The 115343-nt window shown below is 55.1% G+C and carries 104 protein-coding genes, 2 tRNA genes, 2 pseudogenes and 1 riboswitch (2 of these 109 cut by a window edge); of the genes and pseudogenes, 61 read left to right on the forward strand and 47 right to left on the reverse strand.

Features of this window, described 5'->3' with window-relative positions; translation table 11 throughout:
• The 5 genes from trpS to MWC30_RS03885 all read left to right on the forward strand — a co-directional run.
• A protein-coding gene (gene trpS, locus MWC30_RS03865; protein WP_244082838.1) for a tryptophan--tRNA ligase crosses the window boundary here: on the forward strand, window positions 1-942 show its 3' portion. 93 nt of this gene lie to the left of the window's left edge; only the last 942 of its 1035 coding nucleotides appear in the window; its start codon lies off the left edge, out of view; it ends in the stop codon at window positions 940-942.
• 1 nt (window position 943) lies between these two features.
• Window positions 944-1786 (forward strand): pseudouridine synthase, encoded by an 843-nt coding sequence (locus MWC30_RS03870; protein ID WP_244082839.1) that lies wholly within the window; start codon window positions 944-946, stop codon window positions 1784-1786.
• Window positions 1783-4065, forward strand: coding sequence for a lipopolysaccharide assembly protein LapB (locus tag MWC30_RS03875; RefSeq protein ID WP_244082840.1), 2283 nt, complete (start codon window positions 1783-1785; stop codon window positions 4063-4065). Before MWC30_RS03870 ends, MWC30_RS03875 begins: the two co-directional genes overlap by 4 nt.
• A gap of 132 nt (window positions 4066-4197) precedes the next feature.
• A complete protein-coding gene (locus tag MWC30_RS03880; RefSeq protein WP_244082841.1) occupies window positions 4198-5604 on the forward strand; it encodes a sigma-54 dependent transcriptional regulator in 1407 nt (468 codons plus the stop codon).
• A 302-nt stretch (window positions 5605-5906) separates the two neighbouring features.
• Window positions 5907-7892, forward strand: a complete 1986-nt coding sequence (locus tag MWC30_RS03885) for a methyl-accepting chemotaxis protein (RefSeq protein WP_244082842.1) — start codon at window positions 5907-5909, stop codon at window positions 7890-7892.
• 35 nt (window positions 7893-7927) lie between these two features.
• Here MWC30_RS03885 and MWC30_RS03890 read toward each other — a convergent pair whose 3' ends face one another.
• Window positions 7928-8485, reverse strand: coding sequence for an N-acetyltransferase (locus tag MWC30_RS03890; protein WP_244082843.1), 558 nt, complete (start codon window positions 8483-8485; stop codon window positions 7928-7930).
• A gap of 202 nt (window positions 8486-8687) precedes the next feature.
• Window positions 8688-9374: a polysaccharide deacetylase family protein gene (locus tag MWC30_RS03895; RefSeq protein ID WP_244082844.1), complete on the reverse strand. Its 687-nt coding sequence runs from the start codon at window positions 9372-9374 to the stop codon at window positions 8688-8690.
• 93 nt (window positions 9375-9467) lie between these two features.
• Between MWC30_RS03895 and MWC30_RS03900 the strand changes: the two genes are divergently transcribed.
• A tRNA-Val gene (locus MWC30_RS03900) sits at window positions 9468-9543 on the forward strand.
• A gap of 72 nt (window positions 9544-9615) precedes the next feature.
• Here MWC30_RS03900 and MWC30_RS03905 read toward each other — a convergent pair.
• Window positions 9616-10017 (reverse strand): hypothetical protein, encoded by a 402-nt coding sequence (locus MWC30_RS03905; protein WP_244082845.1) that lies wholly within the window; start codon window positions 10015-10017, stop codon window positions 9616-9618.
• A gap of 253 nt (window positions 10018-10270) precedes the next feature.
• The gene (locus tag MWC30_RS03910) at window positions 10271-10567 is read right to left on the reverse strand and encodes a hypothetical protein (protein ID WP_244082846.1); all 297 of its coding nucleotides are present in this window, start codon (window positions 10565-10567) and stop codon (window positions 10271-10273) included.
• Here MWC30_RS03910 and MWC30_RS22840 point away from each other — a divergent pair.
• The 8 genes from MWC30_RS22840 to MWC30_RS03945 all read left to right on the forward strand — a co-directional run bounded on the left by MWC30_RS22840 (window position 10463) and on the right by MWC30_RS03945 (window position 19201).
• Entirely contained in the window at window positions 10463-10897 is a 435-nt protein-coding gene (locus MWC30_RS22840) for a cyclic nucleotide-binding domain-containing protein (protein ID WP_368860791.1), read from the forward strand. The two genes, MWC30_RS03910 and MWC30_RS22840, sit on opposite strands and share 105 nt — an antisense overlap.
• A 563-nt stretch (window positions 10898-11460) precedes the next feature.
• Window positions 11461-12753, forward strand: a complete 1293-nt coding sequence (locus MWC30_RS03915; protein ID WP_244082847.1) for an NAD(P)/FAD-dependent oxidoreductase — start codon at window positions 11461-11463, stop codon at window positions 12751-12753.
• Window positions 12735-13466 carry a hypothetical protein gene (locus tag MWC30_RS03920; RefSeq protein WP_244082848.1) on the forward strand — a complete coding sequence of 244 codons (732 nt, stop codon included), beginning with the start codon at window positions 12735-12737 and terminating at the stop codon, window positions 13464-13466. The genes MWC30_RS03915 and MWC30_RS03920 overlap by 19 nt, the downstream gene beginning before the upstream one ends.
• Window positions 13467-13696: 230 nt before the next feature.
• Window positions 13697-15169 (forward strand): YdgA family protein, encoded by a 1473-nt coding sequence (locus tag MWC30_RS03925; RefSeq protein ID WP_244082849.1) that lies wholly within the window; start codon window positions 13697-13699, stop codon window positions 15167-15169.
• A 54-nt stretch (window positions 15170-15223) separates the two neighbouring features.
• The gene (locus MWC30_RS03930) at window positions 15224-16507 is read left to right on the forward strand and encodes a hypothetical protein (protein ID WP_244082850.1); all 1284 of its coding nucleotides are present in this window, start codon (window positions 15224-15226) and stop codon (window positions 16505-16507) included.
• 35 nt (window positions 16508-16542) lie between these two features.
• A complete protein-coding gene (locus tag MWC30_RS03935) occupies window positions 16543-17274 on the forward strand; it encodes a superoxide dismutase (RefSeq protein WP_244082851.1) in 732 nt (243 codons plus the stop codon).
• 29 nt (window positions 17275-17303) lie between these two features.
• Window positions 17304-18386, forward strand: coding sequence for a dTDP-glucose 4,6-dehydratase (gene rfbB / locus MWC30_RS03940; RefSeq protein ID WP_244082852.1), 1083 nt, complete (start codon window positions 17304-17306; stop codon window positions 18384-18386).
• 5 nt (window positions 18387-18391) lie between these two features.
• Window positions 18392-19201 carry a ZIP family metal transporter gene (locus tag MWC30_RS03945; protein ID WP_368860796.1) on the forward strand — a complete coding sequence of 270 codons (810 nt, stop codon included), beginning with the start codon at window positions 18392-18394 and terminating at the stop codon, window positions 19199-19201.
• Between the two features lie 141 nt (window positions 19202-19342).
• Here the strand turns inward: MWC30_RS03945 and MWC30_RS03950 are convergent, their stop codons facing one another.
• The 9 genes from MWC30_RS03950 to MWC30_RS03990 all read right to left on the reverse strand — a co-directional run bounded on the left by MWC30_RS03950 (window position 19343) and on the right by MWC30_RS03990 (window position 30405).
• The gene (locus MWC30_RS03950; RefSeq protein ID WP_244082854.1) at window positions 19343-19843 is read right to left on the reverse strand and encodes a PilZ domain-containing protein; all 501 of its coding nucleotides are present in this window, start codon (window positions 19841-19843) and stop codon (window positions 19343-19345) included.
• A gap of 214 nt (window positions 19844-20057) precedes the next feature.
• A complete protein-coding gene (locus MWC30_RS03955) occupies window positions 20058-21356 on the reverse strand; it encodes a helix-turn-helix domain-containing protein (RefSeq protein WP_244082855.1) in 1299 nt (432 codons plus the stop codon).
• Between the two features lie 136 nt (window positions 21357-21492).
• Window positions 21493-22221 carry a DNA/RNA nuclease SfsA gene (sfsA, locus tag MWC30_RS03960; protein WP_244082856.1) on the reverse strand — a complete coding sequence of 243 codons (729 nt, stop codon included), beginning with the start codon at window positions 22219-22221 and terminating at the stop codon, window positions 21493-21495.
• A 171-nt stretch (window positions 22222-22392) separates the two neighbouring features.
• Window positions 22393-22965: a DUF4412 domain-containing protein gene (locus tag MWC30_RS03965; protein WP_244082857.1), complete on the reverse strand. Its 573-nt coding sequence runs from the start codon at window positions 22963-22965 to the stop codon at window positions 22393-22395.
• A gap of 283 nt (window positions 22966-23248) precedes the next feature.
• Window positions 23249-24415 carry an iron-containing alcohol dehydrogenase gene (locus tag MWC30_RS03970; RefSeq protein ID WP_244082858.1) on the reverse strand — a complete coding sequence of 389 codons (1167 nt, stop codon included), beginning with the start codon at window positions 24413-24415 and terminating at the stop codon, window positions 23249-23251.
• A 309-nt stretch (window positions 24416-24724) separates the two neighbouring features.
• Window positions 24725-26083 (reverse strand): sigma-54 dependent transcriptional regulator, encoded by a 1359-nt coding sequence (locus MWC30_RS03975; protein WP_244082859.1) that lies wholly within the window; start codon window positions 26081-26083, stop codon window positions 24725-24727.
• 20 nt (window positions 26084-26103) lie between these two features.
• Window positions 26104-27327, reverse strand: coding sequence for a nitrogen regulation protein NR(II) (locus tag MWC30_RS03980; protein ID WP_244082860.1), 1224 nt, complete (start codon window positions 27325-27327; stop codon window positions 26104-26106).
• The gene (locus MWC30_RS03985; RefSeq protein ID WP_244082861.1) at window positions 27327-28472 is read right to left on the reverse strand and encodes an iron-containing alcohol dehydrogenase; all 1146 of its coding nucleotides are present in this window, start codon (window positions 28470-28472) and stop codon (window positions 27327-27329) included. The genes MWC30_RS03980 and MWC30_RS03985 overlap by 1 nt, the downstream gene beginning before the upstream one ends.
• Window positions 28473-28668: 196 nt before the next feature.
• Window positions 28669-30405 (reverse strand): aldehyde ferredoxin oxidoreductase C-terminal domain-containing protein, encoded by a 1737-nt coding sequence (locus MWC30_RS03990; protein WP_244082862.1) that lies wholly within the window; start codon window positions 30403-30405, stop codon window positions 28669-28671.
• Window positions 30406-30745: 340 nt separating this feature from the next.
• Between MWC30_RS03990 and MWC30_RS03995 the strand changes: the two genes are divergently transcribed.
• The gene (locus tag MWC30_RS03995) at window positions 30746-32092 is read left to right on the forward strand and encodes a D-alanyl-D-alanine carboxypeptidase family protein (protein WP_244082863.1); all 1347 of its coding nucleotides are present in this window, start codon (window positions 30746-30748) and stop codon (window positions 32090-32092) included.
• A 376-nt stretch (window positions 32093-32468) separates the two neighbouring features.
• Here the strand turns inward: MWC30_RS03995 and MWC30_RS04000 are convergent, their stop codons facing one another.
• Window positions 32469-32672 (reverse strand): zinc ribbon domain-containing protein, encoded by a 204-nt coding sequence (locus MWC30_RS04000; protein ID WP_244082864.1) that lies wholly within the window; start codon window positions 32670-32672, stop codon window positions 32469-32471.
• A 180-nt stretch (window positions 32673-32852) separates the two neighbouring features.
• Window positions 32853-33260 carry a carboxymuconolactone decarboxylase family protein gene (locus tag MWC30_RS04005; protein WP_244082865.1) on the reverse strand — a complete coding sequence of 136 codons (408 nt, stop codon included), beginning with the start codon at window positions 33258-33260 and terminating at the stop codon, window positions 32853-32855.
• 235 nt (window positions 33261-33495) lie between these two features.
• On the opposite strand from MWC30_RS04005, the gene MWC30_RS04010 reads away from it, so the two are divergent.
• The gene (locus MWC30_RS04010; RefSeq protein WP_244082866.1) at window positions 33496-34380 is read left to right on the forward strand and encodes an Mrp/NBP35 family ATP-binding protein; all 885 of its coding nucleotides are present in this window, start codon (window positions 33496-33498) and stop codon (window positions 34378-34380) included.
• Between the two features lie 39 nt (window positions 34381-34419).
• The gene (locus MWC30_RS04015; protein ID WP_244082867.1) at window positions 34420-36381 is read left to right on the forward strand and encodes a transketolase; all 1962 of its coding nucleotides are present in this window, start codon (window positions 34420-34422) and stop codon (window positions 36379-36381) included.
• A gap of 193 nt (window positions 36382-36574) precedes the next feature.
• On the opposite strand, the gene MWC30_RS04020 is transcribed toward MWC30_RS04015, so the two are convergent.
• Both MWC30_RS04020 and amrB read right to left on the reverse strand, forming a co-directional pair.
• Window positions 36575-37117 carry a hypothetical protein gene (locus tag MWC30_RS04020; RefSeq protein WP_244082868.1) on the reverse strand — a complete coding sequence of 181 codons (543 nt, stop codon included), beginning with the start codon at window positions 37115-37117 and terminating at the stop codon, window positions 36575-36577.
• A 105-nt stretch (window positions 37118-37222) separates the two neighbouring features.
• Window positions 37223-38641 (reverse strand): AmmeMemoRadiSam system protein B, encoded by a 1419-nt coding sequence (amrB, locus tag MWC30_RS04025; protein ID WP_244082869.1) that lies wholly within the window; start codon window positions 38639-38641, stop codon window positions 37223-37225.
• A 426-nt stretch (window positions 38642-39067) separates the two neighbouring features.
• Here amrB and MWC30_RS04030 point away from each other — a divergent pair, with 426 nt between their 5' ends.
• Window positions 39068-39832: an RNA methyltransferase gene (locus MWC30_RS04030; protein WP_244082870.1), complete on the forward strand. Its 765-nt coding sequence runs from the start codon at window positions 39068-39070 to the stop codon at window positions 39830-39832.
• A gap of 70 nt (window positions 39833-39902) precedes the next feature.
• On the opposite strand, the gene MWC30_RS04035 is transcribed toward MWC30_RS04030, so the two are convergent.
• Entirely contained in the window at window positions 39903-40088 is a 186-nt protein-coding gene (locus MWC30_RS04035) for a CooT family nickel-binding protein (RefSeq protein WP_244082871.1), read from the reverse strand.
• Between the two features lie 333 nt (window positions 40089-40421).
• Between MWC30_RS04035 and MWC30_RS04040 the strand changes: the two genes are divergently transcribed.
• Window positions 40422-41597 (forward strand): DegT/DnrJ/EryC1/StrS aminotransferase family protein, encoded by a 1176-nt coding sequence (locus tag MWC30_RS04040; RefSeq protein WP_244082872.1) that lies wholly within the window; start codon window positions 40422-40424, stop codon window positions 41595-41597.
• Here MWC30_RS04040 and MWC30_RS04045 read toward each other — a convergent pair.
• The 5 genes from MWC30_RS04045 to MWC30_RS04065 all read right to left on the reverse strand — a co-directional run bounded on the left by MWC30_RS04045 (window position 41584) and on the right by MWC30_RS04065 (window position 44228).
• Window positions 41584-42162, reverse strand: a complete 579-nt coding sequence (locus tag MWC30_RS04045; protein ID WP_244082873.1) for a hypothetical protein — start codon at window positions 42160-42162, stop codon at window positions 41584-41586. The genes MWC30_RS04040 and MWC30_RS04045 overlap by 14 nt on opposite strands.
• Window positions 42163-42166: 4 nt before the next feature.
• Window positions 42167-42976, reverse strand: coding sequence for a hypothetical protein (locus MWC30_RS04050; protein WP_244082874.1), 810 nt, complete (start codon window positions 42974-42976; stop codon window positions 42167-42169).
• Window positions 42977-43007: 31 nt separating this feature from the next.
• The gene (locus MWC30_RS04055) at window positions 43008-43439 is read right to left on the reverse strand and encodes a CoA-binding protein (protein WP_244082875.1); all 432 of its coding nucleotides are present in this window, start codon (window positions 43437-43439) and stop codon (window positions 43008-43010) included.
• Between the two features lie 167 nt (window positions 43440-43606).
• Window positions 43607-43957, reverse strand: a complete 351-nt coding sequence (locus MWC30_RS04060; RefSeq protein WP_244082876.1) for a cupin domain-containing protein — start codon at window positions 43955-43957, stop codon at window positions 43607-43609.
• A gap of 70 nt (window positions 43958-44027) precedes the next feature.
• Window positions 44028-44228 (reverse strand): hypothetical protein, encoded by a 201-nt coding sequence (locus MWC30_RS04065; protein WP_244082877.1) that lies wholly within the window; start codon window positions 44226-44228, stop codon window positions 44028-44030.
• 433 nt (window positions 44229-44661) lie between these two features.
• On the opposite strand from MWC30_RS04065, the gene MWC30_RS04070 reads away from it, so the two are divergent.
• The 3 genes from MWC30_RS04070 (at window position 44662) to MWC30_RS04080 (ending at window position 49497) form a co-directional block, all read left to right on the forward strand.
• The gene (locus MWC30_RS04070; RefSeq protein ID WP_244082878.1) at window positions 44662-45924 is read left to right on the forward strand and encodes a CoB--CoM heterodisulfide reductase iron-sulfur subunit A family protein; all 1263 of its coding nucleotides are present in this window, start codon (window positions 44662-44664) and stop codon (window positions 45922-45924) included.
• 5 nt (window positions 45925-45929) lie between these two features.
• The gene (locus MWC30_RS04075; RefSeq protein WP_244082879.1) at window positions 45930-48143 is read left to right on the forward strand and encodes an FAD-dependent oxidoreductase; all 2214 of its coding nucleotides are present in this window, start codon (window positions 45930-45932) and stop codon (window positions 48141-48143) included.
• Window positions 48144-48342: 199 nt separating this feature from the next.
• Window positions 48343-49497, forward strand: coding sequence for a 4Fe-4S dicluster domain-containing protein (locus MWC30_RS04080; RefSeq protein ID WP_244082880.1), 1155 nt, complete (start codon window positions 48343-48345; stop codon window positions 49495-49497).
• A 146-nt stretch (window positions 49498-49643) separates the two neighbouring features.
• Here MWC30_RS04080 and MWC30_RS04085 read toward each other — a convergent pair whose 3' ends face one another.
• The gene (locus MWC30_RS04085; protein WP_244082881.1) at window positions 49644-50846 is read right to left on the reverse strand and encodes an ABC transporter substrate-binding protein; all 1203 of its coding nucleotides are present in this window, start codon (window positions 50844-50846) and stop codon (window positions 49644-49646) included.
• Between the two features lie 200 nt (window positions 50847-51046).
• On the opposite strand from MWC30_RS04085, the gene MWC30_RS04090 reads away from it, so the two are divergent.
• The 6 genes from MWC30_RS04090 to MWC30_RS04115 all read left to right on the forward strand — a co-directional run bounded on the left by MWC30_RS04090 (window position 51047) and on the right by MWC30_RS04115 (window position 54477).
• The gene (locus MWC30_RS04090; protein ID WP_244082882.1) at window positions 51047-52012 is read left to right on the forward strand and encodes a queuosine salvage family protein; all 966 of its coding nucleotides are present in this window, start codon (window positions 51047-51049) and stop codon (window positions 52010-52012) included.
• A 128-nt stretch (window positions 52013-52140) separates the two neighbouring features.
• A complete protein-coding gene (locus MWC30_RS04095; protein WP_244082883.1) occupies window positions 52141-52416 on the forward strand; it encodes a DUF3303 domain-containing protein in 276 nt (91 codons plus the stop codon).
• A 137-nt stretch (window positions 52417-52553) separates the two neighbouring features.
• On the forward strand, window positions 52554-53615 hold the full coding sequence (gene cobT / locus MWC30_RS04100) for a nicotinate-nucleotide--dimethylbenzimidazole phosphoribosyltransferase (protein WP_244082884.1): 1062 nt from the start codon (window positions 52554-52556) through the stop codon (window positions 53613-53615).
• 50 nt (window positions 53616-53665) lie between these two features.
• The gene (locus tag MWC30_RS04105) at window positions 53666-53866 is read left to right on the forward strand and encodes a hypothetical protein (RefSeq protein ID WP_244082885.1); all 201 of its coding nucleotides are present in this window, start codon (window positions 53666-53668) and stop codon (window positions 53864-53866) included.
• A 214-nt stretch (window positions 53867-54080) separates the two neighbouring features.
• Window positions 54081-54156, forward strand: a tRNA-Ala gene (locus tag MWC30_RS04110).
• Between the two features lie 153 nt (window positions 54157-54309).
• On the forward strand, window positions 54310-54477 hold the full coding sequence (locus MWC30_RS04115) for a hypothetical protein (protein ID WP_244082886.1): 168 nt from the start codon (window positions 54310-54312) through the stop codon (window positions 54475-54477).
• Window positions 54478-55029: 552 nt separating this feature from the next.
• Here the strand turns inward: MWC30_RS04115 and MWC30_RS22845 are convergent.
• From MWC30_RS22845 to MWC30_RS04135, 6 genes are all read right to left on the reverse strand, one after another.
• On the reverse strand, window positions 55030-55368 hold the full coding sequence (locus MWC30_RS22845; protein ID WP_368860792.1) for a DUF3795 domain-containing protein: 339 nt from the start codon (window positions 55366-55368) through the stop codon (window positions 55030-55032).
• Window positions 55369-55577: 209 nt separating this feature from the next.
• Window positions 55578-56369: an enoyl-CoA hydratase/isomerase family protein gene (locus MWC30_RS04120; RefSeq protein ID WP_244082887.1), complete on the reverse strand. Its 792-nt coding sequence runs from the start codon at window positions 56367-56369 to the stop codon at window positions 55578-55580.
• Window positions 56370-56579: 210 nt separating this feature from the next.
• Window positions 56580-56984 (reverse strand): TetR family transcriptional regulator C-terminal domain-containing protein, encoded by a 405-nt coding sequence (locus MWC30_RS04125; RefSeq protein ID WP_306423194.1) that lies wholly within the window; start codon window positions 56982-56984, stop codon window positions 56580-56582.
• Window positions 56866-57279 (reverse strand): TetR family transcriptional regulator, encoded by a 414-nt coding sequence (locus MWC30_RS22850; RefSeq protein WP_368860793.1) that lies wholly within the window; start codon window positions 57277-57279, stop codon window positions 56866-56868. The genes MWC30_RS04125 and MWC30_RS22850 overlap by 119 nt, the downstream gene beginning before the upstream one ends.
• A 59-nt stretch (window positions 57280-57338) precedes the next feature.
• Entirely contained in the window at window positions 57339-57710 is a 372-nt protein-coding gene (locus tag MWC30_RS04130) for a pyridoxamine 5'-phosphate oxidase family protein (RefSeq protein WP_244082889.1), read from the reverse strand.
• Between the two features lie 473 nt (window positions 57711-58183).
• Window positions 58184-59716, reverse strand: coding sequence for a PLxRFG domain-containing protein (locus MWC30_RS04135; RefSeq protein WP_244082890.1), 1533 nt, complete (start codon window positions 59714-59716; stop codon window positions 58184-58186).
• Here MWC30_RS04135 and tnpA (MWC30_RS04140) point away from each other — a divergent pair.
• The 4 genes and pseudogenes from tnpA (MWC30_RS04140) to MWC30_RS04150 form a co-directional block, all read left to right on the forward strand.
• Window positions 59678-59947, forward strand: a pseudogene (gene tnpA, locus MWC30_RS04140) (IS200/IS605 family transposase); the annotation flags it as partial. The gene MWC30_RS04135 and the pseudogene tnpA (MWC30_RS04140) sit on opposite strands and share 39 nt — an antisense overlap.
• Window positions 59948-60237: 290 nt before the next feature.
• The gene (locus tag MWC30_RS04145; RefSeq protein ID WP_244082891.1) at window positions 60238-60564 is read left to right on the forward strand and encodes a type II toxin-antitoxin system HicB family antitoxin; all 327 of its coding nucleotides are present in this window, start codon (window positions 60238-60240) and stop codon (window positions 60562-60564) included.
• 20 nt (window positions 60565-60584) lie between these two features.
• Window positions 60585-60785 carry a type II toxin-antitoxin system HicA family toxin gene (locus MWC30_RS22855; RefSeq protein WP_368860794.1) on the forward strand — a complete coding sequence of 67 codons (201 nt, stop codon included), beginning with the start codon at window positions 60585-60587 and terminating at the stop codon, window positions 60783-60785.
• A gap of 196 nt (window positions 60786-60981) precedes the next feature.
• On the forward strand, window positions 60982-61773 hold the full coding sequence (locus tag MWC30_RS04150; protein WP_244082892.1) for a nuclease-related domain-containing protein: 792 nt from the start codon (window positions 60982-60984) through the stop codon (window positions 61771-61773).
• A gap of 94 nt (window positions 61774-61867) precedes the next feature.
• On the opposite strand, the gene MWC30_RS04155 is transcribed toward MWC30_RS04150, so the two are convergent.
• The gene (locus MWC30_RS04155) at window positions 61868-62170 is read right to left on the reverse strand and encodes a hypothetical protein (RefSeq protein WP_244082893.1); all 303 of its coding nucleotides are present in this window, start codon (window positions 62168-62170) and stop codon (window positions 61868-61870) included.
• A gap of 1610 nt (window positions 62171-63780) precedes the next feature.
• On the opposite strand from MWC30_RS04155, the gene mgtA reads away from it, so the two are divergent.
• Together mgtA and MWC30_RS04165 are read left to right on the forward strand one after the other, a co-directional pair.
• On the forward strand, window positions 63781-66438 hold the full coding sequence (mgtA, locus tag MWC30_RS04160; protein WP_244082941.1) for a magnesium-translocating P-type ATPase: 2658 nt from the start codon (window positions 63781-63783) through the stop codon (window positions 66436-66438).
• Window positions 66439-66440: 2 nt separating this feature from the next.
• Window positions 66441-67244, forward strand: a complete 804-nt coding sequence (locus MWC30_RS04165) for a PTS sugar transporter subunit IIA (RefSeq protein WP_244082894.1) — start codon at window positions 66441-66443, stop codon at window positions 67242-67244.
• A 256-nt stretch (window positions 67245-67500) separates the two neighbouring features.
• Here MWC30_RS04165 and MWC30_RS04170 read toward each other — a convergent pair whose 3' ends face one another.
• The 7 genes and pseudogenes from MWC30_RS04170 to MWC30_RS04195 all read right to left on the reverse strand — a co-directional run bounded on the left by MWC30_RS04170 (window position 67501) and on the right by MWC30_RS04195 (window position 71983).
• A complete protein-coding gene (locus MWC30_RS04170) occupies window positions 67501-67728 on the reverse strand; it encodes a hypothetical protein (protein WP_244082895.1) in 228 nt (75 codons plus the stop codon).
• A gap of 6 nt (window positions 67729-67734) precedes the next feature.
• Window positions 67735-67929, reverse strand: a complete 195-nt coding sequence (locus MWC30_RS04175) for an organomercurial lyase (RefSeq protein WP_244082896.1) — start codon at window positions 67927-67929, stop codon at window positions 67735-67737.
• A 9-nt stretch (window positions 67930-67938) separates the two neighbouring features.
• Window positions 67939-68211: a hypothetical protein gene (locus MWC30_RS04180; protein WP_244082897.1), complete on the reverse strand. Its 273-nt coding sequence runs from the start codon at window positions 68209-68211 to the stop codon at window positions 67939-67941.
• 64 nt (window positions 68212-68275) lie between these two features.
• Complete coding sequence (locus tag MWC30_RS04185; protein ID WP_244082898.1) at window positions 68276-68839, reverse strand: hypothetical protein; 564 nt, start codon at window positions 68837-68839, stop codon at window positions 68276-68278.
• 488 nt (window positions 68840-69327) lie between these two features.
• Window positions 69328-69579: pseudogene (locus MWC30_RS22860) on the reverse strand (site-specific integrase); the annotation flags it as partial.
• 1102 nt (window positions 69580-70681) lie between these two features.
• The gene (locus MWC30_RS04190) at window positions 70682-71107 is read right to left on the reverse strand and encodes a hypothetical protein (protein ID WP_244082899.1); all 426 of its coding nucleotides are present in this window, start codon (window positions 71105-71107) and stop codon (window positions 70682-70684) included.
• Window positions 71108-71527: 420 nt separating this feature from the next.
• Complete coding sequence (locus MWC30_RS04195) at window positions 71528-71983, reverse strand: hypothetical protein (protein ID WP_244082900.1); 456 nt, start codon at window positions 71981-71983, stop codon at window positions 71528-71530.
• 487 nt (window positions 71984-72470) lie between these two features.
• Here MWC30_RS04195 and MWC30_RS04200 point away from each other — a divergent pair, with 487 nt between their 5' ends.
• Together MWC30_RS04200 and MWC30_RS04205 are read left to right on the forward strand one after the other, a co-directional pair.
• Window positions 72471-73049, forward strand: coding sequence for a hemerythrin domain-containing protein (locus MWC30_RS04200; RefSeq protein ID WP_244082901.1), 579 nt, complete (start codon window positions 72471-72473; stop codon window positions 73047-73049).
• A 26-nt stretch (window positions 73050-73075) separates the two neighbouring features.
• The gene (locus tag MWC30_RS04205; RefSeq protein ID WP_244082902.1) at window positions 73076-73348 is read left to right on the forward strand and encodes a hypothetical protein; all 273 of its coding nucleotides are present in this window, start codon (window positions 73076-73078) and stop codon (window positions 73346-73348) included.
• A gap of 21 nt (window positions 73349-73369) precedes the next feature.
• Here the strand turns inward: MWC30_RS04205 and MWC30_RS04210 are convergent, their stop codons facing one another.
• The gene (locus tag MWC30_RS04210; RefSeq protein WP_244082903.1) at window positions 73370-74446 is read right to left on the reverse strand and encodes a UPF0182 family protein; all 1077 of its coding nucleotides are present in this window, start codon (window positions 74444-74446) and stop codon (window positions 73370-73372) included.
• Window positions 74447-74545: 99 nt separating this feature from the next.
• On the opposite strand from MWC30_RS04210, the gene tnpA (MWC30_RS04215) reads away from it, so the two are divergent.
• Entirely contained in the window at window positions 74546-74977 is a 432-nt protein-coding gene (gene tnpA, locus MWC30_RS04215) for an IS200/IS605 family transposase (protein ID WP_244082904.1), read from the forward strand.
• 179 nt (window positions 74978-75156) lie between these two features.
• Here tnpA (MWC30_RS04215) and MWC30_RS04220 read toward each other — a convergent pair whose 3' ends face one another.
• A complete protein-coding gene (locus MWC30_RS04220) occupies window positions 75157-75642 on the reverse strand; it encodes a hypothetical protein (RefSeq protein WP_244082905.1) in 486 nt (161 codons plus the stop codon).
• A gap of 108 nt (window positions 75643-75750) precedes the next feature.
• Complete coding sequence (locus tag MWC30_RS04225) at window positions 75751-76536, reverse strand: hypothetical protein (protein ID WP_244082906.1); 786 nt, start codon at window positions 76534-76536, stop codon at window positions 75751-75753.
• A 393-nt stretch (window positions 76537-76929) separates the two neighbouring features.
• On the opposite strand from MWC30_RS04225, the gene MWC30_RS04230 reads away from it, so the two are divergent.
• The 7 genes from MWC30_RS04230 to MWC30_RS04260 all read left to right on the forward strand — a co-directional run bounded on the left by MWC30_RS04230 (window position 76930) and on the right by MWC30_RS04260 (window position 86613).
• Complete coding sequence (locus MWC30_RS04230; RefSeq protein WP_244082907.1) at window positions 76930-77346, forward strand: acyl-CoA thioesterase; 417 nt, start codon at window positions 76930-76932, stop codon at window positions 77344-77346.
• 242 nt (window positions 77347-77588) lie between these two features.
• Complete coding sequence (locus MWC30_RS04235; protein ID WP_244082908.1) at window positions 77589-78005, forward strand: thioesterase family protein; 417 nt, start codon at window positions 77589-77591, stop codon at window positions 78003-78005.
• Between the two features lie 73 nt (window positions 78006-78078).
• Complete coding sequence (locus MWC30_RS04240) at window positions 78079-80616, forward strand: mechanosensitive ion channel family protein (RefSeq protein ID WP_244082909.1); 2538 nt, start codon at window positions 78079-78081, stop codon at window positions 80614-80616.
• A gap of 222 nt (window positions 80617-80838) precedes the next feature.
• Entirely contained in the window at window positions 80839-81789 is a 951-nt protein-coding gene (locus MWC30_RS04245; RefSeq protein ID WP_244082910.1) for a TAXI family TRAP transporter solute-binding subunit, read from the forward strand.
• A 62-nt stretch (window positions 81790-81851) separates the two neighbouring features.
• Window positions 81852-82352 (forward strand): DUF1850 domain-containing protein, encoded by a 501-nt coding sequence (locus MWC30_RS04250; RefSeq protein WP_244082911.1) that lies wholly within the window; start codon window positions 81852-81854, stop codon window positions 82350-82352.
• A complete protein-coding gene (locus MWC30_RS04255; RefSeq protein ID WP_244082912.1) occupies window positions 82349-84343 on the forward strand; it encodes a TRAP transporter permease in 1995 nt (664 codons plus the stop codon). The genes MWC30_RS04250 and MWC30_RS04255 overlap by 4 nt, the downstream gene beginning before the upstream one ends.
• Before the next feature lie 89 nt (window positions 84344-84432).
• A riboswitch (cyclic di-AMP (ydaO/yuaA leader) is annotated at window positions 84433-84571 on the forward strand.
• Window positions 84572-84600: 29 nt separating this feature from the next.
• The gene (locus MWC30_RS04260; RefSeq protein WP_244082913.1) at window positions 84601-86613 is read left to right on the forward strand and encodes a potassium transporter Kup; all 2013 of its coding nucleotides are present in this window, start codon (window positions 84601-84603) and stop codon (window positions 86611-86613) included.
• Between the two features lie 100 nt (window positions 86614-86713).
• Here MWC30_RS04260 and MWC30_RS04265 read toward each other — a convergent pair whose 3' ends face one another.
• Window positions 86714-87772, reverse strand: coding sequence for a PAS domain S-box protein (locus tag MWC30_RS04265; RefSeq protein ID WP_244082914.1), 1059 nt, complete (start codon window positions 87770-87772; stop codon window positions 86714-86716).
• 273 nt (window positions 87773-88045) lie between these two features.
• Here MWC30_RS04265 and MWC30_RS04270 point away from each other — a divergent pair, with 273 nt between their 5' ends.
• A complete protein-coding gene (locus MWC30_RS04270) occupies window positions 88046-88414 on the forward strand; it encodes a DUF488 domain-containing protein (RefSeq protein ID WP_368860797.1) in 369 nt (122 codons plus the stop codon).
• Between the two features lie 158 nt (window positions 88415-88572).
• On the opposite strand, the gene MWC30_RS04275 is transcribed toward MWC30_RS04270, so the two are convergent.
• A complete protein-coding gene (locus tag MWC30_RS04275; RefSeq protein ID WP_244082916.1) occupies window positions 88573-89919 on the reverse strand; it encodes a YihY/virulence factor BrkB family protein in 1347 nt (448 codons plus the stop codon).
• Between the two features lie 467 nt (window positions 89920-90386).
• Here MWC30_RS04275 and MWC30_RS04280 point away from each other — a divergent pair, with 467 nt between their 5' ends.
• From MWC30_RS04280 to MWC30_RS04335, 12 genes are all read left to right on the forward strand, one after another.
• Window positions 90387-91646 carry a sulfite exporter TauE/SafE family protein gene (locus MWC30_RS04280; protein ID WP_244082917.1) on the forward strand — a complete coding sequence of 420 codons (1260 nt, stop codon included), beginning with the start codon at window positions 90387-90389 and terminating at the stop codon, window positions 91644-91646.
• Window positions 91647-91649: 3 nt separating this feature from the next.
• Window positions 91650-92363: a hypothetical protein gene (locus MWC30_RS04285; RefSeq protein WP_244082918.1), complete on the forward strand. Its 714-nt coding sequence runs from the start codon at window positions 91650-91652 to the stop codon at window positions 92361-92363.
• 9 nt (window positions 92364-92372) lie between these two features.
• On the forward strand, window positions 92373-92822 hold the full coding sequence (locus MWC30_RS04290; protein WP_244082919.1) for a universal stress protein: 450 nt from the start codon (window positions 92373-92375) through the stop codon (window positions 92820-92822).
• 461 nt (window positions 92823-93283) lie between these two features.
• Window positions 93284-93697: a response regulator gene (locus MWC30_RS04295; RefSeq protein WP_244082920.1), complete on the forward strand. Its 414-nt coding sequence runs from the start codon at window positions 93284-93286 to the stop codon at window positions 93695-93697.
• A 177-nt stretch (window positions 93698-93874) separates the two neighbouring features.
• Window positions 93875-95674, forward strand: a complete 1800-nt coding sequence (locus tag MWC30_RS04300; protein ID WP_244082921.1) for a PAS domain-containing sensor histidine kinase — start codon at window positions 93875-93877, stop codon at window positions 95672-95674.
• A gap of 44 nt (window positions 95675-95718) precedes the next feature.
• Complete coding sequence (locus MWC30_RS04305; RefSeq protein ID WP_244082922.1) at window positions 95719-96153, forward strand: response regulator; 435 nt, start codon at window positions 95719-95721, stop codon at window positions 96151-96153.
• Between the two features lie 10 nt (window positions 96154-96163).
• Window positions 96164-96571 (forward strand): response regulator, encoded by a 408-nt coding sequence (locus MWC30_RS04310; RefSeq protein ID WP_244082923.1) that lies wholly within the window; start codon window positions 96164-96166, stop codon window positions 96569-96571.
• Window positions 96564-96986: a response regulator gene (locus MWC30_RS04315; protein WP_244082924.1), complete on the forward strand. Its 423-nt coding sequence runs from the start codon at window positions 96564-96566 to the stop codon at window positions 96984-96986. Before MWC30_RS04310 ends, MWC30_RS04315 begins: the two co-directional genes overlap by 8 nt.
• Before the next feature lie 253 nt (window positions 96987-97239).
• Window positions 97240-99879 carry a PEP/pyruvate-binding domain-containing protein gene (locus MWC30_RS04320; protein ID WP_244082925.1) on the forward strand — a complete coding sequence of 880 codons (2640 nt, stop codon included), beginning with the start codon at window positions 97240-97242 and terminating at the stop codon, window positions 99877-99879.
• A 281-nt stretch (window positions 99880-100160) separates the two neighbouring features.
• Window positions 100161-102836, forward strand: coding sequence for a bifunctional acetate--CoA ligase family protein/GNAT family N-acetyltransferase (locus MWC30_RS04325; protein ID WP_244082926.1), 2676 nt, complete (start codon window positions 100161-100163; stop codon window positions 102834-102836).
• A 42-nt stretch (window positions 102837-102878) separates the two neighbouring features.
• Window positions 102879-103847, forward strand: coding sequence for a universal stress protein (locus MWC30_RS04330; protein ID WP_244082927.1), 969 nt, complete (start codon window positions 102879-102881; stop codon window positions 103845-103847).
• 168 nt (window positions 103848-104015) lie between these two features.
• Entirely contained in the window at window positions 104016-105440 is a 1425-nt protein-coding gene (locus MWC30_RS04335; RefSeq protein ID WP_244082928.1) for a hypothetical protein, read from the forward strand.
• Between the two features lie 145 nt (window positions 105441-105585).
• Here the strand turns inward: MWC30_RS04335 and MWC30_RS04340 are convergent, their stop codons facing one another.
• Both MWC30_RS04340 and MWC30_RS04345 read right to left on the reverse strand, forming a co-directional pair.
• The gene (locus tag MWC30_RS04340) at window positions 105586-107097 is read right to left on the reverse strand and encodes a PAS domain S-box protein (RefSeq protein WP_244082929.1); all 1512 of its coding nucleotides are present in this window, start codon (window positions 107095-107097) and stop codon (window positions 105586-105588) included.
• 245 nt (window positions 107098-107342) lie between these two features.
• Window positions 107343-108206, reverse strand: a complete 864-nt coding sequence (locus tag MWC30_RS04345) for a deoxyribonuclease IV (RefSeq protein ID WP_244082930.1) — start codon at window positions 108204-108206, stop codon at window positions 107343-107345.
• A 161-nt stretch (window positions 108207-108367) separates the two neighbouring features.
• Here MWC30_RS04345 and MWC30_RS04350 point away from each other — a divergent pair, with 161 nt between their 5' ends.
• From MWC30_RS04350 to MWC30_RS04365, 4 genes are read left to right on the forward strand one after another with little or no spacing between them, the layout of a single operon-like run.
• A complete protein-coding gene (locus tag MWC30_RS04350) occupies window positions 108368-109738 on the forward strand; it encodes a TrkH family potassium uptake protein (RefSeq protein WP_244082931.1) in 1371 nt (456 codons plus the stop codon).
• Between the two features lie 11 nt (window positions 109739-109749).
• The gene (locus tag MWC30_RS04355; protein ID WP_244082932.1) at window positions 109750-110415 is read left to right on the forward strand and encodes a TrkA family potassium uptake protein; all 666 of its coding nucleotides are present in this window, start codon (window positions 109750-109752) and stop codon (window positions 110413-110415) included.
• 51 nt (window positions 110416-110466) lie between these two features.
• Window positions 110467-111765 carry an adenylosuccinate lyase gene (gene purB / locus MWC30_RS04360; RefSeq protein WP_244082933.1) on the forward strand — a complete coding sequence of 433 codons (1299 nt, stop codon included), beginning with the start codon at window positions 110467-110469 and terminating at the stop codon, window positions 111763-111765.
• 7 nt (window positions 111766-111772) lie between these two features.
• The gene (locus MWC30_RS04365) at window positions 111773-113866 is read left to right on the forward strand and encodes a peptidase U32 family protein (RefSeq protein ID WP_244082934.1); all 2094 of its coding nucleotides are present in this window, start codon (window positions 111773-111775) and stop codon (window positions 113864-113866) included.
• Window positions 113867-113897: 31 nt separating this feature from the next.
• On the opposite strand, the gene MWC30_RS04370 is transcribed toward MWC30_RS04365, so the two are convergent.
• Window positions 113898-114242: a hypothetical protein gene (locus MWC30_RS04370; RefSeq protein ID WP_244082935.1), complete on the reverse strand. Its 345-nt coding sequence runs from the start codon at window positions 114240-114242 to the stop codon at window positions 113898-113900.
• Between the two features lie 519 nt (window positions 114243-114761).
• Window positions 114762-115343: the 3' portion of a membrane integrity-associated transporter subunit PqiC gene (locus tag MWC30_RS04375; RefSeq protein ID WP_244082936.1), read on the reverse strand. 24 nt of this gene lie beyond the right edge of the window; the window shows 582 of its 606 coding nt (coding positions 25-606); its start codon lies beyond the right edge, outside the window — the gene reads right to left on this strand; it ends in the stop codon at window positions 114762-114764.

Raw genomic sequence — 115343 nt, forward strand, 5'->3', positions numbered from 1 at the left:
CTTCAGGATCAATATGAGAGTTTTTTCTTCGTGGCCGACTGGCATGCGCTCAGTACCGATTATGCCTCTCCGGCCCGCATCCGTCGGAACACCTGGGATATGATCCTGGACTGGCTGGCTGTCGGTTTGGACCCGCAGACCTGCACCCTTTTCATTCAATCGGATGTCCGGGAGCACGCCGAGCTCTACATGCTTCTCGGCATGATCACCCCCCTGTCCTGGCTGGAACGGAACCCCACGTACAAAGAGCAACAGCAGGCGCTGCGCCACAAAGACCTCTCCACCTATGGGTTTTTGGGCTACCCCGTGCTGCAGGCTGCGGACATCATCCTCTACAAAGCCAACGGAGTGCCCGTGGGGAAGGACCAACTGCCCCACGTGGAGTTGACGCGCGAGATGACACGCCGGTTCAACTCCCTGTATCAACGGGAAGTATTTCCCATCCCCGATCCCCTCCTGACGGATGTGCCCGTGCTTCCTGGGCTCGACGGGCGCAAAATGAGCAAGAGCTACAACAACTGCATTTACATCACCGAACCGGAAGAGACGGTCCGGGACAAGATAGCCGGGATGAAAACGGACCCTCAGCGCATCCGTCGCAGCGACGCCGGTGATCCTGCACTGTGCCCTGTTTTTGCCTTCCACAAGATCTATTCCCCGTCCGGTGAAGGGGCGGATGTCGCCGAGGGATGCCGCACAGCCAGGATCGGGTGTGTGGATTGCAAGAAGCGCCTCATGGGCAATGTCCTGGAGCGGCTGCGTCCCATCCGGGAGAAGCGGGAGCAGATGGAGCACCGGCCGTCCTGGGTGATGGAAATCCTCCGGGCAGGGAGAGCTGTGGCGGCTAAGGAGGCCGGCAGGACCTTGAGGGAAGCGCGGGAGGCTGTCGGGCTGGGAGCGCCGCTGGACGAGGCTGCGTTTTTCCGTGGAGTGGGTGACTGAAATGCCTTTGCGCAAAAAGCATTCACACCTGGGTGGGGCTCCTGCCGAGGCGGGAGGGGGAGGAGAAAACTCGAGGGGTTTCTCCCCGGAGGCTATGAAAGGGGTGCGCCTTCAAAAGGTGATCGCCCAGGCGGGCATGGCTTCTCGACGCGCTGCCGAAGAGATGATCCGGCAGGGAAGGGTGACCGTCAATGGCCGGGTGATCACGGAGCTCGGCCACTGCGTGGATCCCGCCAGGGATGAAATCCGCGTGGATCAGCAGACGATTGCTGCCGAGGAAAAGAAGGTCTACCTGCTCTTTTACAAGCCCAGGCAGTGTGTTACAACCCTGCGCGATCCCCAGGGCCGGCGGACGGTTTTGGACCTTATCCCTCCGATGGGGGTTCGGTTGTTTCCCGTGGGGCGACTGGATTATGATGCCGAAGGACTGCTGCTTCTCACCAACGACGGTCTGTTGGGCAATCGGCTGCAGCACCCCCGCTATGGCGTGAGCAAAGTCTACGAGGTCAAGGTACAGGGCCGACCGGCTCCCGAAGCGCTCCAGCGCCTGCGCTCGGGCATTTCCCTGGAGGAGGGAACGACGTCTCCCGCGGAGGTGACGGTCATGGGGACTCTGCCGAGAGCCGCCTGGCTCCGCATCGTACTGCACCAGGGCTGGTACCGGCAGATCAAGCGCATGATGGAATCCGTGGGGCATCCTGTATTGAAGATCAAGAGAGTGGCCTACGGTCCGTTGACGTTGGGAAGACTCGCTCCAGGGGACTATCGTTCCCTTTCCGAAAAAGAAGTCCGGCGGTTATACAATCTGGTTCCACTTGAACAGGAGCAGGCCGAAAGGAAATGAGCAGCAGAAACCGAAGAAATTATCCGTACAGCTTAGATGAATCTTTGGTTGCCTCTCGGGAAAAGCCCAAAAAGCGTGGACCCTTGCGCATCCTGGTGGGGGTGCTTTGCGTGGCCTTGCTGGCGGGAGGCTTTTATTTCCTGGCCAGTGCGTTTTCCCCTGAGCGCGTGTCGTGCATCATGCCGTTTCCCAAAAAGCTGCTGGCGCTCCGCTTTCAGCACAACGGTCAGGAAGTCATCCTGCTGCCGGAATCTCAGGTGCTGGTGAACCCGAGAGATTCCATTCAACTCCTGGCGGTTCAGACAGACGGCTGGGTCTCCTGGGGTACCAAGGTCATCGCCTCGGACATGGATATTGCAGCCATCATGGGCCGACCCGCTGTCATTCGGGAGCTCATGCCCCATGAAGATTTTGAAACCTCCAAGACAGTGGAAATCCGGGTTCTGCTCTGGAACCGTGTCATTGGAAAGGTCTCCTTTCTGATCGAACTGGACGGCAAGGACTGGCTCCAGAAAGCCAATGCCGCAACGCAGGACGATCAGAAAATCAAGTACCTGGAGAAAGCCCTGCAGGGAAATCCCGGCAACGTTCTGATTAAGACGCAGTTGGCGGCCCTGTACGTCGAAAAGAAGAAGCTCGACGAAGCGGCGCAACTCTACAAGCAGGTGGATCAATCGGGTAAATCCAAGTCCGTTCTCGAACACCTCCTCGAGGTCTACAAGCAGCAAAACCGGACCGACGAGGCCCTCATGGTCTACCTGGATCTCTTGAAGCTTTCGGAAGACCAGGAATATTTCAAAGAATTCCTCCAATACGTGCAGAAAAGCAAGCCCAGGGACGATGCAGTGAAGTTCCTGGAAAAACACCAGAAAACTATCCCTCCGGCGTTCCGGAGCTCTTTGATGCTCTTCTTGGCCGACCTCCACACGCAGGCCCGAAACTGGGATAAGGCCGCTTCCAATTACGAGGGTGCCATCCGGTCCGGCATGAAGGACCAAACGGTTCTGTACAATTTGGTCGTTTCCTACCAGCAGAGCGATAACCTGGACAAGGCTATTCCCGCCATGGAAAGGTACCTGCAGTCCAACCCGGGAGACCTCAAAAGCTGGATGCAGCTGGGGGGGATGCTTGAAAAGAAGGGATCTGCCGGAAGGGCCGTGGAGGTGTACCGGAAGATACTGGAAAAGAATCCCCAGAATAAAGCGGCTCTGCTGCGTGTGGTGGCGCTCCTGGAAAAAACGAACGACAAGGACGCCCTCCAGGATGCTTACGAAAAGCTCGCCGAAATGCAGCCCGACAACCGGACGATCCAGCACAATCTCGCCGTTCTCTATTACGATGCGAAGAAATGGGATAAAGCGGCGGACGCATTCCAGGCCATTGCGGCCCAGGATCCCAAAGATGTGGAGTCCAGGAAGTACCTGTTGGATATTTATCGCAAAACCAACAATGACAAGGGGGAGCATGAAATCCTCAAGTCCCTCGCCCTCATGGATTCGAAAAACACGGGCTATTACGATGCCCTTTTCTCGTCCTACGACGAAAAAAAGGATTACAAGGGGATTGTGTCGCTCTTTCAGGAAGCCACTGAACGGAACCCGGATTCAGTGGCCTTCCATAATTATCTCCTGTACGGCCTCCTGAAACAGGGAGACAAAAAGGGAGCCGCAAAGGAACTGGAAGACCTCATCCGTCTTCAGCCCAAAGAGACGAAGCACTTGAAACAGGCAGCCGATCTCTACGCCAGCATCGGAAATTACCCCGAGGCATCCAAAAAGCTGGAACAACTGTTGAAAATGGATCCCAAAAACAAAGAGATTCAAGACCGGTATCTGCAGCTTCGCCGAAAATCCTTCGGTCCGTCTTCCCCCACTGCCTCCACACCTGCGGCCACCGCCGCCCCTGCCGAAAAAACTGGGGAATCGGGGAAACCGACTGAAAGCGCAAAGCCCGGCGCCGAGGGGAAGCCTGCAGCCGCGGCAAAACCTACAGTACGGGAAAAATCAGAGGCCGGATCGAAGCCTGAAGAGGTTCCCAAATCCGCAACAGCACCGAAGGCGGTCGTTGCCCCCAAAGCCCCTGCGGCCAAGAAAACTGAAGCGGCCGCCGGCAAGCCCCCTGAGGATGCAAAACCGTCGGTCCCCCCCAAGACCGAAGCCGGCGTAAAGCCTGCGGTTGCCTCGAAACCTGTTGCCGCATCCAAGCCTGCTGCCGCCGCCAAGTCCGACCCCGATGCCAGGCCCGCCGCTAACACCAAGCCGGCTCCGGCGTCACCATGACCGGGTGGCGCCCTGTGCACTCAACCCTTCCGTTGCTGGCTTCGGCTCTGGGGTGTGCTCGGGTAGCCCGAACCAGCACAACCGTTTTTTGTCTCGGAGGATATTTTTCGGGCGTATGTGTATGTGAGCTCCATGAGCAATGTATTGATCATAGATGACGATCAGGACATGTGCGCCCTGCTGGCAGTGATGGTCCGGAAAAGAGGACACGAGCCCACCTGCGCTCACACTCTTGATGAGGGGATAGCCGCACTCTCTGCTGAAGAGTTCGATGTTGTCTTCCTGGATGTGAACCTGCCCGACGGCAGTGGACTGGACGCACTACCGATCCTGTCCCAAACCCCTTCTGGTCCCGAAGTGATCATCATCACCGGGGCGGGGGATGCCGATGGTGCAGCCCTGGCCATTCGCAGCGGGGCCTGGGACTATATCGAAAAGCCAGCTTCCATCCAGCACATGATGCTGCCTTTCGTGCGAGCCCTTCAATACAGGGAAGAAAAGCTCGCCCGTTCTCATGCCGCTGGTGTGATGGTTTTGAAACGGGAAGGCATTGTAGGCAGGAGCCCCCAGCTCCTGGCCAGTTTCGATTTGCTGGCCCGGGCCGCTCCCACGGAGGCCAGCATCCTTATCACGGGCGAAACCGGTACAGGCAAAGAGCTCTTCGCGCTGGCCGTGCACGGGAACAGCCCGCGAGCTTCCCAATCTTTTGTTGTGCTGGACTGCTCCGTTCTTCCAGAAACTCTCGTGGAGAGCCTCCTTTTCGGACATACAAAAGGAGCCTTTACCGGGGCCGACTGTCCCAGAGAGGGGCTGATCAAGCAGGCCGACGGAGGAATGCTCTTTCTGGACGAGGTGGGAGAACTCCCCCTCAGCCTTCAGAAGGCTTTCCTGCGCGTCCTGCAGGAGAGACGGTTCCGTCCCCTGGGCAGCAGAACGGAGGTCTCCAGCGATTTCAGGCTGGTAGCAGCCACCAACCGAAACCTCTCTCGCATGGCGGCGGAGGGAGCGTTCCGGGAAGATCTGCTCTTCCGCCTGAGAACCTTCTCCATTGAGCTGCCGCCGCTGCGAGAGCGCAACGGGGACATTTTTGAACTGGCGGTGCATCACCTCGCCAGGATCTGCGAACGGCACAGGATCGGCCTCAAAGGGTTTGTGCCTGAATTCATCGAAGCCCTGACGCATTATCCCTGGCCGGGGAACGTTCGCGAGCTCTTCCATGCCATGGAAAGCGCCGTGGCTTCCGCTCATTACGAGCCAACCCTTTATCCCAAGCATCTGCCCGAAGATATCCGCATCTTCCTGGCTCAACACTCGCTCATCAGAGCGGGTCAATCGGTACCTCCCCGTCTCCAGCCCGACCTGGAGCCCGAAGCCCCGCTCCCGCTTCGTGAGTATCGCGAAGCCATGGACCGACAATACCTTCAAAATCTGATGGCTCACACGCGTGGAAACATCCGGCAGGCTTGCCGACTGTCCGGACTATCCCGCTCCCGCCTCTACAGTCTCCTGAAGCTGCATGGCATCAGGCCCACGGAGTGATGCCCCGGATGCTTCCCGGCAGTTTCCTCCCCCTGAGTCTCATTTTTGGGAATTTGTCCTGAAAACAGGACACCACATGGCTCTTCTCCCGGGACGCCTGCAGGCTGGCTATGCACTGGACGGGCCTTCCGCGCCGTAGGGAGAAGGCTTCGGATGCCTGGCATTCAGTGGCATGGATTCTGCTCAAAGGCTTCTCCCAGGATGGTCCAGCACGCGCCGTTCTCGACCAGGCGGGACCTGCCTGTCGGGCAGAAAGAAGGTAACACCTCGGGGGCATGAGTACAAATTCAGGAGGAAAAGAAATGTTCAAGGGAATGAAACTGGGGACAAAGATTTTGGGTGGATTTGGCATTCTCATCATCCTCGCACTGGGGTTGGGGGGGCTGGCGGTGGTCAAAATGAAGGGAATCGAGTCGAAATCGGTGATACTCTCGCGGGAGTACGTACCGGAAACCCTCATCGGCAGTGAGTTTGAACGGAATGTTTTCAGCACCATGTTTGCCATCAGGGCGTATGGGTACACGGGAGAGAAACGGTTCCATGAAGAAGGCCTGGCGGCCATGGCGGAAGTAAAAGAGACACTGAAGAAAGCTGAAGCTCTTGCTGCCGCGGCCCTTCACCTGACCCAGTTGAAGGCATCTGTCGGTGAAGCTGCAGAGTCCATGACGGAGTATGACCGGCTCATCAGGGAAACGGAGAAAAACGTCAACGAGCTGGCCAAAATCACTGCTTACATGCAGGAGCAGGCTGAGAAGTATATGTCTGAAATCGAGGCATTCACAAAGAGTCAGAATGAAGCCCTCGCCGCCGAAATGCAGCAGGGATCCGCCCACGATGCCCTGACGGAGCGCCTGAAAAAATTGAAACTGGCAGAAGACATCAGAGAATTAGGGAATGCGGCCCGCATCGCCAATCTGCGCTCGCAAGCACAGCGGGACAACCAGCACATGGCGGAGGGCATTCAAAAGATTTTTCCCGTCATCGAAAAAAAGCTCCAGGATCTATCATCCATCACGCGCCAGGCTGCCAATCAGCAGCAGATCGAGGAGATTCGTAAGGCAGCCGCCAATTACAAGGCGGCCATGCAACAATACAGCGACATTGCCATGGAGTTGGAGCGGCTCAACACCGCTCGAGTGAGTGCCGGATACAAAGCCATGGAAATTTCCAAAAATCTGATGAAAGCAGCGATAGAACAGACTTCCCAGATTGCCAACAGTGCATCGGATTCTCTCGGTGCCGCATCCACGACCATGCTCATCGGGCTATCTTTCGCCTTGATCCTGGGTATAGCTCTTGCCCTGGTCCTCACGCGATCCATTACGGCTCCTCTGCGCCGCATCATCGACGGACTGGGTGGAGGGGCAGACCAGGTGGCGTCAGCTTCAGGACAGGTATCGTCCACCAGCCAGTCCCTGGCGGAGGGAGCGAGTCAGCAGGCGGCAGCCATTGAAGAGACCTCGTCTTCTCTCGAGGAAATGTCTTCCATGACCCGGCAGAACGCGGACAATGCCCGGCAGGCCAACACCCTGATGAGCGAAGCCCGGCAGGTTGTCGAGACGGCCAACGTTTCCATGGAGCGGTTGACGGGGTCCATGACGGAGATTTCTCAGGCCAGTGAAGAGACATCCAAAATTATCAAGACCATCGATGAAATTGCGTTTCAGACCAACCTGCTGGCTTTGAACGCAGCCGTGGAAGCCGCCCGCGCGGGGGAGGCGGGAGCAGGTTTCGCCGTAGTGGCCGACGAAGTGCGAAACCTGGCGCTGCGGGCTGCGGAGGCTGCCAAAAACACGGCGAGCCTCATCGAAGGAACCGTCAAGAAGGTAAAGGATGGATCGTCCCTGGTTGCTCAGACCAACGAGGCCTTTCAACAAGTGGCCAACGCTTCCAACAAAGCAGCGGAGCTCGTGGGCGAAATCAGTGCAGCGTCGAGTGAACAGGCTCAGGGAATCGACCAGATCAATCGGGCAGTGACGGAAATGGACAAGGTGACGCAGCAGAATGCGGCCAGCGCTGAGGAATCGGCATCAGCCTCGGAGGAAATGAATGCTCAGGCTGAAACCATGAAGGACATGGTGGGTGAGCTTGTCGCCATGGTGGGGGGCACGGCCGGGAGAAACGGAAAGGAGCCCCAGCGAAGCCATCCGGTCCTGTCAGTCGTTGCCGGGAGGAGGAGAGAGACGCCCAGGGTTCTGCTCTCTCCAAAAAAAGCGGCGGCAGCGCCCCATGCCGGCATTCCCAGACAGGCCATAACCTTTGAAGAGGAGAGCTTCGAGCACTTCTGACAGTTCCTGCGGGAACCGGGTAACTTCTGGGAGCGTCATCCAGGGTCGGGAGTCACGAGAGGGCTCCCGGCTTGCTTACCTGCCAGATGCTTTCGAAGGAGAATCTCATCGAACCCGGGTATCACGAGGTCTTTGATGCGAGCAACTTCTTCAAACCCTTGTCGCCGATAGAAAGAGCGTGCAAGTGTGTTGAAGGCAGAAACAGTCGCCCACAGGTTCCTCGAATTCGCCAGGAAACGCGATTCCACCCACTGCAGCACCTCCCCACCCAGCCCCTTCCCACCATACTCTCCCAGAATGGCGAACAGCTCGATGTATGGTCCCATGAGCCACGGATATCTTACTGAAAGGACACCGGCAGTTTGCCCCTCTATGACGATGGCATGCCGGTCGAGGCCGGCGTCATGTCGATGAAGATAATTCAGCAGGGTTTCTGGACGATAGCCAAGGGTCCGCCAGGGTTCCATTGCCGCCAGTCGGCGGCTGAGGCCGGCACTCTGGTCTTCGTCCAGGACAACGAGGCTGCAATGGGGCAGTTCGATGTGAAGCGCGTCCCGGGTTGGATGGTTTTGAGGGGGTCTGTCACGTTCCATTCTCTTGATGGACTCTTTCTGGGGGGGGCAGCCGTAACATGTTCACTCAAACTTAGAGGCTGTCTAAAAATTCGTTTCCTCGTCATTCCGGCAGTCTTTTGCCGGAATCCACAGAAAAAACTGGATGCCGGCTAAAAAACTGCCGGCATGACGAGGGGCGAAATGGACACCTTATTCTGTGCACGTGTACTAAGGACGCACCTTAGCGGAGTCGAATAAGCTCTTCGAGGCTGACGAAACGGTAGCCCTTGCCCTTGAGCTCCCGGACAATGCCGGGCAGTGCTTCCCCCGTATGATAGCCGCGTCCATTGATATGAAAAATGAGAATACTTCCAGGCGTCGCTTTGGAAACCACCCATCGCGTCAATTTGGGAGCCGTTTCCCCACGGTCAGGATCTCCGCTGGGGAAAGTCCAGTGTACGACCCGGTACCCCAGGAGCTGCACTACCCGGAGCGTATTCGCATCGTGATTCCCTGCCGGAAAACGAAAAAAGATCGGCTTCCTGCCGGTAATCTCTTCCACGAGCTTTTCAGCCTCCAGGATTTCCCTCTTTTGAGCTTCGTCGGACAGTTTTTCCATGTGCTGGAAATGGTTTAACGAATGGTTTTCCAGGCGTATGAATTCATACCGGGAGATCCTCTGAAGCTCCGAGCGGTTTCTCACGGCAAATTTTCCACTGACAAAAATGGTGCAGGGGATCTGCTCCTTTTCAACGAAATCCAGGATCGTTTTGTCGAGCCACGAGGGAGTCTTGGTTTCGCAGGCATCGAAGGTCAGCGCTACGCATTTTTCCTGTGTCGCCACTCGGGTGATCACCTCTCCCGCGACTGGCAGGGTAGCCAGTGTCCAGAGGATCGTACCCATGCCGGCGATGAGCTTCATTTTCATACTATTGCCTGCTGCGCCCGCGCGCGGAGAGTATGCCAGGAGATTTTTATTGCGCATGTTCCATTTCTGTTGTATAAAGCCCCCACATTAGATGGGCGGGTAACTCAGCGGTGAGAGTGCCATCCTCACACGGTGGAAGTCGGAGGTTCGAATCCTCTTCCGCCCACCATTCTTGAAAAAAACATCGGGCTGACTCGGCAGGGTCAGCCTTTTTTTATTCCCACCCAACCCATGCAGACCGTCATTCCCACCCGATGACTTCATAGCCCTTTTCCTGGAGGCAGCGCACCATGAAATTCTTGAAAATAGGACTGGGCTCCGACGCCTTGATGATGCCGTGCACGAGACCCGCCGCAGCGCCGGTGGCGGCGCCAACCCCGAATCCACGCCCCAGGTTTCCTGTCACAGCTCCGGCGGCCCCGCCGATCACTGTCCCTCCCGCCGCACCCACAGCCGTACTTTTGGCCGCTTCAATGCCCGCATCGGATTTGACATACTGATCGGCGAGAACCTCGCATTCTGCAATGTCCTTTTGGGCCTGAGCCTCACCGACCTCCTGGAGATGGGGGTTGGGATACAGTACGGGCCCGGTCGCGCAACCCGCCAGGAAAAACATCGAAATGCCGAACACTACCGCTTTCATAGATCACCTTATCTTGTGGGAGGATTGGCAGGTCAATTTCCATGGATCAAGCACAATGTGCACAACATAAGAAAATGTCCTGTGAAAGTAAAGAGCCCGTAACATAACCTCGTCCCGAGCCTCCTTGCGGCTTTCGCCTTCACGGCGCGACCTTGGAAAGTGGATCGGTTCCTAGAAGGGAAAAAATTTAATCATGGATTGTCGTAGCAAGATGTGAAATAAAGTTCGAAATCATTTGTTTTTTGTATAAAATTTAGGCGGCCTTCCTGGAAATGGAAAATGGGGAGTTGCATCGTTCGACAAATGGGGGCGGTGCAAAAGATGAAGTTGTGGTGTATTCTGCCGGAGTCGCTGGACCTGATGTTGATGCGAGATTTGCGGTCGAATCGATGCCATTAGGTTGTTTACTGAAGGAGGAATTTATAGGGACGAGATAAAAAAGGGCTTGCTCAGTCATCCGTTTTTCAAAGACTTTCAATCCACCCACATAGAGCTTCTTGCCGATTGCGCAAATGCGGAAAGCTTCGCGGCCGGCGGATTCATTTTTCATGAGGGGGAGCCAGCGGAGCGACTCTACCTGCTGCAAACTGGGAAGATAGCGATTGTGCTGCACATGCCGGGACAGGACCCCACGGCCATCATGACCCTCGGTCCAGGGGGCGTTGTAGGATGGTCATGGCTTTTTCCACCGTACCGCGGGCATTTCTGCGCCAGGGTCGTCGAGGATACTACAGCCATCACACTCAATGCCAAATGCATGATGGAAAAGTGCTGGGAGGACTACCAGCTCGGATTTGAACTGATGTGGCGGTGTGGACAGGTGATGGAGGAGCGGCTTCATGCTACGCGGGCTCAACTTCTTAACCATATGAATTTCTGATTCTTTGGGAACAGGTGCCCGGGTCCGTCGTGGGGATTCCCGCTCTGCCGGCGGCAGTTCCTGATGCTGTTGTCCCCCAAGTTACTACTATAATGATAGATCCAGACGCCATGCGGATCCGAAGACGCCGCCTCCCCTCAGGGAGAGGACCGAGATGAGGGAAAATTGACTTTGCAGGCCCCCTCTCCCCAGCCCTCTCCCCCCAAATGAGGGCGAAGGAGCCTGAATGTCTCGTTGTCGTGCTGATTACAATCTCTTGAAATGACCCAGCGGTCGATTTGCCCATTCGAGAGCGATCCCTTCACGCATTCTCGGGCGGCGTTCACGCCAGCGTCCGAAGGTGCAGCGCAAGCCGCCATCCATCGTTGATTTCCTACTGTCAGAAAGAGGAGCACCTTTGACTTAAGTCAATGAAGCAATTTTCTCAACCGTGCTAAGAATGATGGAATTCCACCTGTCCGTTGCAGTTTCCGAGCTCGAATGTAGACTTTTATTTTCCGGTCCACCAAAAAGTTTGTGCAGGAAGATTTATCCAACCGTTCAACCGGAAAGGAGCCTTAGGCATGAAGAGACTTGTAATTTTGGGACACGGTACCGGCGGCACGATCGTGGCTGCGAAGATGCGTGAAAAGCTCTCCGAACGGGAGTGGAAAATCACCGTCATCGACCAGGACTGGCAGCACCACTATCAGCCCGGATGGCTTTTTATCCCCTTCGGCATTTACACGAAGGACGACTGCGTCAAGCCCAAGACCAGGTATGTACCCTCAGGGGTGAACTTTGTCCTGGATGAAATCGTCGCCGTCGATCCCCAACAGAAACAGGTCCGAACGAAACAGTATACCTTTCCTTATGACTGGCTGGTGATAGGCACCGGCTGCCGCATCGTCCCCGGCGAGGTCGAGGGGATGGCGGGGCCCGGCTGGGGGAAGGATATTCACAATTTTTACACTCTGGACGGGGCTGTGGCTCTCGCCGACAAGCTGAAATATTTCGACAAGGGGCGTGTCGTGCTCAATATCGCCGAACTGCCCTTCAAATGTCCGGTGGCTCCCCTGGAATTCGTTTTTATGGCCGACTGGTTCTTCACGGTGAACGGCGTGAGGGATCACGTCGAAATCGAACTGGTCACCCCACTGCCCGGAGCCTTCACCAAGCCCAAGGCCGCCGAGATCCTGGGGCAGGTCTGCGAAGAGAAAAACATCAAGGTGACGCCCACTTTCCAGCTTTCCTCGGTGGACCCGGAACGCAAGGTCATCAGCAGTTATGACTGCCGAGAGGTGAACTATGACCTCCTGGTGGCGATCCCTCCAAATTTCGGTGCGCAATATATTATCGACAGTGAAATGGGCGATCCCATGGGCTACATGGAAACGGATCACAACACGCTCAAATCCAAAAAATTCGACAACATCTATGTCATCGGCGATGCAGCCAACGTTCCCACCTCCAAGGCCGGGTCTGTGGCACATTACGAGGCGGACGTCCTGGTGGACAACTTGAAGCGGGAAATTGACGGACATGCCCCCAGGCCGGGGTACGACGGGCATTCTACCTGCTACGTCGTCACCGGCTACGAGAAGGGGTCTCTTCTCGACTTCAACTATAAAATCGAGCCGTTGCCGGGGAAATTCCCCTTCCCGGGCCTGGGCCCCTTCGACCTTCTGGGCGTGAGTTTTTCCAATTATGTCGGTAAAATGATGTTTCGCTGGGTTTACTACAACCTGATGCTCAAGGGCAGCCACCTGCCTCTTGAAAACCAGTTCGTGCTGGCCGGCAAGGTCCGGGGCATTCTCTCCCCCGATTTGGAAATGCCGCTGAGACAAAGGAGCATCTCATGTCCGACGAAGCATTGATTCTGGAGCGTCTTGCCAAGATCGAGGAAAAACTGGATCGGATAGCCGGCCTTGAAGAACGGCTCGAGTCTTTTGCCCGTCCATTGGACAGCCTGGTGGACCTGGGGAAGGATATGAGTCTCCTCATGAGCCCCTCGGCCAGGCTGCTCACCGAAGAGCTGGCGGAGGTGGAAACGGGATTCCAGCTGGAGGATATCCTGGGGACGGTGAAACGCCTGCTCTTGAGCTTCCGCCATCTGACCTGGGCCCTCGAGCAGCTGGAAAACCTCATCGACTGGTGGAATGACATGGAGCCCATGCTGAAAGTGGCCGTGCCCCATTTCATCGATAAGCTGGATGAGCTGGAGCAAAAGGGCATTTTCCGCATCAATCGCGCCATGATCGGAATGTATGCCAAGATTGCCGAGAACTACAGTCCCGAGGATATCGAGGCCATGGGAGACGGATTCGTCCGGATGCACGGGATCATCCGCAAACTTTCCGAGCCGGCGACCATTGATCTGCTGGAGCAGCTCATGAATCTGCCCGCACAGATGAATCTTGCGGAATGCAAACCCACCGGCCCCCTGGGCATGGCGTTTCGACTGATGAATAAGGATGGGCGCAACGGGCTGGGGGTTGCCGTGGAGATGACAAAGGCCCTGGGGAAAATCAAGCAGATGAATGGAGCCCCGCAGGTGGAAAAGGAAGGAGAGCCGCAGGAATCGTCATGACGCCGTGAGTGGATGAATGCGCCCCTCCATCCGGACCCCGTTTTTCACCGGGGTGACGTTAAATCAACAATCCTGATCCCCCCGCGTGCTTCGAGCGGGGGGGTGTTCCTGATCATCTCAATTTCATTATAAATAATCTAAAAAATGCCCGCATAGCACGGCTTCCCCCCACTGAGCATTGGATCAAATGCACCGAAACATGGTACACTCCTGAAAAAAAGGAGAACAGGGTGCGAAAGATCATTGTCGGTATCGTCGTAGCGCTTCTTTTGCTTTCGGCACTGTGGGCGGGGGCTACACACTGGTTCGCCGTCAGAACGGAGGAACAGTACAAAGCCATGCTTGAACGGGCCTCCGAGGGCGGCCAGGTTAAATCCATCCGTTTTGTCAATGAAAGTTATCACCGGGGTTTTTGGGTTTCAAAGGCGCGAACCGCCGTGACACTGCAGCACCCGGCCATGGCCTCCCGGGAAATGGCACCGGTGCGGTTCACCCTGGACCACGAGATTTATCACGGCCCTTTTCCTTTCGGCGCCAAATCCCCGGAAGGGCAGGTGCGATGGAAGCCCTGCATGGCGTTCATCGAAACGCGCATGGTGCTGGATCCGGAAGCCCAGAGCAAGCTGAAGGAGCTGTTCGAGAAAATTCCAGAGCTGGCGTCCATGCGGAACTACACCCTCATCCATCTGAACGGGAGTGGGGAAGATCATTTTGTTATTCCTGCCTTTCAATATACTTACGACGACAAAGACGGGGCGACCGTGGACTGGAAGGGCCTTTTTCTCCGAATGGATTTCTCGGCGGATTTGAAAAGGTTCAATGGCACGGTGCGCATGCCCGGCCTGCAAGTTTCGGCAAAGGATGTCGATCTGAAGCTCCAGACCATGCAGCACACTTTCAGGATGCAGGAGGGAGCTCACGGCTTGTGGCTCGGGGAGGCTGCCTTCGATGTCCCGAATTTTGATTTCGTTCCCAAGGAGGAGAATGGGGATTTCCACACGGTTCTGGTCCAGGGCCTGAAGATGAGCACGACCGCCGGGGCCTCGGATGAATCCATCACTTACGGGCTTGCCCTGGAAGCAGGAGAGATCCAGATAGACGGGAGCCGGTATGGCCCGGGGGTCTTTCAGATGGAGATTCGGAACCTCGATGCGGCATCCATCGTCAGATTGCAGGGAACGGCCAACCGGGTGGAAGCGGCGGATCCGTCCCTTTCTGCCGAAGCGCTGCAGGAAAAGCTGCAGGCTGAATACCTGGACATTCTGGCCGCCCTGCTCAAAACCTCCCCCGAGGTGGAGATCACCCGCATGGAGTTTAAAACCCCTTTCGGGGATTTCGCAGGAACCGGAAAGGTGACTGTTGATGGGGACAGGTGGAAGTCCAGCCCGGATCTGTCCCAACTGCCTTCAGCCCTGACTGCAGACGTCCAGTTGAAAGCCGGAGAAGATCTTGTAAAGCGTGCAGTGTCCAATATAATCAAAGGCCAGATCCTTGCCCATGGAGGAGAAGGGCTGGGAAAGGGACTCGCAGAAGGACTCATGGACACCATGGCGTCCAGCATGGCTGCCGAACAACTTCAATCCCTGACGGCACAAAATGTTCTGGTACTGGATAACGGCGTTTACAGCCTTCATGCAACCTTCGATGATGGCCAAACGGTGCTGAATGGGCGCCCGTTGCAGCTTCAAGACTTCATGCAATGAGCCTTGCCCGGGCAGCGGTTTGCAAGGCTTCACCAAGCTCAGCCCGGAATCTGAATGGGAGAATGCGTGGTGCTCCATCCTGCACGTTTTCAGTTTCATTCGGGGCGGATCCAACAGAGTGTCCTGGTTCTGTGGATTTTGCTGATCTCATTTCATCCCACGACCATCTTTCCGGGCATTGCCGGACAGGGGGAGGAGTCGGCGGTTCCCACGGTGACCCTGTTTTGGAGGGAAGATTGTGGGCACTGCAAGAAGGAGAAAGAGTTTCTCGCCGCTCTCCAGAAGGAATGGGGACCGCTGCGCATTCGCGGTATGGACGTTGATCTCCCGGAGACACGAAGGCTTTTCGACCAGTTGACGGACAAATACGATCTTCCCAAGGTCACCCCCATCACGGTCATTGGCCGTAAATTCCTCGTGGGCTACGCAGGACCTGAAACTACCGGGAAGCAGATCCGGGAGCTGCTCCAGACCGAAGACATGAAGGCGACCGTGGAGGAATTGCTGGTGGGAAATCTCTCTTCCGCCGGCGGGGGAAGTGTCTGTCCCATCACAGGCCCCACTACATCGTGCCGGCCGGGTGCAGGAGAAGAAACCTTCAGCCTGGACATTCCCCTCCTGGGGAGCGTGGACCTGAAGCAGTTCACTCTGCCGGTCCTTTCAGTGGTGCTCGGCCTGGTGGACGGGTTCAATCCCTGTGCCATGTGGGTGCTGGTGGCCTTCCTGACGGCCCTGGCACAGGTCGGCTCCGTGAAGCGAATGATCCAGTTTGCAGGCCTTTTCATTCTGGCCCAGGGGATCATGTATTTTCTGATTCTGAACTCCTGGTTCCTCGCTTTCGACTTCATCCGGGCAGATCGGATCGTAACCCCCATCATTGGACTGATTGCCGTCGGGGGAGGAATTTTTTTCCTGTGGGAGTTCGCGACATTCGACGGCACCTGCAAGCTGACGAACTTGGAAAAGCGCGCGCAGACCCTTCAACGCCTGCAATTCCTTTCCAACCAGACTCTGACCCCCCTGGTGATTCTGGGAATCCTCGGGATTGCTCTGTCGGTCAATGTGGTGGAGTTTGCCTGCTCCATCGGCATCCCACAGGCGTACACTAAAATCCTCGACCTCAACGATGTTCCGTTTCTGAGACGTGAAATTCACATGGGCATCTACATTCTTTTCTACATGCTCGATGACCTGGCGGTCTTCGCACTGGCCATCTGGAGTATCGAAAAGATGAGTCTCACCACAAAATATTCGCGACTCACCAGTTTCGTGGGAGGCGTTCTCCTCCTGATACTCGGGGCGCTGCTCCTGGTGGCTCCGGAGAAGCTGAGGTTCTGACAACATGCCCAATCACCGCACAAGGAGGTGGCTTGATGGAAAAGAACAGGGAAACACGGGATGAGAGCAGGGAGAGCAGAAGGTTCTTTTTGAAAACGGCCATCGTGGGAAGCGCGCTGCTTGCCGCAGAACTGTCGCCCCTGGCTTCGACAGTCAGGGCCGCAGCGGAAAAGAATCCCTTGAAGCTTCCAGTCCTTCCGTACGAGGAGAATGCACTGGCTCCTTCCATCTCTTCGCGCACCGTCGGATTCCACTATGGTGCTCATCACAAGGGCTATTTGGACAACGTCAACAAAATGGTGCAGGGCACCCGATGGGCTGGAGCATCCCTGGAAGAGATCGTCAAGGGGACCGCTGGAAAAGCCGGAGAGGAGGCGCTTTTCAACAATGCCGCTCAAGTGTGGAACCATACGTTTTACTGGCAGAGCATGAAGCCGGGCGGCGGAGGTGCTCCTTCAGGCGATCTGGCCAAGAAGATCGAGGCTGCTTTCGGGAGCTTCGACACCTTCAAACAATCCTTTTCCGATGCCGCGGCCACTCTGTTCGGGAGCGGGTGGGCCTGGCTCGTCAAGGAAGGCGATACCCTCAAAATACTCCAGACATCCAATGCACAGACTCCCATTACGGGAGGATCGACTCCCCTCCTCACGTTAGATGTATGGGAGCATGCCTATTACCTGGATTATCAGAACCGCCGCAAGGACTACATCAGTGCTTTTTTAAACCATCTGGTCAATTGGGATTTTGCAGCGAAGAATCTGGTGTGATCTCATAGACGGCAGGAGCTGAAACCTTTATGAGAACCTGGTTGGTAACAGGGGGCGCCGGCTTTATCGGCAGCAATTTCGTCCTGCATTGCAAGCGACGCTCCACAATGCGCATCATCAATGTGGACCGGCTGACTTATGCGGGCAATCTGATGAATCTGGAATCCCTGGAGGATGATCCGGAGCACATCTTTGTGCAGGGAGACATTCGAGACCGTGACCTCCTGCGGGAATTGTTGAACAGATATCACCCGGACGCAGTCTTCAATTTTGCTGCAGAGTCCCATGTGGATCGATCCATCGTCGGTCCCGACGACTTCATTCAAACCAATATTGTCGGGACCTTTCATCTGTTGGAAGAGGTCCTGCATTACTGGGAGGGCATGTCGGGCGTGGAACGCAAAGAGTTCCGGTTTCTGCAGGTTTCCACCGATGAGGTCTATGGATCTCTGGGGCCGCGGGAGCACCCTTTCAGCGAAAAGACCCCTTACGCACCCAACAGCCCTTATTCAGCCTCCAAGGCCGCGGCAGATCATCTCGTGAGGGCTTATTTCCATACGTACGGGCTTCCGACCCTTACGACCAATTGCTCCAACAATTACGGCCCGCGACAGTTCCCGGAAAAGCTCATTCCCCTCATGATCCTGAATGGAATGGCAGGAAAGCCCCTTCCCATCTATGGCGATGGGCAGAATGTCCGGGACTGGCTCTATGTGGAAGACCACTGCCGGGCGCTGCACCTGGTTTGGGAAGCCGGGAGAGTGGGGGAAGTCTACAACATCGGCGGGTCCTGCGAAAAAACCAATGTGCAGGTAGTTGCCAGGATTTGCGCCGTTCTGGACGAGCTCTTTCCCGACGCAGCCCATTCCCCCCATTCCTCCCTCATCGCATACGTTCGGGACCGGCCCGGCCACGATCGGCGTTATGCCATCGATACTTCGAAGATTCATCGTGAGCTGGGATGGAAGCCGGAGGAGACTTTTGAAACGGGTATCAGGAAAACCATCCAGTGGTACATCGAGAATCCCAGCTGGGTGCGGTCTGTGCAATCGGGAGCGTACCGTGAGTGGATACTGAAGCACTATACGATTTCCGATAGAAAGCAGTCATGATCCTGATCGATATCTTCAAGGAATGGCCCCCCGTCCTGCAGGCACTCTGCGGGACGGGCTTCACTTGGTTTGTCACCGCGCTGGGATCCGCGGTGGTGTTTACCTCCCGGACAATGAACCAAAAATTGCTGGACGGGATGCTTGGCTTTGCGGCAGGGGTCATGATCGCTGCCAGCTATTGGTCCCTCCTCGCGCCCGCCCTGGAAATGGCCGAGGGGAAGTCCCTGCCTGCCTGGATTCCCGCAGCGACAGGATTCCTCCTGGGCGGATTTTTCCTCAGAGGCATAGACAAAATTCTTCCACACCTGCACCTGGGGGCTCCCATGGAGGAAGCAGAGGGAATTCACACCCAGTGGAAGAAATCCATTCTTCTCGTGCTGGCCATCACCCTCCACAACATCCCGGAAGGTCTGGCCGTGGGGGTCGCCTTCGGAGCAGCGGCGGCGGAATATCCCGGCGCAACGCTGGCCGGAGCGATCGCTCTGGCTCTGGGCATCGGGTTGCAGAATTTTCCCGAAGGGATGGCTGTTTCTATGCCCCTGCGTCGTGAAGGGGTGTCGGCAGCCAAGAGCTTCTGGTATGGGCAGCTCTCCGCTGTCGTGGAGCCCATTGCAGGAGTCCTGGGGGCGGCGGTCGTTGTCACCTCACAGGCCCTCTTGCCCTATGCCTTGAGCTTTGCTGCAGGAGCGATGATCTTTGTGGTGGTGGAGGAGGTGATTCCGGAGTCCCAGCGGAGCGGCAATTCAGATTTTTCCACACTCTGCTGCATGGTGGGCTTTGTGGTCATGATGGTTCTGGATGTTGCACTCGGTTGAGGTCCCCGCCGGCGTCCCGACGTTCGCACTCGAAAATCCCCGTCTGGCCGAAACGGGCGCGCAACCCCCCCTGCGGAAAAATCTCCGAAAAATGTATCGTTGACGGGCGCTTTCCTTGGAAATGCCGCTGCTTGGATCTCCTCAACTCAGGTATGCTCTCAGTTTCTGCTCGGTGCTTTCGTTCATTTCCCTGAAGATCGCTCCTACCTGAATTTGATTGCCATTGTCCAGGATGCGGCGTGCATCGCAGTCCAGATGCACCATTTCATCGAGATTGGGCAGATGGAGCGAAAGGCTGAAATGAGGAAGCTGACCAAGGGAAGTGATTTTGAACTTGGAACCCTTGGGATAAGAAACCAGAACCCCTCCGAGGGAAATATCGAGGATCACACCCGCCAGCGTTTCGACGCGGTCCCCCGTCTGCAGGTGTGTGGTCGCCAGAAGCGTCGTCTCCTTGCGGGGATACTTGCGCCTTTCTTCCATGAAGCCTTCTCGCAGAGCGAACCCCTCCTTGGCAAGATAATCGGCGATGATCTTGTCCAGAAGAGAGGCGACCGTGCGACACTCGCGATGAGCGGCTTTTCTGAGAGCCTCCCGCACGCCCTTATTCATTCTCATGCTGTAGATGACGTCCTTTTTCACGGCTTTCCTATGCTCCTTTTTCGAGAAAAACCAGAACTGACTGAGCGGCATACTCTCCGTGAGTGCAGATAGACTTCTGAAGCATTCACATCTGCCCGTACCGCTCTGAGAATGGGGTGAATGTGTTGCGTGCTAAGAGTCACTCTATAAGTCTTTTATAAGTAATACAAGCTTATTTTACGGAAAAATTCAGCAGCTTCTCATCTAGAGATACTCATTTGATCTTGATCCAGAGGATCTTGGCCGGGTTGGGACCTGGATTCTTCCACTGGTTGGGCATTTCAGAGGTCAGGTAGATGACATCGCCTGAGCGCAGGTTGTAGGACCCCTTTTCCATTCTTACCTGCAACTTTCCCGAAAGCACATAGCCGATTTCCTCCCCCTTGTGAATGAAAAAGTGCGAGGAAATACTTTTACCCGAAGGAATTTCAATGAGGTAGGGCTGCGCTTTGGGATCGAAGTCAATGGGCGTCAGAAGCTTTGCAGAAATGCTCCCCTCGGGAAAGTCAGGGATTTTCACGTCCACCGCCTCCTGGGACGGAAAGATGATGCGCTTCTTGACTTCCGTCTTTTCATGGAAAAAAGCACTGACGTCCACCGACAGCACTTCGGCCATTTTCATGAGAGCAGGCAGAGAGGGGTAGATCAGGTTGCTCTCTATCTGGGAAATGCTGCTGGGCGTGACCCCCACCAATTTGGACAGCTCGGTCTGCGAGAGTCCTCTGCGCGTGCGCAGTTCCTTGAGGCGCAGACCCAGATCGATGGCCCCCGTCGTGCGCTTTTCTTCATCGAACGTGACCGTCAAATCCTTTGCCCAATAGATATGCGGTTTGTGGATATCCTCCGTGTCCCGGTTCTCGGCTTTGAGGACTGTCAGGGAGGTTGTGCCCCTCTTGATGCCAAGCTCGATGACCACCTGGGCAATCTGGCTGATATGCGCCCGAAGCCGCGGAGAATGGGCTTTCTTCTCCATGATCCAGTAGGCCACCGTATTGAGCTCATACAGCCGTGGGCAGGAGTGGGAGTAAAAATTGAGAATGTGCTCCTCGCCGCCCCACACCTCCTGCATCCCGGTGAGACTCTCGAAAACGAAGCGCACATCCCCGATCATGTTTCCATGAACGCCGTAAAGGACATCGGTGACCGATTCGATCCGTCGGGGCTCTTCCACACGGAGAATGGTGCAGGGGAAATCCGTGCCGTTTTCTTCATAAAATTTTAGAAAAACTGGTGATTTAGCCCCCTTACCGCAGGTGAAGCAATCCAGTATGGTGAGTTGAGGGTTCTCGGCCAGTGGGCCGAGTTTTTCCAGCAGGTTCTTGGGAGAACGGTCGAAGCAGACGTAAATGAGGGGGCGACTCTGAATTTGCGAAGCCTGTATGAAGCTGTGGCAAAACACCGAGGCGAGACTCCCCGAGTCGTCGTGCCATACCACATTGTCGCCGATGTAGAGGCCGCCCAGGATACGATCCAGTTGCCCGATGCCCGAAGTGATACGAAGTCTTTCCGACATGTTTGCTTTCCTCAATGTCAAAAGGAGCAAGGAGGGATTATGATGACACGCTCGATGCGATTTTTCAAATGCGCCCCGGTCTCATTTTGCTCGTGATCTAGAGCAGGGCATTGTCATCCTCAATGGCTGAGGGATTCTAAAACCACCGCATGGGAAGACGGTTACCGAGGCGGATACCCTGTGGAGAGGCAAGGGCCTGGTAGGGCCATGTTTCCACTCCGGCTTCTTGAGCTTGCAGGAAAAGGTCCGTGAAGGCCGGATCAATGAAGTCCGCCGGGGCGAAACAGTCTGCGTCGGGCCTCTGGATGACATAAAAGCATGCCGTCCGCTGCCCCTGCCGGGCAAGCGCCATGAGCTCCTGGAGGTGCTTTTGTCCCCGGATCGTCACGGCATCTGGAAAATAGGCGACCCCGTCTTCCACCAGTGTGACATTCTTGTTCTCCACCCAAAGAGGGCCCGACGGTCCATTGAAAAAGCCGTCAATGCGGCTCCTGCCGTATTTCGCTTCACTTTTGAAGGTGTCGTAACCGGCGGTTTCCGGCATTAAGCCCGCCTGCCATGCAGCCCGGAGAAGACGGTTGGGTACCAGGGTATTCACACCAACCCAAAAGCCTTGCACACGCACGAGCTCCAGGGTAAAAGCCAACCGCCGTCCGGCACGCTCCGCCGGTGAGATCAGAACTTCGGCGCCGACCTTCAAGAGTCCCATCATGCTCCCGGAATTGTTCGTGTGGACCCAGAACGTTTCGCAACCGGCCCTCACTTCCACCAGAAAACGTTTTTCACGCCGAAGGAAAACGGCCGGAAGGCTCCCGGGAGGGAAGGGAATGAGGGGCTCGCCTTCTATGGAAGAGCAACAAGACATGCGTTCAATTTTGAGGCCTCTGGAAGGCAATCTATACGCATTACCGTGAAAATTCCCCTCAATCCCCCTTTGATAAAGGGGGAAGCATGGCGTTTCCCCCCTTTACCAAAGGGGGGACAAGGGGGATTTCTATCGGTGGGGGTGAACACTGTCGTGTTCATGACTGTTATGCTACTGATCCGTTTCAGAGGGCTCAGGCATGGCCGGCATGACGATCTTCTCATAACCGGCGGGGAGCTCGAACAGAGCATCATCAACGGGGCCGTCCTTGATGTTCTTGTACTCGACGATGGCTTCCGGGTCCTCGACCTTAATGGGAAAGGAATATTTCGTGGAAATCCATACGGTGACCTTTTGCCCGTCCTCGGTGACTTCGTATTTCTTGCTCTGAAGCCCCGCAACATGGTCGTCCGCTATAAACTTTGCGTTTTTCTGCTTCTCCTGGGTCCACTCCTCGAAAAGGTTCCCCTCCTCTTCGTAGGGCATCTCGATATACTTCTTCTCTTCCGGATCGATCATCCAGGAGATCTTTTTGTCCGCCCTGATGATGACAATTTGCCGTTCACCTTCTTCAGTGGCTTCCTGGCGCATTTTATTGCCTTTCACATAGACTTTCACGATCATGGAGTCTTCCCCCTTGGGTTGGAACACCATGTCCGCCGAAAATTCAGCGGATAAGACCGGAGTCGAGGCGAGCAGGATGCCCAGGGCCATTGCTGCCAGCAGCCCGAAAAATTTATTCATCTCCACGCATTTCATCGAAAATCCCCTCTCTATGTCATCTCTGTAAGCGTTCTCGAACATACAACAAAATTCGTACTGCGTATATATCAGAAAATGGAATCCAATGCATGCGCTCAAATGAAGGGGGAGTATCTTCTGGGAAGAGATCCCATGGAGATGAAAAGGCGAGTGGAGCACTTTGTCTTGAGAGGAACTCTATAGACCAGGGGAAAATGGCAGTCAACAGGTTTGACGAACAAAAGAGGGGGCATCAGCCCCCCCTTTTGTTCACGCCGGCTTTCCGTTACATGGCGTTCTTGTAGATTTCAATGACATCTTCCAGGGTCGGGCAGCGTGGGTTGGTGAGCCCGCAGGCATCTTTCTGGGCATTTTCCGCCATGACGGGAAGATCCTGCTTCTGGACACCCAGCTCCTTCAACCCGCCGGGGATCCCCACGTCGGCGGAGAGCGTCTTGATGGCCTCCAGGGCTTTTTCAGCGGCTTCCCGCTGGGACAGTCCGTCCACCACTTCTCCCATGGCAATGGCGATATCCACGAATCGGCTCACCTTGGCGATCATGTTGAAGCGCTGCACATGGGGCAGAAGAATGGCATTGCATACGCCGTGAGGCAGGTCGTAGAAGCCTCCCAACTGATGCGCCATGGCATGCACATGACCGAGGCTGGCGTTGTTGAAGGCCATCCCTGCGAGATATTCAGCATAGGCCATGTTGTCCCGGGCGACCATGTCCCCTCCGTGGGCCACGGCAGCCCTCAGGTTCTGTGAAATGAGCTGAATGGCTTTGAGGGCGCAGGCGTCCGTGACGGGGGTGGCGATGGTGGACACATAGGCCTCGACAGCGTGCGTCAGGGCGTCCATTCCGGTAGCGGCGGTGAGGGCCGGCGGCATGCCCACCATGAGCAGGGGATCGTTGATGGCGATATTGGGAGTGACTCTCCAGTCGACAATGGCCATTTTTACCTTGCGGCTGGTGTCTGTGATGATGCAGAAACGGGTCATCTCACTTCCCGTCCCGGCGGTCGTATTGATGGCAATGAAGGCGGGCATGGCCTTCGTGGACTTGTTCACCCCTTCATAGTCGCGGATGCTTCCGCCGTTGGTGGCCACAATGCCGATGCCCTTGCCGCAGTCGTGAGAGCTGCCGCCGCCGAGGGAAATGATCATGTCACAATCGTTGTCTTTGAAAATTTTCAAACCGTCATGGACATTCGTATCCGTCGGGTTGGGAATGGTGTCGTCGAAAACCACGCAGTCCACTCCCGCGTCCTGCTTGATGAGGTCGACGATCTTCTGGGTCAGACCGGCCTTCGTGATGCCCTTGTCGGTGCATATGAAAGGCTTGGCGGAGCCCAGCGTCTTGATCTGTTCACCCAATTGCTTATGGGCGCCAATGCCCATCAGCGTCACGGTGGGAATGTAGAATCCAAATACCTGCTCTCCTGCGGCCATGGTAAGCTCCTTCTTTTGTAAGCGGTTCAAAACTCCTGCACATGTTGCCTGCCTAATTTGCAAGGAGTGAACCAATCTAAATAGGACAATGAATACAATAGATTAGGTTAAGCAAATTGAATTCTGAAGGAATCGAAGGCTTTCGGATGGGTCAGGATAACGGGGGCTTCACGAGCAGACTGTGTCAATGACTATTTTTTATTAATAATATCGCGATCTTATGAAGATGTGTCGTCTTGATACAATCAGGATGAAGATTGGGACAAAGAGAAACACTGTGCCTTATTCGATACAAACAGGCGGGGGAGCTCATTCGAGACCATATTCCTTCAGCTTGCGATACAGAGTTTTGCGGCTGATGCCCAGAGTGTCCGACGCCTGAGACCGGTTTCCCGAGGTATGCTCCAGCACCCGCTGAATGTGCTGCTTTTCAAGCTCGTAGAGGGAGAGCAGGGGACGCTCCCCGTGGAGCACCGTACCCTTGTACCGGTTCTGTTCCGCCAGTTCACGGGGAAGGCCCTGGGCGGTGATGATTCCATTTTCCGAAAGGATCATTCCCCGCTCCATGACGTTCCTCAGTTCACGAACGTTGCCGGGCCAGGAGTATTCCATCAGCAGGTGCATGACATTTTTGGAAATGCGGCAGGGGGGCTTCCCCGCGCTCAGAAGGCCCAGGAAATATTCCACGAGGAGAGGGATGTCCTCTTTTCTCTGGCGCAAGGGAGGCAGATCCAACTGGAAGACGTTGATCCGGTGGTAGAGTGCCTCGTGAAACCGGCTGGCTTTCACTTCTTCAGCCAGGTTGCGATTGGTGGCGAAAAGAAAGCGCACGTCCACCTGCCGCTCCTGTTTGTCTCCCACCCGCCGAAAGGTCTGATTTTCCAGAACTCGCAGGAGGGAAGCCTGTACCTCCAGGGGCAGCTCTCCAATTTCATCCAGGAACAGGGTCCCCTGGTGAGCGAGGGTCAGAAGCCCTTCCTGGGACTCGGTTGCCCCTGTGAAAGCGCCCTTGCAGTAGCCGAAAAGCTCGCTTCGGATGAGCTCCTTCTGGAGAGTGCCGCAATTTTTGATGATGAGGGGGTTCTCCTGACGCCTGCTCAGGCCGTGGATCGCCCGCGCTACAACGTCTTTGCCTGCGCCGCTTTCTCCCGTGATCAATACCGGGACATCTGTGGGAGCGACCTTTCCGATGAGATATTGGATGTGCTGAATGGCTGCGGATGAACCGATGAAGCGGGGCGACGGCTGGTAGCTCTGTGTGTGCCGCAGGAGACGATTCTCCCGCTGCAGGCGAACGCGCTGAAAGGCTTTTTCGATGACCAGCTCCAGCCGGTCCAGGGTAAAGGGTTTGGTGATGTAATCGTAGGCCCCGCTTTTCATGGCCTCAACGGCGCTGTCAATGTTTCCATGGCCGGTGATGATGATCACTTCCACATCGGGGAGCGTTTCCCGGAATTGCTCCAGGAGCTCCAACCCATCGCCATCCGGCAGCCGGATATCCAGCACAATGACATCAACCTGTTGTCGGCGGACCAGCTCGAAAGCCTCATGGGCGCTCCCGGCAGTCCATACCTTGCGATGGGGATCGGAAAATTCCTTCTTTGCGAGGCGGCGGATGGATTCTTCATCGTCCACCACGAGAATGCGCATGGGTTCAAAAGGCGCCATGATCGATCCAACCGCCTCCTTCACAGTGTCAAGACGGGCAGAGCCGAGGTCCCGCTCGGCAGCCGCACCAGAAAAGTGGACCCTTTGAGCTCCTCGCTGCAGACGACAATCTCGCCCCCGTGATTCTGAATGATATTGTAACAGGTGGGCAGTCCGATCCCGATGCCTTTCCCAGCCGGTTTCGTGGTAAAAAAGGGTTCGAACAGTTTGTTAAGGTGTTCGGAAGGGATCCCGGTCCCAGTGTCCTCCACCGCCAGTCCGACCCACTCCTCTTCCCCCGAGCGCCGGGAAAAGGTGCGCAGGGTGATGCATCCCTTCTCACTGGTGGCGTCCAGGGCGTTGAACAGGAGATTGAGGATCACCTGCTTCAACTGGGAGTCATCCCCGTAGATGGAGGGGAGGGGATCCTGTAGCCTCAGGCGGATATGTTCCTTGGGGTATGCCTTCAAGTGATTTTGAAGGAGCTTCAATGTATCTTGAATCACCGAGCTCAAATCCAGCGAGCAGAAATGGTTGGACTTGGGGCGGCCGAAATCCAGCAGGTTCTGCACGATTCCCTGGCATCGTCGACATTCCTTCAAAATGATATCGATGTATTCGTCGAAGTCTTCTGCAAGGTCGGGATCCACTTTTTCTTTCAGGCGCGGCAGGCGGCGCTTCAACCCTTCGGCAAATCCCGAGATGGCTGTCAGGGGATTGTTGATTTCATGAGCGACTCCGGCCGCCAGCACTCCCACTGTCGCCATCTTTTCCGCCTGATAGTATTTGGCCTGATATTCTTTCTCCGTCGTCACGTCGCGTTTCAAGACCAGAATGTGGCAGGGAGTGCCTTGGGGATTGCGCAGAGGAGAAGCCGTGATTTCAAAATGCCTGTTTTTCCCGTTGACGGGAAAAATCTCCAGCTGCCTGCACACCTTATTGGTGGCCAGAGCGATAACCATGGGACAGGAGGCGCAGCGGCATTCCTGCCTCCGGAAGACCTGGAAGCAAAACTTTCCCGCGGGATCGGTTTCCTCAAAGACATTGTAGAACACCTGGTTGACGGAGGTGATCCGAAAGTCGAGGGAAATGATGGCCATGACATCGGTGATGCCGTCCAATATGCCCTGAATGTGTCGTCGCTTCAGCTCAAGCTTCAGGTTGGAAGCCTGGAGCTCGGCCACCTTTTCCTGCACCTCTTTGAAAAAGCCGAGCTTGGCATATTCGATGCCGATGAGGTCCTCCAGAGTCGGTTTTTGGCTCATCACCAGGCCTCCCAGCAGATGTGGAGGAGATCTTCCCAACCGGCAGGGCGGGGGTTGGTGAGCAGACACACGTCGTTCACGGCCATTTTACAGAGGTCCTCCAAACGGGAGCGATCCTGAACAATCTCCCGGAGGCGCACCGGGACATTCAGTTCTCCGCAGTAAGTCTCCAACATTTCGATCCCCGCCGCGGCTGTCTCTTGGACGGAGCCCAACGGTCGCCCCAGGAGGATTTCACCGATGACGGCGATTTTTTCGGTGCAGGCAGAGAGATTGAACCGCATGACATGGGGAAGCAGAATGGGATGCACGAGTCCGTGCAGGGTGTCGAACATGCCCCCCAGGGAATGCGCCAGGGCGTGCTCCGCCCCCAGCCCGGCATTGCTGAAGGCCATCCCGGCGGCCGTGCTGGCGATGCTGAGCTGTTCCAGGTGCTCCAGAGACCGCGTCGCAACAGCTGGCTTCAGGTGCTGCAGGATCAGGCGGATGGCCTGGAGAGACTGCACCTCCGTGAAGGGTGAGGAAATCTTGGAGACATAGGATTCAACGGCATGGCACAGGGCGTCGATGGCTGCCGCAATGATCAGCTTCTGGCTTTTGGTCTCGAGGATCAGGGGATCGATGATGGAAATGTTGGGCACAAGGGTCCGGCTGATGATGGACATCTTTACCTGACGCCCCACGTCGGTGATGATGGAAAACTGCGAAATGTCCGATCCGCTGCCCGCTGTCGAGGGAATGAACACCATGGGCGGGAGGGGGCGGTGAATGCGATTGGCGCCTTCGTAATCCTGGATTTGCCCCCCGTTGCTCGCCACTAGGGCGATTCCTTTGGCGGCATCCATGGGGCTCCCTCCCCCCAGGGCGATGATGACATCGGCGCCCTGCTGGAGATAATATTCCGCTCCCTTGTGGGTCTGAAAGTCTCTCGGGTTGGAGACCACCTCGGAATAATAAACCCAGCGCAGCTTTTCGGCCTCAAGAACTTCAATGACCCGCGCTACCCAACCGGCCTCTTCCAATCCCCGGTCGCTGACCAGAAAAACCTTTTCGCCTCCGAGCTGCCGTGCGCACAGCCCGGTGTAACTCAGGCTTCCGCGTCCGAAGATGATTTCAGGGATGGAGAATTTGTGCACTCTGGTCATGAATAACACCCCCATTCCGGGTGGGAGGGAATGTAGAATCGCCGAACATCGCCAAGTGATTCATAACCAGAAAAGAGCTCTGAGAAAAGACGGAGCGCCAAACCTTCTTCCGAGGTATCGAAGGGAGCGCCGGCCAAAGCAGCCCTGCGATACCTCGGAGCAAACGGTCTGTATCTTCAAGGAGCCATTTGTACGTCTACCAGTTGAATACCTGGTCGAGCTCCTCATCCTTGACCTGGAAGGTGATTTGGTGAGGGGCGACAGGGGTGTTGGTAAAAAAACGCGGCAGCCGGTCGTGCTGGGCCGTGAATCCTGCTCGGGAGTTGAAGTCGCGCTCGGTCTTTAGAATCTGCTTGCCAAGCGCCGTCACGTCGTCTCCCGTGAGGTTGAGTCCGTGGAAGGAGTTCAACATATCGATGAGGGCCTGAAAAGTTTCGGGCTGATCCATGAGGGCGAAGGCAATGAAGAGACACATCCCCGTGGAATCGATGGCTGCCGTGGCAATCTGCAGGTTGCGCGAGAGCTCCACCTGGCCTTCGGGCTTAAGGGGATCCACCTCACCGCCGACTTTCAGGATGTTCGTGGCCACAGCATAGCCTGCCGTGTGATCAGCCCCCATGGGGCTCGTGGCGTAGGTGACGCCGATACCCTGGACGGCCCTCGGATCATAGGCGGGAAGGGCCTGGTTCTTCACAACGGGAACCCGCTCCACGCCGAACGCTTTGCCCGTAACTGCCGCTCCACTGCCGAGAATGCGGCCGAGAGGCGTACCTTTCCCCACCTGGTGCACCAGGTCGATGGCACCCTTGGAATCTCCGAACGGGATCAGTCCGGCCTCCATGGCCACACCGATGGTGACGCCCATTTCGATGGTGTCGAGCCCGTAATTGTCGTCCAGAAAATCCAACATGGCGATGTCGTCAAGATCGCAGATGCCGCAATTGCCGCCATGGGCCCATACCGTCTCGTATTCGGGCTGCTTGGTGAGGTAATGTCCATCCTTGTCGTTGTAGATCCCCGAACAACGGATGACGCAGCCACGATGACACCCGTGGGTAGCAAGACCTCCCCGGGCCGTCTCGGTTTCGGCCTGGGTTTCACCGCTGATCTTGTGAGCGCTTTCGAAGCGGCCTTCTTTGAAGTTGTAGGTGGGGTATCCGCCGGCTTCGTTGAGGATATTGGTGAGAATGTTGGTCCCGTAAGCGGGAAGCCCCTGCCCCGTGACAGCGTGGCCTCGAAGGCCTGCCACAAACTTCTTGTTGGCTTCCTTGTACTTCTCAGGATCCTTGGGAGAACGCATCTTCACGCCCGTGTCGTCCAAAACGATGACCTTGATGCACTTGGAGCCCATGACGGCTCCGAGTCCCCCACGTCCGGCATGCCGCGTCGGCCTGAGCTCGGGGTCCGTACAGGCAATGGAGGCGGAGCACATTTTCATTTCCCCGGCAGTTCCGATGGAGATACAGGCGATCTGGTCTCCATATTCCCCTTTCATTTTCTCAATGAGATCATAATTGGGGAGCATCTTGAGAGAATTGTCTTTCTCGATTTTGACGCCGTCTTTATTGATGAAGATCTTGTAAAGGTCGTCGCCGTCGGGCTTGCCTTCCAGAATGATGGCGGCATAGCCCAACCGTGCCAGAACCTGGGCGGGCTGCCCCCCTGAGTTGGCTTCCTTGATGCCTCCCGTGAGAGGGCTCTTGGCGCCGATGGAAAGGCGGCCGGACATGGCACCCGTGGTTCCGCTGAGAGACCCGGGCGCGATGACAAGCTTGTTTTCAGCCCCCAGAGCATGACAAAGGGGGGGGACTTCTTTGGCCACGAGGGTCGAAGTGAGGTTCCGTCCCCCCAAACCGGTGTAGGCGCCTACAGGCTCCTCTTTGGCTTTTGGACCGCCCTGTGCTCTCGTGTCGATGCGTAAAATCTTGTCCATGGAATCCATCCTCCCGAGTCTGGAAAATTTGGAAAGCTAGATTTGCCCTCAATAAGGCGCATTCTGTCCAGTGTGATCAGGAACTTATCGTTTCCATACCGAACACCAGGCGATCCACAGCGGACCGAAGGTGCCTTTCCTAAGAACATATTCCAAGTTCCTTGTAAACATATCAATTTTGGCACAATATCCACTTGTTGGAGCTTTTGGAGGTGAGCTTGTCATCCAATGAAATTAGAGGTATATATGTAGCCCTTTGGAGAGATTGCTTAGGATCGTTCAAAATACATACCCTTTTTACAGGTAAAAAAGATTCATACTCTGGGGGATTGATATGCAAATGAAACGTGTTGCACTCTGGATGGCAGCTTTTTTTCTCTCTCTGTCTTTTCTGTCACCTTCCGTGGGACTGGGTGTGGAAAGATCCGCAGCCAGGAAGGCCAAGGTACCCGGCGCCTCCGGGAAGGCTGCGAAAACAGAGCCCGCTCAGACGAGCACGGCACCTTCGGAAGCCTCTCCGGGTCAGATCGATGCCCGGGGTGCTGTCCTGCTGGAGGTGTCGACGGGCAGCCTGCTCTTTGAGCAAAATGCCGATGAGGTCATCGAGCCCGCTTCCTTCACGAAGATCATGACGCTCTACCTGGTCTTCCAGGCACTCAAACAGGGGGTCATCCATCTCAACGACGAGGTGTACATCAGCGAGGCGGCCTGGCGAACCGGGGGCTCCAAAATGTTCGTGGGGATAGGGAGCAAAGTCCCTCTGGAGGATATTCTGAAAGGCATTGCCGTGGTTTCCGGCAACGATGCCTGCGTGGCGGTGGCGGAGCATGTGGCGGGGAGCCTTGACGCCTTTGTGGATGCCATGAATCAGAAGGCCAAGGAGTTGGGAATGACCAGGACCCATTTCGTGAATCCTCATGGATTGCCCGCCGAGGGACAGGTGACGACCCCTCGGGATATGGCCACCCTCGATCTGTCCTATCTCCAGCACTTTCCCGAATCCCTCAAGTATCACTCCATCAAGGAAATCTCGTACAACGGGATCATGCAATACAATAGAAACCGCCTCCTTCTGAGGGATTCGACCGTGGATGGCTTGAAAACGGGCTTCGTGGCGGAAGCCGGCTATCACCTCGCAGCCACGGCGGTACGCGACGGGATGCGTTTGCTGGCGGTGGTCATGGGCGCGGCGAGTCCTTCAGTGCGTGAGCGCGAAGCCTCCAAGCTCCTCAATTATGGATACCGCTACTATACCCTGGTCCAACCCTTCCCTGCAGGCCAGCCGCTGAAAAAGGTGCAAGTCTGGAAGGGAAAGAAGGATGAGGTGGATCTTTATCCCGTCGAAAGCCCCAACTTCCTGGTCCGCCAAACACAAAAGAATGTATTGAAATGGGAGGTGCAGGTGCCGGATGAGATCACGGCCCCCGTCACGGCAAAGCAGCCTGTCGGGCAGGTGGTCTTCTTCCTGTCTGGCGAGCCCAAAAGGACTGTTTCACTGGTGAGCCAGGAGGACATACCACAGGGAAACTGGTTCAAAAGGGTGTGGCAGACCTTGCTGGCCGTTCACAAAATCAACTGGCGATGGTTTACAGGGATCATGGGGGGAATCGCTCTTTTCATCATTGCATTTCTCGCCGTCACGAGGATGCGCTCTTCTTCACGGCGGTCCCGGTCCTTCGGCAGGTAATTTCTCTCTCCAGGCTTGTCCACAAATACAAAAGCGTGGATGCCGAGGGATGCACCCTTGTTCAAGATGCATCCTCCGGTCTCTCCACGCCTCTGTATGGAACGGATGGAGCCCCGGGTTGGTGTGATTATCGGCGGCTCTTCTTTTTGGTGAGATTTCCTATCTCACAGGAAGGCGCCATTCAGGAAGGGATCCCCAGCTTGGGAAATATCCAGCGATTGATCAAAAACCATCCGACTGCTGCCGCGATAAGAAGAAGCAGGTCCCAGGTCATTGTTGTCTCCAAGTTTCTTTAACAGTCTAAGGGTGAAACCTCAAAAAAAGAGGCGCTTCAAAGGATCGGTCGCTTCAGCTTCCAGCCGAAGTGCTCTCAACATCACTTGAATCCCCGGCTGGGACCGGCGGAGTCGGAGCTGGACGCACCTTCCGTTCCCGTCGCCTTGCAGAAACAGGACATGACACGTTCCACTGCGTGCCCCTCGCATTGTGGACACGCCACCTGGTCCTCGTCGGAGGAATTCAACACCAGGATTTCGAAATCACTCCGACAGTTTTTGCACCGATACTCATAGATGGGCATGCTTGCGTTCTATCCCTCCCTAAAAAGAATCACTGGTTGTTGCATTGAGCCTTGGGGCTTTGAAATGCCTCCGTCTAGAAAACTGAATAAGAATAATGTTTCTCACGAGACTTTCAAGAGGAGAAAACTGGGGTCCTCCGCGCCACGAATCTCCAGGCCGGTTCGGGATGCATCGCTGGTTCAGGCTTCCTTGGCGGGGATGGGCCACTCTCCCCGGCTCACCAGCACCTCCTTGTAGGCCGACAGCGCCGCGTTGACCGCGGGAAAGCCTGCGTAGATGCCGATCTGAAAAATGGTCTCTCGCAGCTTATCGGGAGGAGTGCCCACATTGAGCGCCCCATGAAGGTGCACTTTCAGCTCGTCGATTTTCTGCAGGGCCGCGAGAGCGGCGACGGCGACCATCTGCCGTTCGGGCAGGGGCAATATTTCGCGGGAGTACATATTTCCCGTGATGAAGAGGGAGAGATCACGCGCCAGCCCCGGATCGAATTCCTTCCACAGACGATAAGGGACGTCTATGGCCACGGGACCGGTGAAAAGAGCCTTTGCCGTCTTCTGTGTTCTTTCTACAACGTCTTCTTTTCCCATAAAATTACCTTTCGTAAAATTTCCATTGTGAGATTTCGCGGTTTCCAGTCTCTAAGGGTGCTCCATGGTTATATTCAGGGCGTGCCGGCACTGTGGAGCGTCCTCTGGAACGTTGCATCGGCGAGCTGAGCATTGCCGATTTTCTCAAAGTTGACAAGAAAGAAGATAGCCTTTAAGGTAGCAAAGTTTTGAATTCAGAGAAAAATATTGAAAGAAACAGAGATGAGGAGAAATCATGAAATCTTGCGAGTCAAAATCTTGTTCGAGTTGTGCAAGCAACGATAAGAAGTCAAAAGATGAGCTGATTGAGTGCAAGCTGGCTCGGATCAAGCATAAGCTGATTGTCATGAGCGGGAAGGGCGGGGTGGGCAAGAGCAGTGTCGCGACCTACCTCTCGCTGGCTCTGGCTCAAAAGGGCTACCGGGTCGGCCTGATGGATGTGGACCTGCACGGCCCCAGCATTCCCAAGATGTTCGGACTTCATGGGCTGCTCAACATCACTCCCGAGCAGGAAATCATCCCCCATGAATATCGGCCGAACCTCAAAGTCGTATCCATAGAATCCATGCTGGAGGACACTGATTCGGCGGTCATCTGGCGAGGGCCTCTGAAGCACGGCGTCATTCAGCAATTCATCGCCGATTGCAAATGGGATGACCTGGATTTTCTCGTCGTAGACTGTCCTCCTGGAACTGGTGACGAACCCCTGAGCGTGGCGAAGCTGATTCCCGGGGCCAAGGCGGTCATCGTCACCACGCCCCAGGAAGTGGCGCTGGCCGACGTGCGGAAGTCCATCAACTTCTGCCGAAAAGTCAATATGGAAATGGCAGGCCTTGTGGAAAACATGTCGGGGCTTTTCTGCCCTCACTGCAATGAATTCATTCCCATCTTCCGCACCGGCGGGGGGCAGAGGACCTCCGAGCAGATGAAGATCCCCTACCTGGGAGCACTGCCTTTCGATCCTGCAGTCGTGGAAGGCGGAGACCTCGGACGGCCCGTCCTGGAGGACGAAACGGAAACGCCCTTCAAGAAGGCCGTCGTCGCGTTCGCCGATGCGGTCCTGGAAAGGCTGAAGGACAGTCCGCCTCCCTCCACGGAAAAGGACCAGACGGTTCACTGAGAAGACATTTTACCCACAAGAGAAGGATTCAAGGCAACCATGTTCAACATCTCTCTGGAACAGAGCTCCCTGACGGATGAGCAACTGAAGGCTCTCCATGAAATGTGGCTGCGATGCACCCGGCGCATCATCCTGAGCACGACGCTTGCGGGAAGCGGCCATCCGGGTGGATCCATGTCTTCCCTGCACCTGCTGCTGATGCTCTACAGCACGCTGCGCCATCGGCCCGACGACCCCTGCTGGACCGAAAGAGACCGTCTGCTGGTGAGCATGGGACATATCAGCCCCGGCGTCTACAGCGTCCTGAGCGAGTTCGGCTACGTGCAGGAAGAAGACGTCTTTCTGGATTTCCGGCAGGCGGGATCCTGCTTCCCGGGCCACGTGGAATCCTGCGTGCCCGGTGTGGAGTGGAATACGGGCAACCTGGGTCAGGGGCTGTCGGCAGGAGTGGGCATGGCTCTCGGTCTGAAGCTCCACAAAAATCCGGGCAGGGTAACGGTTCTCATGGGAGATGGGGAGCAGCAGAAAGGGCAGATCGCCGAAGCCCGGCGGTTTGCCGTCAAATATGAGCTCGGCAATCTCCTGGGGATTGTGGATCGCAACCATCTCCAGATAGGAGGCAGCACCAACCAGGTGATGCCTCAGGCCATCCGTGCCGACTATGTTGCCGCGCGCTGGAACGTTTTCTATGTGGAGGACGGCAACGATTTTCAGCAAATCTTCCAGGTTCTGAGAAAAATTCATCGCCGTGATGTAGACGACCCGACCATGCCCTCGGTGGTGGTGGCCCGAACGGTCATGGGCAAGGGCGTGTCCTTCATGGAGAACAAGGCCAAATATCATGGCTCCACCTTGAACATGGAGGAAGCTGCCCAGGCCTTCGCGGAACTGGGGATCGATAATCCTCTGCCGGAGCTCAAGGAAAAGCGCAAGGTCCGGCAGATTTTTCAGAACCATTTCTGTACGACACAGGGCCACCCGCAAATCCTGACGGGAGAGCCCAGGACCTACGGCCTCGATGACCGAACGGACAATCGTTCAGCTTATGGGGCCGTCCTGGAAGATCTGGCGCGCCTGAACAACACAGGAGAAGTTCCGAAAGTCCTCTGCTTCAGCTGCGACCTGGAAAGCTCCGTCAAGATGCAGGGCTTCCACAGGCTGTCCGATAAGGCCTTCTTTGAGGCGGGAATCCAGGAGCATCATTGCGCCACAATGGCCGGAGCCGTGAGCAAAGAGAATTTTGCCGTTTTTTTCAGCACATTCGGAGTGTTCGGGGTTTGTGAAACCTACAATCAGCATCGCCTGAACGACATCAATGACACGCAGGTGAAGCTCGTCTGTACCCACGTCGGTCTGGATGTCGGGGAAGACGGACAAACACACCAGTGCATCGATTACCTGAGTCTCCTGCAAAACCTCTATGGCTTTTCCATATTTATGCCGGCCGACCCCAACCAGACGGATCGCGTCGTCCGTTACATCGCTTCCCGCTCTGGAAATTTCTTCGTGGGCATGGGACGCTCAAAGATGGCTCCCGTGCTGGACGATAAGGGGCAACCGGCATTCGGCGGGAGCTACCAGTTTGAGCCTGGAAAGGCCGACTGGCTCCGCCGCGGCTCCCATGGCGCCATTTTGAGCTACGGGCCGGTCCTGCAGTTCGCCCTGGACGCCCGTGACGAACTGGCTCGGCAGCATGGGCTGAATCTGGCCGTCTTGAACTTCGCCTCCATCAAGCCCATCGACACGGCTTCCATTCTGGAGGCAGCCGCCACGGGTCTCCTGATTACTGCGGAGGATCACCATGCGGATACAGGTCTGGGAGCCAGGGTCGCTGCCGTTCTGACAAACGAAGGCCTGCCCAGCCGGCTGATTCGGTTGGGGGTCAAGAAATACGGGCAATCCGGCAAGCCTTCGGATCTGTATCACTCCGAAGGGCTGGATGCGCCGGGAATCGTCCAGGCCGTTCTGGATGCCAGGGCGAAGGGATGGCTGAAAGCGTAACGGCAGGACCGGTGCAGGCTGGCGAAGGTTTCTATTGGAGCCCTGTCCTGAGAAATTGATCCCGCCATGAGGCTCTCCCCGTGTTTTGATGCGGGGATCAACATAAAGAAGGCTTGTCCGGGCCATGGCCCGGGCAAGCCTTCTTACTTTCCACCGCGAAGGGTAGACCGCCAGCTGCTCAGCAACCGTACCATCATGCGGGTTCCTGCGTTTTATCCTTGTAGACCTGAATCATGTCGGGAATCAGTTTTCGGATGAACTGCCCCCGGTCGGCCTCGAAGGCTTCCTGGTACCCCTGAAACCCGGGATGCTGCGGGGAAAGGGCAGGGGTTTGATGCTGGCGGGCAGCGAACCGGTCATTGAATTCCTCTACCATCTCCACGAAGGGCACATTCAGGGTGTAGAAATCCTCGATCCATCCCAGCCGGTGCAGGGCTTCAAAGCGCAGCTGGTCCAGCATGAAGAGGGCAATATCCATCACGGCCATTTTGGCGGGGCTCTCCAGGTTTTCGAAGTGTCGCCCCGGCCCCCAACCTTTCACACCCATGATGAATTCGTACAGGAGAGGGGAAAACTCTTCCCCTCCCTGAATCAGCTTGGCAAGGGTCGCATCGCTGATATCCTTGCAGCAGGTCCTCGCGTCGAAGCTTTCGGAAAATCGATGGATCCAGTGTTGGAAGCCTCGTTTCGCCGCCAGCTGCCGGCGTTTTTCTTCCAGATCCAATATCTCTGCCACTGCATCTCCTTGAAAGATTGAAGTTTGACTCGTGACATGTGCCATGAATCTCGACCAAACGGAGTGACAGCTCCCCGTCGACTCCGTGCATCCCAGAAACTATCCTCAAAATATGTCTGCCGAAAAGGTGTAGATTTCCGCGTCGGGATCCCGCCAGGCATCTGAGGGCAAACCTGCCTTGCGGCACGTCCATTGGAGGAATGTCTCCCGATCCCAGCCATGCTCCGTCGCCACCTGCGGCAGCAGGAGGCCGGAACGGTGGCCCTTTCGCAGCCAGAGTCCGTGCTTCCCAACCTGGATCCGGGCAGGGTCCGTGATACGTTCCATGGGGGTCAGGATGGAAAGCTCCACATCGATTGCATCCAGTTCTTCAGGCTGCAGGGCGCAGAAGCGCGGGTCGAAAAAAGCCGCCTGAATGGCCATGTCGCGGATGGTTTCCAGGAGTGGACCCCGGCCTTCGATCATCCCAACGCAGCCCCGCAGCTCTTCTCCCTTGTGGATACAGACGAACGCTCCCCGGTGCTCCTTCAGTTTGGGCGTGGCCTGGGGAAGCTCCTTGACGGGCTTTCCCAGGCACCGATTGCGGATCGCCTGGACGGCAACCTCGCGCAGAGTCTTCTTTTCGTCCTCTGTCAGCCCAAGATCCACTCCCACTTTTTGCTCTTCGGCAGGGGAGGTGTCCTTTCCAGCCTCCGCGACTCTGTAGACAGCAGCCGCCATGTACCCAACGACCCCTCTCTTATCCCCCGTGATGTCCCCGGAATTGGCGTAATGCAGCACTTTGGCATCGGCAGGTCCCAGGCTGCGGGCCATCAGCATGAGGGTCAGGATGGGACCGGCACCGCAGGCTTCGCCGCGGCTGTTCTGAAGATCTTCCCACAAGCCCTCGGGATCGTAGGAAGAGACGCGGTCCAGGACTTTTTGATCCAGCTCCCGGGCTTCCCTGTCGGAGTGGAAATGGGAAAGATCGCTGCTTGCGATGACGAGAGTATTCTTTCCCCTGCAAATCGTGGCGAGCAGTTCCGCCAGACGACGGCAGAATTCGATGGATTGACTCCCCATGACAATGGGGGTGAGCTTAAAATCCTCCAGTACGACCTGCAAAAAGGGAAGCTGGATTTCCAGGGAATGCTCCTGGGCGTCTGCCTGGGGCACATATTCCACAAGGGAAGGGTGCTGCAGCAGAGCATCGATGATCTCGTGGTCCAGAGGAACGACTCCGAGGGGGGTTCTGTACCCGCCCAGGGGGTAGACACTGGCTCCTTTGAAATATGCGCGGTGGCTGGGCGCCAGGATGACGACGCGATGAAAGGGCCGACCCTTCAGGAGCTTGTACGCGTAAGCAGCGACTCCCCCCGAATACATGTAGCCCGCATGGGGGACGATCAACCCCAGGATCTCCCCCTGCACGGGCGTCAGATTGGCCTGGTCCAAATACCTGCTGATATCCTGCTTCAGGGTCGCGGGATCGCCGGGATACCAGCTCCCTGCAATGACGGATTCACGAATTTTCTCTTTTGCCATGGGATCCTCCCCTTTTGAGACAGGCCACCGGCCCGCAAAGGAATCATTTTTTCTGGTTGCAGGGGATCATGGTCTTGCGAGACAGTGGCGGACATGATGGTTGCCATACTGCCACTGTTGAATGTATCTAACCATGGCGCTCTGAAACTGTCAACAAACAAGCCGGAGAGACCGGATGGGCGGGAACAGGGTGCTTTCGGTGGAGCCGGAAAGCCCTCCCTCACCGTTCCAGTCCCTTGATTTAAGATACGGAATTCTATATGGTACGGGGCCTTCGAGGGCGAGAGGCATGACGCCTCCCGGAAGGATGGGGGGGTGGCCCAGGAAGCCATTGCCGGGGGAACTGTCGGGCATGAGGGCTCCCCTTCGCCTGGAGCTCATTTGCGGACAACGATCTTTCATTCAGGAACAGCTGGAAAAACTTTTATGAAAGTGAATCTCAAAAACGTCGCCGTAGTGCTTCATGAACCGCATTTTCCCGAGAACATCGGATCAGCCGCCCGGGTGGTGAAAAACATGGGCCTGGGGCAGTTGATCGTCGTCAATCCGTTCGACTGCGATCTGACGCGCATCCTGAGGCTGGCGACGCACGCTGCGGAGGATGTGGTGGCGGAAATAGAGGTTCATGACACTCTCAGGGACGCTCTGGCACCGTTTCAATTCATCGTGGGAACCACCGCAAGGATGGGGTCGCACCGCCACGGCATTCAAACCCCACGGCGCATGGCCCAGGAACTGGCAGCCGTCAGTGCCGACAATCGGGTCGCCATCCTTTTCGGCACTGAAAGCCGGGGCCTGGCCAACCAGGAGCTGCGCTACTGTGATGCTCTCGTCACCATTCCCACGGCGGATTTTTCATCCCTCAACCTGGCCCAGGCCGTCATGGTCATCGCCTATGAGCTCTATATCGCCACCATCGAGGAGCCCCAGCGGTTTATTCCCCGCCTGGCCAACAGCCATGAACTGGAGGGAATGTACGACCACCTGACGCGGACGCTCTCCCGGATTCACTTCATCAATCCAGAGAACCCTGAATACTGGATGACAAGCGTGCGGCGGGCTTTCAGCCGTGTGGGACTCCGGGCCAGGGATATCAAGATCATTCGCGGTATCTGCAGGCAGATCGAATGGTATGCAGATCAAAAAGACAAACAGGAGCCCCTTCCCGTTTCATCAGATGCGGGGCAATGACCGGGAGGGGCTGAGCGGTCGGTTTCAAACAGCACACGATCCTGTCGCTCTTTCGTGAATGCGGGGGGCTCTATTCCTCGATGAGAATTTTGTGATCCACCAGGGACATCTTGCGAATCCGGCCCCGAACGGTTTTCTGCTCTCCGAAGATATTGGCGATACGTACCTCGTCCCCTTCGTTTTCCAGGACGTCCACAGCTTCCAGGATCAATTCCTCTTTACCGTTCTTAAAGAAATAGGCGTTGGCTTCGCACATGGTATTCTCCTCAGATCTTGGTCCGCCGATGCTGAATGTTCTCCCGGAAGGGGAGTCAAACACCCTTCCGGATCGATTGCCCTTTTCATGGCCCACTTACCTTAATACAAAACTTGCATCTGTTCAATGGGCCTGTCCACAACAGATGCTCACGCGGTCCGGCGGTTCCTGCGCTTTCCCAAATTCAATTGGATGAAATTTGAGACCTGTTTCATCGGACTTATAATTGACATCCATCTTCATGTGTGACATTCAGGCCTCAGTCGAGAGAACGATTCCACGTCCATTCCACATCCATACCCCTGGAGAGCAGGGCAAACGGGAGGCTCCCCCATGCAATTCATCGATCTGGCTCAGCAGCAGAAGCGGATCAGAGCGAACCTCGAAAAGCGGATACAAGCCGTTCTCGACCACGGTCAGTACATCATGGGGCCTGAAGTCCTGTCCCTGGAACACACCCTGGGGGAATATGTGGGGGTCGAGCACGCCCTGGCCTGTGCGTCCGGAACCGATGCGCTGCTCCTGGCCCTGATGGCCTACGGCGTAGGGCCCGGGGACGTGATCTTCACCACCCCTTTTACCTTCATGGCGACGGCTGAAGTCATTGCTCTCCTGCGGGCCGTGCCCGTCTTTGTGGACATTGATCCTGTCACCTTCAACATGGATCCCGTCCAGCTCGAAAAGGCCATCCACGCATTACGCCGGCGGGATTCCACCACTCACCCCCTCCCCGAAGGCCTCCTGGGGGAAGCCACTGAAGCCAGGGGAATCATGCCCGTGGATCTCTTCGGCCTTCCCGCCGACTACGGGCCCATTCTTGCCCTCGCTGAATCCCATGACCTTTTTGTCATCGAAGATGCCGCGCAGTCCTTCGGAGGAGAGCGGAATGGAAAAAAGGCATGCGGACTGGCGCACATAGGATGCACCTCTTTCTTTCCCGCCAAGCCCCTGGGCGCCTACGGCGATGGGGGGATGTGCTTCACCCGGGATTCCGGGCTTCAGGACACGATGCTTTCCCTGAGGATTCACGGGCAGGGGAACAACAAGTACGAAAATCTGCGGATTGGAATCAACGGGCGGCTGGACACGCTTCAGGCAGCCATCCTTTTGGAAAAGTTTGCCATTTTTCCGGATGAATTGGAGCGGCGCCAGGAAGTTGCTCAACGTTATAGGGAGATGTTGAGGGCTGGGGGAGTCCGGGTTGCCGTTCCTGAGGTTCCGCCGGGATATACATCTGCCTGGGCACAGTATTCAGTCCTTGCACCGGATGCGCAAAGTCGCGAGACCTTTCTGGCGGCGCTGCGGGCGGGCGGCATTCCCTCGGCGATCTATTACCCGACCCCTCTGCACCTGCAGCCCGCTTATCGCTTCCTGGGGTATTCCTCCGGCGATTTTCCCGTGAGTGAAGACTGTGCGGGTAGAATTTTCAGTCTGCCCATGCATCCCTACCTCACGAGAGAGCAGCAGGAGCAGATCACCGCTGTCCTGTGCAGCGTCAAGGTTCCGTGACGGTTGTCCGGGCGATGGCATGGGTGAGAGAGGGGCTTCTGTAGAGGACCAGGCGCTCTGTGCCGCTTTGCAGTCGTTGTACGGGAACGAGTGTTTTGGGAGGGAAATGGGGGCCATAGGCGAGCAACGTCCCTTCCCAGCCGTCCAGCATGGCTTCCAGGGCATAAAAAGGCTTGTCGGGGTAAACGTAAAGGCAGTCAGCCTGCCGGAAATTCTGGGTGAGGTAGTCGGCACAGATGAACTGCGTCCGCTGCTGCATCCCCAGGCATCTGGCAGCGCGGAGGGATTCGCGGCACAACCGTTCATCCACTTCGATGCCGACGGATCGAGTGAACAAACCGGCCAGGCAGGCCACCAGCCCGTCTCCGCTCCCCAGATCTACGAAGAGTTTGAAGCGCGACAGGGGGATCGACTGGAAAAAATGGAAGACCTGCGGCGCCATGGATGCCGCCCATGCGCCCAGGGCCGTGAAACGGTAGGGCCCGCCACCCTCCTGTTCCAGGGCACTGTAACGCTTTTGGTAGTAGCGGGCGATGCGTGCAAAGTGCTCTTCCCCGTGCCCCATGAGCTCATCCCTTGTGGCGCAGGAGCGTTTTGGGACCGTAATAGCCCGCCGGTACGGAGGTGAGGGGGAGTACAACGCATCCCTTGCCCAGGAGTGCGCCGGGGTTGGTCACGGCATTGCACCCAATTTCCACCCGATCCCCGAGAATCGCTCCGAATTTTCTCAGCCCTGTGTCCATCGTCCGGTCCGCGATCTTGAGGCGAACGGAGCCCTCCCGGATTCTCAGGTTGGCCAGTTTTGTGCCTGCGCCCAAATTGCAGTCCTCTCCGAGAATGCTATCGCCGATGTAGGCAAAGTGGCCCGCTTTGGCCCCGTTCAGCATAATGCTGGACTTCATTTCCGTCGTGTGCCCCACGACACAGCGGTCCCCGACGATGCATTTGCCCCGGACATATGCCCCCTGGCGAATTTCCGTGTGAGCACCGATCCAGGTGGGGCCTTTGAGGAGGGCTCCCGGTTCGACGACGGAGCCCGGTCCGAGATAAATGTCCTCATCCCACAGGACTGAACCGGCATAGAGGACGACGGCTTCGGTGGTTTCTTTGCCCTCGACTTTCACACGAAAGGTTCCCTTCGTGACGTCGCCTCCCAGCAATTCAAAATCGTCCTTCCAGACTTTTCCCTCCCAGAGGAGGAGCGTACGCGGCAGAGGCTGCCGAAAAAAGCCGAGGGATTGCACATTGCCTTCGAGGTTTGCCTTCAGATAGGAGGGGAGATGCTCCAGGGCCTCCCAGACATGGCGGCATGGCGAAAAGAGCTCTCGGTGTGAGAAGAAATTCAGGTCGAAGAATGCTTCAGGAAGCAGAAAATCCATAAGATCGTCACCTGTTGAAAAGAATAAGGAGCTAGGCCTGCATCCGGGCATGCTCAATCTTGATGCACTTGTCCATCACGACGGTCAGACCCGCCTGGCGCGCCTTCTCGGCGGCCTCCTCATGCACCAGGCCAAGCTGCATCCAGACGACGTCCGCCTTCACCTCGATGGCCTCATCCACAATGGCGGGAATGACTTCAATGTTCCTGAAGATGTCCACCACGTCGATGTGCCCGGGAACGTCTTTGAGCGTCGGGTAGCAGGTTTCGCTGAGAACCTCCTTATATTTGGGGTTGACGGGAATCATCTTATAGCCGTGTTCTTTTAAATATTTAGCCACTTTGTGACTGTCCCGCTCCTCCTTGTGGGAAATGCCCACAACAGCGACGGTCTTCGCGCACTTCAGGATTTCAGTCACCTCTCGAGTCGTCGCGTTTGGACCTGGAATTTGGCACCCACCCATAATGCGCTCCTTTGCAGTTGGAAGGTTGATTGAGGAAGAACAAGGGGCCACTCGCGCCGTCGGTTCCCTCGGAGGGGCGTATTCTGGTGATCACTTGAAAATTGAAAGAATGGGGAGCCCCCAATGGCTCGGAATCCACTGGGAGATTGGCTTCTGCTTCCCGCGGCTCAGATTTCCGGTGGACCGGCGGGAATGAGGCAAACAAAGACAAGGGTGTTGTCCCCCGTGTTTCTGAATTGATGCTCTTCGTTGCCGGGAATGAAGACGACGTTCGCCTTCTCGATGTCCTCCCATGCGCCGTTGCGCAGCACCTGGCCTTTGCCCGCGTGAACGAAAATTTCATGCTCCCAGGCGTGCGTGTGGCAGGGGGTGTGGCCGCCTGGAGCCAGTTCAAAGATGCGCATGCAGAAGTTGCCGGCACCGTCGTCTTTGCCGATGACCACCCGCCCTGTGACCCCTTTGGCGGGATGGCTGTCAAACACATGCACGGGGGCCTCCGGGTATTGAATGACCTTCATGAAAATTTCCTTCTGGAGAGTGGAGGGGAGGGGCAAAATGCTGTGGAGACGATTTTACCCCGTCACGACCTCAGGAGAGAAACTTCTTTTTGAGCGTATCCCAGGGAAGAAAAATGGCAAGCAGTGCAGCGGAGATCAGGTAGAATGCCACAACCGATGCGGGGAAGGTCAGGTATAGTATCGCGTAAACGGGAAAGAGCATTGCAAGTGACAATGCGAACTTTATAGTAATTTCCACCAGGGTGCTTTTTTGATCTTGCTTTTCTTCCATCGCCTCACTCCCTTTGTTTGGTCGAGTGGTTTGAAACAGCGTCTTCGCGGGGTCTCGGACGCTGTGGCCATCATTCCCAACTTTTCCAGCGGCACACGCCGCCTTTGGGACAAGAATTTAAGCAAGCCGATTTTTTTTTGCAAGAAAAATGCACAGAATGTTGATCATTACTTCACAATGGGTGAGGGGAGAGGCTCGCACGATTGCCGGCGGATTCCTGCAAAAGCATCGTTAAAAACATTATCCATGGAAATTTTCCGATCTTTTTGTTGCACGGTCAAGACGCTTTGTGTATAAATGCACACGGAGAGCAGTGAGATTCATACGGAATGCAAAGCCTGTGCCCAACAAAGAAAACGACAACCTTTGGAGATGGTGCCCAAACGCTGGTGGGGTTCTCGATATATTTTAAAATCAGCTCAGGAGGATAAGCATGGCAAACGCAGTAACTCAAAGTATTCTGGTGGTCGGAGGCGGCATGAGCGGACTCGCCGCCGCCATCGAAGCAGCAGAAGCGGGCCACGAAGTCTATCTCGTTGAAAAAAATCCATATCTTGGGGGGCGAGTGGCGCAGCTTCATCAGTACTTCCCGAAGTTGTGTCCGCCATACTGCGGTTTGGAGCTCAACTTCCGACGGATCAAGAACAATCCCAAGGTTCGGGTCCTCACCATGGCCGAGGTGGAAGCCATTACCGGCCGGGAAGGGGATTTCGACGTCACCATCAAAATGAATCCCCGCTACGTGAACGAAAAGTGCACCGCATGCAACAAATGTGCGGAAGCCACCACCATGGAGATCGACAATCCCTTCAACTACGGGATGGATAAGATGAAGGCGGCCTATCTGCCCCACGACATGGCGTTCCCCATGCGCTACGTTCTGGATCCGGCGCTGGTTGCCAGTCCGGAAGCGCAGAAGGTGAAGGACGCCTGCCCCTATGGTGCCATCGACCTCACCATGGAGCCCAAGACTCTGACCCTGAAGGTGGGAGCCATCACCTGGGCCACGGGATGGAAGCCTTACGACGCCGCCAAGCTGGACACACTGGGATTCAAGACCTGCCAAAACGTCGTCACCAACGTCATGATGGAAAGACTTTCCGCCTGGAGCGGCCCCACGCAGGGGAAGATCGTCCGCCCCTCCGACGGGAAAGCCCCCGAAACCATCGCATTCGTTCAATGTGCCGGCTCCCGAGATCAAAACCACCTGCCGTTCTGCTCCTCCATCTGCTGTCTGGCTTCCATGAAGCAGGCCACATATGTTCGTGAGCAATACCCCGACGCCAAGATCTATATCTTCTACATCGATATTCGGGCGATGGACAGGCTCGAGACCTTCTACCAGAAGGTCAAGGAAGATCCCAATATCCGTTTCTTCAAGGGAAAAGTTGCCAAGATCGAGGAAGATCCGGCCACGAAGAATCTTATCCTGCGGGTCGAGGATACCGCCGCGGGCGCCCTGCACCAGATCACAGTGGATATGGCGGTGCTTGCGACGGGAATGCAGCCCAATTCATCCGAAGACACGCTCCCCGGATCCATCCCCATCGATGAATACGGATTTGTCGCAACCCTTCAAGCCCAGCCGGGCATTTATGCTGCCGGTTGCACCCGAACCCCCGTCGCCGTTTCCGAATCGGTACAAGATGGCACGGCCGCCGCACTCAAGGCCATCCAATCCATTGCCAGGAGGTAGACTCAATGGAGAAAAAATTAGCAGTATATATCTGTACGGGATGTGGCATCGGCGATGCCCTCGACATAGATCAGCTGAGCAATTTGGCCACTTCCGACCTTTCAGTTCCCATCTGCCGGACCCATGCGAATCTGTGCAGCCAGGAAGGCGCCCAGCTCATCAGAGACGATATGGCCAATGAAGGTGTCAACAGCCTCGTCATCGCAGCATGTTCGCCCCGCGTCATGTACGACGTCTTCAACTTCGACGGCGTTATCATGGAGCGCGTGAATCTTCGCGAGCAGGTTGTCTGGTGTCAGCCTCCCAAGGAGGAGGATACGCAGATGATGGCAGAGGATTACATGCGCATGGGTGTGACCAAAGCCACCAAGATGGACCTCCCCGAACCCTACAAGCCTGAAGAGGAGCTGTCCCGGGATATTCTCGTGGTCGGAGGCGGTCTGACGGGCCTCACCGCATCCCTGGAAGCGGTGAAAGCGGGTTTCTCCGTCGTTCTGGTGGAAAAGCAGGCCGAGCTCGGCGGCTTTCAGAAGAAGGTCGCCAAGAAGGTTACCTTCCCCTACAAAGACATTCAGGACAACGACATCGATCAACTGATCCAGTCCGTTCAGCAGAACGACAAAATCAAGGTCTACACAGGGGCCAAAGTCGAAAAGCTCGTGGGTGGGCCCTGTGTCTTCAACCTCACGGTAGCCCAAAACGGCTCCACCTTCGAGCACCGCATTGGAGCGGTGGTTCAGGCCGCCGGCTGGGAACCCTACGATCCCGCCAAACTGGACGCCAAGCTGGGCTATGGTGCTTCACCCAATGTCATCACCAATGTTCAGTTCGAAGAAATGAGCCTTGCGGGCAGCATCACCCGCCCCAGCGATCAGCAGGCGGTCAAGAATGTTGCTTTCCTCCAGTGCGCAGGGCAGCGTGACCCCAACTACCTGCCTTATTGCTCCGCCACCTGCTGCTTCACGGCGCTGAAGCAGGCCATCCAGATCAAGCAGCAGAATCCCGGCAGCAATGTATTCGTCTTCTTCAAAGAAATGCGCACCCCGGGTCAGGGTGAAGACTTTTACCGCAAGGCCCAGGAGGAAGGCGTTATCTTCGTTCGCTCTCAAGACCCGGAAGTCCTTGTCAGGGGCAGTAAGATCGAAGTTCAGGCTTTTGATGAGCTCCTGGGGGATACGGTCCTCCTCGGAGATCTGGATCTCGTCGTTCTCGCCACGGGCATGGTGCCTCGAACCGCTTTCGGCGAGGATTGCAGGGCAAAGGAAAAGAAAGAGGGCGAGCCTGAGGTCGAGGTTCCGCAGGATGCCATCCTTGCCTCGGACATTCTGAATCTCCAGTACCGCCAGGGGCCGGAGCTTCCCGGTCTGCAGTTTGGCTTCCCCGATTCACATTTCATCTGCTTCCCCTATGAAAGCCGCCGCACGGGTATCTATCCTGCCGGTCCGGTGCGCCGCCCCATGGGTGTGGCCAATTCCATCGACGACGCCACCGGCGCAGTCATGAAGGCCATTCAGTGTATCGAGCTCACCAGCCGCGGGCTTGCGGTGCATCCGAGGGCAGGGGATGCCAGCTATCCCGAATTTTTCATGCAGCGTTGTACTCAGTGCAAGCGGTGCACTGAGGAATGTCCTTTCGGGGCCATCAACGAGGATGAAAAGGGCAATCCGCTGCCGCAGCCCACTCGCTGCCGCCGCTGCGGCGTCTGCATGGGTGCGTGTCCCGAGCGCATTATCTCTTTCAAGAATTACTCGGTGGCAATGATCGGTGACACCATCAAGTCCATCAATGTACCCGAAGAATACGACGAGAAACCCCGCATCCTTGTTCTGGCCTGTGAGAACGATGCGTATCCCGCTTTGGACATGGTCGGTCTCCGGCGCATGACCTACAATGCCTGGGTGCGCGTGCTTCCCGTACGCTGCCTCGGCTCCATGAACCTGGTGTGGGTTGCCGACACGCTCTCCAAGGGCATCGACGGTGTACTCCTCCTGGGCTGTCAGCACGGCGAAAACTACCAGTGCCACTTCATCAAAGGAAGTGAGCTGGCAAATATCCGTTTGAGCAAAGTCAAAGAGACACTGGATCGACTCGTTCTGGAATCCGATCGCGTTCGCTTCGAAACGGTAGCTATCACCGACTACGACAAGCTCCCCGCTCTTCTCGACGAGTATGCTGAGAAACTCAATGAAATCGGTCCCAACCCCTACAAGGGTTACTGATTCTCTTGCCATGCCCCCATGTCCCTCCCGGACATGGGGGTGCCGATGAAAGTCTGGAGCCGGGAGCTGAAAGTAAAAGGACCCCCTGAAGCCCTATCTCGAGAGTTCTTGTCTTTTCGGTTGCCAAAACTCCTGATTTTACAAGCTATGCTTTGTAAAAGTCATCCTTCTTCTTTTCATGGTGACAGGAGGCCTCACGATGAGTAACAGAGTCGACCCAACTCTAATCACGGAATTGGAACATTTTGGTCTTAAAGACGCCCATAAATGCTATAATTGTGGAAATTGTACCGCCATTTGTCCCCTCTCCACGCCGGAAAACCCCTTCCCCAGAAAAATGGTGAGGCTCATCCAGCTGGGCCAGAGAGACAAGCTCCTTGAGGCCCCTGAGCCCTGGCTGTGCTATTATTGCGGGGATTGTTCCACGCGGTGTCCGCGTGGTGCCGATCCTGGTGAAACAATGATGGTGATGCGGCGCTACCTGACCTCCCTTTACGATTGGACGGGATTTGCCCGCAAGTTTTATACCTCCGAACGATTTGAAATCATGGCCATCGCCATTGTGGCAGTGCTCGTAGGGCTTGGCCTCCTCCTTTTCAACACGGGCAAGCCGAATTGGGACCATGCAGCCATCAACTCATTGTGGCCTGCCGAGCACATCGAAATCGCCGACCTCATCATGGGTGGTATTCTTTCGTTCTTACTGCTCAGCAATGTCTTCAGGTGCTTCAGAATCATCATGGGTAAAATGGCCTTCAAGATTCCGCTCAGATACTATGCGAGTGAAGCCAAGGAGCTCTTGATCCATACGCTGACCCAGAAACGTTTCAGCCAGTGTACGGACCGCATGCAGTGGTTTGTCCATCTCATGATCATGACCGGTTATTCCTCCGTCTTTCTGCTGGTCGTTGTGTTCATCCGGTGGTTTCAACGGGATCACATCGAATACGCTATCTGGCACCCCGTCCGTCTTGTGGGCTATTATGCCACTTTCGCCATCCTCTATGGCACGACGTACGCCATCATCGGCCGACTGAAGAAGAGCAAGGCCCCCTATAAAAACTCTCATCCGACGGACTGGATGTTCCTGATCCTGTTGCAGCTCACCACGCTGACCGGTATCTTCATCCATTTCACCCGGTTGCTCGACTGGCCGGCAACGACCTATTTTCTTTATGTGATTCACATGATGGTGGCGGTGCCCATGTTGGTGCTGGAAGTTCCTTTCGCCAAGTGGGCTCATTTGGCCTACCGTCCCGTCGTCGTCTTTCTCCTGAAGGTGAAGGAGCGCTACGCTCAGGAAACCGCTGCGCCGGCCACTGCCGAGGCCGTTGTGGAGGGGGCGATCTCCTGAGCCCGTTCGACTCCTTCGGTGCCCTGACCCTGCAGGTGTCCCGGCATCACGGATAGAAAAACAAAACCCATGATGGACCTTACCCGGTGTCTATCATGGGGTTTTTTTTGTGATTGCTCCTCGTTGGCGTCAAGGGGGCGAAAGGGCTATTCCCGCGCTTTTTTCCAGTCGATGGGGAAAACCGGTGTCTGCTCCGCAACAGCGGGCGGCCACACCAGTTTCAGCGTGCCGTCGATCCATTGACCAACATAGGTCGGGAGCTTGTTTTGGCGGCTCATCTTTTTGTAGGATGTAAATTGAACCGGCCCCAGCACAGTCATCAGGTTTGCTGTTGTCAGAGCAAGGCGAATCTCTTCGGGCTGAAAAAACTTGGACCGTTTCAGAGCATCCACCATCACCTGAGCCGCAGCATAGGCCTGAGCTCCGTGATATTCGGGTTCCACTCCGAACCGATCCAAGAATTCGTGGAAATATTCCTGCACCCCTGGAAAAGGGAGTGCAGGATGCCAGAGGATCATGGCGAAAACCATGGCGCCGCCTTTACCTGAATTTTCTTTGAAATGGCGGTGTGTGAATGCCGGCGTTCCACCCAGAAACAGGTGGGGAGCTATATCGACCTCTGCTGCCTGGCGCATGAGGAGCGAAGCATCCTTCACATGGGAGATCATGTAGACCAGGTCGGGACCGGCGTCTTTGACCTTTAGCCACATGGGCCTGTGATCAGTCTCTTTGGGGTCGTAGACTTCCGCAAGGAGAAGCTTGACGCCGAGGCTTTTGCATGTCTCGTCCATGCGCCTGGCTCCAGAAATCCCCAGGGGGCTGTTCTCGTAGATAACAGCCGCAGTTTTGGGTTTGGCGACCTGCCCCAGGAAGGATTCCACTCCAGTCCAGTAGTCAGTGGCGGGCGTGTTGAGGCGAAAAACATACTCCCAGCCTTTTTCGGTGATCTTGTCGTCGATTGAGGTATTGACCAGGAAGGGGACCTGTTCCGCTTCAGCGACAGCGGCAATGGCAGCCGTTTCGAAACCGCCGTAGCCTCCACCCAGCATGAGGACCTTGTCTTTCGCGATGAGCTTTTCCGCCAAAGCCGCGGCTACTTCCGCACGTCCCGTATCGTCTTCGAAGATAAAATGGAGCTGCCTCCCATTGACTCCACCGGACAAATTGATTTCCTGCATGGCCAGCTCGAAAGATTTCTTTTCAATTTCTCCGAATTTCGCCTTGTCCCCTGTGATGGGAAGAATGATGCCGATGGGGATGGCGTCCTGGGATGTACGGGCGTAAACCTGGAGATGGACAAAACAGAAAAGAGTGAGCGAACAGCAGATTGCGAGGTTTTTTTTCGTCACATCGGGCTCCTTGAAAAGAATGACCGGTGGAGGCGCTTTTCAGATACCTTGTGGAATCAGTATAGCAGTCTGCACCCGCACTTTGCACTCTTTAGCTGTTTCGTCACTCTCGATGGGTTCAGCAGGGGGCGTTTTATGCATCATCATTCCTGAAGAAATGCCTGCCTTCATGTCGGGGTGATTACTTCAAAGGAGCTGTAATGTCACTTCCGGTGCTTTCATCGGTTCAAAAAGTAATTGCTCAGAGCAGTCGTGTCTTCATGCATCCCGAGGCCATTGAGCCTGCCGTGCGGCGCTGGGGGAGTCTGGAAACCGGTCATGGAGGATGGCGGCATCCGTGCCATTTTTTTGATGGTACGGAAGAAACAGTCCGCTGGATTTTCGTCCTGGATGTCTTGAATCACTGTTTCTGGCCCGATATCGGCAAACCTGTCTGGACAGTCACCTTTGCAGGATCTCCCTGGTCGGGGTACTGGGGGCTGGCAGCCGCCCTCAAGCGCGCTCAGGAGGCTGGAATGCCGCTCACAAGCTCCAGCTTTCTGGCCGGCATGCCGGAGGAGACTCTCCGTCACATTTTCTCCGGAGAGGGCGAAATTCCACTGTTTGAAGAGCGGTTGTTCAATCTGAGAGAAGCCGGACGTGTCCTCCAAAGCCAATGGCAGGGGGATTTTGTCCATGTACTGGCGAGCGCAGAGGGAGACGCGGTGAGGGAGGTGCGAAACATTGTGGATGCATTTCCCAGCTTTCGCGATGAGGCTTGCTGCAAAGGTGAAACAGTCTATTTCTGGAAACGGGCCCAGATCTGCGTGGCCGACATCCATGCGGCGTTTGAAGGCAAGGAATGGGGGCAACTCTCGCGAACGGAGGAACTGACGGCCTTCGCGGACTACAAGCTGCCGCAGGTGCTGAGGGAACTGGGAGTCATCTCCTATCACCCTGAGCTGGCCCGCAGGGTGGATGCCATGGAACTGCTGGAGCCCGGCGGCGAAGAAGAGGTGGAAATCAGGGCCATGACAGTTTGGGCGGTGGAGGCCTTCAAGGAGGCTTTTCGCACGCAGGGGAGGGAGGTCACGAGTGCCTGGGTCGACCACTGGCTCTGGCAGCTGGGGCAGGAAGATCATTTCAGAAAACGCCCGTATCATCGATGCCGCACGATATTTTATTGAGATGGGAATCGCTTGCTTTCTGGAGGAGGACTTATCTATAATGAAGCCTCGTTTGAGTCTACAGCATCGAGTTTCGTAGAGGGCAGCGCACACGCCGACAAACTCAGCCACTGAGAAAGGAGCGTAAAATGTTATTCATGGCCATTTTCAACTATTCTCCGGAAGACCGCAATCTGGTTATTGAAAGAGGCATGGGAGGAACCGACAAGGACATAGGTGTGAAGGTCAAGGGCGAATGGTTTGACATCTCCGGCCATCGCGTTTTCCGCCTCTTTGAAGCCGATGATGAAATTCATCTCGCGGCCTCCATTTATGGCTGGACCGATCTGGGTGTGGCGGAAATCATCCCGGTGATGGACACGGACAAGGCTCTGAAGCTGCTGAAGAGAACCCTGAAGAAATAGCAGGCGTGTCCTGACGGTTTGCGTCACCTGCGAAAGCGTTTGAAAATCCTTCAAGCATTCCCCAGGGAATGGCTTGAAGGATTTTTTTTGCCTGGAAACCATTTACAATGGTAGCGTTGACGAAGGGTTTACAGAGTATGAAAGATCTACAGGAATTGTTGAGTCGCATCGAGCCCTGCTCTGCGGAATGGGAAGAAAAGGCGTGGGAAAGGCTGCGCTCTCAGATCCGGCCTCGCGGTTCATTGGGGCAACTGGAGGTCATCGGCGCCCGGTTGGCAGCCATTCAAAGGACCCTCAGTCCCTCCGTGGGGAAGAAGCTCATTTTCACCATGGCGGGCGATCACGGCGTGGCGGATGAAGGTGTCAGCGCCTATCCCCAGGAAGTCACCGGGCAGATGGTATACAGCTTCGTTCAGGGATGGGCTTCTATCAATGTTCTGGCCCGGCACGCCGGAGCCGATGTCCGTGTGGTGGATTGCGGTGTCGCGGCCGATCTTCCAGCCGATTGGAACATCATCCACCGGAAGATAGGGAAGGGGACGGCCAATATCTCGAAGGGCCCCGCCATGAGCAGAGAGCAGGCCATTGAGGGGCTGCTCCTGGGAGCCCGGCTGGTGCAGGATGCCTGCAGCCAGGAAGGATATCGGCTCTTTGGCACCGGGGATATGGGCATCGCGAATACCACGCCGTCCACGGCCATCGTCGCGGCCTACAGCGGAAAACCCGTCGCCCGGTTGACGGGGCGGGGAACGGGAATCGATGAAGATGGATTTCGCAATAAAGTCTCCGTCATTGAGCGCGCCCTGGAGGTGAATCGTCCCGATACGGACGATCCCCTGGATGTTCTGACGAAAGTGGGGGGCTTTGAGATTGCAGGTCTTGCCGGGGCGGTTTTGGGTGCTGCCTCCGTGAAGGCCCCTATCGTCTGCGACGGTTTCATTGCCACCGCGGGAGCACTTATTGCGTGCAAACTAGCCCCGGCCGCCCGTGACTATCTCTTCGTCTCCCACCGCAGCCAGGAGGTCGGACACACCACAATGGTGGAAATTCTGGGCTTGAGGCCCATCCTGGACCTGGACATGCGACTGGGTGAGGGAACGGGATCGGCCCTGGCCATGAATCTTGTGGAAGCGTCCGCCAGAGTGCTCATGGAAATCAAAACTTTCGCTGAAGCGGGAGTCACGGACACGGGGCACTGAAGAGACGCAGCGTATTTTTACAACTTGAACCTTTTGAGGAGTGCACAGCCATGGCCACGATCATGCCGGAAGGCGATGCCATACGTAAAGCCGTCAAATGGATTTCTGCCGAATTGGAGGTATCCCCCGGGGAGTCGCCCATGAAGTTTGTCAATCAGGCTGTTGTGAAGTTTGACCTTTCCCCCAAGGAAACCGAGTTTTTGATGGAGTTCTATCGAAAGCAGAGGGAGCAGCCCGGTTCCGAGGGATGAAATATCAATGGATGCAAGAGGGCTCATGAATCTCTTCGTGGCGGCAGAGCGCTTGCCGGCACATTCCCGGATCTCTACTGGAATGTGGGTTTGTCCCTCAAACGATTCCGGGAATGATCGCGCTTCAGACCTCCCCCAGGCCTAAAGTGTCAGGGGTTTCGGCCGGCTTCATTTCTTGACACCTTCCAATGAAGACGGTATAAGAACGGACCAAGGGGATGTGGCTCAGTTGGGAGAGCGCTGCCTTCGCAAGGCAGAGGTCACGGGTTCGAATCCCGTCATCTCCACCAAAAAATATCAATGACTTAGCCCAATCTTCAAGGAGGTTGGGCTTTTGTTTTTGGTCACCTTTGGTGATCAGGCCGGATCCCCATCGCTCAACTTGTTGGCTGCCAAAGCATTTTCAGACAATTAATCGATCCCGACGTACTGGAAGTCATCTGATGGCGCCGCTTAAGCAAATTAAATTGATTCCGGTGAAACTCGAATCCGGGTTTGAGATTGGTGTCTATCCGGAAGTCTTGAAAATATTGAATCTCAGGCCGGGGCAACTGGTGGATTCTGAGAATATTGGAGGAGAACAAAAAATTCATTCAGAGCAGTATGGTTAGTCTTCAATAAGGGTCAGTGTGACTGGGGCGGAGAGGGGTTTGTCTCCGAGGTTCTCATAGATCTGCATTGAATGTATGTGGAGTGGATCATCATTTTTTTCGACGGCTCAGAATTGAATATAAGAGAGATCAATGAACTTCGAAGAACTGAGGTAAGCCGCGCCCCCCGTGGAACCCTACTTTATTCCATTGGGGCGTCGGCTTGAGCGTTGGATATGCGTCCTTGAGTCAGTTTGTCAATCAAGATCCAATTCTGCTTTACATTGATTGCATTTCATAGCGCCACGAAAAACCATATTGCTGCATTCTGGACATATATAGCGGGCATCTTCGTCTCGAGCCCATTTTTCAGTTCCGAATTCTCGTCGATATGGGATACACCGCAAGATAACTTTCTTCCCAACGGCCATGGAAAAATTATCAATATGCTGGCAAGGAAAATCATCGCACTCGTGACAACCTGTGTAACCTTTTTCTTTGGTGCATGATTAGGGCGTCCAAATCGGCTTTCGGCCGTTTCCCGGTTTTTGGACCCGGCGAAAGCCTCCTGAGTCAAGATGTGGCGGCTATTTTCCCGGAAATTCCGACAGACCAAAAACCGGGTAAAGAATCTGGGCGATTCCGGTCTTTTTTGGACGCCCTAGTGCATGATCTGATCTCACATTGCTGACAATGCATGAAAAGATCATCTGACAAGCACCCACCACAATGAATATCTTCTATCGAAAGCTTATCGCTATTAGGAAGTGTACCCTTGTCTGGAGCTCCTCCCTTGTACAGATTTACCAATCGCTCCTTAAGCTTGATGTTATTGTCACGCGCCGCGATGTAAATAGCACAAACACCGCAATAGAGACCACAAGGAGAAATTAAATTGGGATTTATCGCCATATCTTTTGACCTTTCCTTTCATTGCGAATGGACACGAAACTTTCCCCACGCAATGTGAAATCAATAGCTTAAATCCAGTCGAGTCTTTGAAATTTTCTACATTAGATCCGCTTGAGAGTAGTTGCACCGGTTGGCGACCGCCGAGCCACCTACATTGAATATGACTCCGACTTCCGGTTGCCCCCTGGTCCAACACCAGAACATCGCAATCAACATTTTCCATCCTGGAATACCGGTTTGCGTTTTTCGGAAAATGCCTTAAGCCCTTCCGCTCCCTCGGGATGAGCGGCACAACCGACCAGACCCTTGCGCTCCCTCTCCAAATGCGTTTCAAAAGAAGTGTCGAAGGAATCCGTAAGGAGCTTCTTCGACCATCCGAAAGAATTCATTGACCGCTCGGCAAGATCCAATGCCATAAGGGTCGCTTCCTCCACGGCTTTGCCGTCTTCCACCACTTTGGTCGCCAATCCCCAGGCAAGGGCCTGCTCCGAAGAGATCGCTCTGTCGAAGGCCATGATCTCCATTGCCCTGGCGAATCCGACCAGCCTGGGCAGCATGAAGGAGCCACCGCCATCAATGCTGAGTCCGTTCGAAGTGTAGGCTTGCCGCAATACAGCAGACTTGGCGACCACTCTGAAGTCACAGGCCAGGGCCAGCGCGAAACCTCCTCCCGCTGCTACCCCGTTAACCGCGGCTATGACAGGCTTGGGCATACGGCGAATATCCACCACCGCCTGATGAAATCGGGCGGTCAGTTCATGAAGTGCGGCAGAGGTACCGCCCGGGAATGCAAGAGACCACCGGAGGTCACCGCCGGAGCAAAACGCTTTGCCCTCGCCCGATATGACGATTCCGCGCACTTTCTCTTCTGCAGCCAGAGTAATGATCTTGGCGGCAAGCGATTCCATAGTGTCCAAATTTAGTGCGTTGAATGCCTCGGGGCGATTCATCATCAAGGTGGCAATACCATCGGATTTTTTGACAACTACCAGTTCTGCCATCAATTCCCCTTTCGTCAGTGAGAAAAATCCGGACGCAGAATTCCTCGTCTTCGATTATTTCATACGGCCATTCGGTTCAAAGAGACCCGCCACTGCCACGATCTCCTCCAGCATCACCTCCTCTTCTTTGACCTGTGGCGTCAAGATTGCTATCTGCTAGGAATTTCACTTATCATGGGTCATTCCTTTCTCTGCCTGCAGTCAGGATTTCTAGCACTTCAGGCAGTCCAGGTGGAGGCGGAGCTGGTTGATCATCTTCTCCAGGATCATCTTCTCTTGACTTGCAGCATAGAGCACTGCGGCGCCGTTGATGGCGGTCAGGATTAAGTCTGCCACCTCTCGGGAGTCCACGTCGGCCCTCAGGATTCCAAGCTCGCGGGCCTCTTCTATCCATGAAGCGAGGAGGTTCGAGAAGATCCGATAGCCGTCCAGAATGCGACGCGCCATCGGCTCCGACTGGCCGGAATGCTCGACGAGCATGTTGAAGAAGAAACAGTCACCCTGGAATACCTCGCCTCCGATGTAGTTGCGAAGGTCGTTTTCCAAGGCGCGCTTGACCCGCTCGACGGGGTTCGAGATCTCCCGAACTCCCTCGAATACGATCCCTTGCCAGATCTGAACGGAACGCTAGTAGGCCGCATCCCAGATATCCTCCTTGCTTCCGAGGTGACCGTAGAGCCCCCCCTTTCGTCAGGCCTGTAGCCTGGAGAATGTCGGAGATCGACGTATTGTAGTAGCCCTTGACGGAAAAGAGCTGGAGAGACGCCTCGACGATTTCCTGGCAGGTACGAAGGCCTTTTGCGGACATTGCTTCTACCTCTAGGAGACACTCACTCCGAAGATCATCAGCGAAGGCGAACCGTTCAGCGGCATCTTGAAGGTTAAATTTGGGGAGAGCGGCGCTGATCATGAGTGCTTCCGCAAGGCACCTGGAGGCAATGAAGCGCCTATTTCCCCGTTCCCTTTCAGTTACCACGTCTGAGTTATAGAATCGGGCGTAACAGCCAATGTGGCGCGTAACCAATCGAATCTCGACTTTAGCAAATCAAAGTCCGGTCCAGACGTTATGAACGCTGCTTTGCCTTTGACCAGGAAGCCTGCGCCCGCTCCATGCAAACCTTGCACTTTGCTGCTCGCCAGGGTAATCAATACGTCAGGGTTGAAGGCAATATTCGACTCGGTGCGATGCATATAACCGGCAGGAATCAGCAACCGGCCATCGTCGGATATTCGAACGTAACTGGTCCACGTGTTGACCATATGCGGCCCATCTTGGCCCAGAGTGGCGATGGCAACGATGCCGTCTTTTTTCAGTATTTCTAGAAGTTTTTCTGGGATCATTGGAACTATCTCCTTTAATTTGAGTGAGCATGCAGACCAATTTTATGACTGGAACAGGTTATGTTTATTCTGAACAGCAACAGAGACACACATCGAAGATATGGCATGCAAGGTCGGCTGTCACTGTATAAAGATACGCTGATTGTTGTCAGACTAGAATGAATTGAAGATCGATGAAGTGCCGCTTATTTTTTCACGAGCAGAACAGCTCACGATTGAATGAACGATATTCTCCACCACAAGGCTCTCCCTATTTGCAGCGGCAGAGACTTTTGAGCCGGAAAAGCTATTCAATGCACCTCCAGCACTTTCACACCTCCAGTATCACCATTCTTACCGGCAACGCCGACGACAGCCGACGCACCAGGAAAGCACTGCTTCCGGATTTTCCGACGGCAACGGTGTGCCCTGCCTTAATCTCTCTTGACCAGCCGGTTCATATCTCCCGAACCCAAAAGGGCCGGGGCGTTCATCTACCGGTACGCCGCCACAATATCCTTCGCCATTCCTCTCATCTGCCTCGGCGGTTGTTTCACGTTTTCCCGCGCCCGCGCCGAGGCCTTGAGATCGATCCTGTACTCCGGCCTCTTTTCCAGAATCATCCGGGTGTTCCACTGGTTCACCTCCCGGACGACATCCTTCATTCCCTCCTTGTCCTTTGCGTTGAACGCTTTCATGTAGGCCGTTGCAAACTCGTTTTGCTTTGCGTCCTTGAAGTTCTTGAGGTCTTCGACGGTCCAGTACACGTCGTAGGCTTTCGCGCTCGAAAGCGGCTGAAACCCGGCGCCCTTGGCAACCGCCTCCATCCCTGAAATCTTTCTTGGCCCCTTTTCTCCGGGGATGTTGATGGGACGCCCGGTGGCCGCCGTCTGCCCCTCGGCCCAAAGCCGGTATCCCGACATGATATTCTTGACAGCAGATGGGGCGACGGCCTCTCCAGCCCGGTAGAGATCCCCTCGCCGCACGGCATCGACTGCATCCGTGAACTGCTCGAGCATGGCCCAGGGGATGCCGATGAGGTCCCCCATGCTTGCCGAGATCTGGGAGGAAAGGCTCTGGTCCGTCTGGATCCTCCCCAGGACCGGGAGCTCCATACCGATGGACCCTCCGATATGGATTCCCACCACGGACGGAGTTCCGTACATCACGATGTCTCGCGCAAAAGCGGGCAACGCCGATCGGACGCCGGTTTCCAGGATGTCGTTCCCGAAGAGCTGGCGGATGAGAGACGCGAGCATCTTGTATAGAGGCACGGCCCCGAGCCCGCCCAGGGCCATCATGGCCATGAGGGAATAGGCGAAGGCCTTCCGGCCTTCCTTGTCCCCGTGGAGGAGCATCCACCGCCACAAGGAGAGAAGGTTGTGGGTGAAGGACCTGAAGGTGTAGGCGGTCGAAAGGAGCTTTCCTGCAGCAGTCCCCCGGAGCACCTGGGGACGGTTGGCCTTCCCATAGATGAAATGGGCGTCGTTTACGATCTCTTCGGCGAAGGCCTTCGCCTGGGCGTGGTTCATCTCCTTGCCGGGTTTGAGGCCAATCCTTGAAAGCGTCTTCTCGTTGGTCACCCTCCCACCCCTAGCCGCCCGGTAAGCCGCCAAGGCGAGGCTCATGCGGTTGTAGCGCTCCGCCATTTCCATGGGGAGTCCCATCATCTTGATGGCCTTTCCCCACATCTGCTTTTGATAGCCGCCGAGCTTCCCGGTCACTTCCGAGATAAGCTGCCCCTGGCCCCATCCCTCCCGGAACATTTCATTCAAAAACCTCTTTTCGTCGCCTGAAAGCCTGCCGCTCGCCTCAATCTTTTCCTCCGTGACCGAGGCCCTGAGATCCTTGATGGCTCCCGTCCACTCTTTCGCCGCCGAGGACATTTCCATGGAAAGCCTCGGGACCCCGGCCAGAATGTTCTGGGTGAGGTTGACGGCTGCGCTCTTCAAATTCGCTCCCAGGTACTGGACGAAAAAAAAGGCCCTGAGGTGATAGAGTTGAATGTTCAACCCGATCACGTGCATCTGCTGGTGATGAATCCTCCGGAAGTCAGCTTGTCGACACTGATGGGAACGATTAAGGGGCGCACAGCGATTCGCGTATTCAAGAAGTTCCCATATTTGAAACAAAGACCGTATTGGGGGAATCACTTATGGGCTCAAGGTTATTGTGTGTATACCGTTGGCCTGGATTCGGATATGATCGGAAAATATGTTCAGCACCAAGAGCGTAAAGAGAAAGAAGCAGAAAAATAGACGCATGGGGGCAATTCAGCGTGCCTCCTCTGCTGGGGGCACGCTTCCAGCCCCCTTTCAGGGGGCAGATCAAAGCCACGTCCTCTGGGCGTGGCTTTGCAGCGCCTTTACTGTTCAAGCAGCTTTGCTGCGCCATTTTGCGAACTGGAGGGTATCTAGCCATTTCTGGCGCATTCCCCATTTATTTACAATGCGAAACCGAGTATTAAATGGGAAAGTGTAAAATTAAATCTGGGGCATAGATTGGAGAGCAAAACTATCTGCCATAACGGATGCAATGGAGCGTTGAAATGGGATCGAGAATAAAAATGACCCTTGAGCTCCCTCTGCAGCTCAAGAAAAAAGAAAAATGGGTTGTCGCGTCATGTCCCGTTCTGGATATCGCCTCCCAAGGAGCGACTGAAGATGAAGCCAGGCGAAATCTTGCCGAGGCCCTTCATGTCTTTCTGGAATCTTGCATCGATCGCGGCACCCTTGACCAGGTGCTTAAAGAGTGCGGGTTTGAGGCCGTAGCACAAGACGCAGAAACCGAAACCGGCTCTGCCCCTGAGAGCATAATCATTCCGCTCTACCTACTCTCAAAGTTCGATGAGGGCAGAAATTGTCACCACGGATAACGCCAATTCACTGGAAAACGTTGGAATGCATCTTCCTGAAGGCGGGTTTCGTATTTGAAAGGCAAAGAGGCGATCATAGGTGCTACATCAAGGAAGGTTGTTTACGTCCAGTAGTGATCCCCACATACAGCGAAATTGATCCTGACATTATCCTTTCAAACATGAGAACAGCCAATCTTACCCGGGAAGATTATTTCAGATATTTAGCCGAATGCAAGTGAACCAGTGCGATAATGTTTTATTATCATCCCAAGATCACTGTTTAATATCCCACCTTAGCGATATTCTTCTCATCATAAACCGAAACTGGAAATCTTCCCTTTCCATTTGATGTTTCAAAATACCTCAAGAATATTCGAAGTTTGCCGACAACTTGAGTGCACCAGCAGAACCGAAATCATCAGATGAGGAAAGAGAATGCTCAGCCTTAAAAAAAAGACAGTCGAAAAACGTTCTCCGCTCAAGGTCCCTCCGCTCAGACTGCCAGGGCAGTCAGTCCAGGAAGAGATAGACAAGATATTCGAGAAATTTACTGATGTCGCCCTCTATGTGGGAATGATGACGTTCCTAGCCGTCCTCGAATGGATGAGATATTTTCACAACTCACCTCCACAGCCGGTCTTGTATTCGTTAATTGCAGTCCCGTTTTGGATCTATGGGATTTGGAGGGGTGTAGGATTCAAAAGAAAACTCCGGAATCTGAAGCAGGCAAGAGATGGCGAAAGATCGGTAGGACAGAGTCTTGAACGATTGAGGGAAAAGGGCTATCGTGTATTGCATGACATGGTGGGGAAGGGCTTCAATGTGGACCATTTGCTCATTGGTCCGACGGGAGTCTACACGGTTGAGACAAAGACAATAAGCAAACCGTCGCGAGGATCATGCGAGATCACCTATGACGGAGAGCACGTTCGCATAAACGGCTTCCAGCCGGACCGTGATCCAATAATTCAGGCCAAGGCTCAGGCAAGCTGGGTCAGGGGGCTCGTCCACGACTCAACAGGCAAAAGCGTTGATGTCCGGCCCATCGTTCTCTATCCCGGCTGGTTTGTAAAAAAGCAATGCAGAGTTGTGAAGGTATGGGTCATCAATCCGGATCAGCTTGAAAGTTATCTGAAGAATGAACAGCAAGTCCTTGGGCCCAGTGACATCCATTTGGTAGAGTATGCTATGACTTTCCACATGCGGAACGCATCCAATGGGAAATAATCTGGACTCTATATTTGCAGGGAGCCCCAGCGGAGTTTCGATATGAAAGAATTGATCATTTTGTTTCTGCTCCTTACGCTTGCCGGCTGTGCAGTTAGCGAGACCAGCAGGCAGAGCGATCCACAGGTGTCGTATGGAGGAACCTTTCGAACAAGAACTGGATCCAGTCATGGCATGTAGCGTGAGTGGGTAATAGACTATGAGCGTCCACCAGCACAAAGACGGCCGATGGTTTTGCACCTTCCATGAGGAAGGCAAGAAGAAGTTCAAATAATTCGGGCGGGGTGACATCGCCGAGCACCAGGGCAGGCGGTTCGATGAGGAAACAAAGAGGAGCCGCGGCAAGCTTTGGGTTGATGGCGGCATCACTATTGAAGAGCTTTGCCGGAAATACCATGTACAGCACCCGGTTCGGGAAAGTACAGCCGACAGCGACTTTTACCGGTTGGACAGGATCATTCTTCCCATTCTGGGGCGCCTTCAGGCTGAAACTCTGTCCACGCAGCAGCTGAACGAATACATCCAGAAACGCCTGACTGAAGGGAAGAAGCGAGGGACTGTTATCAGGGAGATTACAATCCTCAAGGCCGCTTTCAATTGGGCGGAATTACAGGATCCGCCATTGATCCAACGAAATCCCCTTTCGAAATACACCGTCCCTAAAGCACGAGACGGGGAGATCCCCACACGACCTACAGAAGAGGAAGTGGATCGCATTCTCAGAAATGCTCCGGATCATTTGATTCGTGCAATCGGGATCCATTGGTACTGCGGCGTTCGCCCTGGAGGAGAAGTCACCAGGATCTGCTGGGCCGATGTGGATTTTTCTGCAGATGAATTAAGGATTGTGAGCGCACAGAAGGGTGGGCCCCAAACGCGCTACATCCCCATTCATGCAGATTTGCGAGATTTGCTGCTTTCTTGGAAGGAGATGGACCGTAAGAATGTTGGGGTCAATAAGGGTCAGTAGAATAGGACCTACAGGGGCTCATATCTCCGAGATTCTCACAGATCTGGATTGAAATATGGGTGGAGCAGAGGATCATTTTTTTCAACACGCTCAGAATCCGATACAGAGGAGAGTAATCCAGAACATACTACACGCGGCTGTTTGACGAGGTCACGTTAGGCGGATTGTGGAATGGCTTTTACGGCATGGTTCTGGTGACACCGGTTTGACTGGAAGGCCAAGCCTCGAAGATCTTGCCCATGCAATTATGCAACAGGCTTGGGCTCGAGCTTGGCCTCTTCAGCAACTACGATCCGCCTGAATGAGGTCGAAATGTGACCCATGAAGACCGAATTTTTTTCCCTTGACACCGACAGGGGACAGAGTAATCTGACGTGCGCATCGTAGCCCCACCATACTGGGTATTCCGAGGCAAACTTGAAGACCGAGCCTTGGTGAGCGAGGCTCTCGTGTAACATACAGGCCACTGTCCAAAAGCATCCAAAGACTCGGTGGGCCAGGGTAGAACTGGCGCTCCCGGATTGGAGGTTTGCCTAAGGTGACTCAGGTGACAAACGCCGTACACGGCGCTGCTGCTGAAGCTTGAACGAGTGGGATATCCGGGTCTGGTTTGAGGCCATCCGACGGACTTCAAGTTTAGGCGTTCAGACACTTTCTCCGCTACACGGCTGAGGGGAAGGACCCTCTCATTTTCTCTTTTGGCCTATCAGCCAACCTTTTGGAATAGAGACATTGAAAGACAAAGAAGACCAGCCTCCCAGTAGAGGCGATTCGAACACTAGCATGTGGAAGTGGCATCCGTGATACGATAGTCTACATTTTCCTCCCTTATCGGCTCACCCGCTCGCTTCTTCCACGACTCATAGGTGGTGACAGCGGAGGGTGTAAGGCGATCCGACTTCTTCCTGGAAACATCCCAATAGAAGCCGCCCTTTTTTCTGTCCCATGTCTGCAGATGGCAACCCTTCGACGGCTGAGATTCGCCTCGTTTAGACGGCTAACTTTGTCCTTTTCGAATGGGAGGAAGGGCGATGATCATGCAGTTTCTGGAGAGGTTTTCCAAACGTTCGGTCTCTGATTCCCTCAAGCCGAGAGCATTACAGGATGCAGGCGAGCTCGAGCGCCGCTTGCTCGATATCTGTACAATCCCAATCCAAGACGCACTTCGTGCACTTGAAACCGGTCTCCGAGGCTTGAGCCAAGAAGAGGGCGAGCGCCGTCTCGGCGAGTTCGGTCCAAATGAGCTGGCACACACCAGACGCAGGAGCTTCTTGAGTGAGATTTTTCAGCGATGCAAAAGCCCTCTGGTTCTGCAACTCCTGATCATTGCCATTGTCTCTGGTTGCATCGGTGAAATTAAATCCGCCGTTATCGTGACCGCCATGGTGCTCCTGAGCGTGGGACTTTCTTATATCCTGGATCGACGCTCCACCAATGCCGTCGAGTCGCTTGGGAAACGCGTGCAGTCGCGCACACTGGTGTTGCGAAACGGTAAAGAAGTAGAGGTCAAGATATCGGAGGTTGTGCCTGGCGATGTTGTCGTATTGCATGCAGGCTCGATTGTCCCGGCAGACTTGCGTCTTCTCTCCGCCAAAGACTTCTTCGTAAGCCAGTCCGCGCTCTCCGGAGAGTCCATGGCTGTCGAGAAAACTGCCAATGGAGCTCAGGGCCACACCACCGTGCTGGAACTGCCGAATGCGTGCTTTTTCGGAAGCAGTGTCAACAGCGGCGCGGCTCGGGGGGTCGTGGTGCACACCGGGACGCGGACCATTTTCGGCTCCATCTCGCAACGCCTCACCGAGCGTCGTGAGGAGACCAGTTTCGATAGAGGAGTGCGATCCTTCACCTGGCTCATGATCCGATTCATGGTCGTCATGGTTTGTGCGGTGTTTTCTATCGTCGGCATGACCAAAGGCAACTGGGAGGAGGCTCTTTTGTTCGCCTTGTCGATAGCTGTGGGCCTCACACCTGAAATGCTGCCAATGATCGTGACCGTGAACCTCGCCAAGGGGGCGCTCACCATGGCCAAAAAGAAGGTCATCGTGAAGCGGCTGCCAGCCATACAGAACTTTGGGGCCATAGACGTCCTTTGCACGGATAAGACGGGGACACTCACTCAGGATAGAGTTATCCTCAAGCGACATATGGATATCGTCGGGCACGAAAGCGAGGACGTTCTGAACTATGCGTATCTCAACAGCTATTACCAGACTGGAATGCGCAATCTGATCGACCGCGCGATACTCGAGCACACCGATCTGAATGTGGAAGAGAACTGTACCCTCGTAGACGAGCTGCCCTTTGACTTTCAGCGCCGCCGCATGTCGGTCGTGGTCGATTACGAGGGCGATCACGTTCTCATCTGTAAGGGAGCGGTCGAAGAGATCTATGCTATTTGCGGCCAGTATCAGAATGGCGACGAAGTCTATCCGCTGATCGACATGATTCGGGAGGATCTTTTCGAGGACGTGGAGGAACTCAACAAGGACGGCTACCGGGTTCTGGGCATCGCCTATCGCGAGTTCCCACGAGAACGGACCACCTACACGGTAACCGACGAGAGTGATCTGATCCTGCTGGGCTACATCCTGTTCTTCGATCCCCCGAAGGATTCGGCCGCCGAGGCGGTTAAGCTTCTCAAGGAAACAGGAGTCGAGGTCAAGGTGCTCACCGGCGACAATGGTTTGGTCACCGGCAAGGTCTGCCGGGATGTGGGCCTTATAGTGGACAGGATGGTCACAGGTGCAGACCTCTCGGAACTCTCGAAGGACCGGTTTTCCCAGATCGTAAGGGAGGCGGATGTTTTCGTCAAAGTCACTCCGGCCCAAAAGGAGCAGATCGTTCGAGAGTTGAGAAGCAATGGCCATGTAGTGGGATTCATGGGAGACGGCATCAACGATGCGCCTGCTCTCAAATCTGCTGATGTGGGCATTTCCGTGGATTCGGGCGTTGACGTAGCCAAGGAGGCCGCGGACATCGTGCTCCTTGAGAAGAGCCTCCTCGTCCTGGAAGAGGGAATCATTGAGGGAAGAAAGGTCTTTGCAAACATCGTCAAGTACATCCGCATGGGAGCCAGCTCGAACTTTGGAAACATGTTCAGCGTGGTCGGCGCAAGCTATCTCCTGCCTTTTTTGCCGATGCTTCCCGTACAGGTCTTGACAAACAACCTTCTCTACGACTTCTCCCAGACGGGAATTCCTGCCGACAACGTGGATCAGGAACAGATCGCAAAGCCGCTCAAATGGCATATTGGGAACATCAAGCGATTCATGGTTTTCATCGGACCGGTAAGTTCCATCTTTGACTACGCGACTTTTGGATTGATGTGGTTCTTTTTCCACTGCAGCGGTTTCAACGATCCATCGATGGGGGCCGCTCAGAAAGGCGAGCTCGCGAGCCTGTTCCAGACAGGATGGTTTGTGGAATCGCTCCTGACCCAGACGCTCATCGTCCACATCATCCGGACCAGGAAAATACCCTTTTTCAGAAGCAGCGCATCACTGCCGATGACGCTGACTACCCTGACCATCATGGCGATCGGTGCGTGGCTTCCCTATTCACCTTTTGCCGGAGCGCTCGGCATGGTTCCACTACCCCTCATTTACTGGGCATGGATCGCGGCGTTCCTCTTTTTATACGCGACGCTCACGCATATCGTGAAGACTTGGTTTTTCAATCGCTACGGAGGTAGTTGATCATGGACGCGTTGCTCGATGCACTGCAGGAAGGCAGGCTCATTGAGCTGCCCGATAACAACAAGGAAGCCGCTTTACAGTTCCTTGCCCATATTATGGAGGCGAACCCCTCTCTTCCTGCAGGAACCGATGTCGTGGGGCTGGTCTTGGCGAGAGAGCGCACAGCTAATTCAACGCTTGGACGAGGATGGGCCTGCCCTCATGCGCGGGTCCCCTTTGAGGAAGACCTCCTCTGCGTTGTGGGCTGGAGTCCTAAAGGTATCGATTATGGCGCTTCCGATGGGATTTCGGTATCAATTATTGCCATGTATCTGGTGCCCGAAAACCAGCGGAACCATTTCCTCCGAGAAGTCTCCATGGTGGCCAAAACCCTGAAGGCTTATCCCGAGCCTCAAAAGCTGAGTCTCGCCAATGAGCTCAACGAGGTCCGTGAGCACCTGCTCGATTTGATGACTTCCAGCAAGGAAATGGCTGTTCCTGACTTGCGTGCAAGGATGATCCAGTTGCAGGCAAGGCAAGCAGCCGCTGCTATACCGGCGTACGATCTGGCAAACCTTGTCGTCGAACCAGTAACCATCGTCACAGGTCCGGGCATCGAGCACATCGTTCTTGCCCAGGATCGTCACCTCGTGGAATATCTTGATTCCGCTCACGGCTTGGTCGATGGGCTCGCAACCGATGGGATGTTTCAAAACGGAGGATGGCGCATTCTTAAGCGGGGAGCGACAACCTACCAGGAGGACCGGGTTTTATACGACTGCCTGGCCATAAGAGCTGCAGGCGGCAATTCGATAGTTCTCAGGTAACGAAGGTTGATGGACATTTCATTCAAAAACTTCTTTTCGTCGCCTGAAAGCCTCCCGCTCGCTTCAATCGCTTCAATCTTTTCCTCCGTGACCGGACCGATGCCCTGAAATCCTTGATGGCTCTCGCTCAATCTTTTGCCGCCAAGAGAGGTGTGAAGGTCGAAGCCATTCTCCACAAAAGCAACAAACCTCCAAATATTCTTCAGCGGACCTTATGCTGCATGCGGACAAAACAGCTTCACCCATCCCGCAAATGCTATTCAGGGGTCCAGAAGGGACCCACCTTGCCCAGCCTTTTTAAGGATAAAATCAATTCGCCTGCGTATTCATTCACATGGGAAAGATAGTCCGGCTCCAGGCGTTTTTTCATCAGGGGGCCGCTGAACACGATTGCCCAGTCAGATAACGGCATGATCGACTCAGCTGAGACGGAATCATAAAGCGGCCAATTTTTGACGTGCTCTTCCGACCGGAAGAGGTTCATGCGGGCTCAAGCCCTGCCCCAGGGCACTTCTCCAGTCAGTGCCTTGGCCAACGGAATATTCATGTGTCCCACCGTCGTGTTCGGATGAACTTCGAGGATCTCCTCGTCACGCATACGGACATGGATGGGTTGCCCACAGTCCAGGCAATTGGCGTCGATTCGGATCTCGGTGCCGGGGAAGAGCCAGCGCACGGCCAGCACTTCGATTCCTCATTGTCCATACCATTTTCGTTCCCCATTTATCGTCACCCGGTAATTGGTCGGCACATTAGAAAACGGTGCCCAGGACTCGATGTAATCTGTGTCTTTAACAAACCAGCATGCAACCGAGGATTCAGCTGCCTTATGCTGCACCTGCCTGGCCTCTTCGGGTTGCACGCCCAGGATTGCCGCAAGTTCAGTATAGTGCGGCGCCCGCCCGGTCTTGACAAATTGCTCCACAACAGCGGTGTAAGCGCGTTGCACCAGGATGGATTCTTGCATGTTATTGCCTCCTATGACAATTTGTTCGCCTGGAGCTCCATGTGAAGGCACTGCAGGGGCCTGACTAAAAGACCTTCATCAACCCGGTAAGCACTTGGTAATCAAATGGTTCGGGATTTGTTGTTGGGACCTCTACGGCGCCCAGCAGATACCAGTTGCGGCCCAGATGTGTACGGAAGCCGGGTGTGAGGGTTAAAAGGAATCTACTCGGACCTCGGTTGTCTATCGTTTGATTCAGGTTGGTGGATAGGTACAAGACAAGATCACCGATCGGCGTAAAGTCGTGGGGCGTCAAATAATAGCCTGCGGCAAAGTTGGCTGTGAAGGCTGTGCGAGCACCGACCTCGTTGAGGCTTTGGCCACCGTGGGGAGCGAATAATCCTACGCCTCCACGAAGCACGAGGCCTTTCCACCAGTTGGCCCAGAACTCGTACGTGGGTGTTATGGCTGCCACCCCGTTCACATTGTAAGTATCGCCGGTCGGCGTGCGGAAGTTTATGGTCAACGACTGCGTCACGTCCTGTGTTTCAGAAAGAAGGAAACGAGGTGCAATGACAAAGTCTCCAAACTCGGTCTCGTAGCTGTTGCCATTCACTCCCCGGTTTGAAGCCACAAAAGGGATATCCATGCGAAACTCGAACCGCCGATTGAAAGGCAGGTAAAACTGGAGGAGACCTGTGTTCTGGTGGCCATTCTCCAGGTAATCACTCGCATAGCCCTAGGTTGCAATCCCCAGCCGGTAGAACACGCCGTCATAGGCATTGAGCCAGCCCTGCCGCGGTGCCCCCCCCTTCCCCTGGCGGCGGACTTACCCACGCCTCATTCCATCCCTCGCAGAAAAAGGTACTCAAGGGCATCTCCCGCCACCGCGAGGGATCGGCGTAGACATCGCCTGTCAGCGACTCGACGATTGCATCCGTAAAGCTTCCAGTCTTTGAAACCGATGACGTGGGCACGTGAGTCGTCTCTCCGCACATACCCGTTATGGGGATCCCAACTGTCCAGAGCAGAGCAAGGATCGCAATAAAATACGTACGCCCGCGAGCTACTTTCATCATGCTTCTCCTTTATTCTTTGCTGGTCTGGTTGCGTACCTTTTGCAAATGGCTCTCTTCGTTACGTCGCCCTGGGGTGCAGATTCCTCGTTGCCTTTATCTGCTTAGAAAGATTTCTGTTTTTGAATCCGATACGGTGCCGGTGTAGGAACAACAATGCCGAAAGGGCCTGGTTTTGAGTCGAAGCGCCGCCCTTCTTTTTCACCGCCACCTGTATGAGGAATGCGTTGATTTCCGGTTCTGCCATCTTCCCTGGGCGGCGATTGTCATGAAAATAGATGAACGGTTTGACCCAGCAGTAATAGACCTGCTCTGTGCATCGACTGTGATGCCATGATGATAAAGGCTAATGAAGTGGATTCATGAGGTTTGGCGCGTGGGTGGCCCCCGGCAGAACCTCCTGCCGTGGCATTTGAGATCTGCTTTTCCTGCAAAAGATTGTTGCGATCGGCTTGTCTGTGCACCTGTCGCTATCATTTTGCTCGCTCCGGCAAAGAGACAACTTGGGAACAGATAGATCTACGCTTATGGAATGGGCGAATAAGTTACGTTAGAGGGGGAAATTGAAATTCTCTAATAAGATAGATTGACATCTCTATAGTGTCAATCGCAAAAGTCAGGACAATCGCACGAAACAGACGTTGACATGAGGCAAGAGGCAATCCATCGGACCGGACAATGGGAGTGATGCATTTCATGCACATGCTTCCACTGTAATGTTGATGAGTAGCAACCGGGCTTTTGTAGGAGCGGCTTCCAGCCGCGACAAAAATAAGTCGCGGCTGGAAGCCGCTCCTACAAAGAAAACGAGTCGTCCAGATCTCAGCTCTGCGGAGGTGCTAGGATTTGAGGGATTGCCCTGTCACAAAAGTTTGATTCTAGGGCGTCCAAATTGAATCTCGATTGTTGCCGGTTTTTTCACCCTCCAGAGCCCGGAGGGCTCACAGCTATTAGCGGGGGGTGAGGCCTTAAGGCCGATACCCCCGGTTAAGAATGAAAAAGAAGGAAACGACCCTGGAGGGGTCGCAGAATGCCCTTGCTGGGACCCCTTCAGGGTGCATGATCATGCTACCAGCCTACCGGTGGTATCGCCTTTGCTGGCTCAACCACCGGCTAATGGCTGTGATCCCTCCGGGATCAGGAGGGCCAAGAACCGGGCAAGAAATTCAGGCGATTTTGCCCCTTTTTGGACGCCCCAGTTTGATTCTATCAATTTCTTTTTCGTGGGCAGTTATGGTCTTCGATACTTTCCGGAGCAGGAATAAAGAGAAGAGGATGTAGTCAGGCTCAATATTCTCTGCCAGAACATCAACGCCGGACCTGTCTGGAATTGCTGCACATTTGAAATTCTGCATAGTCATTTATATGGGGTAAAGGGCTTGAGGCTGTCAACAGCCTCAACTCCCCGTCCCTGATCACTCCTGCCAGTAAAAGTTTAGCACAGTCTGTCCCTTCCCGACTGCTTGCACAGCTCTCTCCTGTATCTTCTCATTGTATTTGACAACCACTTTGTAACGCCCAGGGGGAAGCCTGCAAAAAAACCACGGACCTTCCGAAACGGCCTCCAATGCAACGCGACCCGCTGAATCCCTGATTTCTACAGCAATGTCACTGAGGTATTCACCTGAGACCAGCGCGAAGCTCAACTTCAAATTGTAGTCTTTACTTACCTCGTTCAAGGCTTCCCTCTGGTCCAATCCAACACCACCACTGAGGTAGGGAATGCTGCCGTAGTACTTGGGTTGGACAGTAGAGCTCTCAGGCTCTTGAGCGTAACTTGCGGTCGCCAGGGCATATAGAACAACAGCAACTGAGACCAAAATACAAAATTTGCGACGCATGATCATCCTCCCTGTGAATGGGAAACATAAATCGAGCATTTTCGCCGTAATTGCGTCCTCGAGTGCCTCATCAAGGCTTGAGAAACCATCAGCGTTGCCTGGTGTTGATCATACCGTCCATTCGTTGATCTTGTCGAGACACCATGAATACAAAATAAGGAACATCCTTGACGTTTCAATGTCTCACTACCGTAACCGCCATACGCTTTTCTTTGCTGATCGGGTTGAACGGATGGATCGATATCCATTTTGACTACAATCTCTCCCAGCCCGTCGACATTCCCCGAGCACAAAAGGACAGAGGCTTTCATTCAGTACAGTTCGGCAGAAGTTTTCATCCTATTCAGGGGCAGTGCGATTCCGCCTTCGAGGGGAGCAGGGGCGGGTTGTCTTGCCCGGCATAACTAATCTGACGGAGCCCTAGCGTGGAACGCCATGATTCGATCTGAGTAGGTTTCCGGTACCTGCAACTGCGCACCAGGCACCGAGCACTATCGATAACACTGCCACCAGCATGAGTGGCACATCGAGGAGAGCAACGAGCCCGGCATCATCAAACGCAGTGACAAGCTCTTCGCAGGCGAACATGGCGAAGAGCGAGCCGCACAAGGCAATAAGGCCGTTTACCGCTTTCGACGCAACCACCCTGCCTGTTTTCAGGCCAAGCCTCGGAAGCGCAAGCACCCAAGACAAAAGGCCCAGCAGGGAAAGGGCTAGCGGTACCACCAGTTGGCGCCCGTTCTCTGTCAGCTCGAATCGTCCGCCAATCGCTGCAGTCCCAAGGCCAACGAGCCCAATGAGGAGCGCTGCCGACGCCATCAATAAGATTACGCGTAGCCACAGCGGGGCGATGCGTAGCCGCGGTACGATAATCATTTCTACCTTCCGGAGAGGCCAGGATGTACGGTACGGATCGAGTGGTTAACTTTATGTACCTGTGTCATTATGTTGTCAATCAGGAGATTCCTGATAAAAACCTTCCGGTGTTTATGACCATTGAAATAGCCCTCCTGTAGCCACACCCCACAGGGCAGCCAACCGGACCTTTGAAGGTGGTGTCTCCCTGCTGGAGGACACATAGTCAATGTATCTTATCCTGAAAGCATGGTAGAGTGTTGACGCGGACATGGTCGGAATCTTTCCCTGTTATTCAAGTGGCCCCAAACAACAGGCGATCCTGCCATATCGATAACTTTTCCTGCAATCTCAAAGGTACTGATTTGCCCGAAGCCCCATAATGCTCAACAGGACTCAGTGCCCGGGACATTTAGGAAAATTCGGTAGTGATCAATATCCGGTGTCATTTCGGCACCTTTGGCTTGCTTTCTCTTTGGTGATACTGAAAAATCCGGGAGGACAATGAATGCAGTCACGCGGCCCATTGATGATTGAGCATCGACTGATCGAGCGGATGATCGCACTGCTTGCTCAAACACAAAAGCGTATCGAAACAAACCATGAGGTGGACCCGTTCTTCATCGATGCGGCAGTGGATTTCATCCACATTTACGCGGACCGTACCCACCACGGCAAGGAAGAGGACATTCTCTTCAAGATCCTCGGGACCAGGGATTTGTCCGCTCAAGACCGAATGCTTATGGACGAACTGATCCAGGAGCACGTCTTGGGTCGAGAAACGACGAGAGAACTGGTCGAGGCCAACGCCCGATATCGAAATGGCGACAGAGCGGCCCTGACAGCCCTAGCGGCCAGTTTGGGAACGTTGGTCTCCTTCTACCCAAAGCATATCGAAAAGGAGGACAAAGTTTTCTTCCCTGCCTATATGGCCTACCTCTCTATGGAAGAAGACCAGAGCATGCTCAACGCATTCTGGGAGTTTGACCGAAAAGTCATTCATGAAAAGTATGGAGCGGTAGTGCAAGAGCTCGAACGGCGAAGGCAAGGGCACAGCCCGCGAGTGACGGCAGCAGCTCAAATGTAACCCCTGCCAGGACCAACAGCGGGGTGATGGGAATGCCAAGCAGCGGCAGCACGGCGACACCCGCAAAAAAAGGCCAGAATCCGGCTTCGCCCTTCCAAGCCATAAAAGTCTGCCAATGCTGCATCAGCACCCAGATCAACAGTCCCACCGAAGCGAGCGCCCCGACGATGGAAGCGATTCGAAGCAAAGTACCGCAGCAATTCCACGTGCGCCGCTCAATGGCCATCTCTGTGGCACCCTCCCGCAGCAGCTCTCGTGTGGCGAGCCTCCCCCTGGAAAATCCTCATAAGGATTTTTGACACCTTCCCATGCTCCGATCTTCAGGGCTGCTTTGCCGTTCCCTGCATGCGGGTGTTCAGGGCTTCGATCCCCAGTTGCAGGGAAGGTTCCATTACAGGGTTTTCCCCTTTGGAGAGGATGATGCGCTTGAGCTGAGGTATGCTGGCGTTATCGGTTGCCTGCATGTAGACCGGTTGCACGTAGGCGATGGCCTCCCCGATGGGCTGGATGATCATCTTGCCCCGGCTCACCCGCGAGCCCGTTTGGCTCCACAGGGTGAGGTTCTGGGCGATGCGGGTGTCCTGGTTGATGAAGGAGTCCACCTGCTGGGGGCCAAACACCAAAGTGCCCCGAGGAAAACTGAACACCACAACCTTTCCGTAGTTGGGGCCGTCGCAACCCGCCACCACCAGGGAGCGCAGATTGGTGCGGGCTTTCGGTGTCATGGGCGCAAACAGTAAGAACTCTTCCTTGTCATTGTCGAGGATACTGAGAGTCGAGTAGATGGACTCCATCCTGCTGGTCTGACCATTGGCGCTTATGGTGGGGAACTCCCAAATATCTTCCTGCTTGTAAAAAGTGTCAGGGTCCGTCTGGTGATACTTGGTGTAAAGATTCATCTGGATATCGAACAGATCCTTGGGGTAGCGGATGTGCGCCTTGAGATCGGCCGGCATGCTCTCCAATCCTTTGATGAGCCCAGGGTACATGCGGTTGTAGGCCCTGATGATGGGATCGCGGGGGTCCGACAGGTAAAAATCCACCGATCCGTTGTAGGCGTCCACGACAATTTTGACCGAGTTGCGGATGTAGTTGATGCCGTTGCTGTAAGGCTGAGCGTAAGGATAACGGTTGGATACGGTGTAGGCGTCCTGGATCCAGTAGAGCCTTTCGGGGGTGGCCACGACATACGGGTCCTTATCCAACACGAAAAAAGGCGCCAGTGTCTTGATCCTCTCAACGATATTGCGGCGAAACTGCATACGGCTCCCGGATTTCGTCTGAGTGGTGAAAAAGATATCTCTTTCCCCGAAATAGACGGCAAAGATGAGCTTGCGGAACAATGAAGAGACCGACACTCCACCCGTCCCGCTGTAATTGCCCTTGGGTAAACCCACGGCTTTGCCGGGGGACTCCCAGAGTTTGACATTTGCGGGAGTATGCGAAAGCCTCCCTCTTGTGAACCGCTCAAAGTTTGCAAAAGGAAAGGCTTTCGCATGGAAGGAACTCAAAGCTTAAGCCACACGGTATGGGAGTGCAAGTACCATGTGGTCTGGATCCCGAAGTACCGCAGGAAGAGTCTCTACGAGCAACTCCGTAAGCATTTGGGCCAAGTCTTCAGAGAACTGGCCAGACAGAAAGAGAGTATGATCGAAGAAGGTCACCTCATGCCGGACCATGTTCACATGCTCATCTCGATCCCACCCAAGTATGGAGTTGCACAGGTGGTTGGCTACATCAAAGGAAAGAGCGCCATCCACATCGCGAGAACCTTCCTCGGGAGGAAGAAAAATTTTACTGGCCAGAGCTTTTGGGCCAGGGGCTACTTTGTGTCCACGGTTGGAAGGGACGAGCAGATGATCCGTGAGTACATCAAAAAGCAGGAAACCGAGGATCGCCGACTCGATCAACTGAATATGTTTGAGTAGTCGCCACCTTGTAAGGCAATGTTGTTGACTTAACCAACTTTCGTCATTCCGGCGAAAGCCGGAAACCAAAAAAATAAAGACTTTCTGGACGTCGGTTCTCACCGGGGTGACGTTAAGTCAACAGCATTGACCTTGTAAGGTGGCCAAAGGTTTACAACCGCTTTGAGCGGTCCATGGTTTTACAAGCCTCCGGCTTTGCCGGAGGTATTTGACTGTATGTTGCCCTGGATATCGGCCTCCCAAACAAGAGACGTCATGTGGGACTTCAAGGACTCCCGCTTCAATGCTTTCGGGTCGGCCGAGACGACGACCATCGGTATTGTCCCGAACAGATCTTCGGCGTAAGCGATCAAAAAGTCAGCTTCTTCATCCCCTATGCCGATGACAAGGTCCAATTGGGAATGAGGATATTTGTAGCGATACAATTCGATCAGCTTTTGGCGGTAAGCTTCGTCAGTGTAGTATGCAAGATCCGCGAACTCGATGTGCAGGTCGATGGGATAGGGCGATTCTGAGTCAAGGTTCCTGCGCAGGCTTTCCACGACACGATTCGCCCATGGTATACCCGCATCGAAAAAAGAAATCACCAAAACCCGCTTAGGCAGGGCATTTTTGACATCCGAGGCATATGCCGACACGCCTGCCGCCAGCCACGCTGCGCACAAAAAAAGAATTATTCTTTGGACTCGTCGCATTTACAAGATTCTTTGCTTCCCATAAAAAAGGCCAGAGGAAATCTCCACAGCCGCAGTAGCAGTAATGTGGCAGCTATTTCAGGATGGCCTCCACGCCTGTTCAGGAACCGTCAAGAAAGTTGCAAGACCGAGAGCGCGACATGTTCCGGACTCGCCGAAGAGGGCTGTGGCAGTGTGGTGTTTTCGACCCTCAACGGCAATCTGCCATGCCACCAGGATGCAGCGTTCACCTATGGACACATCTCCAAAAACTTCCGCCTGCAATTCTCCGAGGACAATCGCCTCACCTGCGGGCTGGGGAAAGGTGAAGGATCCCGGGCAATCGAGTACCGCCCACAGGAACTCGGTCGATACGGAACCGCCTGCTGAGGCGACGGAAGCACGGGGAATCCAGGGGCAGGCAACCCGCTCGCCTCCTTCGATGGGTCCCGGAAATACATGCAGACCATCGTCACGGTCCGGGCCGCATACAAAGCAGCAGGGGAACCAGTGCGACGTGAAGCCCCGGTATCGGCGCGATGCCGCCTCCGCCTCTTCGTAGGTCGGGCACACAGGTGGCTCGAGCACGAGCTCTGAAGGTCGTGCCCTGGCGACAACGACATCTCCATCGAGGAGAACGACACCCTCTTCTGTTTCTCGGACCTCCAGTTCAGTATCGAGCGGTGGGGGGCGTAGAAGTCGTACGGTGACAGCGGGGGCATCCAAGAACCGCGAAAGAAGCCCACAAACGTAACCTCCGTTGCCGGATTTCGGAGGTCCCTTGAACCGCTTATCGATTACGATGGTCTTATCCTTCAATCTTGATCTCCCTTCATCGCCGGTCGGACAGGGGGAGGGCTTTTCCGGGATTTCACCGTGAGGCATTCGTACCTCCTGTCCCCCTCGGCAGAGGATTCTGTTCTGTCAGGATGCCGGGGAAGATACACCGGCTGATCACTCATACTGCGTCAACAATGATGATAGCTCTCGGAGAGGTCCAGGTGTAGATACCGATTGAGTGTCTGAATTTTATGCTCCGACATCAGTGTATTGTCAATCGTTCGTGGGAGCGTGCAGCTTTTCTCCTGATCGTTGTCAGTGCTTGACGTGCCGGCCCATCAGGTGCATGAATATTGCCTCGAGTCCTGTACAAATCGGGAAACGTGCAGAGGCAGAGCCTTTTTCATAAAGGGAAATGCCCAGGGTAACGCCGGCAGAGCCGCACCGAAAGGGCAGCCAGGTGATCGTCGGAAACTCGATGATAAAAGGAGAAGAAGAATGAAGCTGCGGGCACACATCACAAGCCATCTTGTAAAAGGTGACGATTTGAACCATCATGGAACACTGTTCGCGGGGAAGACGGCCATGTGGTTCGTCGAATCGGGTTTCATCGCTGCAGCTTTCTGGACGAAACCTGAAAACATCGTTTGCGCGAATATCCACGGTATGCTGTTCAAAAAGCCCGTCGGTAACGGCTGTGTGGTGCGATTTGAGAGTAAGATCGTTTTATCCGGGAGATCGCGCCTTGTCGCTTACATAAAGGTATTGGATAACAGCGACGATGATTTTCTGCTCGACGGTTTCATCAGTTTCGTTCACGTGGATCATAATGGAAAGCCTCTTCCTCACGGCATCGTTATCGAGGCAACGGACCCGGAGGACATCGCGCTCCAGGAGCGGGCAAGAAGCCTTTGATTCAGCACCGAGATTTAGACAGCGTCTTAGAGGCCGTCTAAAAAATGAGTCAATCACTCTGAGCATGCACCTTGTTTCGTCATTCCGGCGGTTCTTAAGCCGGAATCCAGGTTTTTCGCTGGGGTGGATTCCGGCTGAAAGACTGCCGGAATGACGAGTAAACGAATTTTTAGACAGCGTCTCAGATAACCGCAAAAGCCCAAAGACCTGCTCTGGGGCTGATGCATGATTTCAAGGAAAAAATGATGGGCGATATTTTTACGATTCAAATCGATGTCAGATTTCGAGATCTGGATGCAATGGGACATGTCAACAATTCAGTATTTTTTACTTATTTTGAAGAAGGAAGAAAATATTTCTTTTTTAACTTTTCAAAAGTGTCAGATCCTTTCGATTTTGCATTTATATTGGCTCATATAAGCTGCGATTATCTCAAACCCGTTAAACTGGACACTCGTTTATCGCTTCAAATGTGGGTGAAGGAAATCGGAAGGAAGAGTTTTGAGTTATGCTACCAACTGATAGACTCATCGGATGAGTCAATTGTGTATGCAAAAGGAGAATCTGTTCAAGTATGTTTTGATTATGCACAAAATAAATCAGTGGAAGTTTCTGAAGAATTGAAAGAAAGTCTGAGCAAATATCAAATTCAACAGTGACCGGACCTTCCTGCGCAGCTCAAAAAAAGGGGTGAATGGAGAATTGGTGCAACTATGGAAGGGGTTAACAATCATGAGAAAGTCAGTGTCCCTCCTTCATGGGGGAAGCCGTTGGGAATGGGAAAATCGTTCCTGCAAGCACCACAGCATAGGATTTCCCGTGATTACACCGAGGCTCTGCATCATCTTTCTTTCAATGATTTTTGTTGGTAGTGCCCTCTTTCCCTTCAGCTCTGCTCAGGCCAAAGACCCCAAGAATTACCTGTCTTCGTCGACCAGTCATGATTCCGGTTCCGGAGCGAATTCCGACCAACAGGTGGTTCATCTTCCCGAGAATCCCAGCCAGGAGCAGATCAACGCCATTGTTGCGGGTTTGAATGACGACCAGGTCAGGCGCCTCCTGCTTGAAGAACTGAGAAAGTCATCCAGGGTGAGCACAGAGAAAAAACAGAAGGAGCAACCCGATGGCTTTGCCAGGATTGTCCACATGGTCGAGGAAAATACCAGTGCCTTCCATTCCCGTCTGAATGACCTCCGAGCTGGAGTGACTGCCGTACCCACCCTGCTCCCCAAGACCTTTGCCAACCTCCAGGATGGGGAGAGAAGAGGCAATACTTTCCCCTTGTTTGCAGCAATCTGTGTGCTGGTCTTTGGTGGTTTGGGGGCGGAATGGCTGTTCGATCGCGCGATGCGTGGCATCCGCAAACAACTGGTGATCTCGATGCCGGTGGCTTGGACCGTGAAGATCAAGTGGCTGTCTCTTTACGCCCTCACTGACATCCTTGGCATAGGTGTTTTCACTCTCACCACTCTGACATTGTTTTTTCTGTTTTTTAACCATGATATCTTTTCACGCTTGGTCCTTTTTGCCTTTCTCACCCTGGCGCTGGTCGTGCGTGGGATCATGTTGCTCGCTCGCTTTGTCCTGGCGCCACAGGCTTCGGTCCTTCGCTGCATTCCCCTTGACGACGCCGCGGCATCCAGCATTTACCGATGGCTGGTCACAATTTCTGCAATCACTGGGGCGGGACTGTTCATTAGTCTGGTTCTGGAACTGCTGCAGGTCAGCGAAGAAATGGTGGTCGTGACGGATGCCATCAACGGACTACTTTTGCTGAGCATCGTCATCTACCTGCTGCTCAATAACCGATCAGCCATCAGGCGGTTCATCTGCCGGGAAAATCCAGGGGCAGCCCCCGGATTGAATTTTTTGCGCTCACAGATGTCTTCCTACTGGCACTTGCTCGCTGTACCCTATCTAATCCTTATCTGGATCTTCTGGGTCTTTTGGCTGCTAGTGGAGCAGGATGATCTGGTCATCCCTATGCTTGCGCTGCTATTGAGCCTTCCCTGCTATATCGTACTGGATTCTCTGGGGCAAAAACTGCTCAGCGGAATTTTTGGACTCATTCGAGCTCCCGAATTGCCCCAGGGGAAAGCGGATGCCCTTGAGCTCCGGAACACCCTGGAGGCAGCCGAACAACCCGAAGCGACAGTTTGTCCCAGTTCCCTGGACGTGCATCGTTTTGTGCCCATCCTTCGGCGATGTTTGAGCCTGTCCATTGCTGGAATTCTTCTCTTCTGGCTTCTGCGCTTGTGGGGGTTCGACATGAGCCTGGAGACGGAAATGGCGGCGGCAGCATTGAAGATTCTCCTTGTGGTTTCATTGTCCTACGTGGGATGGCGTCTGATCGAAGGAGCCATCCAGCGCCGCATGGAAAAGGAGGGTGTGGTGAGTGCGGCGGATAACGACGCTGAGGCCGGAGGCGAAGGCGGCAGTCGCATCGCCACCCTCCTTCAAATCTTTAGAAAAGTCATCCTGATCGTGCTCCTGGCCATCGTCGGTCTGATCGTTCTTTCGGCCCTCGGCATCGATACCAAGCCCATTCTGGCGGGCGCCGGCATCCTCGGCCTCGCTGTGGGCCTTGGGACGCAAAGCCTCATCAAAGACATTGTTTCGGGAATGTTTTTCCTCATCGACGACGCCTTTCGCATCGGCGATTATATCGAGGCGGGAAAGATCAAGGGGACGGTGGAAGGGATTTCCGTCCGTTCGCTGAGGCTGCGCCACTCACGGGGCATGGTTCTCACCATTCCTTTCAGCCAGCTCGGTACGGTGACCAATTACTCACGGGATTATTTTGTCAGCAAACTGGATTTTCGCGTCCCTTTCGACACGGACATTGACAAGGTGCGGAAAATCATCAAGAAGATCGATAAAGAAGTCTCTCAGGACGAAGAACTGGCGCCCTACCTCCTGAGCCCCATCAAATCCATGGGGGTCAAGATGTTCGATGATTCGGCCATGATCATGCGACTGAAATTCAAATCCAAACCCGGCCAAAATTTTCTCATTCAGCGTCAGGTCCTCAAGCGCTTGCAGGAACTGTTCGATGAGAAGGGTTTGGAATTTGCTCATCGCCACGTCATCGTGCGCCTCCCGGCAGACGCTCCCTCAGCAAAATCAGAGCGTGCCCTGCAGAGCCAACCCACAGCGGAGGCATCCGATGCCGGCACTCTGCTCTCAGCCGCGGCGGCGGCAGCCATAACCGACGAGCTCGCTCGGGAAGACACCTTAAAAAAGGCACAGATGGAGGAAGAAGATGGCTGACGATCCGAGTTCGTTATCAACTTGATTGGAAGCTCCATGCCGATGGACCATCCGATTTGAATTCCCACCACTCATCGAGCTACTTTGCTGGAACATCGCAGCCGGATTGGGAATTGCCGGGTTGACACCCCTTTCCAGTTCCTCTATTAAATTCCAATAGAGAGATGATTCGTTAAATTGGTTGAAATGGGAGAATCTTTAACGTCCTGGGAGGTTCACAGTATGAAAAAGCTAAGAGTCGTATTTGCCGTCATGTTTGCCCTCGTGTCTGCCTTCGGTCTGGCACAAGCCGCCGAAGAGCAGTTGATTCTGGCCACCGGGGGCACAGCAGGGACTTACTATCCCTTTGGCGGGTCCTTGGCCAAGATATGGAATACCAAAATCCCCGGCATGAACGTTACGGCTCAGAGTACGGGAGCTTCGGGGGAGAACGTCCGACTGGTGAACAAGAAGGAAGCCGAGCTTGCCCTGGTTCAGAGCGATACCCTCGATTTCGCCTTCAACGCCAAGGAAACCTTTAAAGAACCGCTCACGGCCATGAAGGCTATCGCTGTGCTCTATCCCGAGATCATCCAGGTGGTGGTGCGTGCTGATGGGCCCGCAAAGACTTTTGCGGATCTGAAGGGAATGAAGGTGGGAGTCGGTGCGCCGGGCAGCGGAACCGAGGCCAACTTCCGCCAGCTGATGGACGTTTATGGGCTGCCGAAGGACGCCGTGAGCGCACAGTACCTCTCCTTTTCTGAAAGCGGTGAACAGTTCAAGGACAAGCACATCGACGCATTCCTGGTGACGGCCGGCATCCCCAATGCAGCTATCATGGATATCAGCAGCCAGCACGATATCCGTATCCTGAACATTAGCGAAGACATGATCAAAAAGCTCATGGAGAAGTATCCTTTTCTCGCTCCGGCGAAGATTCCTGCCAACACTTACAAAGGGCAGTCCGAGGATGTCAGCACGGTTGCAGTGAACGCGGTGCTCATCGTGAATGCGGACATCAAAGACGATGTCGTCTACAATCTGACGAAGGCTCTTTTCGAGAACCAGCCTGAACTGGCTGCGGCTCACGCCAAAGGCAAGGAGCTCAACCTGGCAACCGCTGTGAAGGGCGTTTCCATCCCCTTTCACCCGGGAGCGGTGAAGTATTACAAAGAGAAGGGTGTCATGAAATAGACTGGGTCACCACGCCTTCCAGCATGGAGCCTTCCCGCTGGAGGGCAGAGTACCTTAAAGCCATGACTCGACGCATTGTCGCAGCCGTCGGCGTGACGCTCATTCTGACTGCAGCGTCCTTCGGTCCGTGGGTGAAGAGTATCGAGCTCTTCAGCCTGGGAACTAACGAAGTGCGCTTTTGTGCGCCGGTAGCCGACGGCGAAGAGATAGTCCTTTCCTTCACGCATTCTGTCAACAGGCGGCCGGTCTATGACACATTGCGCATTGAGGGCGACAGCCTGGTCATTGTCAAGTCCCGCTTCGACGCTTTCGGCGCCGGTATGCCCGAGAGCTCTACGGATCAGGGGACGTTTCGGGTGCTGCCGGATGGCGGGCTGGAGTGGACGGTAAACCGGGTGGTTCCTGAGATCGTGGTGCGCGTGGGCCGGGTGGCCGGCCACACCCTGCAGATTCGGGGCAGGGAGATAGCCCTGGCAGATCTTGCGGAGCCGGGCGACGCAGTGCGGTTTCGCGTTGAACGTTATTGCCTTTTTCAGTTGATGAAAGGTGGGTGCCTGTGGTGAGCGGTGAGGATCGGAAACCCTCGGATAAGGAAGCCTTGGGCGACTCTTCCCAAGTCGTGGAGCATGTGAGCAAGGAAGAAGTCGAGGAGATACTCCGCCATGTCGATCGGGAGATGGCCACACGCAAACTGACGGGCTACCCCCATTGGCTGGTCTATGCGATTGGTGTCGCCTTTTCTTGCTTCCAGGTCTACACGGCGGCTTTCGGCCTTCTTCCTGCACAGCTCCAGCGATCCATCCACCTCGCTTTCGCCTTCGTCATGGTCTACCTGCTTTTTCCCTTCCATCCGGGGAAAAGTTCCGATCGCATTGCCTGGAATGATTACCTGCTGGCTGTATTTGCGGGCTTCGTGGGGCTTTACATGACTCTAAACTACACCCGCATCATGGAGTCAGGGGGCGATTTTGTTGGTGTGGATTATTTCTTTTCCTGGTGCGGCATTCTTCTCACCCTGGAGGCCGCCAGGCGCGTCGTGGGATGGCCCATGGTGCTGCTGGCCGGGGGGTTCCTCCTCTATGCCTATTTCGGGCCTTACTTCCCCGGTTTTCTGACACACCGCGGGTATTCCCTGCAGCGGATCGCCTCTCACATGTATCTCACCACCGAAGGCATCTTCGGGATTCCGTTGGCCGTTTCCGCGACCTTCATCTACCTCTTCGTCCTGTTCGGCTCCTTCAGGGAAAAGAGCGGTCTGGGACAGCTTTTCATTGACCTGTCCAATGCCGTTGCGGGGCGGGCATCGGGCGGTCCCGCCAAGGTCGCCGTCGTCACCAGTGCCCTGGAAGGAATGGTGTCGGGGAGCTCCGTGGCCAACACGGTGGAATCGGGAAGCTTCACCATCCCCATGATGAAACGTCTCGGATACCGACCGGAGTTCGCCGCTGCCGTGGAAGCTTCCGCCTCCACGGGAGGACAGCTCATGCCCCCCATCATGGGGGCTGCGGCATTCGTCATGGCCGAGTTCATCAACATCCCATACGTCGAAATCGCCAAGGCCGCCGCCATCCCCGCCTGCCTCTATTTTTTCGGTGTGTTCATCGAAGTTCACCTGGAGGCCAAGCGCTGCAACCTTCGAGGAATGAGTCGAGACGAGATCCCACGTCTGGGCGACGTCATGAGGGAACGAGGGCACCTTTTCCTGCCCCTCGCGGTGATCATAGGGTTCCTCACGGCCGGTTTCACGCCGCTCTATGCCGCACTGATGGGGCTCGTCGTCTGTATCCTGGCGTCCATGCTGAAAAAATCCACCCGCATGAGCCTTCGGGACATCCTGGACGGATTTGAGCTTGGGGCACGGAACGCCATTGGTGTGGCCATTGCCTGTGCCTGCGCCGGCATCATCATCGGAGTGGTAACGCTCACGGGAGTCGGTCTCAAGATGGCTCACGGCCTCATCGAGCTCGCAGGCGGGAACCTGCTCCTGAGCCTGTTTTTCGCCATGATCACCTCCATTGTCCTGGGAATGGGGGTGCCGACGACCGCGACCTATATCATCACGTCGACCCTGGCGGCACCGGCCATCACGATGCTGGGTGTGCCCATTCTCGCCGCACACATGTTTGTCTTCTACTTCGGCATCGTAGCCGACATCACTCCGCCTGTCGCCCTGGCTGCGTATGCCGCATCGGGAATTGCCAAATCCGATCCCATGAAAACCGGCTTTGTCTCAACCAAGCTGGCCATCGGTGCCTTCCTCGTTCCCTACATTTTCGTCTACAATCCTGCCATGCTCCTCATCAACACCACCCCGCTGCTCTTGATTCAGAACCTGATCACTGCAGGCTGCGGTATGTACGGTGTGGGAGCCTCCATGATCGGCTTTTGCCTCGCACCCATGAGCTGGTTAGAGCGTGCCGTGTTTTTCGGGGCCGGTCTGTTGCTGATCGACCCCGGCGCCCTCACGGACCTTGCAGGCCTCTCGATCCTTGCTTTGTGCATGGCGAACCAGGTCCGTAAAAAGCGCGCTCTGGCCGCCGAGGTTGCTGTTTAGCGAGCCCTTTGCCAAACCAGTTTATCTTTCCCAGCGCATCCAAGCATTCAACGATCACATTGACTTGCCTTCGATTTGGCGATACTCTCATCACGCTATCGCCGAGTCCTGCAGGCGCAGGAACGGGGGACCCAGGTTTTGGGGGCGTATCACCTTTTTCAAAGGTGAAGGGCAAGCTCTTCGGCCCGAGCCCGTCAGCTAACCTCGTAGGCGTCGAAGGGTAGAACCTGCCGAAGTTGGACCGGGGGTCTATCCTCATGATCTCATGCTTTGGAGGGTTCAAGATGAAAGGGATTCTTTCCTCGAAGGGCAGTCATCCGTCTTCTTTGTTTCATCGTCCATCCCAAACTTCCAGCAGGGTGCAATCCTCCAATCATTTGACGGGGCAGAACAATGGTCTGTCGCCCCGGGCGCGAAATCTGGCCCTGGCTCTCGGCGCCCTCGGCATCGTCTATGGCGATATTGGCACGAGCCCTCTTTACGCCATCAAGGAATGCTTTCATGGCCTGCACGCCATAGCTCTGAACGAGGGGAACATTCTGGGAGTGCTCTCCCTGGTCTTCTGGTCTCTCACCATGGTGGTGAGCATCAAATACGTCATCTTCATTTTGAGAGCGGACAACAAGGGAGAGGGTGGCATTTACGCTCTGCTGGCGCTTATCCCCACCGACAGCGGGATGCTGCCGTCGCGGCTTTATTCGACCGTCGTCATTGCAGGCATCTTCGGGGCAGCGCTTCTTTACGGGGATGGGATCATCACTCCGGCCATTTCCGTCCTTTCGGCCGTCGAAGGGCTGCAGGTGGCAACCACTGCAGCCGCGCCGGCCGTGATTCCCCTGACCTGCACCGTCATCCTGGCGCTTTTTCTGGTGCAGCGCCATGGCACCGCAGGAATCGGGCGGATATTCGGTCCTGTGGTGCTGGTCTGGTTTGCGGCCATCGCAGGGCTGGGGACGGCGGAGGTAGCCCAACACCATTACATTCTGAAGGCTTTGAACCCTGTGCATGCCCTGGACTTTTTCATTCAAAACAGACTGCACGGTATGGTCGTCCTGGGCTCAGTCGTTCTCTGCATCACCGGCGGAGAAGCGCTTTACGCCGACCTTGGACATTTTGGACCGGCGGCCATTCGCATTTCCTGGCTTGCTGTGGCTTTTCCCGCGCTCCTGCTCAATTATTTCGGACAGGGAGCCCTCCTGCTCGAGCACCCGGATTTTGCTCCGAACCCCTTCTATGGGCTTGTCCCGAGAGCTCTCCTCTATCCCATGGTGGCGCTCTCGACTTTAGCGACCGTTATCGCCTCCCAGGCCATGATCTCGGGAGTCTTCTCCCTGACGCAGCAGGCGGTACAGTTGGGTTTTTTTCCGCGCATCAAAATCGTTCACACCTCATCGGAAACCCGGGGACAAATCTACATCCCCCAGATCAACTACGCTCTCATGATCGCCTGCATCAGCCTGGTCCTCATTTTCGGAGAATCGAGCAGGCTTGCCGGGGCCTACGGCATTGCGGTCACCGCGACCATGGGCATCACTTCGGTGCTGTATTATTTCGTGGTGACAAAAACCTGGGGATGGGCGCAGTGGAAGGCCCTGCCGTTGGTATCGCTGTTTATGTTTTTCGATGTGGCCTATTTCGGATCGAATCTCTTGAAGATTCTCGATGGTGGATGGTTCACTCTTGCCGTCGCCTCAGCGATCATGATCGCCATGACCACGTGGCGTGATGGGCGGGCCGAACTCTCGAAGAAGATGATCAACTCGAGACTTCCCATCAATCTTTTTCTCGAGGACGTGGAGAGAAAAAAGCCGACACGCGTAGAAGGAACGGCCGTTTTCATGACCGTCTCTCCGGTGGGAACGCCTTCAGCTCTTCTTCACCATTACAAGCATAATCGCATCCTTCACGAAAGGGTGATTCTGCTTTCGGTGCGGGCTGTGGATGTTCCCGTGGTACCCAGAGAAGAACGACTCCAGGTGCAGGACCTTGGCCAGGGCTTCCTGCGTCTCATTGCCTCCTACGGCTTCATGGAAACCCCCAACGCTCCTGATGTCATGAGAATGGCATCGCAATTCGGTGTCGAGACAGAGTCCGCCATGACCACATATTTTTTGGGCCTGGAGACCCTTACAACCGAGGGAAATTCCAAGATGATGCGCTGGCGCAAAGCCCTTTTCGTTTTCATGTCCCGAAATTCCTGGACGGCGCCGGCCTACTTCGGAATTCCTTCAGATCGGGTGATTGAAATCGGAATACAAATTGACTTGTGAAGAAAGCCCGGAAGCATCATTCCACGCTCCGCGGAAGTGAGATGACTTCGACCAGCTGATGATTGCGTCGGAAACGCTGAAAATGCAACACGCTGGAGCATTACATGGAGGATGATCCAAAAGTAATTCTGAAAACGGTTTCTCCAGGTGAGGAACGAAATGCGAGGTGCCATCCATGGATGGTTTCCACAATCAGTTTCGCAGCATAGAGTCCCAGGCCCACACCTCCCTTTTTGCCATGGGTCACATAGGGAGTGAAGAGGTCTTTCTGTATCTTCTCCGGGATCGATTTACCCCCGTTGCTGATCTCGAGTACGGGAGCACCCGTCTCACTTCCCCCCAAAATCACCTGGACCGCACGACGGGGCTCTTCTGCCTCGATTGCATTCTTTAAAAGATTTTCAAGGGCACGTTCCAGCAGGAGACGATCTGCCTGGAGAGTCACCTCTCTCCCCAGACGGTTCTGGAAAACGATACTCACCTCTTTGGCGGCAGCCAGGGGCTGGAGGTGCTCGGTTTTCGACTGGACGAGGGCAGGCAGATCGAAGGGGGTATCTTTTCGCTGGTATTCCCCCGTTTCCAGCAGGATGAGCTCCCTCGTGGAATCCAGGAGAGCGATCAACCCCTGTGATTCACTCTGAACAATCTCAGAATATTTTTCCGCCTGGGCCTGTTCTGCCTTTCCGAGAGAGGAAGACAGCCTCCTGGCCGCGAGAGAGATGATGACCAGCTTGTTCTTCAGGTCGTGGCGGGTGATGCGCTCCAGCCGGTTGCGCATGAGCTCATAGCGTTTGCGCATCGTGATGTCCCGAACAATGGCGGAGATGTAATATTCATGGGGGCTGATTTTGACCATTGAATGGGTCAGCTCGACGGGGAAAAGCCCGCCGTCTTTCCGAAGGGCTTCGAACTGCCGGATGGGAGATGTGTAGGAGGCGCGGGAATCAATGGTGCGCACGAATTGATGGTAGCTTTCCCTGTGCTTTTGGCGATAGGCTTCGGGAATAATGGCCTCAAGACCCAACGCCTGGATTTCCTCCCTGCTGTAGCCGAACATTGTCTCGGCCATCCGGTTCCAAACCACGATGCTCTGTTCCTGATTTACGGTGATGAGGGCATCTGAAAGAGAGTCGACGAGCTGCTGAAAGAAATGATCCATAAAATTTTCTACCATTTGAACGGCGTTGATGTTTCAGAGAGAAGAAAACTGCATGCGCTAAAAGACGCAGGCCGGATTAAGATATCAGAACCCTCCTTCGCGTAGAAGAGAAAAAGATACGGTGCTTCTTCCCTGGAAGGGGAATCTGTTCACGCCGAGTTCATTGGCAACAACCAAAAGGAATGATTACAAAAAGAAATACAAGAGAGGACGGGCCCTCTTGTCTTGAGATGCCTCAACGATGCCCAGTGCCTTTCACGGAGGACCATGGATATGATTCGAGTGAAGCGCGTCTATGAATCACCTGCAGCAGGGGATGGAACGGTCTTTCTAGTGGAGCGGCTGTGGCCGCGTGGCATGAAAAAGGAGCTCCTCCACATGAACGGATGGCTGAAGGATGTGGCTCCCAGTGACGGCCTGCGGCGCTGGTTCGGTCATGACCCCGGCAAATGGAAGGAGTTCAAGGAGCGCTACTTTGCCGAACTCGAGGGGAATCCCGAAGCGCTGCAGCCCATCCACGAAGCGGCAGAGCGCGGGGATGTCACGCTGCTTTACAGCGCCCGCGACACGGAGCACAACAACGCCATAGCCCTGATGGAATATCTCATGGAGCGAAAAGGCGGCAACCCGGCCCATCCCTGAGCAACTGCCTGAAAATTCGTTTCCTTGTCACTCCGGTGGTCTTTAAGCCGGAATGACAAAGATATCGGATAGCTCACCGCAGAAGGTGCATGCTTGGAGTGATTGACTGGTTTTTCAGACAGCTTCTGAGGGACAACCGCGACGCGGCGGGGGGGCACTCAGAGATGCTTCAGCAAGACATTGGCCGGCGAGGCTGCGAGGGCTTCTCGAAGCTGGTCCAGGGAAGTGGACAGTTGGAAGAAGCTCTCGGATCGCGCCGCGGGAGGGTCGTCAAGGCCGCATCCGTCCAGGCGGGACATGACAAAATGTAGAGTCATCCTGTCGGGATCGATCGCCGGGTGAAAGAATTCATCGTCGTTTGCGTTGCCTCGAACTCTAGTGAGCACCCCACACGTCACGAGAGTATCCAACAGGTTTTGGAGCACGGAAAGGGGGATCTTCAGCTCCTCCGAGATCTCCTTCTCGCTCGTAATTCCTTCGGCCGAGCAAAAGCGCTTCACCACGTGTGCCGATACAAGCAGTGCGAGGAGCGTCCTGGCTCTTGGGCTGAGCAGTTGGATATTCCCGGGGAAGTGAAAACGGTCGAGACGCTGGTAAGCGAAGGAGAGATATGCCCCCACGAGGAGGATCAGCCAGCTCACCTGCAGCCAGACCAGGAAAAGGGGCAGAGCGGCAAAGCTGCCGTAAATGGCGTTGTACTTGGCGACCCCGATCTGAAACTGGATATAGAGCCGCTGAAACATCAGAAAGGCCGTCCCTGCCGAAATGCCGGCAAGGAGCGCCGATGTTACCCAGACCCGCGTATTGGGGATGGCCAGGTAGATGAGGGTGAACAGCGCCCAGAGGGCCATGAGAGGAAGCAGTTCCAGGCCGAGGAAAACGAGGGGCCTCAACGCTTTCAGGGGGCCCAGCCTCGACATGAAGGAGGCTGCCTCGCTGGTGATCATGACCGTCAACGTACTGGAAATGGAGATGAGAAGAGGGCAGAGGACGGAGAGGGAAAGATAGTCCGTCACCTTGCGAATGAAAGGCCTTTCCCTGGCGCCTCCCCAGATTTCATTGAAGCTCTTTTCGATGCTTCCGAAGATCTTTATGACCGACCAGAGAAGCAGGATCACTCCCGCTCCCGCAATGATCCCCCCCTTGGTGTTTTCCAGCAGGTTTTGCGCAAAACCGATCATCCGCGTCAAAACTTCTTGCTGACCTTCCGCCCGGGTCAGGAGCTCTTTCTCCAGCAGCTTTTCCAGGCCGAACCCCTTGGCCAGACCGAAGAGCATCGCCAGCACCGGAACAATGGACAGGAGCGAATAAAAGGTAAGACTCGCCGCCCTCAAATGGATCCTCTCCTGCAGGAGCTCCGCCACCATGAGGTAAATGATGCGGAAGCCATGAACGAGAGATCTCCTGAAAAAGGGCAGGTCCCGACTTTCCACTCGCCAGATCCCTGTTGTTAAAAACTCCCACCCTTGTCTGATTTTCGTATAGATGGAGATATTGTCTGTCATGCACCCCTTCCACAGACTGCAGTCGGCGACATGCCCGGCCTCGTCCAAAAAGCCCTGCCCGGCACAATATTCATGCATCACGAAGGACATATTCACCCAACTGGGGACCAAACGCAAGGCAACATTCCTTACACGGATTGCCAATCGTGCCCATCGACTCCTTTACACTCTGTAAAAAAGCCTGACATATATTTTGTCATACATGCCCCTCTGAGGAAGTTTTTCTTGAATATAACATAAATATATCCGTTATTTGAACTTAATCGAAATCTTTGAGATCTTTGGCACAACCGTTGCCTAAGTGGAATGCGTTTTGTTCAAGAGCGAACGGCTGAAGGTCTTTCCGGACGCACTGGAATCAGCATCCCGGGGAGCGGTCGGCGCGTGCAGGCGGTTTGTTTTTATCGTGGCGAGTGAAGTTTTAGGACGTGTTGTACAAATCATTCATTTACAAGGAGGCTTATTCAATGAGTTGGCCAAGACAGGTTTTTGAGTTCCTCAAGGCTGCTTCAGCGGCGCACGCAAGATGGGATATCGAAGTATCCCTGTCCATTCTGCACAACAGAAAAAAGCTTCTGATCCTGCTGGCGATGCTGGTTCCGGTTTTTGCGGGTACTTTCGTTGAAGCCGGATCATTCATCGGCGGAAAAACTGCTTATGGGCCTGCGTTCTATACAACCAGCATCTTCCTGGTCTCCATGGCGGTGGGGCTGGCAGCAGGACTCATCACAGGCTGTATCGGCGCGGGAGGAGGGTTCATCATCACTCCGGCTCTCATGGCAGCGGGCATAAAAGGCATTCTGGCGGTGGGTACGGATCTTTTCCACATTTTCGCCAAAGCCATCATGGGGACCACGGTGCACAAGAAGCTCGGGAATGTCTCCACGACGCTCGCTATAGCCTTTCTGGTGGGGTCCGGCGGTGGAACGGTCATCGGAGGCGCCATCAACAAGGGTTTGTACAATAAGGACCCCTTGCTGAGTGAGGCCTTCATCAGCATCGTATACTCCGTCCTCCTGGGCTTCCTTGGCTTTTACGCCCTCATTGACTACATCAAGTCCAGCAGAGGCGGCGCAGCGGCAGGTGGTGACGCCCACGGCGGACCTGCAGGCGCTGGGACTCCCGGCATCGCAGCCAAACTGCAGAACCTGAACCTCCCCCCCATGATCACCTTCGACGAGGATTTCGTTCCTGGCGGCAAGCGCATTTCGGGTGTCATCATCGCTCTCGGCGGTGTCGTGGTGGGTATTCTCGCAGCGGTCATGGGTGTGGGCGGCGGCTTTGTGACCTTCCCCATGTTCGTGTACATCTTCGGTGTTTCCTCCATGACCACCGTTGGAACGGACATCCTGCAGATCATCTTCACCGCCGGCCTTGCGGCCATCGGACAGTATGCCATTTACGGCTACGTGTTTTACACCCTGGCCATCGGGATGCTTGTGGGTTCGCTGATAGGGATCCAGGTCGGCGCCCTCACGACCAAAGTGGTGAAAGGCATCCATATCCGCGGTTTCTATGCTGTCTCCATCATCGCCGGTTTTATCAACCGCGTCGCTACACTTCCCAAGAAGTTCAACGAACTCGACGTCACCAGCTTTTCCAAGGGGTTCGTCAACAATGTTGAATTTGTGGGAAACATCATCTTCTGGGTGGTTGTCGCGATTTTTGGCTTGTGGATTTTTGGCAAGTTTTTCGCCAATGTTGGGAAATTGATAGAGGAGGAGTAAGAGATGTTGATCAAGGATAAGAAACACTTCAACATGGGATTGACGCTTGCCGCGTCCTTTGCGGTAGTCCTCCTGATCATTTTTTCGCCGATTTTCGGAGGAGGCAAAAACGGGTTGCAGTTCTCCGACGACTTGTTCAACAAGCTGTCCAAAGGATCCTCATATTTCATTCCCAAGTTGAATGAACAGGTGACCAAATTCGACGGCACCATGGTTTCGACGACTTTCAATATCGACAAAGCGGAGGATGTCCAGAGAGCAGCACAGATTTTCATGGCAGCCGGTGCTCAGGTGGGCGCTGAAGGGCAGGCGGTGACCTTGAGCGGGGACCTGGGAAAGATCCTTTCCAGTGTACTCAAAGACAGCGACGCCATGTTCAAGAACGACAGCGACTCCGTGGCCGCTCGGCACGGCATGGATGGAAGAGAAGTCCTCGCGCTGCAGCATAACGTCCTGAGCAAGATGGACAAGGAGCTCAAAAAACAGAAGAAAATCGAAGAGTCCAATATCGTGAACGCGGTTATGAGGAGGGCAATCGAGCCAAGCTACAACTTTTATGGCATAGAGGCTCAGCGAGTCATCGACAAGGCTTTCACCATGATTTTCCTCCTGGTTTTTTACGTCGTTTACACGATGTGGTGGGGCTTCGCCATTTTCTATCTGTTTGAGGGCATTGGGCTCAGCATGAAGAAATCCAAGGTCAAGAAGGAAGTATAGGAGGCGAGAATGAAGATATTGGTGCCTGTGGACGGCTCAGCCCATTCCAAGGAAGCTCTCAAGGTGGCCATGGACTTCGTGAAGACGAAAGGCGCCGAGGTTTTGGTGATCAGCGTTGTGGCGCACATAGGAGGTTTGGTAGTCGACCATGAAATCTCCCCGTCGCGTCGCGAGAGAATCACTGCAGGCTTCGAAAAGATTGCCGAGGATGCGGTGAAAGATGCCTGCGCTATTATGAGTGCTGAAAACATCACCTCATCCTGCACGAAGACGATCGTCACGTCAATTTCCGTGCCGGACGCCATCATAGATTTCGTGGAAAAGGAACAGATCGACCTCGTCATCATGGGGAGCAGGGGGCTCAGTCCCTCAGCAAGGTTCAAGATGGGCAGTGTGGCCTCCCAGGTGGTCAGGGACTGCCCCTGTTCGGTCTATCTGGTCAAGACTCCCGCGGTCTGATACGGGTTGGCGGAGGTCTTCACCTGGTCCGGGATGCGTTGAAGTCCCCCTTTCAAGGGGGGTAAGGGGATGTGCCGCGGCATGTACACCCCCTTGCGCCCCTCAATGTTGTTGACCTAATGTCAGCCCGGTGAAAACCGGGGTCCAATAAGTCTTTCAGTAAGCCACTGATTGTGTCATGGATGGCCCCATGGATTCCGGCACCCGTCTCTCAAAGGGGTGTTGGGAATCCTTGGGGCCCGACCCTCAAGGAGCATGACGCTCCCCCAGTGGATCCCATGGCGTCCCTTTAGAATCGGAAGAGTGCACAAACCGCTCTGCGGGAGCCACCGCAGATGGCAGCTCTGCTCAGCGACTCCTCCAAAGTCACTTTTTCCACAGTTTGACCTGATGAGATACCCCTGTCCCTTTTGAGCGTTCTTGCCTGGTTCTGTTGCGGTATTTTATCGAGGGTGCAAATGATGAAAAACGAGTTTGTCATATTGATTGCGGACCGGAATCGACACGTGCGGGATTTCCTGCGCCGAGAGCTTGTAGCAGAGGGGTATCGGGTGGAGGTCGCCCGGGATGGCAGGGAAGTGCTGGCTTTCGTTGAGGGAGCCAAGCCTCCGGACCTGCTGGTCCTCGATTTGGAGATGCCCTACGTGAGCGGGTACGCCCTGCTGGAAAAGATCCAGAAGCTCAGTTCCCCGCTGCCGGTCGTGATTCACACCTTCCTCACGGAATACAGCCAGCAGTTCAATGGCCAGGAACATGCCATTTTAGTTGAAAAGAGCGGCAAAACGGACACCCTCAAAGCCGCGATCCTCGAGATGCTGCAGACCTTCTACCCGGATCGGTTTGCAGGAGAGAGACCCCGAGAGGGCCACGTCTGACATCCATATCTAAATTTGAGAAGGATTCTAAAGACTCTATTGCCAAAGGGGTTACACTTATACTAAATATCACATATGCATGTTTGGCATGAAGGGGGATGCTGGATTACAGAAACCAACACCTGCCTGTCGGGGTAAAATCCCGGCCTTCAAAACTTCACCGGGGAAGACTGGGATATGGAAAGCAGTCACTATTACAGATCGTTGACCCGAAACATGGTCTTGATCATGATGCTGGTGTCTTTTACTCCTCTCCTGCTCATCAGCGGCATCATCGGGTATCAATTCGAAACGTCCTACCGGCAGAAGTCCCTGGCTCATCTCAGTGAGCTCGTGCGGAAGCATCAACAGAACATCGACAGCTTTCTCATCGAAAAACTCTCCTACATCCAGGTCCTGGTGCATTCCTATTCCCCCGATCAACTGAGCGACGAAGCCTTTCTGAACCACAAGCTTTCCGTATTACAGCAGGCCTATGGCGGCGTGTTTGTGGACCTGGGGCTTGTCAACGACGAGGGGATGCAAGTCGCCTACGCTGGAAAGCTCAAGCTGGAAAAGGCAAACTACGCTCAGGCCGAATGGTTCAAACGGGCCATGAAGCGCCATTACTTCATCAGTGACGTCTTCCTGGGGCTCCGCAGACAGCCGCATTTCATTGTGGCCGTCAAGCAGGAATGGGGAGGTCACCAGTCGATCCTGCGTGCGACCATCGATTTTGAGGCTTTCAATTCTCTGGTGGAAAACATCAAAATCGGGGAGACGGGATCGGCCTTCATTTTGAACACTGCAGGCGAATTTCAGACGATGCCGCGGGTGGAGCCTTTTGCCACGAAGGAATTCTTCCTGGAGATCTTTGAACGGGAGAATCGCAAGACAACAGAGGTGGAAACGGTGGACCACCCTCTGGGTGCAGATGTATTGCCCATGGTCGAATCCTATTCCCCCAAGGAAGCCGGTAAGATGAAAGACAAGACCGTCATCGAGGGCGAAGGGGAATTCCAGGGCAAGAGCTTCATTTATGTCATGACCCCGCTCAAGGGTGGCGAGTGGGTGCTGGTCTATCAGCAGGATGCCTCCGACGCCTTTTCCCACCTGTATGCAGCAAGGAAGCTGTCCATTGTCATCCTGATGCTGGCGGGAGTGACCATCGGTATCATCAGTTTTTTCGTGGCCCAGAAAATGGTGCATTACATCGAAAGTGCGGACAAGGAAAAAGAGATGATGAACGAACAGGTCATCGAAGCGGGAAAACTCGCGTCGGTGGGTGAGCTTGCCGCCGGGATCGCTCATGAAATCAACAACCCGGTAGCGGTCATGGTGGAGGAGGCCGGCTGGATGGAAGACCTGCTCCAGGAGGACGAATTCAAGAGCGGGGAAAATCTTGCAGAGTTCGAACGCGCCTTGAAACAGATCAAAACGCAGGGAGCCCGCTGCAAGGAGATCACTCATAAATTGCTGAGCTTCGCTCGCAAGACGGATCCCAAGATACGGTCGGTGGAATTGAATGAACTCCTTGAAGACATCATCAGCATCTCGGAACAGCGGGCACGCTACAGCAACGTTAAAATTGAGAAGCAATTGGCGGAGGACCTGCCTTTCGTCAATGCCTCCCCATCTGAAATGCAGCAGGTATTCCTGAATTTGATCAACAATGCCATCGACGCCATCGGAACCAATGGGGGCACCATCACCGTGACGACGCGAGTGGACGGCGGCTTTGCTATTGTAGATGTGGCGGACACGGGCAGCGGCATTCCCAAGGCGATGCTGGCCAGGATATTCGATCCGTTTTTCACAACGAAGCCCGTAGGGAAGGGAACGGGGCTGGGGCTATCCATCTGCTACGGCATCGTCAAAAAGATGGGGGGACAGATCAGCGTAAACAGCGCCGTAGGAGTCGGGACCACATTTCATGTCTATGTCCCCCTGCCGGGGGATACCGGGGCAAACGAAAACACCCCGCCAAGCGTGGCGTAAGATATCGACCGCATTTTCTTCATCAATGCAGAGGAGGATTCTGAATGAACATTGCGACAGTGCTGTTGGTGGACGACGAAGTTCCCTTTGTGGAAGCCATGACCAGGCGCTTGACTAAGAGGAACCTCACGGTGCTCACTGCCTTCAACGGTCAGGAGAGTCTAACGTCCCTGGGAAAGAACAGCAGTGTGGATGTGGTGATTCTTGATGTTAAAATGCCCGGTATGGACGGTATCGACACACTCAGGGAAATCAAAAAGGCCTTTCCTCTCGTGGAAGTCATCATGCTGACGGGGCATGCCACAGTGGAGACCGCTATCGAGGGAATGAAGATCGGCGCTTTTGACTACCTCATGAAACCCTGCGATATCGACCAGTTGATGGCGAAAGTGCAGGAGGCCAAAACCAAGAAGCGCAAACATGAGGAAAAGATCATTCAGGCTCGTATCAAGGAAATTGCTTTAAGACGTGGAGATTAGGGAAACAGCGATGCCAGGGAGCAAGAGAGACAGCAAGGATCCCATACGACTTCTTTTGGTGGACGATGAAAAAGGCTACGTGGATGTCCTCACCAAAAGGATGTCCAAACGCAATATTATTGTGACGTCGGCGCTGAGCGGCTCTGAAGCAGTGCAAACCCTGCGCAGGGAGAGCTTCGATGTGGTGGTTCTGGACCTGAAGATGGAGGACATGGACGGTATCGAGGTCTTGAAAATATTTAAAATCATGGATCCGGAATTGCCCGTGATCATGCTGACGGGGCATGGGTCTGAGACAGCCGCCCGAGAAGGGATTCAGCACGGTGCGTTTGACTATCTCACCAAACCGTGTGACCTGACAGAGCTCATCGCTAAAATCAATGAAGCCTGCCATAGAGGAGAAGAAGTCCTTGAATGATTTCAATGTAATGCTCGTGGATGACGAAGGGGAGTTTCTGGACACGCTTGTGAAGCGCCTGAAAAAGCGCAATTTGAATGCCCTGGGGGTTCGCAGCGGAGAGGAAGCCCTGACGACATTGAAAAACAATCCCGTGGATGTGGTCGTTCTGGATGTTAAAATGCCCGGCATGGACGGCATTGAAACCCTGAAACAGATCAAAAAGCTCTGTCCCCTCGTTGAAGTCATCATGCTCACGGGACATGCCAATATGGAAGTCGCCATCGAGGGAATGGAATTAGGCGCTTTCGATTACCTGATGAAGCCCATGGAAATCGATGAGCTTCTGTACAAGCTTCAGGATGCCTTTAAGAAAAAGCAGTTGCACGAGAGCAAGATCGATTCCGTGGAGGAGGAGCTCGGCCCGAAGCGTTAGATCTCGCACGAAAACCGACAGTCCGGAAATTCGAGGAAACGAGGTTGAAATGATCTGCCTCCCGGCCTTCTCCCTGCAGGCGTGCATGCTTCGGAACCAGTCGATGCTATCGTTTTCGACACAGTCCCTCCCTTCCAATGAGGCAGATCAATGGTCTCGTCTGCTTTGTGAAGGGGTGAGCCCGCTGGGGGGGTATTGCCTCTCACATCAGGCATCCAACCTTCCACTTTCCGCCCGATTTTGAGAGACGCTCATGGCCAAAATTTTAGATTTTTTTAGAAAAATAAAAAAGATAGCGCATCGTGACGAGCTATCCAGCGCCAGCGCCGAAGAGCTGCGCAACGCTTTCAAGGCCCGATACCACAATTTCCAGCTGCTCTTGAGCGCCAACAACAAGACACTGGAGCTCATGTCCGAAATGGAGCAGGCGCTGCACGGGAATCAGCCTTTTGGCATGTCCTTCATCAGAGCCAACTGCACCGCCATATCCGTCAATGTCTTTCGTATCATCAAAAATCTCGATCAGCTCGCTCCCAACAAATATAAAGACCTGTACGAGCGCTTTCGGATCATACAGGAGCAGATCAATCTCGTTCTTTCCAAGAAAAAGCAGACGCAGGGAGAGCACCTGATCCTTCCCTTCAGCATGGTGGACAAGAACCTGGCCGATCAGGTGGGCAGCAAGATGGCCAACGTGGGAGAAGTCAAGAACCAGCTGGAGCTGCGGGTACCTGAGGGCTTCGTAATCACCTCCCTGGGTTATGAGCGGTTTTTCGCTCACAACGACCTCCAGTCGGAAATCGACCGGCGCCTCCAGGCCTCCGAAGTGGAGCAGCTCGACCAGTTGTATGCGCTCAGCGCCGATATCCAGCAGTTGATCATCCGCTCCACGGTGCCCGAGGACCTGGAAACGGCCATCAAGGAAGCGTACCGGGCGCTGGAGAAGGTCTCTGGAGCCGGCTGCAAGGTTTCCATGCGCAGCAGTGCGCTGGGAGAAGACGCTGCGGGGACCTCGTTCGCCGGGCAGTACCGCTCACAGCTCAATGTCAGCGCCGACAATCTCATCGAGGCCTACAAAGAAATCGTGGCCAGCAAGTACAGCCTGCAGGCCATCAGCTACCGTTTGAACCGGGGCATCCTGGATGAGGACGTGGCCATGTGCGTGGGGTGCATGGTGATGGTGAACGCTGTGGCGGGCGGGGTGACCTATTCTAGAAACCCATTGAATATACGGGATGATTCTATTTTTATCAATTCCGTCTGGGGATTGCCCAAATCCGTGGTGGACGGGAGCGTCGCTTCGGATCTATTCGTCGTTTCGCGTGAAGAGCCCCTCACCATTGTGCGGAGGGACATCAAGGTCAAGGAGCACAAGTTTGTGTGCTACCCTGAAGAGGGCGTCTGCCGCATGGACGTGACGGGCGACAGTCACACCCGCGCCTCCCTGGAAGACCACCAGGTGATGGAACTGGCCGATATGGCTCTGAAGCTGGAAGAGTACTATGGCGGCCCTCAGGACATCGAATGGGCCGTTGATCCGAACGGTGACATTTTTGTTCTACAGTGCCGTCCCCTCATCCAGTCCGAAGGGACGGACAAGCGCTTTCAAACGTTGGACAGGCTGGTCGTGGACGGCAAGGTCCTGTTGGAGGGTGGAGCGACAGCAAGCCCGGGTGTGGCCTCTGGTCCGGTATTTGTCGTGACGCGAAACAGTGACACGCTCCAATTCCCCAGGGGGGCAGTTTTGGTGATCCCCCAGGCGTTGCCCCGGGCGGCGGCGCTCCTCAACCGCGCCGTGGCCGTCATCACGGAGCAGGGAAGCGTGGCCGGACATCTGGCCAATGTGGCGCGTGAATTCGGTGTTCCGGCCATTTTCGGTATTCCTCATGTCACGGAGCTCCTCAAGAGTGGAGATATCGTCACCGTCGACGCCGACGGGCTCAGGGTATACGAGGACCGGGTGGAGTCTCTCCTGACCAAGGCTCAGCCCAAGAAGAACCTCATGGAAGGCAGCCAGGTTTACGATATCCTTCAGGAAGTCATGACCTGGATCAATCCCCTGCACCTTTTGGACCCCGATTCCCTGGACTTCAAAGCGAAGAACTGCCGCACCTATCATGACATCACACGATTCTCCCATGAGAAGTCCGTGAAGGAAATGTTCAACTTCGGCAGCGAGCACCATTTCTCGGAGCGCGCCAGCAAACAGCTCGTGTGCGATGTGCCCATGCTCTGGTGGGTGATCAACCTGGATGACGGTTTCAAGGAAGACGTGGAGGGCAAATTCGTTCAACTTGACAACATCATGAGCATTCCCATGCTGGCCCTGTGGGAGGGAATCGTTGCCGTGCCTTGGGAAGGTCCCCCCCCGGTGGACGCCAAAGGCTTCATGTCCGTGCTGCTGGAAGCAACGGCCAATCCGGCTCTGGACCCTTCCATGCCCTCTCCCTATGCCAACCGGAATTATTTCATGGTTTCCAAAAACTTTTGCAGCCTGAGCTCGCGCTTTGGCTTCCATTTTTGCACCATTGAAACCCTGGTGGGAGATCGTCCCAACGAAAATTACGTCAGCTTTCAGCTGAAAGGGGGAGCGGCAGACTTTCAGCGCAGGCTGCGGCGGGCATCCTTCGTCGGAAGCATTCTCGAGGAATTCGGGTTCAGAGCTGAAATCAAGGAAGACGGCGTTTTCTCCCGCCTGGAGGGGTACGATCAGGAATACATGAAGGAGAAATTGAAGATCGTCGGGTATCTCATCATGCATACACGCCAGCTCGACATGATCATGTCCAACGATGCTTCCTACCATCACCACAGGGCAAAGCTTATGAACGACATTCAGACGGTGGTCATCGGCTCCCCTCCAGAGCCCAGCAGCGGTGTCCATGCGGAATGACTCTCTTGATAAGCCAATAGCTGAAGGCTCACCCCTGGACGCTTGTTTTCCAAAGGATGCCGGCTCATTCGGAAATCCCGATTCCTGGTCGGGATGCCCGGAATGCATCCCAACCGTGAATTCCCTTCCAGAATCCCGCAGGCTGTGAACGATCTGGATGGAAAGCGCCCCGCGCTCCCATCCCCGTGAATCCTTCTGCTGCGGACCTACCCGAAAGCAGTATCGAACCCATGCCCTAGACCTCGCACGATGAAGATCAAGAAGATCAAATGGAGTGGATCATGAGCATTCACAATCTCGACAAGATTTTTCGACCTGAAGCGGTAGCAGTGGTTGGAGCGACTCCCAGAGTTGCAGCGGTGGGTTATGCCGTTTTACACAATCTGCTGAAAGGGGAATTCGAAGGGAAAATTTATCCCGTGAATCCCCATCACAAGGAGATCGAAGGGCTGGAAGTCTATCCTTCTCTCGGCAGCATCGGAAAACCGGTGGACCTTGCCGTCATCACGACTCCCATTCGGACTGTTCCGGGTATTCTCCAGGAGTGTGCTGCGGCGGGCATCGGCGGGGCCATCGTTGTTTCCGCCGGAGGCAAGGAAGCGGGAACCGAAGGCCTGGCCCTGGAAGCGAAAATCAAGGAGGCAGCCGACAGAGCGGGGATCCGGATCGTGGGACCCAACTGCCTGGGAGTGGTGAACACCGACCTGAAGCTGAACGCAACTTTCGCCAGCCATATGCCTCTGCCGGGGAAGCTGGCGTTCATTTCCCAGAGCGGCGCTATCTGCACGGCCATCCTGGATCTTTCTCTGAAGGAGCAAAACGGGTTCAGCTATTTTGTCAGCATTGGAAGCATGCTGGATGTCGATTTCGGCGATCTCATCAATTACCTGGGGGATGACCCCGGTGTGAGCAGTATCGTCCTATACATTGAAAATCTCTCACACTTTCGGAAATTCATGAGTGCCGCGCGTGCCGTATCGAGAATCAAGCCCATTGTTGTCCTCAAGTCCGGGCGGTCCGAGGCGGGCATACGCGCGGCAGCATCCCACACAGGAGCACTTGCAGGCTCAGATGCCGTTTACGATGCTGCCTTCAAGCGGGCCGGCATCGTCCGCGTCAACACCATCGAGGAGCTTTTCGATTGTGCGGAGCTGATGGCCAAACAGCCCCGCCCGCAGGGTCCAGGCACCGTCATCATCACCAATGCCGGAGGGCCGGGAGTCATGGCGGCCGATGCTCTGGCGGCTTACGGGATGGAGCCGGTGGCACTCAGCCCGGAAACCATGAGCAAGCTGGATGCGATCCTTCCTCCTTATTGGAGCCGAAACAACCCCATCGATATTCTGGGCGACGCCTCTCCCGAAAGATATCGTAAGGTCGTCGAAGTGTGCATCAGTGCTCCGGAAATCAAGACCATGATCATTATCATGACCCCCCAGTCCATGAGCGACCCCACAACGACGGCGCTTTCACTGTGCACGCTTTTGAAAGGAAAGCGGCTGTCCATCTATACGGTTTGGATGGGAGGCGGCGATGTGGAGCAGGGCCAGGAGATATTCAATGCCGCCGGCATTCCCACTTACGAGACGCCCGAGCGTGCTATCCGGGCCTTCCATTACATGTATTCCTATGCCCGGAACATGGAAATGCTCCAGCAGATTCCGCCGGCTCTTCCCGAAGAATTGCGCTACGACCAGCCTGGAGCAAAGACCCTCATTGCTGAAGCCCTGAATCAGGGTCACCATCTTCTGACAGAGCCGGAATCCAAGGCATTGCTGGCAGCTTACGGAATACCCGTAAATCAAACGGAGGTCGCGGTCTCTGAAGATGATGCCGTGGATGCTGCCCACCGCGTAGGATATCCCGTGGTCATGAAGATTCATTCCCGGGATATTACTCACAAATCCGATGCCAAGGGCGTGCAGCTCAACCTCAAGCACGATGAAGATGTTCGCGAAGCGTTTCGCTCCATCATGGCCGAGGCCGCCGCCTACAACCCTCAGGCGAACATCCTGGGCGTTACGGTGCAGCCGATGCTGGAGAGGCAGGACTACGAGCTGATCCTTGGAAGCAAAAAGGATGCAGATTTCGGCCCTGTCATTCTTTTCGGTATGGGGGGAATCCTGACGGAGGTCTTGAAGGATCAATCCATCGCTCTTCCTCCCCTCAACAGACTGCTTGCCCTCAGACTCATGGAGAGCACACGGGTTTACCAGCTGCTCCAGGGTTACCGCAATCGTCCGGCGGCCAATCTGGAGCTCCTGGATGAGATTCTCATCCGACTTTCCCAGCTTGTGGTGGATTTTCCAGAGATCACGGAGCTCGACATCAACCCGTTGCTCATGGTGGATGGGGGCGCTTGTGCCGTGGACGCGCGCGTCTGTCTCGCGCCCTCCGAGGTCGCCTCGCCCATGCATCTGGTCATCAGCCCGTATCCCAGTCAGTACGAAGCTGTCGTTGAAATCCAGACGGGCGTAAAAATCCTCGCACGCCCCATCAAACCCGAAGACGCGCCCCTCCTGATTGAACTGCACAACAGCCTTTCGCCCACAAGCATCTATTTCCGCTTTTTTAGACCCGTCAAGTCCCTGCCCAGTGAGATGCTGGCCCGTTTTACCCAGATCGACTATGACCGGGATGTCGCTTTCGTGGGCCTGCTGCAGGACGAAGAGGGACAAAAGATATTGGGAGTGGCCCGCCTCATGGCCGATCCCGATGTCACCCGGGCTGAATTTGCCGTGGTGATTCGGGACGACTGGCAGGGAAAGGGGGTGGGAGCCTTGCTGCTGGAAAAATGCATTTGTGTCGCCCGGGAACGTGGCATGCAACTCATCTGGGGACATGTTTTGCCCGAAAATATAAACATGCTTGCACTTGGTCGAAAACTCGGGTTTAGTGTCAAAAGAGTACCTGAAAGCTCAAACTACGAGCTCAGAATCGACCTGACACGAGCCTGAGCGATAGATAGGATTCATAACGGATGATTTGAGGAGGAAGCGATGGCGAGTTCAAAGCGTAAAAAAATACTGGTGGCAGTGGATGGGTCCCAACAGGCCCTGGAAGCGGTGCGCTACGTAAGCCTGGCAGCATCTCCCGGAAGCACGGACGTCGTTGTGTTCCATGTGGTAACCAGGGTTCCGGAGTCCTTCTGGGATATGGAAAAGGAGCCCGGCTACCAGTACCGCCTCATCAGCATCACGGAATGGGAGCAGCAACAGCAGCAGCTCATCCAGGAATTCTTGGAGGAGGCTCGAAAAGTCCTGCTGGGGGCAGGATTCCCCGCCGATGCGGTAAAGGTGGACATGCACGAGCGGCAGGCGGGTATTGCCCGCGATATCGTGGCGGAATCCCTCCATGACTACGATGCCGTCGTCCTGGGCCGCCGTGGAGTGAGCGAGTTGAAGGATATGGTTTTGGGCAGCATTGCCACGAAACTGGTGGAAAAGATCATCCAGGTTCCCATCTGGGTGATAGGAGGGAAGGCGCATTGCCAGAAATTCCTCCTCTGCGTGGACAACTCCGAAGGTGCCATGCTGGCGGCAGATCATCTGGCAAGTATGCTCGGGGAGCGGTCCGATGTACAGGTCACTCTATTTCATGCCATCCGGGGCTTCAACGTGTTTCAGCAGGTGTTCGGGAGGTCCATTGGAGTGGATAGAGAGAATGAGTGGAAAGAGAAGGAGGAGCAGGAGCTTGCAGCCATGGAAAAGGCTCTGGAGCCTGTACTGGATAACGCTCAGGCCCGCTTGACCCGTGCGGGACTCGATCAGGCCAGGATCACCCGTAAGGTTGTCAAAGGGGTGACCAGCCGAGCAGGTGCTATCCTGGAAGAAGCGGAACGGGAGGGCATCGATACCATCGTCATCGGTCGAAGGGGACTGTCAAAAGTGAAAGAATTTTTCATGGGGCGCGTCAGCAATAAGGTCATCCAGATGGCAAAAGAGAAGGCGGTATGGATTGTGAGCTGATGGCAGGGATCATGAGATGAAAGGCTGTCCCGAAGCATCCGGTCGTGTCCTCTTCATCACTTCCGCAGCCGTGTCATGCGGGAATGATGAACCAGGGCCATGGCGGATGCTTCTTTTTTGAGTGTCGGGCGCCACAATTGGGACGATTCAACAGGTGGGGGATTCTGAATGACAAATTTGGAAAGGCTTTTGGATCGCATCATCGATCGCGTCAACGTCAACCTGCGGGAGCCCGCCTTCGATGTCGGGCCCTATGTCAGGGGATTGATCCCCTGGGGGAAGTTTGTCAAATATTATGGCTTTTATGCATTGACCCTGCACCACCCCCTCCATTTCCATTTCAACCATTCCAGTCTGGCCGGCAGTTACTTTTTGGGCAAGTGCATCGTGGACAATTCCCTGCTCTATAAGAGCGATATTCGCGGCGATGAACTGAAAAGCCGTGGGGAGGTGTTTCGCTATCGAGGCATGGACATCCCGCTCCATGACGATGAAGTGATCCGTATTCGGGACAGCTTTCTGGTAAAAAACCTGGTGCACAACTATTCCCACGATCCGGAAAGTCCCGAGGAGTTTCTCATTCAAAACACCGTCGCCCTTCAGTTTGCCAACATTCACGGGTCCCCCATCGAAGGGAGCTTCCTGGGACCCTTCGCCACGGTAGATCTTACAACGGTTCACGACTGCGTCATCGGAAAGTACTCCTATGTTCAAACGGGTGAGGTGAGCCACCGCTACGTGGAGGATGGGAGCATCTGGATTCACGCCGAGAATGCGTTCAATTTCAACTTCCACTTTCATCCCGAAGACCTGAGACGCTATGTGGATTATCAGCCGGGAAAGGATCCCACCGGGGTCTTCATGGATTTCATTCAGGAGCGCAAGCGGGACTTCATCGCCGCCTTTGAGTCGGTCGATTCCAGACACTCCATCGAGGTGCCCGAAGGAGCCTCGGTCAGCCGTTACTCGGTCATCAAGGGAAATACAAGTATCAGGGAAAACGTCCTGGTAGCACAAAGAGCCTATCTCGAGGATGCCTGGCTCGGGAGGGGCTCCAACGCCCAGGAGAATTGCTACATTATCAATTCCCGACTTGAAGAGTACAACATCACCGCTCACGGGGGCAAAGTCATTCATGCGAATCTGGGCAGGCGAGTGTTCGTGGGCTTCAACGCCTTCCTGCGGGGGAGCGCCGATTGCCCTCTGACTATCGGAAGGGGAAGCATCGTTATGCCTCACACCATTGTCGACCTGGAAGAGCCCCTGGAAATCCCTCCCGGGCAGCTCATATGGGGTTACATCCGCAACAGGAAGGACCTGGCGTTCCACAGCATTTCTCTCGAAAAGCTGTCACGCACTTTGGGAGAAGTCGTTATCGGCGCCATGATCTTCCAGGGCAATGGGCGGGAGTTTGTGCAGGCATTCCGGCATCGCATCGAGCACATCCTGGAGGCCAACGGTGCCTATTATTCCCGTAAGAAGAACAACCCGGGACACGCACAAACCGCCCAGAACATTTCTTTCAACATCATCCAACCCTATCCCGAAGGGGACCGGGCGGGATTATACCCGACGATAGACATCCGTCCTTAGCACACAGGTCGACGAAGGCTGTCTCAGACCCTGGGACAGTGCGATTAGCGCGATTCCCCCCTGAGGTGTGAACGTCACATTAGATCCCCCTTCAAAGCGGGACTTCATCACCTCCCGGCAGAGACACAATGCCGGGAGGTGATGGTCAATTGGGGCTGTCCTCTTCGTAGCCACATGCCTTGAAGATATCGAGGATGGTGCTCGACAGATAGGACTCTTCCTTGTAGCGAAACGCCCTGTTGAAAGCCGTGGTCACTTCGGAGATGCGTTTGTAGGCGCCGTCGATGCTCTTGGAATAACGGTGGATGTCTTTCACAATCTTCTTCATTTCCACGGCGATCCTCTGCGGATCTTCTCGCTGTGCCAGTTTTTCCAAGAGGTCATCCAGTGAGTCCGCTTCCTCGTCGATGGCGCCGTTGGCCCCATGCAGTTGCATGAGGTGAGTGTTGAGGTGGTGACACATGCCTCCCGCTGCGTTGCGAAGCACTCGGCTTCGCTCATCCTCCAGTGCCTTCGTTACATTGTGTATAATGCCTTCATGGTAGAGATGCCGGCCTGATTCACCGATTTTGGCCCGGGCAGTGACGGCCACTTCGATGATTTCACCCCCTTTGGTCTTGAAGCGCACGCGCTTGCCTTCCACATGGCCCTTTCCGTAGATTTCTCTCACGAGCTCTTCCCGCTCCGTGGTATCCACATAGAAATTGAGCACGTTGCTTTCATAAGCTTCTTCCACGCTCTCCATCCCCAGGAGCTTCAGGCCCGCGTCATTGATATCGATGAAATCGCCCTCCGGGGTGATGGTGAAGGCCATGTCGGTGGTCGATTCAAAAAAGTCGCGGTATTTTTCTTCGCTCAGGCGCAGGGCATCGAGAGCTTTTTTCTTCTCGGTGATGTCCCGGATAACATGATCGATGGTGCGGATATGCCCCTTATTGGTGTAGACGACGTGCCCTTCATCGACGACCCATCTGGTTCTCTTGGTGGAGCTGATGATCCTGTACTCCAGTTCATCGAATTCCGCCTCAGGGAGGTTCTCGTAGAATTTACGGACCATCTCCAGGTCTTCTGGATGAACGAATCCCAAAATATGTTTCTCGCCGCTGATGAAATCCCGCACCGGGACCCCATAGAGCGCTTCAGCCGCAGGATTGATGGCAAGAATCGAAGAATCCCTGGGGGACACCGAAACGATGACCTCCGTCATGGAGTGGATGATGCTCTCGAGGCGTTCCTTGATGCGCTGCAGCTCGAAACGGGTCTTGCGCCTCTCAGTGATGTCGGTCAAGGCACCGAGGATGGCGGGCGCACCACCACACTCGACGACGCTGACCTTCATTTCAATGATGGCTTCTCCGTTCTTGAGCGGCATGAGGAATTCGAGGGTGTCCGATAAATTTTCCGTGAAGAGGCGCTCCGTGCAATATCGCATCACCTTCTCTCGATCCCCCTCGGCGACGAATTTGGAAAAGTCCGAGTGAACGACCTCGTCGGCCTGAGTTTGGGAGATCTCGTAGAAAGCTTTATTGGCAAAAACGATTTTCCCTTCCCTGATGATCACGACACCGTCGTTGATGTGCTTGACGATCCCCTGGTAGTCGATGTCTCCATGGCATATTCTTATTTCTTCAGCATCTTCGTATGTTCTTTGTGTCATGTGCTTCCTTGGCAAACGCATGATGGCAATAGAGGCTATAAACAAAAGATACACTGTCCCGCAGGGACTGCTCCAGCAGATCGTACCTGAGCGAATATTTTCCAACATTCACAACCCGTCCGTCACCCCGGCATGCGTCAAGCCGGAATGACGGGTTCAGCAGCTGCACAGAACGTCAAATCATTTTGCTCATATACTCTGTCTCCCTGGATCTCAAATTTAACACCATTTGCTGCAGATACAAGTCAGAAGAGGTCGCCGGACTCTATCAGGGATCTCAGGACCGCCAGGTTTTCCCTGTCTTCCCTCAGGTCCTTTCCCTTGGGTGTTTCCAGCACCATGGGGTGGTCTGAAAACCGCGGATCGTTCAATAGCAGGCGGAAGGCGTCCAACCCTATTTCCCCCCTGCCGATGTGCTCGTGACGATCCACATGGGAGCCCAAAGCTTTCCTGCTGTCATTGAGATGAAAAAATTTCAGGTTTTCCAGGCCGATGGTCTCGTCGAAATGGGAAAAAGTCCCGGTATAGGCGTCGCGGGTGCGAAGATCATACCCGGCGGCAAAGGTGTGGCAGGTGTCGTAGCAGATGCCCAGGAGATGCCGGAAGTCCGAGGCGCGGAGGATGGCCGCCAGCTCTTCGAAACGGGAGCCGAGGCTCGTTCCCTGGCCGGCCGTGGTTTCCAGAAGCACCATGACATGGGAGCATTCCGAAAGGGCCAGGGCACGGTCCAGATTTTCTACAAAATGCTCCAACCCTTCTTCCACCCCCACGCCTCCATGGGAGCCCGGATGCATGATGAGGTATGGAATCCCGAGGAGCTCTGCACGCTGCACCTCTGCGGCAAAGCCGGCAACGGACTTTTCCAGCGTCGTCGGATCGACGGCTGCCAGGTTGATGAGGTAGGAATTGTGGGCGGCAACCGGCATATATCCGGTTTCACGGTGCCTTTCATGAAAGAGCCTGGCAGCCTCTTCGGACAAGGGGGGAACCTGCCATTGCCGCTCGTTCCGGGTGAATATCTGCAGCGCCTCTCCCTGTACCTCCATGATCCGGCGGAAGGCCAGGTGCAGCCCACCGGCGATGGACATGTGCGCTCCGAGCAGGGGCATGAAATTTCTCCACAGGGCTCCAGTAAATGACGGCCGTGATCGTAGGTCGAGACTGGAGGCCAAAAGGATGGCTTGCCGCATCTCTTTGGCCTGGCTTGGCAAATGCCGGCGGCTATGGTATAGGATTGCCCGAATTCATCGAGCGGGAAGGAACAATTTTTATGAGAATTCCGGGGCATCTGTCGCCATCCGTTTATCCGATTTTGGGGTTTCTGTCACTGATTATCGTAGGAACACTGGCGCTGGAGTTCATTCCCTTGCGGCACGGCGGGCATCTGCCCCTCATTGATTCGCTCTTCATGGTGACCTCCGCCGTATGTGTCACGGGACTGGCAGTCATCGATGTGGGAAAGGACCTTTCCGGGGCTGGGCAAACGGCCCTGTTGATCCTCATCCAGATGGGAGGACTGGGAATCATGACGTTTTCGACGGTTCTCCTGCTCCTCCTCGGACGATCCATTTCCTTTCGTTCCCGCTTCGTCGTCCAGGATATATTCGCTCACAGCCCGCAGGCGGATCTGTTTGTGCTTTTGAGGCGTGTCCTCCTCTTCACCCTTTCTTTCGAGGCTGCGGGGGCCTTCCTGCTCTACTCGCGCTTTCACCAGCAATACGATGCTTCCACTGCCTGGTTTCACGCGATTTTTCATTCCGTCAGCGCCTTCTGCAACGCGGGCCTGAGCTTGTACAGCGACAATTTCATGGGCTATCGGGATGATGTCCTGGTCAACCTGACGGTCATCGGGCTCATTGTATTCGGTGGTCTCGGCTTCATGGTGATGCATGAACTGGCTCGGGCTCTTGAGACACGTACGTCCAGGCGACATTTGTGGAATCGACTTTCCCTGCATTCCAAAATCGTTCTTTCCATGACGGCGGTGCTCCTCGCGGGAGGGACGGTATTTTTCCTCCTCAGTGAGTGGTCCACCACCCTGGCCGGGCTGCCATTTTCCACAAAGCTTCTGGCGTCCTTCTTTCAATCGGTGACACCCCGCACGGCTGGGTTCAACACCCTCGATTACGCCTCCATGAACAACATCACCCTTTTGGGCACCATCATGCTCATGTTCATCGGCGCATCTCCGGGATCGACGGGAGGCGGCATCAAAACGAGCACCCTGGGGGTGCTTCTCGTGTTGAGCCGGGCGCGGTTGAAAGGATCGTCCGATCACGTGCACGCTTTCAAACGGTCCATTTCACCCAGTACCGTCAATCAAGCTTATGGCACCTTCGCCATCTCCGTCATCATCGTGATTCTGGGCGCGGCTGCCCTGCTCATCTCCGAGACGGGGAGTGTTCCGTTTCATGAGACTTCGGGGCAGTTCATGGAACTCCTCTTTGAAACCACTTCCGCCTTTGGAACGGTGGGGCTGAGCCTGGGGATTACACCGAAGCTCAACACATGGAGCAAATTCATCCTCGTAGTCATCATGTTCACCGGCCGCCTGGGGCCCCTGGTCATCGCCATGGCCATTCAGGCAGAGGAGAGCAAGGGGAAATTCTACTACGCCCAAGAACCCATCATGATCGGTTGAGGTGGAACAACATGCGCCAGATCGCCATCATCGGACTCGGCAATTTCGGCTACTACCTGGGGCGGGAGCTCTATTCCAAGGGCTTTGACGTCATTGGACTCGATGTTCAACAGGAGGTTGTTCAAAAGGTAAAAAACGAAATCAGCGAGGCCGTTGTCGCCGATTCCACCGACAAGGACACACTCATGGCCCTTGGAATAGGACAGGTGGACCTTGCAGTGGTGGCCATCGGGACCAACATGCTGGCCAGCATCATTACGACGTTTCATCTGAAGGAAATGGGAATCAAACGGGTCATAGCCAAGGCCCTCAGCGAAGCCCACGGGCAGATCCTCTCGCGCATCGGAGCCAACGAGATCCTCTTTCCCGAAAGAGATCTGGCCCATTCGCTGGCCCGCAGGATTCAGAACCCCAATATGCTTGAATACCTTCCATCCATTCAGGACTATGGCATTTTTGAATTGATCCATCCCAGGAAGCTCAGCGGCAAAGCTTTGCGGGAACTGGACTTGACCAATCAGTACGGCATTCAGGTCATCGCCATCCGCAGCGGCGCGGAAAAGGAATTGACCTTCATCCCCAGAGCCGACTACATCGTCAAAGAAAATGACGTGATGATCCTGCTCGGCTCCAACCAGGCAATGGACCACCTCTTGAAAGACACGACAGACGAATGACCCGAGGCTTTGGATATTGAAACCGAACCCTCGTCGACAGGGAGATTCCACATGATTGATCGCTATACACGCCCCGAAATGGGGCAGATCTGGACAACGGAAAACCGGTATCGAAAATGGCTGGAAGTGGAAATCGCCGTTTGTGAAGCCCTTGGGGAAGCCGGGGCCATTCCAGTGGACGATCTGAAGGAGATCCTGGAGAAAGCCGACTTCGACGTCCGACGGATCGAGGAGATCGAACAGGAAACCCATCATGACGTCATCGCATTTCTCACCAGCGTGGCCGAACACGTGGGGCCGGCCTCGCGGCACATCCACGAGGGGCTTACGTCTTCCGATGTCCTCGACACCTCCCTGGCACTGCTACTGACACAATCGGCCGACCTGCTCCTGGAGGATCTGGACAAGCTCCTGGCGGTCCTGAAGCGAAGAGCTCACGAGCACAAGGATACCGTCATGATAGGGCGTTCCCACGGGATCCACGCAGAGCCCGTCACCTTTGGACTCAAGTTCGCCCTCTGGTATTCCGAGATGTCCCGAAACCGGCAGCGCCTGAAGCAGGCTCGGGAATCCATACGAGTGGGCAAGATCTCCGGTGCCGTCGGCACCTATGCGAACATCCATCCGGCCATTGAAAAGGCGGTCTGTCGTAAGCTGGGCCTGCTGCCTGCCCCCGTCAGCACGCAGATCGTGCAGCGCGACCGGCATGCCGAATTCTTTTCGACTCTTGCGCTGATCGGCTGCTCCATTGAAAAGATCGCGGTGGAAATCCGGCATCTCCAGCGCACGGAGGTCCGAGAAGCCGAAGAATTCTTCGCCGCCGGTCAGAAGGGCTCCTCCGCCATGCCTCACAAGCGCAATCCCATCGCCTCGGAAAACCTGGCGGGCCTGTCTCGTGTACTGAGGGGAAATGCCCTGGCCGCCATGGAAAATGTCGCTCTGTGGCATGAGCGCGACATCAGCCATTCGTCCGTAGAGCGTATCATCGGGCCGGATTCCACGATTCTCCTGGACTACATGCTGGCACGCCTGACGCGCGTTCTGGACAAGCTGGTGGTCTATCCCCAGCAGATGAGGAAGAACCTGGAGCTCACCGGATCCCTGTTTTTTTCCCAACAGGTCATGCTGGCCCTCACCCGCAGGGGCCTCACGCGGGAGGAGGCTTATGCCCTGGTGCAGCGCAATGCCATGACGGTCTGGAAGGAAGGGGGCCAGTTGAACACGCAGCTCAAAAGCGATCCTGAAGTCACCAGGCACTTGAGCCCTCCCGAGATCGACGGTATCTTCGATCTCCATTATCACCTCAAGCACGTGGACGCCATCTTTCAGCAGGTTTTTGGAGAGGAATAATCTTTGAATGAGTCCTGAGCCTTCCCCAGCCAACACGTTCCGTGCCCCCGAGTTGCTTGCCCCCGCGGGGCACGTGGAAAGCTTCTTTTCCGCCCTGGAAAACGGGGCGGACGCCGTCTATCTGGGGCTCAGGCAAATGAGCGCCCGGGCTTCGGCAATCAATTTTACCCTGGATGAGCTTTCAACACTGGTGCCCTATGCTCACAAGCGAAAGGCTTCCGTCTACCTGGCGTTGAACAGCATCATGACCGCTGCCCAGTTCCCGGCCGTCATGGATCTCCTTCAATCCCTGACGGACATCCAAGTGGATGCGCTCATTGTGCAGGACCCAGGAATTTTCTATCTCGTCCGCCGATTTTTCCCCCAGCTGAAGCTCCACGCCAGTACTCTCATGGCCATCCATAACAGCGCCGGGGTAAATCAGCTGGAACGTATGGGGGCGCAACGGGTGGTGCTGGCCCGAGAGCTGAGCCTGGAGGAAATCCGGGCAGTCGCCGCCTCGACGCGCACCGAGCTTGAAGTCTTCGTCCATGGCGCCCTTTGCTACTCCTACTCGGGGCTCTGTCTCACCAGCAGCTACCGGGGGGGACACGGCGGTTTACAGGGGAGGTGTGTCCAGCCCTGTCGCCTGAAGTTTCGCCAAGGTCGCAAGGAAGGCTTTTTCCTTTCCTGCAACGACGTCTGCGCGCTCCCCTTCATTTCGGAGCTGAAGAAACTGCGAGTGGCCTCTTTGAAAATCGAAGGCCGCATGAAGGGGGCGGACTACATCGGCCAGGTGGTGAAAGCCTACCGCCTTGTCCTCGATGCCCCTTCAGGTCAGGAAGAGGCCGCTCTTGCCGAGGCCCGGGATTGCCTGGCCCAATCCCCATCCCGACGGCTCACGACAGGTTTTTTTCGAGGGGATTTCAATGCAGAGGTCCTCACACCCCACCGGTCAGGCTCCAGCGGACTCTGGGCAGGCACCATCAAAGGAATACAGGGCGGGTGGATGGAGGTTCAGCTCCGTCATGATCTGAGAATTGGGGATCGCCTGAGGCCGGAATCATCCGAGGGCAGGGAAAAGAGCGCCTTTTCCCTGCGGGAAATCTTTTCCCTGGACGGAAAGCCCGTGGAAGGCGGCCGCTCGGGGGAACGCATTCTCCTGCCCGTGCAGAGTGGTCTCCTCGCCGGAGAGCGCCTCTTCAAAGTGGGAGGTCGTTCCGTCTCCATTCCCGGCTTGTGGCAGAAGATCCGCAGTGAAGCGCCCCAAAGCGTTTCCTTTAGGAAAAGGTATGCCCACAAGGAACGTATTCTTGAAAATTGGCCGCTCCTGCACTTCAATCCCCGCCGGAGCGAGGAATCGCTGATTCTCAAGGTGGGGATAGCTCATGACCTTCCCGCAGCTTTCCAGGCTCCTGCAGCCTGGGTGATGCTCACCGCCACCCGCGCCAATCTGGAGCGCGTGGCGAAGCAGCGCTTCGTTCCCGGACAGAAGGAGAAGTTTGTCTGGTCCTTGCCCTCTCTTTTGAGCGAAAAGGACCTGGCCTATTACCGACCGGCCGTCAAGTGGTTTTGTGACAAGGGCTTTCGGTCCTGGGAGGTCAACAACTGGGGGCATTTCGATTTACTGCACGAAATAGAAAAACTGAATATTTTCGCTGGGAACCGCTTCAATGCTCGAAACCTGGCGGCGATGGCCGCTCTGGCGGACGCGGGCTGTCAGTGGAGCGTGCTCTCCATCGAGATCACACGGGAAGAGCTTCAAAGCCTGAGCCATGGCCCTTTCAGCAGTCAGCCCATTGTGACCGTGTATGCATGGCCGCCGCTCTTTACCTCGCGCCTGACCCCCAAACTGCAGGAGGAAAGGCCGCTCATCGCACCCAGGGGAGATGTGTACAACTTTCGTCGCAAGGGGTCTTTGTCGTGCATTTATGCGGACGAGCCCATGAGCTGGCTCGGCTTGCTGCCCACGCTCCAATCCTTCGGCTACCGGTGGTTCATGGTCGATCTCAGTGACGGCCCCACGCCCCAGGGGAAGGAGATTGAGCGACTCCTCAGCGGCTACAAACGAACGCGGGCGGACGAACCTTACTCTCTCTTTAATTTCGACCGCAAGCCGTGAGCATTTCCTGCCGTCATGGGCGCCACACACGCTAGAAACCAAAATACAGGTTGAAGCCCGGCGCGAAGAATGGGTAGGGGGCATAATACCCATACGGCCGGTAATAGGGGTAATAGTACGGCCGGTAATAGTAGCGGTGGCGGGGCCAGTAGTAACCACCATAGTAGGGTCCGCGGCGATATGGGTAGCCGTAACGGTAGTAGCGATCGCCTCGATAGTCATTACGATAGCCGGGACGGCCGTCGTAATACCGATAGGAACGGTCGCCGCCTCCACGGCCGTAGTAACCCCTCTCTGCGAGGACAGGAACTGCAGTCACAAGCAGGACAAACATGACGAAAGCCGACAAAACCTTTTTCAATATGGTGGTCTTCATTATAATCACCTCGCAACCCCCCCCGCTGCTTCATCAAGCAGAAGGCACATTGGCCCGCGTTCCTGTCAGCCGCACTTCAATACAACCAACTTGTAAACTGGCGCGCCAGACCCTCCTCGTCAACGATGAAACCTTAATGAATGAAACTTATTTTAATCATTTTCTCATAAATTGGAAGGATCGGTGAACCCGAGGGCCGCCTCACGGAATACTCCACGAAATGGCGGCTGCTGGCAAGGGAAGGGAGTCAATGCTGCTGACTGAACCAACTTTCGTTATTCCAGCGAGAGCCGGATCCAGGAAAATATAGACTTTCTGGACCCCGGTTTTCATCAGGATGACGTTAAGGCAGCTCACAAATAATAGAGTACCAGAACTGTAGGAGCGGCTTCCAGCCGCGACATCGGAGAAGCCGCCATGCGCTTGGTCGCGGCTGGAAGCCGCTCCTACAAAGCAAGCTAACCTTTGGGAGGTTATTTCTTTGGTGTTGCCCAACGAAAACCAAACCGGCCTGACGACTTATGGCACACCGGCGAGCATGGCAATCTGCACTGCGATCTCTGCAGCCAGTTTGCCCAATGTCCGACTGAGTGCCCCGACTCCGGCATCCGCAGCGGCATCGGCTGCCTGTTCATTCATCGTGGACGTGCGCGACAACACGAATCGACCGGTGCCGGCGTCGAAGATCTGCCAGCGAGCCGTGAGTGTTGCCTCCCCCGATCTGCTGAGGTCAAAGCGGGTTATCTCAACCTGAACACGGAAAGCAAGGGGCGTCGGCGTTGTCTGTGGATAGCTGTCCACATGGTCCGCAGGCAGAAGCGCCGCAATGTTCCGGGTCAAAACCGCCGGCAACCCATTGACCAGCGGCTCGGCCCACTGCCGATAGTCCTGCAGCTCCACAGCATGGGCATTATCGCGTATGATGATTTCCGGCCGGTCCATATACCCCGCGACACTGACCGGTCCGATTCCGACGGCAACGGGGGAGTGTGCAGGGATCTCCGCGGCAGCCATCGGATCAACCGCGCTGCTCAGGGTGTAGAAATAGGTCTGCGGGCTTTTACAGCCTGTCAAAACGAACGCCGAAAACACCAATGCAGC

Origin of the sequence: Desulforhabdus sp. TSK, assembly GCF_022836495.1 — a bacterium.
Classification (GTDB): domain Bacteria; phylum Desulfobacterota; class Syntrophobacteria; order Syntrophobacterales; family Syntrophobacteraceae; genus Desulforhabdus.

Excerpts from the sequence above, each read along its gene's own strand:
- MWC30_RS03870 (WP_244082839.1), top strand. The coding sequence starts at position 944 with ATGCCTTTGCGCAAAAAGCATTCACACCTGGGTGGGGCTCCTGCCGAG.
- MWC30_RS03875 (WP_244082840.1), top strand. The coding sequence starts at position 1,783 with ATGAGCAGCAGAAACCGAAGAAATTATCCGTACAGCTTAGATGAATCT.
- MWC30_RS03880 (WP_244082841.1), top strand. The coding sequence starts at position 4,198 with ATGAGCAATGTATTGATCATAGATGACGATCAGGACATGTGCGCCCTG.
- MWC30_RS03885 (WP_244082842.1), top strand. The coding sequence starts at position 5,907 with ATGTTCAAGGGAATGAAACTGGGGACAAAGATTTTGGGTGGATTTGGC.
- MWC30_RS03890 (WP_244082843.1), bottom strand. The coding sequence starts at position 8,485 with ATGGAACGTGACAGACCCCCTCAAAACCATCCAACCCGGGACGCGCTT.
- MWC30_RS03895 (WP_244082844.1), bottom strand. The coding sequence starts at position 9,374 with ATGAAAATGAAGCTCATCGCCGGCATGGGTACGATCCTCTGGACACTG.
- MWC30_RS03905 (WP_244082845.1), bottom strand. The coding sequence starts at position 10,017 with ATGAAAGCGGTAGTGTTCGGCATTTCGATGTTTTTCCTGGCGGGTTGC.
- MWC30_RS03910 (WP_244082846.1), bottom strand. The coding sequence starts at position 10,567 with ATGAAAAATGAATCCGCCGGCCGCGAAGCTTTCCGCATTTGCGCAATC.
- MWC30_RS03915 (WP_244082847.1), top strand. The coding sequence starts at position 11,461 with ATGAAGAGACTTGTAATTTTGGGACACGGTACCGGCGGCACGATCGTG.
- MWC30_RS03920 (WP_244082848.1), top strand. The coding sequence starts at position 12,735 with ATGTCCGACGAAGCATTGATTCTGGAGCGTCTTGCCAAGATCGAGGAA.
- MWC30_RS03930 (WP_244082850.1), top strand. The coding sequence starts at position 15,224 with ATGGGAGAATGCGTGGTGCTCCATCCTGCACGTTTTCAGTTTCATTCG.
- MWC30_RS03935 (WP_244082851.1), top strand. The coding sequence starts at position 16,543 with ATGGAAAAGAACAGGGAAACACGGGATGAGAGCAGGGAGAGCAGAAGG.
- rfbB (WP_244082852.1), top strand. The coding sequence starts at position 17,304 with ATGAGAACCTGGTTGGTAACAGGGGGCGCCGGCTTTATCGGCAGCAAT.
- MWC30_RS03955 (WP_244082855.1), bottom strand. The coding sequence starts at position 21,356 with ATGTCGGAAAGACTTCGTATCACTTCGGGCATCGGGCAACTGGATCGT.
- sfsA (WP_244082856.1), bottom strand. The coding sequence starts at position 22,221 with ATGTCTTGTTGCTCTTCCATAGAAGGCGAGCCCCTCATTCCCTTCCCT.
- MWC30_RS03965 (WP_244082857.1), bottom strand. The coding sequence starts at position 22,965 with ATGAATAAATTTTTCGGGCTGCTGGCAGCAATGGCCCTGGGCATCCTG.
- MWC30_RS03970 (WP_244082858.1), bottom strand. The coding sequence starts at position 24,415 with ATGGCCGCAGGAGAGCAGGTATTTGGATTCTACATTCCCACCGTGACG.
- MWC30_RS03975 (WP_244082859.1), bottom strand. The coding sequence starts at position 26,083 with ATGGCGCCTTTTGAACCCATGCGCATTCTCGTGGTGGACGATGAAGAA.
- MWC30_RS03980 (WP_244082860.1), bottom strand. The coding sequence starts at position 27,327 with ATGAGCCAAAAACCGACTCTGGAGGACCTCATCGGCATCGAATATGCC.
- MWC30_RS03985 (WP_244082861.1), bottom strand. The coding sequence starts at position 28,472 with ATGACCAGAGTGCACAAATTCTCCATCCCTGAAATCATCTTCGGACGC.
- MWC30_RS03990 (WP_244082862.1), bottom strand. The coding sequence starts at position 30,405 with ATGGACAAGATTTTACGCATCGACACGAGAGCACAGGGCGGTCCAAAA.
- MWC30_RS03995 (WP_244082863.1), top strand. The coding sequence starts at position 30,746 with ATGAAACGTGTTGCACTCTGGATGGCAGCTTTTTTTCTCTCTCTGTCT.
- MWC30_RS04000 (WP_244082864.1), bottom strand. The coding sequence starts at position 32,672 with ATGCCCATCTATGAGTATCGGTGCAAAAACTGTCGGAGTGATTTCGAA.
- MWC30_RS04005 (WP_244082865.1), bottom strand. The coding sequence starts at position 33,260 with ATGGGAAAAGAAGACGTTGTAGAAAGAACACAGAAGACGGCAAAGGCT.
- MWC30_RS04010 (WP_244082866.1), top strand. The coding sequence starts at position 33,496 with ATGAAATCTTGCGAGTCAAAATCTTGTTCGAGTTGTGCAAGCAACGAT.
- MWC30_RS04015 (WP_244082867.1), top strand. The coding sequence starts at position 34,420 with ATGTTCAACATCTCTCTGGAACAGAGCTCCCTGACGGATGAGCAACTG.
- amrB (WP_244082869.1), bottom strand. The coding sequence starts at position 38,641 with ATGGCAAAAGAGAAAATTCGTGAATCCGTCATTGCAGGGAGCTGGTAT.
- MWC30_RS04030 (WP_244082870.1), top strand. The coding sequence starts at position 39,068 with ATGAAAGTGAATCTCAAAAACGTCGCCGTAGTGCTTCATGAACCGCAT.
- MWC30_RS04035 (WP_244082871.1), bottom strand. The coding sequence starts at position 40,088 with ATGTGCGAAGCCAACGCCTATTTCTTTAAGAACGGTAAAGAGGAATTG.
- MWC30_RS04040 (WP_244082872.1), top strand. The coding sequence starts at position 40,422 with ATGCAATTCATCGATCTGGCTCAGCAGCAGAAGCGGATCAGAGCGAAC.
- MWC30_RS04045 (WP_244082873.1), bottom strand. The coding sequence starts at position 42,162 with ATGGGGCACGGGGAAGAGCACTTTGCACGCATCGCCCGCTACTACCAA.
- MWC30_RS04050 (WP_244082874.1), bottom strand. The coding sequence starts at position 42,976 with ATGGATTTTCTGCTTCCTGAAGCATTCTTCGACCTGAATTTCTTCTCA.
- MWC30_RS04055 (WP_244082875.1), bottom strand. The coding sequence starts at position 43,439 with ATGGGTGGGTGCCAAATTCCAGGTCCAAACGCGACGACTCGAGAGGTG.
- MWC30_RS04060 (WP_244082876.1), bottom strand. The coding sequence starts at position 43,957 with ATGAAGGTCATTCAATACCCGGAGGCCCCCGTGCATGTGTTTGACAGC.
- MWC30_RS04065 (WP_244082877.1), bottom strand. The coding sequence starts at position 44,228 with ATGGAAGAAAAGCAAGATCAAAAAAGCACCCTGGTGGAAATTACTATA.
- MWC30_RS04070 (WP_244082878.1), top strand. The coding sequence starts at position 44,662 with ATGGCAAACGCAGTAACTCAAAGTATTCTGGTGGTCGGAGGCGGCATG.
- MWC30_RS04075 (WP_244082879.1), top strand. The coding sequence starts at position 45,930 with ATGGAGAAAAAATTAGCAGTATATATCTGTACGGGATGTGGCATCGGC.
- MWC30_RS04080 (WP_244082880.1), top strand. The coding sequence starts at position 48,343 with ATGAGTAACAGAGTCGACCCAACTCTAATCACGGAATTGGAACATTTT.
- MWC30_RS04090 (WP_244082882.1), top strand. The coding sequence starts at position 51,047 with ATGTCACTTCCGGTGCTTTCATCGGTTCAAAAAGTAATTGCTCAGAGC.
- MWC30_RS04095 (WP_244082883.1), top strand. The coding sequence starts at position 52,141 with ATGTTATTCATGGCCATTTTCAACTATTCTCCGGAAGACCGCAATCTG.
- cobT (WP_244082884.1), top strand. The coding sequence starts at position 52,554 with ATGAAAGATCTACAGGAATTGTTGAGTCGCATCGAGCCCTGCTCTGCG.
- MWC30_RS04105 (WP_244082885.1), top strand. The coding sequence starts at position 53,666 with ATGGCCACGATCATGCCGGAAGGCGATGCCATACGTAAAGCCGTCAAA.
- MWC30_RS04115 (WP_244082886.1), top strand. The coding sequence starts at position 54,310 with ATGGCGCCGCTTAAGCAAATTAAATTGATTCCGGTGAAACTCGAATCC.
- MWC30_RS22845 (WP_368860792.1), bottom strand. The coding sequence starts at position 55,368 with ATGGCGATAAATCCCAATTTAATTTCTCCTTGTGGTCTCTATTGCGGT.
- MWC30_RS04120 (WP_244082887.1), bottom strand. The coding sequence starts at position 56,369 with ATGGCAGAACTGGTAGTTGTCAAAAAATCCGATGGTATTGCCACCTTG.
- MWC30_RS22850 (WP_368860793.1), bottom strand. The coding sequence starts at position 57,279 with ATGATCAGCGCCGCTCTCCCCAAATTTAACCTTCAAGATGCCGCTGAA.
- MWC30_RS04130 (WP_244082889.1), bottom strand. The coding sequence starts at position 57,710 with ATGATCCCAGAAAAACTTCTAGAAATACTGAAAAAAGACGGCATCGTT.
- MWC30_RS04135 (WP_244082890.1), bottom strand. The coding sequence starts at position 59,716 with ATGCACGTGATCGGGTTGAACATTCAACTCTATCACCTCAGGGCCTTT.
- MWC30_RS04145 (WP_244082891.1), top strand. The coding sequence starts at position 60,238 with ATGGGATCGAGAATAAAAATGACCCTTGAGCTCCCTCTGCAGCTCAAG.
- MWC30_RS04150 (WP_244082892.1), top strand. The coding sequence starts at position 60,982 with ATGCTCAGCCTTAAAAAAAAGACAGTCGAAAAACGTTCTCCGCTCAAG.
- MWC30_RS04155 (WP_244082893.1), bottom strand. The coding sequence starts at position 62,170 with ATGGTATTTCCGGCAAAGCTCTTCAATAGTGATGCCGCCATCAACCCA.
- mgtA (WP_244082941.1), top strand. The coding sequence starts at position 63,781 with ATGCAGTTTCTGGAGAGGTTTTCCAAACGTTCGGTCTCTGATTCCCTC.
- MWC30_RS04165 (WP_244082894.1), top strand. The coding sequence starts at position 66,441 with ATGGACGCGTTGCTCGATGCACTGCAGGAAGGCAGGCTCATTGAGCTG.
- MWC30_RS04170 (WP_244082895.1), bottom strand. The coding sequence starts at position 67,728 with ATGAACCTCTTCCGGTCGGAAGAGCACGTCAAAAATTGGCCGCTTTAT.
- MWC30_RS04180 (WP_244082897.1), bottom strand. The coding sequence starts at position 68,211 with ATGCAAGAATCCATCCTGGTGCAACGCGCTTACACCGCTGTTGTGGAG.
- MWC30_RS04185 (WP_244082898.1), bottom strand. The coding sequence starts at position 68,839 with ATGGATATCCCTTTTGTGGCTTCAAACCGGGGAGTGAATGGCAACAGC.
- MWC30_RS04190 (WP_244082899.1), bottom strand. The coding sequence starts at position 71,107 with ATGCGTCGCAAATTTTGTATTTTGGTCTCAGTTGCTGTTGTTCTATAT.
- MWC30_RS04195 (WP_244082900.1), bottom strand. The coding sequence starts at position 71,983 with ATGATTATCGTACCGCGGCTACGCATCGCCCCGCTGTGGCTACGCGTA.
- MWC30_RS04200 (WP_244082901.1), top strand. The coding sequence starts at position 72,471 with ATGCAGTCACGCGGCCCATTGATGATTGAGCATCGACTGATCGAGCGG.
- MWC30_RS04205 (WP_244082902.1), top strand. The coding sequence starts at position 73,076 with ATGGGAATGCCAAGCAGCGGCAGCACGGCGACACCCGCAAAAAAAGGC.
- tnpA (WP_244082904.1), top strand. The coding sequence starts at position 74,546 with ATGGAAGGAACTCAAAGCTTAAGCCACACGGTATGGGAGTGCAAGTAC.
- MWC30_RS04225 (WP_244082906.1), bottom strand. The coding sequence starts at position 76,536 with ATGCCTCACGGTGAAATCCCGGAAAAGCCCTCCCCCTGTCCGACCGGC.
- MWC30_RS04230 (WP_244082907.1), top strand. The coding sequence starts at position 76,930 with ATGAAGCTGCGGGCACACATCACAAGCCATCTTGTAAAAGGTGACGAT.
- MWC30_RS04235 (WP_244082908.1), top strand. The coding sequence starts at position 77,589 with ATGATGGGCGATATTTTTACGATTCAAATCGATGTCAGATTTCGAGAT.
- MWC30_RS04240 (WP_244082909.1), top strand. The coding sequence starts at position 78,079 with ATGAGAAAGTCAGTGTCCCTCCTTCATGGGGGAAGCCGTTGGGAATGG.
- MWC30_RS04245 (WP_244082910.1), top strand. The coding sequence starts at position 80,839 with ATGAAAAAGCTAAGAGTCGTATTTGCCGTCATGTTTGCCCTCGTGTCT.
- MWC30_RS04250 (WP_244082911.1), top strand. The coding sequence starts at position 81,852 with ATGACTCGACGCATTGTCGCAGCCGTCGGCGTGACGCTCATTCTGACT.
- MWC30_RS04260 (WP_244082913.1), top strand. The coding sequence starts at position 84,601 with ATGATCTCATGCTTTGGAGGGTTCAAGATGAAAGGGATTCTTTCCTCG.
- MWC30_RS04265 (WP_244082914.1), bottom strand. The coding sequence starts at position 87,772 with ATGGATCATTTCTTTCAGCAGCTCGTCGACTCTCTTTCAGATGCCCTC.
- MWC30_RS04270 (WP_368860797.1), top strand. The coding sequence starts at position 88,046 with ATGATTCGAGTGAAGCGCGTCTATGAATCACCTGCAGCAGGGGATGGA.
- MWC30_RS04275 (WP_244082916.1), bottom strand. The coding sequence starts at position 89,919 with ATGACAGACAATATCTCCATCTATACGAAAATCAGACAAGGGTGGGAG.
- MWC30_RS04280 (WP_244082917.1), top strand. The coding sequence starts at position 90,387 with ATGAGTTGGCCAAGACAGGTTTTTGAGTTCCTCAAGGCTGCTTCAGCG.
- MWC30_RS04285 (WP_244082918.1), top strand. The coding sequence starts at position 91,650 with ATGTTGATCAAGGATAAGAAACACTTCAACATGGGATTGACGCTTGCC.
- MWC30_RS04290 (WP_244082919.1), top strand. The coding sequence starts at position 92,373 with ATGAAGATATTGGTGCCTGTGGACGGCTCAGCCCATTCCAAGGAAGCT.
- MWC30_RS04295 (WP_244082920.1), top strand. The coding sequence starts at position 93,284 with ATGAAAAACGAGTTTGTCATATTGATTGCGGACCGGAATCGACACGTG.
- MWC30_RS04300 (WP_244082921.1), top strand. The coding sequence starts at position 93,875 with ATGGAAAGCAGTCACTATTACAGATCGTTGACCCGAAACATGGTCTTG.
- MWC30_RS04305 (WP_244082922.1), top strand. The coding sequence starts at position 95,719 with ATGAACATTGCGACAGTGCTGTTGGTGGACGACGAAGTTCCCTTTGTG.
- MWC30_RS04310 (WP_244082923.1), top strand. The coding sequence starts at position 96,164 with ATGCCAGGGAGCAAGAGAGACAGCAAGGATCCCATACGACTTCTTTTG.
- MWC30_RS04320 (WP_244082925.1), top strand. The coding sequence starts at position 97,240 with ATGGCCAAAATTTTAGATTTTTTTAGAAAAATAAAAAAGATAGCGCAT.
- MWC30_RS04325 (WP_244082926.1), top strand. The coding sequence starts at position 100,161 with ATGAGCATTCACAATCTCGACAAGATTTTTCGACCTGAAGCGGTAGCA.
- MWC30_RS04330 (WP_244082927.1), top strand. The coding sequence starts at position 102,879 with ATGGCGAGTTCAAAGCGTAAAAAAATACTGGTGGCAGTGGATGGGTCC.
- MWC30_RS04335 (WP_244082928.1), top strand. The coding sequence starts at position 104,016 with ATGACAAATTTGGAAAGGCTTTTGGATCGCATCATCGATCGCGTCAAC.
- MWC30_RS04340 (WP_244082929.1), bottom strand. The coding sequence starts at position 107,097 with ATGACACAAAGAACATACGAAGATGCTGAAGAAATAAGAATATGCCAT.
- MWC30_RS04345 (WP_244082930.1), bottom strand. The coding sequence starts at position 108,206 with ATGCCCCTGCTCGGAGCGCACATGTCCATCGCCGGTGGGCTGCACCTG.
- MWC30_RS04350 (WP_244082931.1), top strand. The coding sequence starts at position 108,368 with ATGAGAATTCCGGGGCATCTGTCGCCATCCGTTTATCCGATTTTGGGG.
- MWC30_RS04355 (WP_244082932.1), top strand. The coding sequence starts at position 109,750 with ATGCGCCAGATCGCCATCATCGGACTCGGCAATTTCGGCTACTACCTG.
- purB (WP_244082933.1), top strand. The coding sequence starts at position 110,467 with ATGATTGATCGCTATACACGCCCCGAAATGGGGCAGATCTGGACAACG.
- MWC30_RS04365 (WP_244082934.1), top strand. The coding sequence starts at position 111,773 with ATGAGTCCTGAGCCTTCCCCAGCCAACACGTTCCGTGCCCCCGAGTTG.
- MWC30_RS04370 (WP_244082935.1), bottom strand. The coding sequence starts at position 114,242 with ATGAAGACCACCATATTGAAAAAGGTTTTGTCGGCTTTCGTCATGTTT.